64 protein-coding genes and 2 pseudogenes are annotated in these 83,667 nt (G+C 49.5%); 23 read left to right on the top strand and 43 right to left on the bottom strand.

Annotated elements, in window-relative coordinates:
• Positions 1-624 (top strand): annotated as a pseudogene (locus tag NDI52_RS22340) (photosystem II q(b) protein); the annotation flags it as partial.
• A gap of 96 nt (positions 625-720) precedes the next feature.
• On the opposite strand, the gene NDI52_RS22335 reads toward NDI52_RS22340, so the two are convergent.
• Entirely contained in the window at positions 721-903 is a 183-nt protein-coding gene (locus NDI52_RS22335; RefSeq protein WP_190774529.1) for a hypothetical protein, read from the bottom strand.
• 632 nt (positions 904-1,535) lie between these two features.
• Here NDI52_RS22335 and NDI52_RS22330 point away from each other — a divergent pair.
• The 4 genes from NDI52_RS22330 (at position 1,536) to NDI52_RS22315 (ending at position 3,845) form a co-directional block, all read left to right on the top strand.
• Positions 1,536-2,351: a hypothetical protein gene (locus NDI52_RS22330; protein ID WP_190774528.1), complete on the top strand. Its 816-nt coding sequence runs from the start codon at positions 1,536-1,538 to the stop codon at positions 2,349-2,351.
• A gap of 176 nt (positions 2,352-2,527) precedes the next feature.
• Positions 2,528-2,752 carry a hypothetical protein gene (locus tag NDI52_RS22325; RefSeq protein WP_190774527.1) on the top strand — a complete coding sequence of 75 codons (225 nt, stop codon included), beginning with the start codon at positions 2,528-2,530 and terminating at the stop codon, positions 2,750-2,752.
• A gap of 44 nt (positions 2,753-2,796) precedes the next feature.
• On the top strand, positions 2,797-3,636 hold the full coding sequence (locus NDI52_RS22320) for a DUF692 family multinuclear iron-containing protein (protein ID WP_190774526.1): 840 nt from the start codon (positions 2,797-2,799) through the stop codon (positions 3,634-3,636).
• A complete protein-coding gene (locus tag NDI52_RS22315) occupies positions 3,633-3,845 on the top strand; it encodes a hypothetical protein (protein WP_190774525.1) in 213 nt (70 codons plus the stop codon). The genes NDI52_RS22320 and NDI52_RS22315 overlap by 4 nt, the downstream gene beginning before the upstream one ends.
• Before the next feature lie 204 nt (positions 3,846-4,049).
• Here NDI52_RS22315 and arsJ read toward each other — a convergent pair whose 3' ends face one another.
• The 5 genes from arsJ to NDI52_RS22290 all read right to left on the bottom strand — a co-directional run bounded on the left by arsJ (position 4,050) and on the right by NDI52_RS22290 (position 8,436).
• Positions 4,050-5,294 (bottom strand): organoarsenical effux MFS transporter ArsJ, encoded by a 1,245-nt coding sequence (gene arsJ / locus NDI52_RS22310; RefSeq protein WP_190774524.1) that lies wholly within the window; start codon positions 5,292-5,294, stop codon positions 4,050-4,052.
• A 13-nt stretch (positions 5,295-5,307) separates the two neighbouring features.
• Positions 5,308-6,321, bottom strand: coding sequence for an ArsJ-associated glyceraldehyde-3-phosphate dehydrogenase (locus tag NDI52_RS22305; RefSeq protein ID WP_190774523.1), 1,014 nt, complete (start codon positions 6,319-6,321; stop codon positions 5,308-5,310).
• A gap of 366 nt (positions 6,322-6,687) precedes the next feature.
• On the bottom strand, positions 6,688-7,011 hold the full coding sequence (locus NDI52_RS22300; protein ID WP_190774522.1) for a metalloregulator ArsR/SmtB family transcription factor: 324 nt from the start codon (positions 7,009-7,011) through the stop codon (positions 6,688-6,690).
• Positions 7,012-7,180: 169 nt separating this feature from the next.
• Positions 7,181-8,017 (bottom strand): M56 family metallopeptidase, encoded by an 837-nt coding sequence (locus tag NDI52_RS22295; protein ID WP_190774521.1) that lies wholly within the window; start codon positions 8,015-8,017, stop codon positions 7,181-7,183.
• Positions 8,017-8,436 carry a BlaI/MecI/CopY family transcriptional regulator gene (locus tag NDI52_RS22290; RefSeq protein WP_190774520.1) on the bottom strand — a complete coding sequence of 140 codons (420 nt, stop codon included), beginning with the start codon at positions 8,434-8,436 and terminating at the stop codon, positions 8,017-8,019. Before NDI52_RS22290 ends, NDI52_RS22295 begins: the two co-directional genes overlap by 1 nt.
• A 226-nt stretch (positions 8,437-8,662) precedes the next feature.
• On the opposite strand from NDI52_RS22290, the gene NDI52_RS22285 reads away from it, so the two are divergent.
• The 5 genes from NDI52_RS22285 to NDI52_RS22265 all read left to right on the top strand — a co-directional run bounded on the left by NDI52_RS22285 (position 8,663) and on the right by NDI52_RS22265 (position 18,010).
• On the top strand, positions 8,663-10,111 hold the full coding sequence (locus NDI52_RS22285) for a PepSY domain-containing protein (RefSeq protein ID WP_190774519.1): 1,449 nt from the start codon (positions 8,663-8,665) through the stop codon (positions 10,109-10,111).
• A gap of 511 nt (positions 10,112-10,622) precedes the next feature.
• Positions 10,623-10,952 carry a hypothetical protein gene (locus NDI52_RS22280; RefSeq protein ID WP_190774518.1) on the top strand — a complete coding sequence of 110 codons (330 nt, stop codon included), beginning with the start codon at positions 10,623-10,625 and terminating at the stop codon, positions 10,950-10,952.
• 559 nt (positions 10,953-11,511) lie between these two features.
• On the top strand, positions 11,512-11,793 hold the full coding sequence (locus NDI52_RS22275) for a helix-turn-helix transcriptional regulator (protein ID WP_190774517.1): 282 nt from the start codon (positions 11,512-11,514) through the stop codon (positions 11,791-11,793).
• Positions 11,787-17,618, top strand: a complete 5,832-nt coding sequence (locus NDI52_RS22270) for a PAS domain S-box protein (protein ID WP_190774516.1) — start codon at positions 11,787-11,789, stop codon at positions 17,616-17,618. The genes NDI52_RS22275 and NDI52_RS22270 overlap by 7 nt, the downstream gene beginning before the upstream one ends.
• A gap of 116 nt (positions 17,619-17,734) precedes the next feature.
• Positions 17,735-18,010, top strand: a complete 276-nt coding sequence (locus NDI52_RS22265) for a hypothetical protein (RefSeq protein ID WP_190774515.1) — start codon at positions 17,735-17,737, stop codon at positions 18,008-18,010.
• Here NDI52_RS22265 and NDI52_RS22260 read toward each other — a convergent pair.
• Entirely contained in the window at positions 17,971-18,147 is a 177-nt protein-coding gene (locus NDI52_RS22260) for an ATP-binding protein (RefSeq protein ID WP_347280009.1), read from the bottom strand. The genes NDI52_RS22265 and NDI52_RS22260 overlap by 40 nt on opposite strands.
• A gap of 211 nt (positions 18,148-18,358) precedes the next feature.
• Here NDI52_RS22260 and NDI52_RS22255 point away from each other — a divergent pair, with 211 nt between their 5' ends.
• Complete coding sequence (locus NDI52_RS22255) at positions 18,359-18,571, top strand: hypothetical protein (protein WP_206758203.1); 213 nt, start codon at positions 18,359-18,361, stop codon at positions 18,569-18,571.
• On the top strand, positions 18,513-19,028 hold the full coding sequence (locus tag NDI52_RS22250; RefSeq protein ID WP_190774514.1) for a transposase: 516 nt from the start codon (positions 18,513-18,515) through the stop codon (positions 19,026-19,028). Before NDI52_RS22255 ends, NDI52_RS22250 begins: the two co-directional genes overlap by 59 nt.
• A 22-nt stretch (positions 19,029-19,050) precedes the next feature.
• Here NDI52_RS22250 and NDI52_RS22245 read toward each other — a convergent pair whose 3' ends face one another.
• The 6 genes from NDI52_RS22245 to NDI52_RS22220 form a co-directional block, all read right to left on the bottom strand.
• Entirely contained in the window at positions 19,051-20,115 is a 1,065-nt protein-coding gene (locus tag NDI52_RS22245) for a phage tail protein (protein ID WP_190774513.1), read from the bottom strand.
• A 33-nt stretch (positions 20,116-20,148) separates the two neighbouring features.
• Positions 20,149-22,407: a putative baseplate assembly protein gene (locus NDI52_RS22240; RefSeq protein ID WP_190774512.1), complete on the bottom strand. Its 2,259-nt coding sequence runs from the start codon at positions 22,405-22,407 to the stop codon at positions 20,149-20,151.
• Positions 22,408-22,434: 27 nt separating this feature from the next.
• On the bottom strand, positions 22,435-22,860 hold the full coding sequence (locus NDI52_RS22235; RefSeq protein ID WP_190774532.1) for a GPW/gp25 family protein: 426 nt from the start codon (positions 22,858-22,860) through the stop codon (positions 22,435-22,437).
• Positions 22,861-22,889: 29 nt separating this feature from the next.
• Positions 22,890-23,102, bottom strand: a complete 213-nt coding sequence (locus NDI52_RS22230; RefSeq protein WP_190774511.1) for a hypothetical protein — start codon at positions 23,100-23,102, stop codon at positions 22,890-22,892.
• Between the two features lie 627 nt (positions 23,103-23,729).
• Complete coding sequence (locus NDI52_RS22225) at positions 23,730-24,368, bottom strand: YbjN domain-containing protein (protein WP_199307627.1); 639 nt, start codon at positions 24,366-24,368, stop codon at positions 23,730-23,732.
• A gap of 164 nt (positions 24,369-24,532) precedes the next feature.
• Positions 24,533-27,391, bottom strand: coding sequence for a DUF4157 domain-containing protein (locus tag NDI52_RS22220; protein WP_348256521.1), 2,859 nt, complete (start codon positions 27,389-27,391; stop codon positions 24,533-24,535).
• A 253-nt stretch (positions 27,392-27,644) separates the two neighbouring features.
• On the opposite strand from NDI52_RS22220, the gene NDI52_RS22215 reads away from it, so the two are divergent.
• On the top strand, positions 27,645-27,827 hold the full coding sequence (locus NDI52_RS22215) for a hypothetical protein (RefSeq protein WP_190774509.1): 183 nt from the start codon (positions 27,645-27,647) through the stop codon (positions 27,825-27,827).
• A gap of 159 nt (positions 27,828-27,986) precedes the next feature.
• Here NDI52_RS22215 and NDI52_RS22210 read toward each other — a convergent pair whose 3' ends face one another.
• The 9 genes from NDI52_RS22210 to NDI52_RS22170 all read right to left on the bottom strand — a co-directional run bounded on the left by NDI52_RS22210 (position 27,987) and on the right by NDI52_RS22170 (position 38,889).
• On the bottom strand, positions 27,987-29,633 hold the full coding sequence (locus NDI52_RS22210; protein ID WP_190774508.1) for a VgrG-related protein: 1,647 nt from the start codon (positions 29,631-29,633) through the stop codon (positions 27,987-27,989).
• Positions 29,634-29,643: 10 nt separating this feature from the next.
• Positions 29,644-30,171, bottom strand: coding sequence for a hypothetical protein (locus NDI52_RS22205; protein WP_190774507.1), 528 nt, complete (start codon positions 30,169-30,171; stop codon positions 29,644-29,646).
• An 11-nt stretch (positions 30,172-30,182) separates the two neighbouring features.
• Complete coding sequence (locus NDI52_RS22200) at positions 30,183-32,519, bottom strand: hypothetical protein (RefSeq protein WP_190789232.1); 2,337 nt, start codon at positions 32,517-32,519, stop codon at positions 30,183-30,185.
• 23 nt (positions 32,520-32,542) lie between these two features.
• Entirely contained in the window at positions 32,543-33,061 is a 519-nt protein-coding gene (locus NDI52_RS22195; RefSeq protein ID WP_190774505.1) for a phage tail protein, read from the bottom strand.
• 340 nt (positions 33,062-33,401) lie between these two features.
• Positions 33,402-35,759, bottom strand: coding sequence for a hypothetical protein (locus NDI52_RS22190; protein ID WP_190774504.1), 2,358 nt, complete (start codon positions 35,757-35,759; stop codon positions 33,402-33,404).
• 71 nt (positions 35,760-35,830) lie between these two features.
• Positions 35,831-36,211, bottom strand: coding sequence for a hypothetical protein (locus NDI52_RS22185; protein ID WP_190774503.1), 381 nt, complete (start codon positions 36,209-36,211; stop codon positions 35,831-35,833).
• 3 nt (positions 36,212-36,214) lie between these two features.
• The gene (locus NDI52_RS22180; protein WP_190774502.1) at positions 36,215-36,706 is read right to left on the bottom strand and encodes a phage tail protein; all 492 of its coding nucleotides are present in this window, start codon (positions 36,704-36,706) and stop codon (positions 36,215-36,217) included.
• A gap of 3 nt (positions 36,707-36,709) precedes the next feature.
• Positions 36,710-37,177: a phage tail protein gene (locus tag NDI52_RS22175; RefSeq protein WP_190774501.1), complete on the bottom strand. Its 468-nt coding sequence runs from the start codon at positions 37,175-37,177 to the stop codon at positions 36,710-36,712.
• A gap of 59 nt (positions 37,178-37,236) precedes the next feature.
• Positions 37,237-38,889, bottom strand: coding sequence for a phage tail sheath C-terminal domain-containing protein (locus NDI52_RS22170; protein WP_190774500.1), 1,653 nt, complete (start codon positions 38,887-38,889; stop codon positions 37,237-37,239).
• A 315-nt stretch (positions 38,890-39,204) separates the two neighbouring features.
• Here NDI52_RS22170 and NDI52_RS22165 point away from each other — a divergent pair, with 315 nt between their 5' ends.
• On the top strand, positions 39,205-40,473 hold the full coding sequence (locus tag NDI52_RS22165) for a DUF4255 domain-containing protein (protein WP_190774499.1): 1,269 nt from the start codon (positions 39,205-39,207) through the stop codon (positions 40,471-40,473).
• Positions 40,470-42,476, top strand: a complete 2,007-nt coding sequence (locus NDI52_RS22160; protein ID WP_190774498.1) for an ATP-binding protein — start codon at positions 40,470-40,472, stop codon at positions 42,474-42,476. The genes NDI52_RS22165 and NDI52_RS22160 overlap by 4 nt, the downstream gene beginning before the upstream one ends.
• A gap of 256 nt (positions 42,477-42,732) precedes the next feature.
• Here the strand turns inward: NDI52_RS22160 and NDI52_RS22155 are convergent, their stop codons facing one another.
• On the bottom strand, positions 42,733-46,569 hold the full coding sequence (locus NDI52_RS22155) for an AAA-like domain-containing protein (protein ID WP_190774497.1): 3,837 nt from the start codon (positions 46,567-46,569) through the stop codon (positions 42,733-42,735).
• A gap of 343 nt (positions 46,570-46,912) precedes the next feature.
• Between NDI52_RS22155 and NDI52_RS22150 the strand changes: the two genes are divergently transcribed.
• From NDI52_RS22150 to NDI52_RS22140, 3 genes are all read left to right on the top strand, one after another.
• Positions 46,913-48,700 carry an AAA-like domain-containing protein gene (locus tag NDI52_RS22150; protein ID WP_199307626.1) on the top strand — a complete coding sequence of 596 codons (1,788 nt, stop codon included), beginning with the start codon at positions 46,913-46,915 and terminating at the stop codon, positions 48,698-48,700.
• Between the two features lie 138 nt (positions 48,701-48,838).
• On the top strand, positions 48,839-49,108 hold the full coding sequence (locus NDI52_RS22145; RefSeq protein WP_190772596.1) for a hypothetical protein: 270 nt from the start codon (positions 48,839-48,841) through the stop codon (positions 49,106-49,108).
• Positions 49,109-49,300: 192 nt separating this feature from the next.
• Positions 49,301-49,684, top strand: coding sequence for a nuclear transport factor 2 family protein (locus NDI52_RS22140; RefSeq protein ID WP_190772597.1), 384 nt, complete (start codon positions 49,301-49,303; stop codon positions 49,682-49,684).
• Positions 49,685-50,074: 390 nt separating this feature from the next.
• Here the strand turns inward: NDI52_RS22140 and NDI52_RS22135 are convergent, their stop codons facing one another.
• From NDI52_RS22135 to NDI52_RS22090, 10 genes are all read right to left on the bottom strand, one after another.
• Positions 50,075-50,779 (bottom strand): response regulator transcription factor, encoded by a 705-nt coding sequence (locus NDI52_RS22135; protein ID WP_190772598.1) that lies wholly within the window; start codon positions 50,777-50,779, stop codon positions 50,075-50,077.
• A gap of 621 nt (positions 50,780-51,400) precedes the next feature.
• On the bottom strand, positions 51,401-53,794 hold the full coding sequence (locus NDI52_RS22130) for a hypothetical protein (protein ID WP_190775047.1): 2,394 nt from the start codon (positions 53,792-53,794) through the stop codon (positions 51,401-51,403).
• Entirely contained in the window at positions 53,763-56,069 is a 2,307-nt protein-coding gene (locus tag NDI52_RS22125) for a WD40 repeat domain-containing protein (RefSeq protein WP_190775046.1), read from the bottom strand. Before NDI52_RS22125 ends, NDI52_RS22130 begins: the two co-directional genes overlap by 32 nt.
• Positions 56,070-56,152: 83 nt before the next feature.
• Entirely contained in the window at positions 56,153-57,361 is a 1,209-nt protein-coding gene (locus tag NDI52_RS22120; RefSeq protein WP_190775045.1) for a DUF4159 domain-containing protein, read from the bottom strand.
• Positions 57,362-57,961: 600 nt separating this feature from the next.
• On the bottom strand, positions 57,962-58,654 hold the full coding sequence (locus NDI52_RS22115) for a DUF928 domain-containing protein (RefSeq protein WP_190789199.1): 693 nt from the start codon (positions 58,652-58,654) through the stop codon (positions 57,962-57,964).
• A 126-nt stretch (positions 58,655-58,780) separates the two neighbouring features.
• The gene (locus NDI52_RS22110; protein ID WP_242035592.1) at positions 58,781-61,183 is read right to left on the bottom strand and encodes a CHASE2 domain-containing protein; all 2,403 of its coding nucleotides are present in this window, start codon (positions 61,181-61,183) and stop codon (positions 58,781-58,783) included.
• Positions 61,149-62,306, bottom strand: a complete 1,158-nt coding sequence (locus tag NDI52_RS22105; RefSeq protein ID WP_190775043.1) for a DUF1822 family protein — start codon at positions 62,304-62,306, stop codon at positions 61,149-61,151. The genes NDI52_RS22110 and NDI52_RS22105 overlap by 35 nt, the downstream gene beginning before the upstream one ends.
• Before the next feature lie 20 nt (positions 62,307-62,326).
• On the bottom strand, positions 62,327-63,526 hold the full coding sequence (locus tag NDI52_RS22100; RefSeq protein ID WP_190775042.1) for a sigma-70 family RNA polymerase sigma factor: 1,200 nt from the start codon (positions 63,524-63,526) through the stop codon (positions 62,327-62,329).
• A 61-nt stretch (positions 63,527-63,587) separates the two neighbouring features.
• Positions 63,588-65,006: a CHAT domain-containing protein gene (locus NDI52_RS22095; RefSeq protein ID WP_348256520.1), complete on the bottom strand. Its 1,419-nt coding sequence runs from the start codon at positions 65,004-65,006 to the stop codon at positions 63,588-63,590.
• A gap of 590 nt (positions 65,007-65,596) precedes the next feature.
• On the bottom strand, positions 65,597-66,922 hold the full coding sequence (locus tag NDI52_RS22090) for an MFS transporter (protein ID WP_190775040.1): 1,326 nt from the start codon (positions 66,920-66,922) through the stop codon (positions 65,597-65,599).
• Between the two features lie 507 nt (positions 66,923-67,429).
• On the opposite strand from NDI52_RS22090, the gene NDI52_RS22085 reads away from it, so the two are divergent.
• Positions 67,430-68,719, top strand: a complete 1,290-nt coding sequence (locus tag NDI52_RS22085) for a glycosyltransferase (protein WP_190775039.1) — start codon at positions 67,430-67,432, stop codon at positions 68,717-68,719.
• Positions 68,706-68,903, top strand: coding sequence for a hypothetical protein (locus NDI52_RS22080; RefSeq protein ID WP_348250404.1), 198 nt, complete (start codon positions 68,706-68,708; stop codon positions 68,901-68,903). Before NDI52_RS22085 ends, NDI52_RS22080 begins: the two co-directional genes overlap by 14 nt.
• A 101-nt stretch (positions 68,904-69,004) precedes the next feature.
• On the opposite strand, the gene NDI52_RS22075 is transcribed toward NDI52_RS22080, so the two are convergent.
• From NDI52_RS22075 to NDI52_RS22065, 3 genes and pseudogenes are all read right to left on the bottom strand, one after another.
• Positions 69,005-69,751, bottom strand: a complete 747-nt coding sequence (locus NDI52_RS22075; RefSeq protein WP_190775038.1) for an SDR family oxidoreductase — start codon at positions 69,749-69,751, stop codon at positions 69,005-69,007.
• Between the two features lie 601 nt (positions 69,752-70,352).
• Positions 70,353-71,414, bottom strand: a complete 1,062-nt coding sequence (locus NDI52_RS22070; RefSeq protein ID WP_190775037.1) for an NAD(P)-dependent alcohol dehydrogenase — start codon at positions 71,412-71,414, stop codon at positions 70,353-70,355.
• A gap of 13 nt (positions 71,415-71,427) precedes the next feature.
• A pseudogene (locus tag NDI52_RS22065) lies at positions 71,428-71,627 on the bottom strand (hypothetical protein).
• A gap of 314 nt (positions 71,628-71,941) precedes the next feature.
• On the opposite strand from NDI52_RS22065, the gene NDI52_RS22060 reads away from it, so the two are divergent.
• Complete coding sequence (locus tag NDI52_RS22060; protein WP_190775036.1) at positions 71,942-72,883, top strand: AraC family transcriptional regulator; 942 nt, start codon at positions 71,942-71,944, stop codon at positions 72,881-72,883.
• Positions 72,884-72,937: 54 nt separating this feature from the next.
• On the opposite strand, the gene NDI52_RS22055 is transcribed toward NDI52_RS22060, so the two are convergent.
• From NDI52_RS22055 to NDI52_RS22040, 4 genes are all read right to left on the bottom strand, one after another.
• Positions 72,938-73,159 carry a hypothetical protein gene (locus NDI52_RS22055; protein WP_190775035.1) on the bottom strand — a complete coding sequence of 74 codons (222 nt, stop codon included), beginning with the start codon at positions 73,157-73,159 and terminating at the stop codon, positions 72,938-72,940.
• 519 nt (positions 73,160-73,678) lie between these two features.
• Positions 73,679-75,904: a catalase/peroxidase HPI gene (gene katG, locus NDI52_RS22050; RefSeq protein WP_190789198.1), complete on the bottom strand. Its 2,226-nt coding sequence runs from the start codon at positions 75,902-75,904 to the stop codon at positions 73,679-73,681.
• An 895-nt stretch (positions 75,905-76,799) separates the two neighbouring features.
• Complete coding sequence (gene purT / locus NDI52_RS22045; RefSeq protein WP_190775033.1) at positions 76,800-78,017, bottom strand: formate-dependent phosphoribosylglycinamide formyltransferase; 1,218 nt, start codon at positions 78,015-78,017, stop codon at positions 76,800-76,802.
• A 252-nt stretch (positions 78,018-78,269) separates the two neighbouring features.
• On the bottom strand, positions 78,270-79,466 hold the full coding sequence (locus NDI52_RS22040) for a CBS domain-containing protein (protein ID WP_190775032.1): 1,197 nt from the start codon (positions 79,464-79,466) through the stop codon (positions 78,270-78,272).
• A 706-nt stretch (positions 79,467-80,172) separates the two neighbouring features.
• On the opposite strand from NDI52_RS22040, the gene NDI52_RS22035 reads away from it, so the two are divergent.
• Together NDI52_RS22035 and NDI52_RS22030 are read left to right on the top strand one after the other, a co-directional pair.
• On the top strand, positions 80,173-80,403 hold the full coding sequence (locus NDI52_RS22035; RefSeq protein ID WP_190775031.1) for a hypothetical protein: 231 nt from the start codon (positions 80,173-80,175) through the stop codon (positions 80,401-80,403).
• Positions 80,404-80,877: 474 nt separating this feature from the next.
• Positions 80,878-81,486 carry a glutathione S-transferase family protein gene (locus NDI52_RS22030; RefSeq protein WP_190775030.1) on the top strand — a complete coding sequence of 203 codons (609 nt, stop codon included), beginning with the start codon at positions 80,878-80,880 and terminating at the stop codon, positions 81,484-81,486.
• Between the two features lie 380 nt (positions 81,487-81,866).
• On the opposite strand, the gene NDI52_RS22025 is transcribed toward NDI52_RS22030, so the two are convergent.
• From NDI52_RS22025 to NDI52_RS22015, 3 genes are all read right to left on the bottom strand, one after another.
• Entirely contained in the window at positions 81,867-82,112 is a 246-nt protein-coding gene (locus tag NDI52_RS22025) for a hypothetical protein (RefSeq protein WP_190775029.1), read from the bottom strand.
• 286 nt (positions 82,113-82,398) lie between these two features.
• The gene (locus tag NDI52_RS22020) at positions 82,399-82,602 is read right to left on the bottom strand and encodes a DUF4177 domain-containing protein (RefSeq protein ID WP_190775028.1); all 204 of its coding nucleotides are present in this window, start codon (positions 82,600-82,602) and stop codon (positions 82,399-82,401) included.
• Positions 82,603-82,861: 259 nt separating this feature from the next.
• On the bottom strand, positions 82,862-83,122 hold the full coding sequence (locus tag NDI52_RS22015) for a hypothetical protein (protein ID WP_190775027.1): 261 nt from the start codon (positions 83,120-83,122) through the stop codon (positions 82,862-82,864).
• Between the last annotated feature and the right edge of the window lie 545 nt (positions 83,123-83,667).

Here is an 83,667-nt window from a genome sequence, read left to right as displayed (position 1 = left end):
GCAACTGCTGTATTCCTGATCTACCCCATCGGTCAAGGTTCCTTCTCTGACGGGATGCCCTTGGGTATCTCGGGTACCTTCAACTTCATGTTCGTGTTCCAGGCAGAGCACAATATTCTGATGCACCCCTTCCACATGCTGGGCGTAGCGGGTGTGTTCGGTGGTTCTCTTTTCTCTGCGATGCACGGTTCTCTGGTGACCTCTTCTCTGGTGCGTGAGACCACCGAGACCGAGTCTCAGAACTACGGTTACAAGTTTGGACAAGAAGAAGAGACCTACAACATCGTGGCAGCCCACGGTTACTTCGGTCGTCTGATTTTCCAATACGCATCCTTCAACAACTCTCGCGCACTGCACTTCTTCTTGGGTGCATGGCCTGTAGTAGGTATCTGGTTCACCGCGCTGGGTATCAGCACGATGGCGTTCAACCTGAACGGGTTCAACTTCAACCAATCGATTCTGGATTCTCAGGGTCGGGTAGTGAACACCTGGGCGGACATTCTGAACCGCGCGAACCTGGGTATGGAAGTGATGCACGAGCGCAACGCTCACAACTTCCCCCTCGACCTGGCTGCTGGTGAGGCTGCTCCTGTCGCTCTGACCGCTCCTGCTATCAACGGTTAATCCTGAGCTACCTAACAAAAAAGCGCTCCTTCGGGGGCGCTTTTTTGTTGCTGATTGCGGGCTATCGGAACCAAATCGAGATTATTTGTGAGCCTGTCAAGTCTTTTGACTTTGAGCCATCAGATAAACAACAACCTCATCGAGGGATTGGAAGATTCCATCTGGCCAACGCGATCGCTCTTGCCTAAGCACATACTCTTCTTTCGTACTGGCATCATTTTGAAGAAGTTGATAACCAATGCTGGCCGCAATTTTTCTAATCGTCTCGAAAGTAGTCATAGGGAAGCACGAGGAGGTGAATTAGTTCCATCAAATCAGTTGAAATACTGAGTATCACTCTGCTTTCGGATACACCTTCTTCTACTTCTCAAGAGAGAAAAAATAAGGTTTTTAGTCTGGATAGCCTTCTCCTTAACAGTCCTGCAACGCCATTCATTCTGAATCCTATAAGTAGGCTCGTTCTGATAAGGGTAATAGTGTAAATATTTATACTAATCAAGATGCTGTCTCACCTTCTGCTGCCTCATCTCCATTTGCCCGCATTTTGGCGATCGCCTCGCTAACCCACGTTCGAACGCTCGACTTAGGAGATTTCCAGATAAGAACTTCCCCATTATTTGGAAAAAAGGCGCGGCGAAGCCGCGCCTTTTTTCCAAATAATGGGGATATTGTTTCTCAGAAATCTCCTTAGGTACCGTTGGGGTAGAGTTCTAAGCGTGTGGATGGGATGTGGTGAAAAAGGCACGAAGTACCCCTTTCACCACGTTCCATTCACGCGTTCGAAACATGGCCAACTGATACTTGTCCTTCGATATCTCTTTTGTTACCACTGTAGGAGGATAAACAGTTCTTACTGTAGTCCTGAAAGAGGCTGAATTCAAACAATGCCAGACGGGTAAAACTTAAGTGATATGAAAAACGCACTCCCCCCAGACGCGATTCATGCGCGGCTACAGTATACATATACGCTGTTTCACGATATTCGGCAGAAATTTAATAAAAATGCTGTTGAACGAGGAGGTTACGAACGAGCAGATGTTACTTCAATGTATGTTCGTAAGTATGGTGTCAAGGCTTACGCATTCCTGGGCGGTGCTAAAAACTGTGCTGTAGAGTCTTCATTTACTGAGGAACAGGAGCGTTATATCGATGAAACCCTAACATCACTCACGGGCTTTATTGTCGGCAAATATGCAACCTGTTCATTCGCAGATAGAGTTACTCATCATTATGTTCACACCACTGCGCCTTACTTCGTTCTGGCGATGTTGGGAAGTACTGAGGCTCTACTCAACGAGTACCTGAATGCTAAACCGGAAGATGCCGCGATTTTGGATGCTATTTTCCGTGTGGCAGGCGGTGAAGGATTTCGTGACCTAATGCGTATCTATGGTGCTGATCTGCTTGATGGGGTTTTAACCAACAAAAAAGTGTCACAACCTAAAACTTTAGCCTTCGTAGATCTTCATGATTGCTATCGTAAGGATGACTCAGGGAAAACACTTCCCGGCAAGTACGAAGTTTGGTGTCCTGGACGCAGTTTGGCACGGGCATATCTCAATCAGTGTCAGATAGCGGCGCAAACCTTAGCCAACCAACACGGTGTCCGTTTTGCGCCGAGTACAAGCGAAGAATTTCAGGCCTTTCCCCAAGAAATTAGTATCTATATGAAGCAGTTTCTGCAAGCTATGATTTCTCCCATATTAGAAAAATATGGGATTACCTGACTATAGGTTGCCACCCTATAGCCATAGAGTGCTGCTCATATCTTGCACCTTTTATTAGAACCCCACACCAGGAAAAGTGCTATCAAACTTCGGTTTCAACTTTTGAAACCATATCGGATAGCCAGGAAGCAACCTGATAGATTTAATTCAACGTTCACTATTCTTCAGGAAGCAATATGAAACACATTGCGATCGCCCTGCTTGGTATTGGTAGCACTCTGGTGTCGGGTATTGGCGGACAGGTACAGTCTGCCGATTTGATGGTGAACTTTAAGCAGTCAGTTAATAGAGGAGAGGCAACGACTTCTCAAGTGAGTGATGCAACGCCTGATCAGCCTGTAACACCCATATCTTCTCAGCAGAAGGATAATGCTCCCTGTATTGCCTGTGGTATGGGTTGATGTTCAAGCGATCGCGCCCGGCACCGTGGATAGGGCTCTCGCTGATGCCTACACCTGATTTTTTCCAGGCTTCACAACCACTATTTGAAGCGGGAGCCGTGCAGGTTTTGGAGTGGAGCTTTGATATGGGGTGGGAAGCAGATTTACCGGATTGGGTCACCCATCTGCTGGAGTTTTATAGCCAGCGCGATCGCCTGCTGGGACATGGAGTCACCTATTCTTTACTCTCAGCTCAATGGGAAGAAGCCCAAGATCAATGGCTGAAGAACCTGCAGGAGGAGTGCAAACGGTATCGCTATCGTCACATCTCTGAGCATTTTGGTTGGATGGCGGCGGGCAACTTTGTCCAGAGTGCCCCGCTGCCCCTGCCGCTGACAGCCGACACATTGCGTTTAGGGTGCGATCGCCTCAATTGTTTAGCAGCGGCGGCAAAGGTTCCTATTGGCTTAGAAAACCTGGCTTTTGCATTTGGGCAGCGAGATGTTGAAGAGCAAGGAACTTTCCTCGATCAACTGCTGGCCCATGTTCAAGGTTTTCTGGTGCTGGATCTGCACAATTTGTATTGCCAAATTCACAACTTTCAGCAATCACCAGAAGCATTACTCAAGCGCTACCCACTCCATCGGGTTCGGGAACTCCACATTTCTGGCGGTTCCTGGAGCAAAAGTGCATCGAGTGATTCTATGATTCGACGGGATACCCACGACGGGCCTGTTCCAGAAATGGTATTCGAGTTACTGGCGATCGCACTCCAACATTGTTCCCATGTTGAAGCCGTAATTTTCGAGCGTCTGGGGCATACCCTTTCAACTGAGACGGAACAACAGCAGTGGCGACAGGATTTCCAGCGTATTCAGCAAATCGTTCACCAAAGGCGACGATGACAAAAGATTTAGCGCACTTTCAGAGTACTCTACTAGAAATTCTGGCTGCCTCAACGGATGCAGATGGCCTTTTACTCCAATTGCAACAGGAGGAGTTCTCCCAGCAATGGACCGATTACATTGCAACCTTCGAGCTTCCCATGGTGGAAGTTGCGGCTGAATTGGTTCGGAAATGGGGAAAACGCTCAGCAGACGTGCGTAAGCCCTAACTCTTAATAATTTGTGCTGCTTCCTCTTTTTCAACATCTGTCACTCGGAGGGCAACATGGGTTTTGAAGGTAGTCATCGCAAACCTCTTTTGTATGGAAACACAGGGGTGCATCCCACTTTTGCAGATTTGGAAACCCGCTTTTGTAAGTGGGATGCACCCAAACACAAAACGCATTAAGTTGCTAATCGCCATCCCCGGATTTTCAGGCGATCGCCTTCGACGGCTGTGGATCGGGCAACTTCAGGGAAATAATGCCTGCGGCCAACACAAATAGGGTAGACACCCCTAAACATCCCACTAGCCCCGAAAGTTGATAAACCAAGCCCGACAGCACCGTGCCAACCAATCGTCCACCGGAATTTGCCATGTAATAGAACCCGACGTTCAGTGCCACTTTGTCATCGTCCGTAAAGGCTAATACCAGGTAGGAGTGAACGGCTGAGTTGAAGGCAAATACGATGCCAAAGACAGCCAATCCTACAATGATGACCTGAGCGGCTGGAAGCCCAGCTTGAAGGGCAACGGCGATCGCCGCTGGCACGGTCGTTAGGGTAAAGGTCCAGAACTGAATTGTTTTAGACTGGGGCGGTTGCCCACCATTAAACCGATTTAACAACGTGGGGGCTAGAAATTGAACGGCTCCATAACCAATCACCCAACACGCCAGAAATCCACCCGCCTCAAAGAATGACCACCCTAAAATGCTGCGGAGAAATACAGGTAAACCCACCACAAACCAGACATCTCTGGATCCAAATAGGAAGAATCGTGCTGCCGAGAGGACGTTAATCTCAGGGCTTTTAGAAAACAGTTGGGTGAACTTGACCTTCGCTTTAATCTTGCCCATACCTCCGGGCAGGAAAAAGCCTGTCAGCATCACTAAAAAGAGACCCGCTGCCATCATCCACAGCGAATTCACAAAGCCCACAGTCGCCAGTAGCGCTGCCCCCATGAAAAAGCCCACGCCCTTGAGGGCATTCTTCGAGCCTGTAAGGACAGCTACCCACTTGAACAGGGAGGATTGTGCGTCCTGAGGCACCACTAGACGAATGGCACTCTTAGAACTCATCTTGGTGAGGTCTTTGGCAATACCGGAAAAAGCCTGGGCTGTCATAACGTAGGCGATCGCCATCCACTGCACCCAATCCCGGTTCAGGAATGACAGCATGAGTAGTGCAAATACCTGTAGCCCAATTCCTGCATAGAGTGTGAGCTTCAAACCCATCTGGGAACCAATCCAACCTCCCAGAAAGTTAGTAACAATACCAAATGCCTCATAAAAGAGGAACAGAAATGCAATTTGCAGAGGGGTGTAGCCAATCTCGTTAAAATACAGCAGCACCAACATTCGCAGTGCGCCATCGGTGAGCGTAAAGCCCCAATAGGCGAGCGTCACCAGCATGTAATTTTTGAGATTGGCATTAGAGGCGGTTGTCGCTGCACCCATGGATTTGAACTCCTTACGGTTTGAGGCTTAGAGCAACTTTTTTCGCCAGTTCGGCCATGCGGTTTACGTAGCCCCACTCGTTGTCATACCAGGCCAGAATTTTCACCTGGGTGTCATTCACCACCATCGTTGAAAGGGCATCAATGATAGAAGAACGAGGATCATCCTTATAGTCAACCGACACAAGGGGGCGCTCCTCATAGCCCAAAATGCCCTTAAGTGGGCCATCAGCCGCCGCTTTCAGGAGAGTATTCACCTCTTCAACCGTAGTGGGTTGAGTAATTTCAAAGACACAATCTGTTAACGAGGCATTGAGGAGAGGCACTCGCACTGCCAAGCCATTGAGCTTCCCCTTCAATTCGGGATAAATGAGGGCGATCGCTGTTGCAGAACCCGTCGTAGTGGGAATCAGTGACAAGCTGGTAGCCCGCGCCCGTCGCAGGTCTTTGTGGGGTGCATCGACAATCGTTTGAGTATTGGTGTTGTCGTGAATGGTTGTGATGACCCCGTGCCGAATACCCAGACCTTCATGGATAACCTTGACGACAGGAGCCAAACAGTTCGTAGTGCAGGACGCAGCCGTTAATAGGTGATGCTGCTCAGGATGATAGAGATGATCATTAATCCCCATCACAATATTCAACGCTTGCTCCTTAACCGGGGCGGCCACAATTACCTTCTGTACCCCCCGCTTGAAGTACGGGTCAAGGGTTTCAATCGTTCTGAACTTGCCAGAACACTCCAATACTAAGTCAACCCCTAATTCATCCCAGGGTATCTCGCCAGGAGTGTGATACTCGCTAAAGCTCAGGGACTTGTTATCGATCCAGATGCGATCACCCTTCGACTCAACTTCTGGATACCACCGGCCATGGACTGAATCAAACTTCAGTAGGTGAGCGGCAGCCTCGGTTTCCCCTTTGACTTCGTTGATGTGGACAAACTCTAATTCCGGCCAGCCCCAGGCTACCCGGAGTGTCAGCCGTCCCATTCTGCCAAAGCCATTAATGCCAACTCGAATCGCCATAACTTGTTCTGACGTGAAGATATAAAACTGAAAACTCTTCTTGCATTGCCGTAATTTACCCAGAGGCAGGCTCGGAGCCTCTCTTCAACAAGTGCTTCTGCACAGCCTCGTAGGTTTTGTGCGGCAGGAGGAAACCAGCCTCCAGTATGAGCCAGGAGGTATTGTTGAGGAATATTCCAAAAACTCTACCAATCCAGGCTTCTTCTAGAGCGATCGCAATCTACACACCGTTTCTCAACAGGGTGCAACCATAAGTCCACACCTCTCATCCAACTTTAAGGGGTATTTAGCTTTATCATTTCAAAATAAATTGATTTGACAAGTCAAGTAGAACACATGAAGTATTAATAAAATTGATGTTTAACTTCAGTCGCCGCAGGGACGGGCAGGCAAGATAGGGCTGAATCGGCGAAACTCTGATAGATACTGCTCCAGGACAACAAACTGGGAAAGGTTCAAGCTGTAGTAAATCCACCGCCCCTCCTGCCTGGAGCGAACTAATTCTGCTGCTTTCAAGTTTTTTAGGTGGAAGGAGAGCTTTGACTGTGTGACCCCTAGCTTCTCACAGAGATCGCAAACACAGAGTTCCTGATCTCTTAGTAGCTCGATGACTTGAATTCGTAGGGGATCAGAGAGTGCGTGAAACCCTGCAACAATAGAGCTTGATGGTAGTGCAGTAGGCTTTTGCATCAAAATTTATTGAATCGATTTGTCTTGAAATGTAGCTTTTTTTGAAAGGATGGTCAACTAACTACGGTAACCGGCATTGCAATAGACATCGCCCTGATGTGAACTATTGCTAATCGTATAAAGCTTATTCAATGCCTTTTCAACTGTAATCTTGCTATCGGCAATTCAATTATCCATGAAGTGGTACTGTCAATATAGGCAAGGCGATCGGAAGTAACCAAACCCAAAGTTGACACTGGCTTTGATTAATTTCTGATTGGCTGAGAAGAAAGTCAATTCGTTCTTCTAATCGAGTGACAGGAGTTGTGTCATAGAATGCAGCGCAGTGATAATGAGGAGTAGAAGTAGCTCGCACAACAAACAACAAGGTTTCTGCTAATGTCAGAGGATCGACCCGCTGGGCTGCCCAACCATCTGCGCGAAGCTCTCGTAACAGTAGTAGTTCTTGCCAAAGCAATTCCGTTTTAGGGAGCCAAAAGGTGAATTGCCGAATCCAATTTAGCCAGAAGAAGAAGAAAGTATCATGGTAATACCAGTGCGCTTCTTCATGGCTCATAACGGCTTCTATTTGGTTCTCACTCAAAGATTGCAGCAAGCCCCGGCTAACGACTAACTCTGATTTCCAGAGACCGACTTGAGCTGCAAATAGATTGTGAATTTCTAAGACTCGCCCTGTTCTACCTAAGATGATGGTTGATTGTAGCGATCGGACTTGTTGAATCGCTTGCCATTGTTGTCCAAACAGGAAGGCAAGCGATACCCCTGCAATTACAAAAAATCCTAAAGCAATGTGGCATCCCATCCATCCAACAGGATATTGCAGCATTGTGCCATGATGCCCCATGCCGAGGACAATCATACTCGTCGTTAGCAACAGAAGAGGCGGCAAAAGAAACGCTCCTAAAGTTCGTTGCCAACGGTTAGCCCACGTACCTGGAGAGCGGAACCAACAAAGCCGGGTCAGTCCTGCGATCGCCACGGCTATGAGCATGATGCTTAAATGCATTATTGCTTCTCCCTGTTTTGCCGCAGAGCTCGAATCCGATCCGCGATCGCCTCCAGTTGTTCTAAACTACCTGTATCCAGGCTATCTGCAAATGCTGCAACCACGTCAGGATTGCTCACTGCGAGAAACTGATTCAGTTGGGCATGGGATTGTAGAGCCCTAGCTTCTTCTTGAGAGATTTGGGGTTGCCACTGGAAGGCTTTTTCCTGTTTATGGCACATGACCCAACCTTTCTGCGCTAGACGATTTAAGACTGTTGTAACAGAGGCTTGGGCAAGTTCGCGATCGGGGTCAGACAGGATGCGATCGTGAATTTCCTTAACGGTTGCTGACCCAAACTCCCAAAGGATTTCCAGGATCTCGCTTTCGAGTGGACCCAATGAGAGCTGCTTAGGGCGGTGGTCTGGCAGAGGCGACATGGGTAATGGGAATCCAAAATTGAAATCAGTTTACACTGCCGACAGGATCTATTCTTCTCCACGTAGGATGAACCGTCCCTAGAACCGATGCGAATACCTCCTTCAGCCTTTGCTTGAGTTTCTGCAACCTAAAGGTTTGTAAAACTTTGACAGGTTGTCTTTTGACAACGTATTCAGGTGTGGGGCATAGTCATCACGCCTCTGTTTTTGACAAAAGGCAATCAATATGAGTAAGTCAGCAACCGCTTTTAATCAAACATCAACTGTCCAATCTCCTGGTCATCGGTTTTACCGAACCGTATGGCGCTGGCACTTCTATGCTGGTTTATTTGTCATTCCCTTCATGCTCATTTTGGCAATAACAGGCATTATCTACCTGTTTAAGCCTCAGCTTGATACTGCCATGTATCACAACTTGATGTTTGTGCAACCTGGAGCTAACACTCTGTCCTATACAGAACAGGTGCATTCCGTTCAGAAGATATATCCTGGTGCGACTGTCACTCAAGTTACACCTAACATTGCAGTCGATCGCAGCAGTGAAGTATTGGTAACGACGACAGATGAACGCAACTTGATGGTCTTTGTCGATCCTCATACAGGCCAAGTGTTAGGCAGCCGAGATGAAGATAATAACCTTCAGGCGATCACCCGCAAGATTCACGGTGAGTTATTGATCGGCAAGTTGGGGGATTATCTGGTCGAGTTGGCTGCTTGCTGGGGGCTAGTGCTGTTGATTTCAGGACTTTACTTGTGGCTGCCACGGAACAAATTCTCAGTTTTAGGCACTTTAATTCCCCGTCTTTGGAGCCAGAACAAGCGAGTATTCTGGAGAGATTTGCATGCTGTTCCTGGCTTTTATGGCATTCTCTTGATCGGGTTTCTGATCCTCACGGGCTTACCCTGGACGGGCTTTTGGGGAGAAACTTTTGCCAATGTATATGGAAAGTTTCCCGCTCAAATGTGGGATGACGTGCCCCAATCAACCGTATTGACCGGCTCACTGAACCAGCGAGGGCAAGTAGTGCCTTGGGCTGTAGAACAGCTACCCATGCCGCAATCGACAGATGCTGGTCACAGTAACCACGGCAATCACGGAGAGGCCGGTTCTGCTCCTACTCAAGCGGGCGTTATCCCTGGTACGACCGTAGATCTCAACTCTGTTATTGCCTTAGCTCAAGAGAAGGGTGCACCTCCTGGCTTCAGTGTGACGTTACCGGAAGGAGAAACAGGGGTATACACAGTTTCGGCTTTCCCGGGTGACCCAACTCAGGAAGTGACAATGCACATTGATCAATACAGTGGCAAAGTGCTGGCAGACGTCCGATGGAAAGATTATGGTCTACTTCCCAAAGCTGTCGAAATGGGAGCTGCGATTCACATGGGAAAATATTTTGGATGGGCAAACCAATTGCTGATGCTGCTCGCAGCTTTGATTGTGATGTTGCTCTCGATTACGGGAGCCGTGATGTGGTGGCAACGTCGTCCTCAAGAACCTGGGCTTATTGGTGCTCCTGCTATGCCACCCTATGTACAAAATTGGCGGGTTCCATTGGCGATCGTTGCAGTGCTGGGACTAGCATTTCCCCTAGTTGGCCTTTCGCTGGTGGTTGTCCTTCTGCTGGACTACTTTGTGTTGTCGCGTATTCCCGCACTTAAGCGAGTTTTTAACTAAAGTTTGGTATAAGGAGATTTCTGAGAAACAATATCCCCAATATTTGGAAAAAAGGCGCGACTTCGCCGCGCCTTTTTTCCAAATATTGGGGAAGTTCTTATCTGGAAATCTCCTTAGGTTTATTGCTGCTGAATTCGTAGTAGAAGTACTTGCCAAGGAGCATCTGGATGAGGTCTAGGGGGCGATCGCGCTCTGCTGCAACATGGAACTTGAGCACTTTTGTTGATTTAGATCTCAACCGACAGAACCACAGAAGCTGAGCTGCTTATGGGGAACTGGCCCTGGATCCATGGACTGGGTTCTGTCTAATGCAGCTTAAATCGACAGAAAAATACATGTTAAACATGAGAAGCAGAACGTACCCCGGAGCCAAGAAGCCTTTCAACACAAGTTCTTCACATTCATCACTTAGAATTATTGCATTAGAAACAACAGACACTTAACCGTAAGTACCTTTATTCTCTTAAGGCTTATGGCTATGGCACTTTATCCATCGAAATAACAACTAGCTATGGAAGTCATTCAAGAATTACGTAAGCAGGAATGGTGCCTTTCGGAAACGATCGCCATCATTAAGACAGAACTCGCTAATATTGGCGGTCATACCTATCGTGAATGTTGGCTGGATTCCTATCAAGATCTCAGTGCAGCAAAGCGTTATACCCGCTTACGGTGGTTTGTTGATGTCGCAACCCAAAAGAAGGGTGCTCGAATACTCAAAAGAACAGAAGTGGAAAAAGCCGCTCGGGCGATCGCCCTATGGGCAGAGCTAGCCTGGTTAGAAGGTGAACTAAACCGTGCGGGTCTAGAAATACAGACAATAGAGAAGACAATGATATAGCAAGGGCTACAACAGTCTTCAGCCAAAAGCTAAATTATGGACGAGCTGGGTTTGACGTACTTAGGATTTTTACAAGATTAAAACCTGTAACTTTTATGGGAGCGTGCGGCTCCGCCGCACGCTCCCATAAAAGTTATACAAGTTATTTTTGTAAGGATCCTTGAGGTCAAGGACATGTTTGCCGTAAACGCTTGTCTGGGTCTAGGCAAACCCATTACCCTGTGTGGAGTAATGAGAGCGTTGCAATTGCCTCGATCAGAGCATGCTAACTATTTTATAGCTCTCAGCAACACCGATTTTTGTGTGACTCGTTCAGCCGAAATACAGCGCTTTTCAAACGCTTAAAACCTGGTTGTTTTTGTGGGAGCCGCGCGGAGCGCGGCTCCCACAAAAACAACCGTGGCTGATTCAAGCACAGAGTGCTGTAAATCAGTAAAAGGCTTGCCATCCTCATTCTGCTAAATCTCTTGCCAGAAGGTGGTTTCCCACTCTGGGCAGATTGCCAGAAGGGCTAGTTCTGCCCAGAGTGATATATAGCCCTATATGCCTGCTGATTGAGATGCTCCTCAAATCGAAACAGCGTTGGATGCAGCAACCCGAGATCAGCAACCTGGTGCGGGAACTGCGCTGCATCATGCAGTTATCTCAGGAAAAGTTTGCCGACGAATTAGGCATGACCTTTGCCACGATTAATCGTTGGGAGAATGGGCACGCTACGCCTTCGCCCCTGGCACTCAAGCAAATTAATACTCTCCTGAATCAGTTAGGAGAGCAAGGTGAGGTACTACGAGTGAAGTATTCCTCAAAGACGGCAACGGAGAGGAGGTCTGAATCGTGGTAACGCCTGCAGAGATTTTTGCTGGTGGCGGTGAGATGGGGGTGCTCATGCGATCGCTCGACTGGTCGCAGACGCCCCTTGGCTCTATCGAAACCTGGTCGCAGAGCTTACGAACGTCTATCAGCATTTGTTTATCGTCCCGGTTTCCGATTCTGCTTTGGTGGGGAACGGATTTGGTGATGTTTTACAACGATGCTTACCAACCCATTCTGGGAACCAAGCATCCAAAGTCGATGGGGCAGCGGGGACGAGACTGTTGGAGCGAAGTATGGGACGTGATCGGCCCCATGCTGGAAGGAGTTTTACTGACTGGAGAGGCTACGTGGTCGGAGAATCAAGTACTTCTGCTCGATCGCCACGGCTATATCGAGGAGTGCTATTTCACGTTCTCCTACAGCCCCATTGCTGATGAAACGGGCGGCACTGGTGGCGTGTTTACGGCTGTGACAGAAACGACCCGACAAGTTATTGGGGAGCGGCGCTTGCAGACTCTCCGGGATCTTGCTGCTGATACCGCTAAGGCAAAAACGGTTGAGGAAGCTTACAAGGCAGCGATCGCAGCGCTGGCTAGTAATATCAACTGCATCCCATTTGCGTTGCTTTATCGAATTGAATCTGACGATCAGGCTCATCTAGTGGGAGCGACCGGATTGGAAGCTGAAACCCTTGCGAGTCCAGGCGTAGTTGATTTATCTCGAGCTCAGGAGTGGCCATTTCAACCAGCGCGAGCTACGAGGCAACCTCAGCGAATTGAGAATTTGAGAACTCGATTTGGCGAGTTGTTCGACAGAAATGGGACGACGATCGCCCATGATGCAATCCTATTGCCCTTAACTCAGGCGGGTGACAAGCAGCGGGTTGTTGGATTTCTGGTGCTAGGCATCAGCCCGAAACTCGCGTTCGATCCGGAATATCAAAGCTTTTTCGATCTCGTTACCGGAAACGTAGAAACGGCGATCGCCAATGTCGAAGCTTACGAAGCAGAACGCCAACGGGCTGAGGCACTGGCAGAATTGGATCGTGCCAAAACAACCTTCTTCAGCAATGTTAGCCACGAGCTTCGGACCCCGCTGACGCTGATGTTAGAACCGCTGGGCGAGACGCTCAACCGACTGAACGGGCAACTGCCTGCAGTTGAGCAGGAACAGTTGCAGATGGTGCAACGCAATGGACAGCGGTTGTTGAAACTGGTCAACACACTCTTAGACTTTTCTCGCATCGAAGTGGATCGGATGGCAGCCGTATATGAACCGACCGATTTAGCTGCATTCACAACTGAGCTTGCCAGTGTGTTTCGTTCTGCGATCGCCCAAGCCAATCTGAGTCTTATCGTTGATTGTCCACCCCTGGCTGCACCCGCCTGGGTTGATCAGGAGATGTGGGAAAAGATTGTGCTGAACCTGCTTTCCAACGCCTTCAAGTTTACCCTTAAGGGCGAGATCGTCGTTGTAATGCGTGAACGCCACGACCAGATTGAACTGGAGGTTCGAGATACTGGGATTGGGATTTCCCCCGATGAGTTGCCCCACATTTTTGAGCGGTTCTATCGGGTCCGTGAAGCAAAAGGGCGAACCTATGAAGGCACTGGCATTGGACTGTCGCTGGTTCAGGAGCTAGTGTGGCTTCACGGTGGCACAATCGATGTCAAAAGCGTTGTGGGGCAAGGGACATGCTTCACCGTTTCTATTCCGACCGGGTATGCCCACCTACCGCAAAACCGCATTGGAGTATCCCGCACCCTGGATTCCACTGCAACGGGGACTAAAACCTGGGTACAAGAATTCTTACACTGGCTACCCGAAGAAGGGAATGGGAGGCAGGACGGGAATGGCAGTTCCTCCCCGGCTCCCATCTCCTCACTCTCGTCTTCTGCTGCGGCTCGAATTCTGCTCGTTGACGATAACCGGGATATGCGCGATTACGTCAGGCGGTTGTTGTTTGATCAGGGGTATACCGTGGAAACCGCGATCGATGGCAGAGCGGCGTTGGTAGCCATTGAGCAACAGCAGCCGGATCTTATTCTGGCCGATGTGATGATGCCTCAACTGGATGGGTTTGGGCTATTGCGAGAATTACGGGCAAATCCAAGTACGCGAGAAATTCCAATTATTTTGCTGTCGGCTCGGGCGGGTGAAGAAGCTTGTATTGAGGGGCTAGAAGTAGGAGCCGATGACTATTTAACCAAACCCTTTTCTGCCCGTGAATTGCTAGCACGAGTCGAAGCAACGTTGAAGCTGAGCCAACTGCGACAAGTGGCAGGACAACAAGAGCAATTGCTGCGGCAGCAGGCAGAAGCGGCACGACAGCAGGTCGAGACAATTCTATCTAGCATCCAGGATGGATTTTTTGTTCTCAATCGCAACTGGCACTACACCTACGCCAACGATCGCTTCTGCGAATTGGCTGGGAAATCGCGGGAAGAATTGCTGGGTTATAGCTATTGGAAGCTATTTCCAGATGCTATTGATACAGAGGCTTATGTTCAATTCCATCAAGCGATGAGTGAACAGACGCCTCTCCAATTTGAGCATCTTTATCTACCCTGGAATCGTTGGTTTGAGTATCGGGTTTACCCGTCCCCAGAGGGACTGACAATTTTTGCGGCTGAAGTAACCGAGCGCAAACAAGCTCAACAACGCGTGGAGTTTCTAACCGAATTAAGCCAGAAACTGGGTACGGTAACAGATGTAGGAGAAATTAACCGCATCGTCACCCACGCAGTCGGAACGTTTTTCAATGGGCATCGTTGCTACTATCTTGATGTTGCGCCAGATGGCAATCACGTCACGGTTTTACCGGATTGGCGGCTCGATGGACCCGATCTGGCGGGAACGTATAACCTCGCCCTTTTTGGCGCAGAGGACTGGTGGAAAACGGCAGCACAGCAACCGTTCGGCATTGATGATGTAACTGTACATCCCTGGACAAAGGATTTCGTCGACAATTACATGCTGATCAATATGCAATCCTATGCGATCGCACCATTTGTGCGGGAAGGACATTGGGTGGCTTCGATCGGCGTCAGTTTTAACCAGCCGCGTTGTTGGACCGTGGATGAGTTGTTGTTATTGGAAAACGTTGTTGCGCGCGTCGTTCCGATTATCGAACGTGCCCGCGTCGAAGCAGCTTTGCGCCAATCGGAAGAGAAATATCGTAGCCTGTTCAACTCCATGGACGAAGGGTATGTTCTGGCTGAGATGATTGTTGAGGAAAATGATCAGCTGGATGCCCCCGGCACTGTGCCTCGCGCGACTGACATTTTGTATTTGGAAGCAAATCCGGCGACGGTACGAATGCTTGGGCAAGATTTCACCGGACGGCGGCTGAGAGAATTTAACCCAAATGCTGAGGAACACTGGTATGAAATCTTTGGTCGCGTTGCTCAAACGGGTATCGGTGAGCGCTCGGAGCAATACGCCAAGCTGACGGAAACATGGTATGACTGCTACACCTTCAAAGTGGGTGACGAACACAGCCGGAAAATTGCCATTGTCTTCAACGACATCACTGCTCGCAAACAAGCGGAACTCGAAATCCAAAAATTTGTCTCCCTGGCCGACAACAGCACCGAATTTATCGGGATGTGCGATCTGGATCTGGTACCGTTTTATGCCAACCAAGCTGCTCTACAACTGGTTGGCCTTGAGGATCAGCAGTACAAGGAAACTCCGGTTAACGAGTTCTTTTTTCCCGAAGATCAAGATTTTATTGTCAATGAAGTCTTGCCACGGGTATTGCAAGACGGATGGGCAGAAGTGGAAATTCGGTTCCGTCACTTCAAAACAGGCGAAGCCATCTGGATGATTTACAACGTGTTTTACATCCGAGACGCGAACAATCAGCCGATTGGTTTAGCAACCGTCAGCCGCAATATTAGCAGTCGCAAACAAGCTGAAGCAGATCGCCAGAAGGCTGAACTGGCACTGCGAGAAGCCAACGTGCAGTTAGAGTCTGCTTTAGCGGCCGGAGCTGTTTACACTTGGCGGTGGGACATTCCGGCAAATCAAATACTGGTGAATGCGACGCTGGCCCAATTGTTTGGCTTAGACCCAGCCATCTTAACCCCGACAGGAGTAACGATTGAGGTCTTTACCCGTTCAATCCATTCAGAAGACCGTCCTCGCGTTTTAGCTGCCATGCAACAGGCGATCGAGACCGGTGATGTGTTTACGGCTGAGTACCGGGTCTATAATGCGACGGGTGAAGTGCGATGGGTCACAGCGCGGGGGCAGGTGGAATATGATGCGGCGGGTAATGCGATCGCCTTTCTGGGTGCGCTTGCCGATATTACCGAGCGCAAACGGGCAGAAGAAGATCGCGATCGCTTCTTCCAACTGTCCTACGATATGCTGGCGATCGTTCATATGGACGGGTATTTCGTTCACCTGAACCCCGCATGGACGAAGATACTGGGATATTCCATCGAAACGCTGATTGGTCAGAGCTACATTGCGTTTGTTCATCCAGACGATCGAGCAAGGACAATTGCTGAAGCGAAAGTCCTCGCCGAGGGCAGTCCAACCATTGGTTTTGAGAACCGTTATTGCGCTCAAGATGGCTCCTATCACTGGATTTCATGGAATGTGGTTCCCTCGGTCGATCAGAAGTTACTTTACTGTGTAGCGCGGGATGTTACCGAGCGAAAACAAGTTGAAGCTGAGCGTGAACAACTGCTCATCCGTGAACAAACTGCCCGTGAAGAAGCTGAACGTGCCAATCGCATCAAAGATGAATTTTTAGCAGTACTGTCCCACGAACTGCGATCGCCCCTTAACCCTATTCTCGGCTGGTCTAGATTGCTCCAAAGTGGCAAGTTAGATCAAACGAAAACAGCACAAGCGCTGGCAACAATTGAGCGGAATGCAAAGCTGCAATCGGAACTCATTGAAGACCTTCTAGATGTATCCCGAATCCTAAGTGGCAAGCTCAGCCTTAACGTATTTCCAGTTCATCTAACTGCCATCATTGAGGGTGCTCTGGAAACCGTCCAGTTGGCAGCCGAAGTCAAATCTATCTCAATAGAAGTAAGCCTTGCACCTAATGTTGAACCTGTTTTGGGTGACTCTACTCGGTTGCAGCAGGTGGTTTGGAACCTCCTTTCAAATGCAGTGAAGTTCACGCCAGAAGGAGGAAACGTTTGCATTCGATTAGAGCGGATTGATTCATTTGCCCAAATGACTGTCAGTGATACTGGGCAAGGGATTGAATCCCAATTTTTGCCCTATGTGTTTGACCACTTCCGCCAGGCCAACTCAACAACAACCCGTCACTTTGGTGGCTTGGGTTTAGGACTTGCGATCGTCCGCTACCTGGTTGAATTGCACGGAGGCACTGTTGGAGTTGAAAGTGCTGGAGCCGGGCAAGGGGCAACGTTTACGGTTCGGCTGCCGCTCCTACTCACTCCATCAACACGAAGCCAGGATGAGCAACTGCCTGAGCCTTCCCTGAATTTGAGCGGGATCCAAATTTTGGTGGTGGACGATGAGATCGATGCACGGGAATTGCTTGTGTTTCTACTGGAACAGCAAGGGGCACAGGTGGTTGCTGCAACTTCGGCTCATGAAGCATTGTTACTTCTGAGCCAATCCAAGCCAGATATTCTTATCAGTGATATTGGAATGCCCGATATGGATGGCTATATGTTGATCCAGCACGTGAGGATGCTCACGCCTGAGCAAGGCGGGCAAATCCCGGCGATCGCTCTCACCGCTTACGCTGGGGAAATGAATCAGCAGCAGGCATTAACAGCTGGGTTCCAGAAGCACATTTCTAAACCAATAGAATCAGAAATATTGATTCATATCATTTCCAGCTTAATAAAAACTTAGAGTATACTTTAACTCAAGTTTCAATGGGTGGCGATCGCGGCTATGATAGACCATGATGTAATTCAGGGTATTACTGATCTTACTTACAAGTTCCAACCGGCCTACATCTGAATCCCATGAGTAGTTCTACTGCTTCTTCTCAGGCAACTTCCCCCAATCTTAGACCAAGCCGTCCTTATCAGCCTGTCGTGTTGTACTGGGATACCCTACAAGGCATTAATGGCAATGGAGAGGGACCATTAGCAACCCGGAAGCAGCTACAGGATGCGATCGCCTTGTTCGCCCGTAACTTGCAAGAAAGCCCATGTGCAGGGGTGGTTCCCGGTGTCGTGGTGCAACTATCTGACGGTCTTTACTGGCTCAGCCCTGACTGGCAAGTTCTCTGCCTGTAACTTGAGCCTTTCACATCCTCGAGGAGCGGCAATCTGACAATGAAGGTTGCCCCCTGCTCTTCTCCGGCACTTTCAGTATGAATTGTGCCGTTGTGTCGTTCAACGATGTGACGGGCGATCGCCAAGCCGAGTCCCAAGCCTTTCGTTGTATTTGCGTCTTGAGCTTGACGAAAGCGATCGAATACATAAGGCAGGAAATCAGCGCAATACCGATCCTGTAAGCGCCAGTGAAGCCGAAGCCCCCTATATCTATCGTTCTCAAGCCAAAGCTGGAACCACTTCCTTCTTCGCCTACGCCACTGTTTATGTGATTTGTCGCAACAAACGAGTCACTTAGGCATTCATGCGGTGCATCGACAAGAAACCTTGGTCGCAACCGTGACGTACTTGTTGGTGATGCTGTCTCCATTGCGTCTGAGAATGAAGCGGCTTTATCTCGACCGGGGATTCTACAGTGTGCCTGTAGATCCGTTGGCTCAAAGCTCTCAATATCCTCTTCCTGATGCCAGCAGTGATCCGAGGGAAATCGGGGGGCACTCGGCAACTGTTCGTTGGACGTAAACGTTATGCGACCCACTACACCCTCACCAGTCCGACCTATGGTTCAATTCGCTGTTACATGCGGGTTGTCTGCAATTATCACAAGGGTTTCAAGGGGAAGCATGGCATCCACTACACCCTCTATGTCGTTCATCGAGTCACGGTCGCACTCAATCAACTGCATCAGCATTACAAAGACCGTTTCGGAATTGAGACCCGTTACAGAATCAAAAACCAGTGTCGCATCCGAACCACGAACAAAAATCCGATGACCCGGTTGTTGTTTGTTGCGCTGGCTTTTATCTTGGTTAATCTCTGGGTGTATTTGCTCTGGTTCTTTGTCAGCCGCACTCAACGAGGAGGACGGGGCGTTTATCGAGAACTCTTTAGCCTCAAAACAATGCTGGAATTCCTTTCTCAGGCAGTTGAGCGAAATTTTCCAGTCATCACAGCCATTTATTTACCTGCTCCGCTATGAATTTGCGATCTACTGAGGCTGTTTAATTGGGCACTGTACAGATCGTTGGTTGTTCAATGTATAGATCGTAAGTACAAAAAGCTGGTTTTTGAGAGTCAATAATTTTGCGTATGAGATCTTCGTGTATATGGCTGGCACGTTCGTTCAACCGCAGACGCACGATGAAGTGGTAAGGCCGTCCTCCTCCCAACATGGCGTCTTCTCCAATAGCAGCCTGATTTACAACAAAACCATAGCTGAAAACTTCTTCAATACAAATATGCTTCTCTGACTCCTTTTTCACATGTTCATCTAAAGGTAATCCTGTATAGAGATGAAGATAGAAGCGTAGGCCTTGCCGGGTGCCGTGCCAACGATAAAGCGTGACGGCATGACGAATCAGGCGTCGTTGTTGTTGAACCGTCCATTGAGTATCTGTTGTCCAACCGACCCAGTGTGCCAGGAAGGGAAGTAAGGCTTCGGGGGCGGTGAGGGGATCTAAATAAGCCCACATTTGATCCATAGTTTGCACCACGGGATCAAATGCTTGTTCAATAATGGCGAGGAACCGGCCTATGAAATCATTCTCTCGGTATAGAGCGGGTAAAAAGTTAAGGTAGGGGCTGGGGGGCCGAACATGGAGGGTAAAGACCTGATAGCCAACTAACTGGCGAGACGTCGGTGTCCCCTCAGGCTTACCGTCTGCTTCATGTTCGATGTAGACGAACACTTCACTTTGATAATTGAGTTGTAAGTGCGAGCGATCGCCCCCCAACTCCTCCGAACGTTCAAAAAAGTCGTGGGGCACCTGAAACTCGATGGTGCGATCGAGTCGTTGTTGAAACGCAAGAACAGGGACATCAACCTGCCACTGGCACCACTCTGAGGGGAAGTCTCCTTTTGTCTCAAGACTCCAACGGAGGGGGCGATCGCTGTGGTTTTCCACATGGATGGCGATCGCACTGGGTTCTCCAGGATGCAGGAGTAGCTGGTTGGACGCCTGCTCGTCTGGCCCACCTGAGAGGGATATTGTCACGGTGGCGAGCGCTTCGGGGATATGGGTAGAGGTGGCTTGAAGGGTTAAGGATGGGGTATAGCTGAGTGTCATGGCAGATCCTTCGTTGAAGCGATAGCGATAGGGTTAATCAGCAAATTCGATGACATGGTGCGATCGCAGATGGGAATCGCCATCATTCCAGGAGCAAATTAATCCCAATGAGCCAGGATTGATTGCGGGTTCTGGTAACGAAGAACGAAACCATTCTTCGCCATATTTCCGCAGTTCGTATAACTCCACGAATCCCACATGCCGAAGCCCCGGCATCACTTGCCCCTGGCATAATCCGACAATATCGTTTGGATAGACAGGACGGCCCAATTCCCAACCACGTCCATCAATCCCCCCCGTTAATGGATTAAGGAAGCGATAGAGTGCCCGCAAAAGCTGCTCACGAATGGCAGCTTGGGTGACAGGATGGTTGTAGCTCGGATCGAGCAATAGCTTAAGGCGTACACTAACCCCAACGTACTCCGGTTCTTGAAGGTGCACCTGAATTCCCAGAGGTTTGCGATCGCGGATGTAGTCCAAAACCTCAGCCTTTAGCCTTTCATTCAGCGTAAAGGCTTCATCCGGGTGCATCCCCATCTGCCAATCCACTGTTTCCAGGGACACCTGGGGAACCATGAGCAGCCGAACAATCCCTGGAGTGGTTTGGGCCTCGCTCAGGCAATGGGCACGGGCAACGGAACGGGAAGCTTTGCGGGCCACATTCTCAAAATCTTCGGGGATAACGGCTGATTCCCGTGTGCGCAGCAGATGGGGCACCCGTAAAACGGCCTCGTCTAAGGACTCGGCATCGACGCCACCCACCGCGGCCCCATAATTCGTCACATGCTTCACGTAGGGAATGGCAGACTTCAACACCGTCAGTTTTTCTGCCTGAACGTTGCCCTGACTTCCTCCCCCTGTCCGGTAAGCCACCATGTAAATTTCGGCTCCCAGAGGCGGCACTTTGCCATATTGGCGCTCCAGCAACTCACTGAGGGAAGCGATCGCCCCTGTCCCATTCTGGGTCCGTGTTTCCAGGGGATTATGACGAGAGGGCGATCGCTGGGTGGGCCCTTGCCAGGCTTGTTGCAAGGCCCGTTGCTGGGTCTTCTGTCGCAACTGGGCAGGCTCCCGAATCAGGGGGCCGAATTGTACGGTTCCGGTGAGGGAATCGAGGGTGTAGTGGGGGTCTTCGGCTCCTGAATCTGCGAAGTCGGGCACCTCCCGCCAACGCTGTATTTCACCTGTGGGAAGTCGCAGTTCAATGTATTCGTCGCGATCGCTCTGCCGCTCTAAAACAGGCTTCCCCTGCAACTCAAAGCTTTGCCCCGGTTTGCCATTGCTCACCCCCAGTAACTCCCGTTCTACCCGAACGCACTGGCTGGCGTTGACTGTCCCGCCAATGGAACGTACAGACAAGCCGACAATGCTGGGCGAACTGCTGTAGCTGGGCTGGAGGTCGCGGGGAGATGTATAGATACAGCGAATCCAATGCCCTCGATGGTGCGTATTCCCAGCTCCAAACTCCCAGGCAGGAAACCGTTGCGGCAAGTGCAGGATGACATCCGCACCTTCCTGCACCGAATTTTGAGCCGCTTGATTAAATTCGCTAAAACTAAAGCCTCGCGTTTTATCATCCGCTTCGCCCCGCAGAATCGGCTCCCACTCCTGCCCATTCCATGCCTGCCATTGTCGGGGCGGATCATCAGGATTGATGCCCGTGGTACGAGCCGCAACGCCTTTAATGTTGATGGCGACAACATTCCCTTGAATCGAATTGTCGGGTGCGTCCAGTGCCAGATAGAAGCAGTTGCCGGGGGTCGGTTGTTCAAAGAGTTGAGTTTCTTCGAAGCGATGCCATTGGTGATTGGGTGGCGTGCGATCGCGCCATTGTTGGGGATGCTCTTCAGCGACATCTGCCGTGAGCAAATGTTTAATTTGTGGCGTACCAATCACCAGTTCTTGCTCGGTGCTGAAGATAATCGCAGGCTCACTTTCCGTTCGCAGGGTTGCCACCTCCGTACTGTAGGGAATCCTCACTGCATCGGTTTGAGATTGGCTGAGGTAGAAGGTCAGTGCGGTTTGTGCAGGGGCAGGCGCTTGCAGCCGAATTCCCAACATTTCCAGGAAAACAATGTAATTCCGGTAAGGCACCTGATTGAACCGGAACAACATTTGATCTGTCAGCCAGGCGAACAGTTCTAGCAACGTCACGCCGGGATCGCTGGGGTTGTGATTCGTCCATTCAGGGCAATAGCGGGGAATCCGAAGCAGGCATTCTTCAACTAGATCGTTGTATTTGCGATCGTCTAAGTTGGGCTTGGGCAGTTGGGGTAAAAAGTCGAAGCTCATGACTGATTTCTCTGAATCCAACGTAGGTTATTCGTAAGGCTTCTCAGGGGCTGATGCCAGGTAGAAGGGATAGACCAGACTGCGAATGTCATGGCTCCCTTTGGGCTGATAGGAAATCGTAATGTTGACCTTGCCCCGAATGGGATCTGGCTCTGTTTGAACGCCTCGCAGATTAATGCGCGGTTCCCACATTTGTAAGGCTTCTTCCACATACAAACGAATTTGCAATAACGTTTGCAGGTTCAACGGTTCATACATCAATTCTGATAAGCGTGAACCAAAAGCGGGGCGATACACTCGCTCACCCAGATCTGTACGTAAGATGATGTAAATTGATTCCTCAATATTCGACGTTTTGGCACTCAACTGAATGCCACCTTGAACGTTAATTTGCAACGGAGATGCAAAGCCAGAACCAATGTAATCTGGAGAATTGTTTATCGATTGCAACATGGGAATGACTACTATTTGAAGGGGCTGCGTTACCTGGATAAGGGGCGATCGCGCATCACTTGATCGATCGCTTTTTCGTACCACCATTGTTTAGACTGATGCGGGTACGTGATACGAATAGTTTGGATTAAACGATCTGTGGTGTGGCGATCGCCCTGCAACATGGTGAGCAATGTTGTATAAAGCGGATTCAGGAGCAGATTCGCCGTTGTATTTCTCATGGTGGCGATCGAGCGTTTCATGGTTGACTCCGGGGGCAGTGGATGTAGACACCTCTACCTGAACATTACGGATGGCTGTTGGAGTTTATGCAGGCAGAATCTTGCCATTTCCCTGTACAGGCTAAGGGGTATATGTAACTTGCTTGTGCTTGCCATACGGTGGTCTTGCTCCCCGTTTACACCCGCCCGCGAATGAATTGTGGGCTAATGACAGGAAAACCCATTGAAATGGGTTGAAGAACTCCCAATAAGTGCGCAGTCCGTTTTAACGGACTTTTCTGATTAGCCCGCAATTTTATTCGCGGGCGGGCTAATGGCTGAGGTATTGACCTGTGTATACATGACCTGTACAGGGAATTACTAGCAGAAGGGGATTTTGATGGGTGTTGATGGGTGAGGAGGGGCGATCGCCATCTTCCATGACTGGTGGTTGAGTCTCAAAACCTCATCACCGAGTATCCGAGAATCACGATTGAGTAGTTGAAACTCGTGATTCAGTCAAAAAGACTCGTGATTGAGTAGTTGAAACTCGTGATTCAGTCAAAAAGACTCGTGATTGAGTATTCAAGACTCACGCATCAATGCCAGAGGTTCACAGACGAATATCGGAAACGGGATGTTGAACCCAAAAGATTCGCACCCGACTATTTACACCTCAACCGGGACATTCTCGGATTCTTCAATCTCTCTGCTTCCCTCTGCCACCTGCCCAGATGCTTCAATCTGTCGAATCGCCTCCAGCGGCGTAGCCGCTCCCGCAATCACAGCCCGGATACCTGGCAGATAAGCATCCATCATACTGATGTTGGCATAGACAAGCTGCTTAATCAGGGCATAACTGAGGTAATCATCCGTGACATCAATACTGGTCTTATAACGAATCTCACCATCCTCAAAGTCAAGCTCAAAGTTGCCCAAAATCATTCCAGAGTTGACCCGGGTGATGAATTCGGCGATTGAGAGGAGTTTCTCGGAGGGAGTGGCGATCGGGCAGATGGAGTAGAAGGCGAATTGTGCTTGCTCCCCTCGAATATGAGCATAGCAATTCCATTCACCGTTCTTACCTTGGATGGAAGTGTAGAGGATGGGTTCACCATGCAAACGAGTGAATGACCAATCATCGTTGGCGAAGAAAGTGATCAGTTGATCAAACATTTGCTTACTTGGCGATAGTTCTTGCTCAAGCACATTAGAAATACTTTGAGGCAATTCATCCAAATTCATGCCAATGGCTCCTTTTACATTTTGCAGGTTGAGTTGAGCTTGACGAAACCCAACAAAGGTCAAATTGAGAGGTAATGATGGTTTGTGAAATTCAATTCAAGTAATACTGGTAGCAATGCGATTGACGTGGATGTTGAGTTGAGGAATGAAGCCAATCTATGGCTTGCAGGCAATTGCATTAAAAATTCTGGCAATTCAAATTGTGGTAATGGCAATCGCACTTTTTCTTACTTGTTACCTTGTTTCACGTCTATACTTACATCCATATGAAACTCCTTCTTCATCTCGAGAGTATATTTGCTACTATTAACTTCATTGTCGATTTTAGTAACGTTTTTCCCCCATCTTGGACCAATAGAGTAATTAATACGAGAATTGCCCATGCCATTTAGTCCGGTTCGCTTCCTAAGTTCAGAGAAAGATTCTGACTCTATATCTTTGGCTGGGGTTATATCACCAACCGATCTACCTCCACCAGCGATATGGTCGGGACCATGAAGAGCTACACGTTTTTTCATCCATTTTTTAGCAAAAGCTTCGGCATCCTTGCGGGCTTCTTCACAAGATTTTCCGGCTTTGACAGAATTCTCAATTCGTTGTTTAATGATTCTATTTTCGATTATCCTTCGAAACAATTTTTGGTCGGCATCGCTTTCAGAGGTTCTCCCCTTTGTTCGCGTTAGTTTGAGTTTTTTAAATCGGTCCCTTCTCGCAGACCACTCACTCATTTTAAGCGCATTAATACCGCGTTCATGTTGTCTTAATTGACCTTTGAATTGATGGTATTGCTCTTTGAACTTCAAAGGAACTTCAAACTCGACTTTGACTTCTTGCATTTTAGTCACTAATGGTACAACTGCTGTGTTATCTATGGGATTAATTTCCGCCTGAATATAGAAGTTATTATTGTTGCCACCTCTATCATTATTAATCAATTCAATTCTCTTCAAGTTAAAACTACTTTTTATCTTCGGAAGCGCTTTCTTAATCTTTCGAGTAGTTGCATTAGGATCTTTTAATTGCTTTTCTGCCTCCTTTAATGCTTTTTGCAAATCTTCCTTCTTTTGTAAATCAGTACGATCGTCACTCTTACCATTTTTCTGTTTCTTGCCAAAAAGCTTCCTTGCAAACTTCATTACCAAGTCAACAATTCGATTCATTGCCCGGTCGAGCGGCTTTTGTATCCGCTTGATAATGTTGCGGATTCTATTGGAGATACCGCCTAAGCCAAGTAGCCGTGCCATGAAGCTGATAATGACGGGGAGGGATTTTGCCATGGATTGCTCAACGAATTTGATCGCGGCTCCAATTTTGCCTGCGACGATGCTGCTAATGGAATTGAATACGGCATTGGCAAGATCTAAAATTTGCTGCCACCGTTCAATGAAGAACATGACGGCGTTGTAAACGGCGATGATCGCCTGCACAATGGCACCGGCTGGGTTGAACATCGATACGAGTTTGATGACAGCCTGCTTGATGATAGTCGTGATCACCCAGTTGCGTACTTCGCTAATTACCATCTCTTTCACATCGCCAACGCTTTGGGAGATTTGCTGCCAGGCAGCGATCAGTCCACCCGTTGCAATACTTCGGAGTAACGCGAATGATTTTTCTACCTGGGAAACCCTTTTCTCGCCCATGCGCTTCACCAGTTGCTTTCTCAGGTTCTGATAAGTTGCGCCAGCGACCTGCAATGCAATCGATAGCATTCCTTTCGAGTTAAGTGCAGGGGGCATTTGCAATCCAGATCCTGAGAGGGCACCGAATAGCCAACCCATCAGACCTGCTTTGAGGTGCCTGGTAATATTGGCGGAAAACTGCTCAAAGCCACCTTTGACAGATTTCACGAGATTCCCGACGAAACCCACCGGGTCTTTGATAATGGTCATGAACAGGCCACCGACCTTCTTCAGAATGCCCATAACCTGCTCGGCTCCGCCTTTCCCAGCCAGCGCCATAGCCCCTTCAAAGATGAATTCCATCACCTTTTGACCAACGTTAAGGGCAAAACGTACGATTCGCTGAATGGGTTCTCTGAAAATATTGGCGAGTTCTTCTATCAGTCCCCCTGGATTGAGAATGTCATCAGGGGAAAGCGCATCAATGGCCCGGCGGAATAGGCTTTTAATGACATCCCATGTCAGATTCAGCTTTTGGATTTCTTGTCCAAACCAATCAAACGCTTTCTGCAATGCACCCGATTCCTGGAGATTTTGGAATAGGCGATCGCCCCCCGGTGCCAGCTCCAGCACCCCTTTGACTAAATTGGTTGCATTGCGCTCGACAGGCGTATCTTTAATGGGATCTTTGCCCAGCACCACCGATAGAAGGGAATATCCTGGCATCCGAGAAGCAAAGCCTGCCACGGAATCTAAAAATTCCCGCTTGGCTCCTTCAAAATTGCCTGTCAGAAGATTGCCAACTGCCCCAAGGACATCGCGTTGAATGCGAGGAGAAACGAGACTGATATCGCGACGTTGGATTGAAGCTTCTGCTGGAGTGAGTTTATTGTCCTCGGCTTTTGTGGAATGGGATTCGATCGCTTTTGGCTGAAGGGATTCCGTTTCATCGGGCGATCGCCGCACCTTTTCTTTGTTCAGTTCTTTTGCGCCAGTTTGTTGGATGACGTGGGTTAATTCGTGAGCCGTTAACTCATCCTTGGCTGGCGCTTTTCCAGCCGCATAGAAAATGTGATTGCGATAAGTGAATGCCTGGGCACTCACGGCTTTATTCATCTGAGCAGCGTTGGCTCCTGTATGAGCCTTTACATGCTTTAAGCTAACGCCCAAGCGCGGTTCCATGAACGATCGCACATCTTCCGGCAACGGGTTACCCCCAGCCATACTGCTGGATAACCGAGCCTCGAAATGGTTGTCCGGTTGCGATCGCTCCTGAGTTGCTTTGGTCTGCACCTCCTCCTCGGACGCTTGTCTCTGCACCAGGGGAGTAATGGCTAAAGGTTTAGGCTGGATATCAGATTCCGGTTGCTCTGGTTGTCGCTGGATACGATTGTGAGCGGGGTCGGGCATGGTCATGACTTTGGCGGCGACCTGATCGGCTTCCTGTTCGTAGCGATCGCCCACCTTCCCCACACTGAGTTTCGTCTGTACCAACTTGTTAGACGATGGTTTATCCTTCTCTAGTTCATTCTGCGCTGTTGATTCAGTCTTTTGTTGAATTGTATCTTTCGTGTCTCTATCGGGTTCAGAAGTTGCTCCTTCCTTTCGCTGAATAGGTTTTGTTTGATGGTCATCTGATTCAACGGTAGAATCTGCTTTCTTCTGAACGGGTTTATCCTTCTCATCCTTCAGTGGGTTAGCAGGATAGAGCGAAATCATGCCGGGGTTAAATCGGGCACGCGCTATTTTCCCTTGCTGGGCTTGCCAGTCGGCTGAGATGGGAGTGGGAGGAGCGATCGCCTTACCAGCTTGCGACTCCACTTCATGGGGAAAAGCACGCCGTTGCAGTTGCGACTCCGATTGTACGGGTGGGGATACATCCGTTGATGGCTTGACCTGATGATGGAGCGTTTGACTCATGGGATGTATCCTCGGCAGGACAAACTAGAGAAACCTGAAGACGTTGACGAGCGATTGGATTAACAGTAACGGGCTGATAACACACCTGTCTGTCATCGAAAGTCTTGGTATGGTTGAGACTAAGGTTGAGTTGTCATCATCAACCTGGAACAACTTGGATGGGTGTCGTTGTTGTCACCAGTGCCCCACGCAAACTGATTTTGGGAGCGGCGATCGCGACACTCGCTGTAGCCGAAATTTGAATACTGCCATCGCTATCATTCAGTGTGATGGTCTGGCCACCTGCTGTTTGAATCTGAATCTTGCCACCCTCATCATCGACAAACTGAAGCTGATGTCCGGCGCGCGTTTTGAACGTTCGTACCCGGACTCTGCCATTCTGGACGCTTTGCCGTACGGGTACGGGTGGCGCATCGGTACCATTCCACACGCCACCCAGGATGTAAGGACGATGAATGTCGCCATGCTCAAAGGCCACTAGCACTTCATCATTAATTTCGGGGAGACAATCAAAACCACAGGCATTACCTGCCCCAATCGCGACGACCCGCGCCCAATTGCTAGCGTGCTCCTCCGTCAAGGTTGGGAACTTGACCTTAACGCGTCCCCAGCCTTCAGGATCTTCGTTGTCTGTCACGATGCCCACGAGCAGCGTTTGTCCCGGTTGCAGGGAGGGTTGAGGGGTGAGCCTGGGTATATAGCCTCCTCGCAATCCCCGCACGCTAAATTCGGTTCGGTACACTCGTTCCTGATAGATGTGGCGGGTCTCCGTCACATAATACTGACCGCTATGTGGCCCCATGTCGTCCAGTTGCACGACTCGCCCAGGGCGAATCGTGGCATTTCCCTCGCCCCTCGCATCGGCGCAGACAAATTGTCCCCCCAGTTCATCACATGCTGCCTGAGCCATGACATCCGCTTCTTTGGAGCTGAAGACGGGCTGATCGACCAGGATCGTGGTCGGGTTGTTGGGTCTGCCATTAAATTGTGGGCTGGTGTCACTGCCGTGTCCGTTTTGGGTGGTCGTTAAAACCTGCTCTCGCTGGCGGGTGGAGACGATCGCCCGTTTTTCCCCATAATCCCAGGCTCGTACTTCCACCGCTTTGACCTGTTCTGCGCTCGTCACGCGAACGCGGAAGCTGTGCAGATCCGTCAGCCACTTCAGGCGCAATTCCCCATCGACTTTAGGCTTGCGGAAGTTGAGTTTGCCATCCTGAACAAACAGTTCAAAGCCAAGCCGCATGGCTCGTTCCCGCAGGAATGCCATATTACTCTGGTTCTCCTGAAACACATAGTCATGGGGGATGCCGCTATCCTCGATCGCCCCTTCTTTAATACCCACTTCCGCCACAATCTTTTTGACGATGTCGCTGTCGGTCATGTTCTGAAACGAGCGGTTATGGTGGCCGCGATGCAGACGATGGGAAACATCGTAGCCACGCACAATAATTGGAGCTTGTGACTTCTCACTAAATTGGGTTTCGATGGCTGTAATCTCGCCTTCCAGTAAATAGTTCTGGTTGGACTGGTTGAAGGCAGGGGCTTCGGTGGTGCTGGTGCTGAAACCAACCTTGATGGGTTTGCCAATCTGAAGCAGGTTTTGATGCCGCCAGGGTCGGGTGTGCGATCGCCCCGGATAGTAATCATTCTGCAACACCAGGGTAAATAAACCGGGGCGATGCAGGCTTTCCTCAACCGACAGTTGCAGGATGTCTTCCATTAACTCGGTGGGGGCCGGTTGGTCATCGATCAGCAGGGTAGGGCGATCGCGGTGGGTTGCGGGCATGGGACGTCTCCTATCTTGCGGCGTTCTGGCGGGCGGGAATGCTGTCATTCTGGCGATCGGCAGCGGTGGGAGCCGTGGCTGCCAGAGAGCCGTTGGGTTTCGGCTCGTCAGCTTCCTTTAAGGTGAGATTGTCAATCACGGCACGAACGGGGGTACCATCGGGGAGAAAAAGGGTGAGTTTATAGCTCAGCTTTTCGACAAAACAACGGCGCAGATATATCTGTTTTCCCCACATCAGGGTATAGATGGGTGGGCGTTGTTTGCCTGAAACAAATTGCACTGCTTTGCGAAAGGGTTCAATGTAGCGCTGTACTACATCGGTTCGTTCTTCGTATGTGTCAAACATCACCTGGCTGATGGTGACGGTATAGGCTTTCACATTGGCAAAACTCACTTTAGGCTGACCCGTTTCTTCAGTGCGTGAACCTGGGCTTTCAGCGGTATCCACGACTCCTTCAAAGGCCAGTTCTGCCGGATTAAACATAAACTCTAGAGGGGGAACTCCATCATCGGATTTCAACGTTGCTTTGACCAACATGACGATTTCTCCTAAAACGAACGATCCATTGTGTAAAGGCCATTCCGTTCTCGTTCAACCTCCCATTTTTCCTGCACCAATCCCTTCACCCGATCCGATAGACATTGGAGTTTGGTGTAGAGGGGAGAGCCGGGTATAGGCGGTTCCAGAACGGTTGTGGCGTGATGGGAATTTGAGGAGGGAAGTTCCGATAGAAAACCGTTCCATAGGCGATCGCTAGACCAGAAAGGAATGCCTGTTCGCAGATTGAATTGACGCTCGGCTTCAAGATGCCAATGTTGCTCCAGCAGGTAAGATACGGGATAAATGAGCTGTTCTAACTCTTGTTCTAAAGATTGCCGTGACAGAGGGCGGTTCTCCTTTGAAGAGGATTTGCGATCGCTCCTTCTTTGTTCCTGATCTTTCCCGTAATCTGTTGGATTAGAGCCAGTCGATTCGTCCGGTTTCGTAGGGGTTTCCTTGCCGATTGTCTCGGATGTTTTCTCTAAGGATTTATCAAAATCATCAGATGCCATTAGATGATGAACCGGATCAGCTGCATCATAAATAGATGAATTATGATGAAGCAGTTCGGAAATATCTGACCAGGTTTTTGGAATTGATTGAGAAGGTAATTGAGCTTGTGAATTGGATGAAGTAATGCGTCTCTGAATGGAAAAAATAGCTGAATGATGGATAATTGCAGAGGAATTTTGTTCGGATGTTTGTGAAGATTGATGAGACAAATCGATAGAGGATTGAGATTCTAAATTTACACTTGTAGTTGAAGTTGAGCGGTCGAAGTATTCTGGATGTGAATGGTTAGATTTTCTTTGAATTGAAGTAGTTGGGGAATATTCTGATGATGCTGAATCAAAGGAAGAATGTAATGAATCTGGTGCCCTTGTAGAATCTAGTGCAGCCACCTCATTAGTTTTTGCAAGTGAATGAGTGAACCCCAATGGTTTTAGCAGAATGGAATGGGGATGCTCACGTTGAGGTGATATCAGAGGTAGGGTAGAGGATTGTGTGATCTCCCCTGTTGCTTCAGCTTGAGTGGTTTGGTTGGGTGTAATTGAAGATGCAGTTGAGCGATCGCCTTTTACAGGGATGGAGGGATCGATCGACTGCCTGTTCTCTTTTTCCTCAGGAGCCACTACACGTCGTTGAATAGTTGGTAATGGCAGCGTGGACTTGGTATTGTTACCAGCCACGTCGAAAGATGGGGACGGTGTATCCGGATGAGTGGAGGGAGACGCAGCTCTAGGAGGTTGATGGGCTGTGTCAGAGCGGGGTAGTTCTGGAAAGCTAGGCTTTGTCTGAATAGTTGGCGTTGGAGTTTGGGGCGATCGCTGCCCTACGTCAACCGTTACTGGGTCACTCAACTGGCTTGTTACCTGGGCCTTTTCCTTGCTTTGGGTGTTAGTCGAGCTTTTTTGGAGAAGATTTTTCTCCGCATTCTCTTCTATGCGGGGCTGAATTTCGGGAATCGCTTGATTTGTTTTTGCTACATGTGTGCCAGGTTCGCCCTGATTGCGAGGGGATAATTTGGTATTAGAAGACGAAAAGGATTGCTCTGCCTCTACGTTTTGCGTTTCAGGCTGGCGTTGAAGCGTTGCAAGTAGCTCTGCACTTAAAGCGGATTCTGTAGAGGAACGGGTGTTCTTCTGGGGTGCTTCGCTAACGTCAGCAGGTGCTTCAGCATGATCCAGTTGTGGCTGAATCTGAGGGCGCTGAACCTCTGAACTGTGAGATGTATTTTGTGGTGAAAGTCCCGTTAGAGAAGCTTCAGGTGTTGTGCGCTCCAGCGCGGGAGAAGCGGTCGGCTCTGCCTGGGTCTGGATAGCCGAAGGTTTCGTTGGAGGAGCTTCAGGTGTTGTGCGCTCCAGTCCGAGTGAAGTGGTCGGCTCTGCTTGGGTCTGGACAGCCTGAGGTTCAGAGGAATCTAGAGGCTCAGTTTCGTGTTCTGATCCGAGGTAGGTAGGTGAAGTGGAAGGCTCGGATGAAGCTGTAGATAGATGGGCTGTGCTGGTTTCAGAAGGGGGCGTTGTTTCGGGTGGACGAGCAGTATGGGAGGAGTTCGTTTTTTCAGGCGCTTGAAACCTAGTTTGCGATCGCCACCCGTTCCCATCAGGCACCCCTTTTTCAGCCCAAGGCCGAAAATTAGGCTGCGAGAAGTACGTTGGCAAAGCTTCAGATTGCCCTCCCAATGGCATCTGAAAGGGTAGGGAGACGGGCGGCGTGGATTGGCTGGCCCAACCGAGGGGGCGATGATTGCCTAAGGGCGATCGCTGTTGGGCGAGCGATCGCTGACCCGCAAAGTAAAAGCGCTGAGCCAGGGATGGAAATGGGAATCGTTTGGGAGCCATAACGAGAGGAGAAACGGTGAGGGTTAATTGCTCGGGAAATAGCCGGTAGAATCCCGACCCGTGGTGTGAATCGTAGCTCCACCACCATTGGAACGAATAATTTTTAAGCCTTCATAGGCCAGGGTCAATTCTTCGATGGCGGTGCTGTCTGCATTGGCTTGTAGAGCTGGAGCTTTCCATCCAATCGGAACGGCTCCAATCAGCGTCCAACATTGCATGGTTTCACCTGCCTGGTTAAACAGCAAAATATTGACATTACGCCGTTCTTTTTTCGTACTGCTGAGGGTTTGATCCATCCAGCTCCAAAAAGTCAGGCTGTCCGTTATGCCCCGTTTTAAGGTGACATCGGTGAATTCTGCCTGCCCTAAGAGAATTCGTTGCTGATCATTAACGCCTCCCTCCCGCTGAACATCACGCTTCACGGTTACACCTAGCCCGGAGCATTCACTGAATGAAGCGGTTATTTGGCTTTCCATTTCTACGTAGAAACGATTTGACGTGACGTAGTTAAATTCGTGTGTAACAACACCGTTTTTAGCCATTTTCTATCTCCTAAAATTCGGATAAGATCTGTCACGATCCCAATCCATTGAATTTTCCTGTTGTATTCGTTCGTAGATGCGATCGCTCAGCTTCAGCAACAACACTGGATCTTGTAAAACCTGATCGATCAGCTTTAATAAGCTTGTTTCGTTCGCATTCATATACATCTTCCAATCTATTCAATTGGCCTGTGGAGAATTAGACACCTAGTAGGCTCCGGCCTAAGTTCGTTGCCTATTTTTTGTGGTGGGGTGCGAAGCACCCCACCACAAAAAATAGGTTGTACACTTCTGCCCCAGCCTACTAGTGTTTTTAAAAACACCGGGTGTCTGGGTGTTGTTAGCGATCGCTCAAAGCCCGAATCGGAACCAGACCTGCTGCATTGAGGAGAGCTTGCCCCTCATCCGTTCTGAGGGTTTCTGCAAAGCTGCGGCCTGCCTGGGAGCCCTTTGGATAAACAACCACCAGACGATAGCGCAGAGGATATTGATTTTGCAGAAACCCTCGGCTGGAGCTAAACACGTTGGCATTAGAGGTATAGCTACCTTTGTCACCACATAAGTCTGTCGCTGGATTAATGGGTACTCCTTGCTGTTGCATCAGGGGTTGAACTTCCTTGCCGTTTTCCCCCAGCGCTAGCGGATACACTGAGCATTGGTTAATGACCTGACTGAGGCGTGCAAATCCAATTCCCACAGTATGCCGCTGCTCAAAATCCTTCAGGATTTCACTGAACATCTGGTTAACGGGTAGAGGGGCGATCGCCCGTTCCCGAAATTGCTGAATGGTGGTGCGATCGCCTTGCAAAACCGTCTGTTCGAACTGCTGAATCGTCGCTTGATCCGCAGGACGGTAGAGCTTAAGTGACCATCCTTCTAAGCGGTCGGCTAAATCCTGTGGGGTAACATGGCCTGTATAAAGCTGACGTAACTGCTCAACCGTGATACGGCCCTCCAATTGCTCTGGAATGCCCTTCAGTAACGTTGCATTGCCATTAGAAGGATTACCATCGCTAAATGCGACCACGGCTACCAGGCCATCGTAGGCCACCTCCTGTTGCTCAAACCCTTCCGGCAAATCGGTTCGCCATTCCGTGAGTGCAAACGCAGCGGATTTAGAACGTAAAACCGATATCACATCTTCCTGAGTTGTTTGTAAGGTGTATTGCTTCAGGCGAGCATCTCGTTCCTGTAAGGTCTGTTCCAGAGTACGACTCAAGGCAATGGAGTGTTGCGATCGCAACACCCTGTCCCAAATTCCCCCCGCTTCGATCACATAGGAAGTAGGCTGATCAGGCAGGCTTGTAATCGCAGCCAGGCAACAGGGGCGGGTGGGATCTGTGGCGTTGGGCGATCGCCCAACAAACCAACGTCCTCCTATCCAGAGCAATCCGCCGAGGCATCCACCCAGCAACCCTAAAAGCAACAGTTGCCGTAGAAACCGATGTCTCGTTTCACTGGATGTAGCCTGTTCCGTTGCTAGAGGCTCTCCCTGTTCCGATGCTTCTTGCCACGGAAGACCCAGTAAAACTTGACGAGCTTCTTCCGCATTGGCTTTAAATTTACCGCTAACTAGTTGGCGAATAAATTGCTTAAGGGGTTGATCTGCCACTGATGCCCAGGGCTGCTCTAGCAGAAGATTTGGACGAGTTGCATTTGCCATTCCGGTGAGCAGATCAAAGCCAAGGTAGCCTAAATCAACCAGATCCCCTGCTAGAGTAGGGGTTGCAACTTTGGCAGACGCAGGTAGAAAGAGATGTTCCCAAAGGGCCAAATCTGTCACGTAAATGAAAAATTGCAGTTCATTTTCTGGGGTTAGCTGTTCTGTTGAGGATTGGGGAGCAATGAGCAAGCTATTTAAGCTGAGATTGCCGTGGGGCAGGCCGTACTGAACTTCCCCTGTAGGCAACCGCACCTTCTGCTGATGCAGGAACCAGAGCGTTTGCAACACCTGGGCTAGAACATGACGGACCTGACGAGGCGTGACCGTTGGAGTAGCTGCAAGATACTGACGGAGTGTTTGACTTTTGGGAATCGGTTCGCTGATCAAATAACAGCGGTTTTCGGTGGAGTTAGGGGAGGCGATCGCCTCATACAGATTCACTAACCGAAAGTCTTGTCCACCCCCGTTGCGTAAATTTAGGTTGGCGAGAGTGGTGAACTTTTCTTTGCGATCGCGAATCTCTCTAGCGTTGAAATCTCCTTCTAACAGCAAATACTCTTTGATTAAAACGGGTTTGTTATTCAGGGCCAGAATCCCGTTATAGCACCGCACCCGTTCCCCAGTTTGGAGAACATCACCTACCCGGCGATAGCGCCCCCACCGTCCCCGGATCTGATCCTGTTCAGACAAAAATGGAATCTCTGTAGAACGAGTGGATCGGGTAGGTAGAGGGGTTGGGAGGGGGCGCGATCGCGCACTCACTGGTGTCGGTGCGGCAGTGGCAGTACGTGCTTGGAAACGGCGCACATCGCGTTCAGGGGGATTTTGCCAATGTTCCTCCCTTTCAGCCCTATCTACCTGACGCGATGGTGCCGAGCGTGGCGTTTCCCTTCCCATGGGGATTTCAATCTCCTCCAGCCGATGCTGAGCCTCACGCCTGCCCCGTTGTGCCAGGATTTCAACGGGATGACGAATGAAGTTTTCAGCCCCACGATAATAGTGGCCTAGCCTGAAGATAATGTCGGTTAACTTCATAGCAATCCCTCACGACGAAACGGGTCGGATTCGATGATGCATAAGCAAGGCTTTTAGGAAAGGGAAATACCCTAACCAACCTCAAGCTGTGCTGTTTCCGTGGGAATGGCCGAATTGAAGGATTCAATCATCGGCTCATCGACCGTTGAGGAAGACAGCTCTGTTTCCAGCTCATTGATTTGGCGATAAAACTGGTAAAGATAATTGAGATCGCAGGCAAACAGCCCTTCAATCACAACGGGTGTTACGTCTTCTAAAACCCCTAGCTGCGTAATTACCCGAGACAGGATAATCACCGTTGCATAGGCGGGATTAGCTTTCACTCTTGGATCCCGCAATGGCATGACTTCATCTGCCGCTGTAGCTAAGCGCATCAATCCATGGCGGTGTAGGTTGCCCTCCCCATCCAGATAGCCTTTTGGCAATACAAACTCAAATTCTGTTGGAAACATGTTTTACCTCTGCCGTGTAAACGTTTCAACGGCTAATTCCATTTCTTCGATCGCCAGATCTCCTGTACCTACATTCAGATCAGAAACCAGATAGCTAACGGGCCATGCTCCCTGAAATTGAAAGAGCGCTTGAGAATTCCCCGCCTGGTCATAGATCGTCAATGCCCCATCCCGTAATTGTCTGGCCCAGTTGCCTTGCTGCACCGTTTCAAACCAATTCCAGAGTGTTGCAGATTGCGTCATTCCCCGCCGTAGGGTGAGGTTGCTGGTTTTCGCATTGCCTGGAAGCTTGGTATGAGAGATTTGCCCCGATTTAGCCTTTCCCCACTGCCGGGGAGACACCTCACTCACCTCGATCGCCGTCTGGCTCTGCTTGAACCCCTTACATTCCATAAAAAAAGCATCAACGGGATCCAGACTGCCATCCAGTTTCAATTCAATATAGAAGCGACAGGTGGTGAGAATTTCTGGAAAGTGATTAATCAGGTTTGCCATGGATTACATCACCCGTTTAATTCCCTCATGCACCAGGGTCAGGGTTTCATTCGCCACATCATTGGCTCCTGCTTCCAGCTTGGGTCCCTCATACTTGGTGGGATAAGCATTCAGCAATTCCCATCGAGCTTTCATATCTCCTGCCTGATCGTACACACTCACCGAAGCTGCTTTCCGACTGCTGCTCCAATCAGAACGCCCGCCCTCATTTCGATTACAATCCTCGTACCAGCGGTACAGATCTTTGTTGGTTGTCGCCACCAGCTTGATGACCACCGGGGTAAACTTAGTCCGTGTCGGTGTTGCCTGCCGCAAATTGATCGCATTCTTCCCTGAACCCAGCACCTTATCTCCCCCTGCCGCAGGGGTTTCCGAACTTAAACCCGACACCTCCAAAATCTGCTTATCCGTAACCCCGTCGGCCTCAAAGTAAAACCGACAACTGACTAATACTTCTTCTTGCTGCATCATGATGAGATTCCTTCTAGTTCACACTTACATTCACAAAGCATGCTTAATCGTAGGATTTTTTATTCATCTTGCTGGCTAACCCACTGGCTAATTCGAAACACAACAAATTCTGCTGGTCGTACCGGGCAAATACCGACTTCCACATACAAACGACCCAGTAACATCGTTTCGGGGGTATTAATTTCCTCATCACATTTGACATAAAAGGCTTGTTCCGGTGTTGCGCCGAATAATGCGCCTTCTCGCCAGAGTCGTTCCAAGAAGTTGTTGACGGTACGACGAACGCGTGCCCACAAGTCTTGATCGTTGGGTTCAAAAACAACCCATTGCGTCCCCAACTCAATTGATTTTTCGATATAGCTGACCAGACGACGGACGTTGATATACCGCCAATCCGTCTTTTCGGGTTCAACCAGCGTCCGTGCCCCCCAAACCTTAATGCCGCGATTGGGGAAGGTGCGAATACAGTTAATGCCCCTGGGGTTTAGCATTTCTTGTTCGCGGAAGTTGCAGTCGTAGGCTAAGCCCACAACGCCACGAGGAGTTTCGTTCGCGGGTGCTTTGTAGACACCACGAGTTTCATCGGTACGCGACCAGATACCCATCATGTGGCCGCAGGGAGGGATGGCAATGGAGCGTCCACCCTTACGGGGATTGGGAACTTTAATCCAGGGGTAGTACAGGGCCGCGAACATCGATCGACGGCTAAAGTCCTGATCTAACCAGTGAACGACCTGTTGGGGCTTGATGCATTCGGGTGGCGTGTCTAACACCACCATGCGATTGGGTGGATTAGGAGCCGAATTTTCGCAAAGGCTGACCATTAGTTGCATCAAGTTATGCACCTGATCAGCGTTCATTAAATCTGCTTCGTAAGCCCGCATCAAGTCGGGGCAGGCAATTATGGTAATTTCATCAATTTCAAATAACCCCTGGATGCCTCGGCGGTCATCTCGAATCCCCTGCACATAGCGAGCCAGGTTCTCAGGGGTCGGCAGGAGAGGCGGCATGCTGATTTCGTATTGCCCATCCACGGGACGGCGAGCTAGGGCTAAACCGGATTGGGTGACATCAGCAACTTGAAGGTACTGAGATTCCTGTAACTTCGTGACGACATAATCCCCCACTTCGGGCTGTACCTGTGTATCCATCGTCAAGTGACGGAAGATCTCTAATTCTTCTCCATCTCGCTTGACCACCAGTGTGAAAAACTCCGCAGGAATCGGGGCTGGTGTATTGGGGTCTTCTGGAAGGGCCTTGGGTTCTCCGGGAAGCACTGCCATGCGGACAGAACCGCATGTCGCGTCTGATTTGAGACGTACCTGGAGCGCCTCGTGACGGCTTGCAGTTTTGATGGTCACAGCCGTTGTATTGAAATCTGGTTGCTGGTTTTCTGGATCAGTTTTGGGAAGATCGGTACCGATGCTCACGATCCAACACCGGGCACCTCCGTTGAGAAACCAACCGTTCACGGCAAACGGCAAATAGGCGTCAAAGTCTGTAAATCCATCAGAGTTTTCGCGGGCAAAGTATTCCAGATATTGATTCCAACTGGCGACGAGAACGGGTTTACCCAACTCAGCACCACCCCGAATGGCTTCTGTAAAACCCACAAAGCCAGCAATATTGGTTTGTACACCTTCAATTGGACGACTGCCGCGATCGACCTCTTCAACATAAACACCGGGGGCAAAGTAATCCAGTCTTGCCATGTTACGTATCTCCGTATGGGATGGGGCTATTCAGTATTTGAAATGTTTGTGTGTTGGCTCATATCATAGGCAGCGGCTCTGGTCTTGGGTATCTGAAGAATGTCCCAATATCAATTCAGAAGAAAGTCGAGTAGCCTTAAGACCTTCGTTGATACGAATTCATCATCTCTGTACGCCATGTATTCATTCATACTGGACTACGCATCACTAAAGTCTTGATCTTGTGATGAAGACTGGTATCTCTTACTCACAATCGGTATGAATGGAGCTATCAAAGTTTAGGGAATGTTTTATTGCTTTGCAGGAAAGGATGTAATGAGTAATTATTTGGCGATCGCAACCGTTACCGCAACCATGCAGCGTCTATTGCAAGCATCACTACAAAGCGATGTGCCGGGTGTTCGTGTAACCACAACACGGCCCGATGCTTCCGGCAGTGGCACTCCCGATATTGGGGTTAATCTCTATCTGTACCAGGCTTCTCCTAATCCAGCCTGGCGCAACAATGACCTGCATACCCGTCGTCCTAAGGGCGATCTGATTAAGCATTCGCAGGCCGGTCTAAATTTATTTTATTTAATGACGTTTTACGGAAATGAGATTGAGTTAGAACCTCAACGGTTACTGGGAAGTGCAGTACGCACGTTAATTGATCAGCCGATTCTAACCCAGGACATGATTGAGGAGACTGTTCAACATCCTGCATTTAGCTACCTGGCAGATTCAACACTAGCCAGTCAGGTTGAACGGGTTACGCTGGTTCCCAGTTCCATGACCACAGAAGAACTCTCGAAAATCTGGTCCGTCTTTTTTCAAACTCCCTACACGTTATCCTTTGGCTACCAGGGCAGCACTGTTCTGATTGAAGGGGATAAACCCGCCCGTCGCTTGCTTCCTCTGCGCGGTTGCCAGTTCTATATCACGCCCAATCAGCCTGTGGTTGACCAGGTTATTCCCGATGGGGGTAGCCATCAGCCGATTACCCTGGGCAGTTCTCTAACAATTCGGGGCAAGCAATTGCGAATGGATCAAATCCAGATTCGGGTTGGAGATGCCAGGGTGACCCCCCAGGAAGTCGGGGAAACCCAAATCAGACTCAACCTGTCTGGCTTGTCAGGGGCAGAAGTGGCAGGGCTACGGGCTGGTGTTCAAAGCTTGCAGGTACTCCATCCCGTTGCTAAGCGAACGGCCTTTGATATTGATCGGGCGATTGGTTCTAATGTGATGGCGATCGTCCTATGTCCCACTATTCGCGAAATCGTCCTGGTTCACAGGCATCTCACAGAGGATGACGAATATAACGGTGAAATTCAAGTTCAGTCGGATCTGTTGATTGGTAAAGAACAACGAGTTTTTCTATTACTCAACCAACTAACATCCCAGAATCCTGCGGCCTACATCTTTAAGGCCAAAACCCGTGAAATGGATACTCACATGGTGGAGTTCCCCATTCAAGACGTGCAGGAGGGGGTATACCTGGTGCGAATTCAGGTTGATCGCTCCGAAAGCCCCCTCACCGTAGATACCACTCCCAATAGCCCCACGTTTGAACAGTACATTGGCCCTACCATCGAAATTTCATGAGCCCATCCACCCTTGCTTCAGCCCAGGATTCGTGGCGATCGCTCTGGTCTGAACTCTCTCAAATTCGCCACTACCTCGAACAACACATTGCCCGTGTGCACTCTTCCGATGCGAGGGCTACGAATCCGCAGGAGAATAGGTCATCGAGTGAACCTGAATCGGCGATCGCCCCTTCCAACCTGGAACACCTGTGCAATACCTTTGGGCTATCGCCGTTTGAACGGGCTATCCTCCTGCTATGTGTCGGCATGGAATTGGATCGCACCATTGCCGCCCTCTGTGCTGAAGCGCAAGGAGATACACAAAAGCCTTATCCCACATTTGATCTAGCGTTGGCTATCTTACCCAGCGCCCATTGGAGCGCCCTCACGCCGACAGCCCCTCTACGACGCTGGCGATTGATTGAAATGGGAATCAGTCAAACGCTGATGCTCAGTCCATTACGGGTCGATGAGTGGATTTTGCATTATCTAACGGGAACACAATGCGGTGACGATCGCACCCTGCATCTGATTCAACCCGTCTCATTACAGCCCAGCCTGGTGTCTTCCCATCAACAGCTTGCCAATCAATTAGCCGCACTCTGGCAACAGGGAGACACCACACATTATCCGATCGCCCAACTCTGTGGCTCAGAATCGGGCAGTAAGCAGGCGATCGCCGCTGCCGCATGCCATCAACTCGGTTGGCAACTTCACACCCTCTCAGCCCTTGTTCTCCCGGCTCAAATGCAGGATCTCCAAACCCTGCTAACCCTGTGGGAACGGACGGCGGCGCTTCAACCTTCGGTATTGTTAGTTGATTGTGATGCGATCGCCCATGAATTCAACTCTCGTGAGGATGCCCTGACCCGGCTGATGGAACAGATTCGGAGTCCGTTGATGATTGCCAGTCGCGATCGCTGGCCTCAACAACAGCGTGCTTTCGTTAGCCTGACGGTTGAATCACCAACGCGCGATGAGCAACAGAGACTCTGGCAGCAAGCTCTGGGGCCAGTAGCCGCGTCTCTCAACGGTCAGGTGGAGCAATTAGCCAGCCAGTTTCGGCTAAATGCTTCAACGATTCAGACCATTTGTACGGAAGTGATAGGCGATGTTCATCCGCCTTCTACGGTTCATGCCGCGCAAAGCGAGTCATTAGGTCAGGCACTCTGGCAGGTCTGTCGTATCCATACGCGTCCACAATTGGATGATCTGGCGCAGCGGATTGAGGCGATCGCCACCTGGAACGACCTGATTCTCCCCGACAAGGAATGTGCCGTTTTGCAAACCATTGCTGCCCATGTGAACCAGCGCATTCGTGTGTATGAACAATGGGGATTCCGTTCCAAGAGTAGTCGCGGGTTAGGCATTAGCGCGCTGTTTGCAGGAGTCAGCGGCACCGGAAAAACCATGTCTGCGGAGGTTCTAGCCCATACGTTGCAATTAGACCTGTACCGTATTGATTTGAGTTCTGTTGTTAGTAAATACATTGGTGAAACGGAGAAGAATTTACGCCGAATTTTTGATGCAGCGGAAGCCAGCACAGTCATTCTTTTATTTGATGAGGCGGATGCGTTGTTTGGCAAGCGCTCAGATGTAAAGGACTCCCACGATCGCTACGCCAATATGGAAGTGAGCTATCTACTCCAACGCATGGAATCCTATCAGGGCTTGGCTATCCTCACCAGTAACCTGAAAGATTCGCTAGATACAGCCTTCCTGCGCCGGATTCGCTTCGTTGTTAAATTCCCCTTCCCTGACATCGCCCAACGGATACGCATCTGGCAGAAAATATTTCCGCCACAAACACCCACCCATGACCTGGATTTTCAAAAGCTGGCAAAACTCAATGTTTCAGGGGGCAACATTCGCAATATCGCCTTGAATGCTACATTTCTGGCAGCCAGCAACAATGAACCTGTGCAGATGCATCACCTGCGGGATGCGGCTTATAGCGAATATATGAAGCTAGAACGAACCCTCACTGATACTGAGGTAAAAGGCTGGGTGTCGATCATTTAGGTGAGTGGTGGGGCTGCGATCGCTACCAGCATCTCGTATCTAAAATAATCTGAAAGATTTCTTGCGATCGCACCAACGCGGAATAATCTGAAGAAAATTTCTTGCGATCCACAGAATTTGGGGTGATAGACAGAAACGGCACAACTGAGAGGATCGGTAGTCAGCTGGTTGAATTGCTCACCCAACCTTAGCTGTGCATCGTGCGTAATGGGCACCATCACACACCACGCACAGCAATGAACCAGGCTCCTCCAGTTCAGGTGGAACATCTGAGCTTAGCGCGTAAGTCTGGATGGTGATTGAAATAGCCGTCTAACCAATCGCAGCCACGGTCTAGGAGATTTGGCAAACTGGCAACCTGCCAATGGTGCACTGTAGTGCTAGTACCAATGGTGAAAATTGTTTTTCCATCGTTGCTGAAGCTGATATTGTGAATGCCTTCTGGGACAGTGATGTTGCTCAGCAAGTTTCCTTCTAATGTCCACAGCTTTAGCGTGTTGTTAGCAACGGTGGCAAGACTGCGGCTATCGGGGCTAAATTCCATTCGGAAGGTTGTGTCTGTATTGCCTGTAAAATCGGTGATGAGTTGCCCCTGGCGATTCCACAGCTTAATGCTGCCGTTCGCTCCAGAGGTAGCAAAGTAGTTGCCATCCGGGCTGAATTTAATCAGGTAAACATCTGGTTGAAACTGAGATAGTGTTTTGACCAGCTTTCCTTGAGGCGTCCAAATTTTCACCGTTCCTTCTAGACCTGTGGTGATTAGGTGTTGCTCATCGGGGCTAAACTGCATTGCGATAATATCTTGCTCATGGGCTTTGAGCGTTGCCAAAACTTCTCCTTTGGCCGACCACAGCGTCATCTGGCCATCCATCTGACCCACCGCCAGATAATTTCCCCTTGGACTGAGGCTCAGAGCATTGATGGAAGCCTGAGATGGTGTGCGCGTTTGCAGTAGCAATTCTCCCTCACGAGTCCAGAGGTTAATCTGATTATTGGCGGTAGCAGCGGCAATGTGGCTACCATTGTGGCTAAGGGCAAGAGAGGCAGGGGAGGGGAGGCTGTCTGTTAGTTCTTGGATCAGTTGACCTTGTGGATTCCACAGGCGAATTAAGCCTTCTCTGCCCGCGATCGCCATCACCTGACCATCCTGGCTGAACTGAGTATGGGGAGAAGACTGACCCGATACATTCAGCGTTGCCTGTTGTCGTCCTGCCAGATCCCACAAAAGGGCACTGCCGTCCTGATTATTGACGCTTAGGATGCGCTGCGATTGTCCATTCAGGTCTGAGAAGAGGGTTGTGCCGGGTGCAATCCCTGCTAACTGGTGTTGATTCTGCGCTTGCAGGTTCCAGTCCTGAACGGTGCCTGTGCTGGAAAAGGTGAGCAGGCGATCGCCCTCTGGGCTAAACCAGGCATTCAAAATTCTGCCTTGTCCCTTCAGCGTTGAGGCAATCGGTTGCATGGACTCGATCTGTTGCAACAAGTAGATGGTGCCGGGGAAATTACTAAAAATCAAGCGATCGCCCTGAGGACTCAGTTGCAAATTTGCCTCCACCGGAACAAGGGTTAAAGGCTGAGGAGGAATTCTAGGAATCCTGGGCGGTAGTTGCTTCCCTTGGGGCGTCCAGTAGCTCAATTCTCCATTGACGGTGACAACAACGATTTCATTGCTGGATGTAAATTGAGCATCCGCAATGGACTTATAGGAGCCATTGCCGCCACCTGGAACCTTAATCTCGCTGAGGCGATCGCCCTTCACTGTCCAGACTTCCGTGTTTCCTTCCCGGCCAACGGTTAATAAATACTCACTATTGGAACTCCACTGCATGTTCAGGGGAACAGATGCCTTGAAGGTAGTGAGGTTTTGCCCATTGAGCGAGCTAATTTTCACATTGCCCTGCTCATCAATTGCCGCTAGATGTTGCCCATCCGGGCTGAATTGCACAGTATGGATGTTACCCTCAAAGCCCTCTAGTTTGAACTGATAGTTCCCTTGAGACGACCAAACATCAACGGTTTGAGAACTCGCCGCGGCAAGGGATTCACCATTAGGACTAAACGCCAGAGTAAACACCTGACGGTTTCCGGGCTGTTGCAACTCCCGAAGGCGATCGCCCTGTCGATTCCAGAGTCGAATTTTGCCATCAAACCCAGATGTAGCTAGCAATTGACCATCAGGACTAAACCCCATTGCTACCTCTGTTCCCCCGTGATCTCCCAGGTTGGCAATCAAGGTTCCTTGCGTCGTCCACAATTGAGCTGTTGATTGCACATCTATGGAGGAAGAGGCAGAAGCCGTGATGACCAGCTCTCCATCGGGGCTAAATTCGGCTGCACCCAGGTTGACCGGAAAGCCTGTAAACCGATTTTGTTCATGAATTTGACTTAAAACATTTTGTAGCGCCAGAATTGGGCTGGTTGCTGGATATTCAGACCAGGGGCGATCGCTTTTCACCAGTTGGTTTAGCTCCTGCCCAGCCTCCATGGCTGAGACTAAAGCATCCAGTTCAGAGGTTTCAAACTGACGCAAAACCTTCATCCCTTGTCGCTCCAAGCGAGTTCCTGCCAGGGCAGTCTGCTGCTTTTGCAGGGCAACACTGGCAAAGGTGCCCGCGATTGCCGCTCCCACCACAGAAACAGCCAGAATCAGTGAACCAACTTGTATTCGGCGTTTGGCTTGATGGTTAGCAACCGTCAAAATTTGATTCGCTTTGGCAATCGTTTCCTTTTCCTGTTTTTCAATATCCCAACCGATCTGAACCTCCAGCTTTTCTAATTGAATGGTGCGATTTTCAGCTTCCTGACTCGCTGCCAAAAATTGGTAATCTTCATCGCTTAAACTCTTTCCTGCTGCCCAATCCAGCGCTTCTCGCAAAGTCTGTCCCCGCAATAGTCGAGAGCCATCCTCTCGCTCGGAAGATATCCAGGCGGCGATCGCATCATTGTAAATTCGCAGATTACCCAACTGCTCACTGACCCAGGCGACATCAAACACTGTTTCATAAATCCGGTTAGCAACCCACACTTTGCCCTGACGCTGCACCACTAGCCCAGACAGCTTCAGCGCCATCTGCTCGGCCGAATCATCGGCTGGAATCGACCGATCTGGAGCCAGTAATATCTGTTGATAAAGCCCCAATAATCGACCGGCCCGTTGCTCATTCCGCAGTAGGCGATCGCGAATGGTTTTGAAATGCTCAGGATAATCCTGTGCTTCCCAATTGTCGATTATGTAGGTTTGAATGAGGCGCTCGATCGAGTCATGAAGCAATGAAGTAGTGAAATGATCTGTTGCTTCACTCCTCCACTCCTGCACCACCAATTGACACACCTTTTGCGTTAGAAACGGTTGTCCACCCGTCCAGCGCAAAATTTCATGCAATGCTGTTTGAGGCGCGTCAACGATTTCTGTCAATCCCTCTGATAAAACTTGCGCTTCGTGCTCAGCAAATCCCTGCAAATCAATGGCTCGACCAATATTGAAGGGGGTGCGGTGGGTGTCGCTGATCAGATCGCTAGGGGTGGCAACACCCAACAATGCAAACGTTAAATGCCGATAAGCGGGGTGATGCGCTCGTTTGTTGTAGCAAGCACGAATCAGCACAAAGAAATCATCCAGTGAGTCACGAAAGCTCAGAATACTGTCAATTTCATCAATGAAAACGACAATGGGCTGTGATTGCTTCAGCAGAATTTCTTCAATCAACTGACTCAACCGCTGCACAGGTGAAAGCGAGGCGCGATCGCTCCACCAGCCCATGAATTCTTTAGAAGTGAATACATTCAGACTGCTCGCCAGCTTATAGGCAACGCCGCCATACCACTGCTCTAGCGACACCTGATTGCCAATATCTGAAATATCGATCGTGACGCAGGCAATTCCTTCCGCCTGCAAGCGATTCATCACCTGCACCTGAAGACTCGATTTGCCCATTTGCCGAGAATTCAGAACATAGCAGAACTCTCCCGCTTTTAACCCCTGATACAAATCAAGGTCAGCTTGCCGCTTAACATAAGTAGCAGCATGTTCAGGTAGAGTGCCGCCGGCCTGGTAGTAGGTAGCGATCGCAGCGTGATCTTTTTGTGCAGCCATAGCGATTTAGACGAGAAATGAGAGGAATAGATTCCGAGGGAATCCGTTGTCATTTCCTATGAAACTCGATCAATTGATGAGTTCAGGAGGGAGAACTTCGAATTGTGATTGACTTGCCATCGACTTTATTGAGATGTCAGCAATAGCATATCCAGCTTGAATTGTAGTTTTTATATGTGGCCAGAAAACCAGGTTCTGCTTTAAAGCACGGCCTACTATGATTTGTACGTGAGCAGGCGATCGCCCCTGCCATATTGCGATACAAGCTAGAATTTCATCAAAATGCTATCCGATCTTGAACCCTGCATTCATGCGCTAATGGGATACGCTGACCAGGCCTACTGTGATTTCTGCCATGCCGCGATCGCTCAGACTTCGTCAATCTTGCATCTCTCGTATCAAGCTGTCCCTGTTGCGCAATGGCTTTCCCAGCCAGCGCATTCTGGCCGAGCACTTGAAGATTGCCCAATCGACCGTTAGCCATTTCCTCAACGGCAAATCCGTAGACTTCGTAAATTTTGTAGAACTTTCTCAAGCCTTAGGACAAGACTGGCGCGATCTTGTGGATCTGGACGCTGAGCCGCTAGGGGAGCAGGTAGAGGAACCGGCAGCCCAGGAATATGCTGCGACAGTTTTAATTAGTGGTGATGTGGGTTGTGTCGAGTTATCGGCTCAGATCCAGCAGTATTTTGCTCAGACTTCATATCAGGTGGCGATCGCTCCAACGCCCCTCCTACTAGCGGAAACCTTACAATCCTTTGACTATTGGCTGCTGTTATTAACCGAGCCATCAGCTGTTAGCGAAGCAACCCTGGCCAATGTTCAGCTAGCCAGAGAGTTATGGGATAAGACACAGCGACCCACTATCTTACCCATCGCGATTAATCTGCCCTGGATACAGCGATTGCCATTCGATCTGCTGAATTATTTGCAGGAAAGCCAGCCGTGGCAATGGCAACTCTCTGAGCCGCCCACGCGTTTAGCGTCAGCACTGTTGGACGTATTCAATCAGCGGCGCATGGCGCTACCGGCTCATGAGCTAGCTATCCCTTGGGCACAGCTTACGGCTCCAGCGACTCGTGCCCCTACTCCGCCCCTGCCGACCGCTTCTCCTGAAATTCCAGGGGGACAGATGGATCTTGAGTCGAGACTTTACATCCAGCGTCCTCCTATTGAGACACTGTGTTATGAGGCGATCGCCCAACCTGGTGCCCTGATTCGGATTAAAGCGCCCCGGCAGATGGGAAAAACCTCATTGATGGCGCGGATATTACATCAAGCAGAACAGCAGGGATCTCGGATTGTGCCGTTGAGCTTCCAACTTGCTAATCAGCGCATCTTCAACAATTCAGATACATTTCTCCAGTGGTTTTGTGCCAGTGTCAGTCTGGAATTGGGGCTTCTTGATCCAGAGCAATTGGCAAAGCATTGGCAGCTTGCCGATTTGATTGGCAGTAACCAGTGCTGTAAAGCCTATTTTGAACAGTATTTACTGCCGCAGCTGGCTACTCCCTTAACATTGGGATTAGATGAGGTCGATCGCGTCTTTGCCAGTCTTGAAATTGCTGATGATTTCTTCGGATTGCTACGTGCTTTGCATGAAGAGGCGAAACGGCGAGAGATCTGGAAAAATATTCGTCTGATCGTGGTTCATTCCACCGAGGTTTATATCCCGCTCGATGTAAACAAGTCTCCGTTTAATGTAGGACTACCCATTGAGCTACCCGAATTTACAACCAGTCAGGTCGGGGAACTGGTGCAGCGATACGGTCTTCCCCAGCAACCAGAGATGATTCAAGCGTTAATGGGGTTAGTCGGAGGACATCCCTTCTTGATTCGACTGGCACTCTATGCGATCGCCCACCTAAATTTGAGCCTAGAGCAACTCTTGCAGACCGCGCCAACAGAAGGTGGCATCTATGCCGATCATCTCCGTCGTCATCTCAGCAATCTCGAACAGAATCCACCCTTGATGCAGGCATTTCGAGAGGTCGTATTCCACAACACCCCAGTGCGATTGCCCTCCGAGCAAGCCTTCAAACTCAGCAGTATGGGGCTCATAAAACTTGTTGGTAATGATGGAGTCCCCAGATGTCAGCTCTATCGCCAATACTTCTGCCGTTGCCTATAGAAAACACTGTGTTTAGGTTTTTAGGAGATTTCTGGGAAACAATATCCCCATTATTTGGAAAAAAGGCGCGGCGAAGCCGCGCCTTTTTTCCAAATAATGGGGAAGTTCTTATCTGGAAATCTCCTTAGAAGTGTAAGCATGAATGAACTCATGGCCCAGATGCAGGCGGTTATGGAAACACCCTACTACGAAGGTAAATTTCCCTGTCCTTGGTCGGTTCCAGAGTGTAAATCCTTTTCAAGGATCCGTTTGTCTGGAGAAATGACACATCTAGAAATTGGATTAGTTTTGGCTCAACTGGCTCAATACAATCCAATAGAACTTATACCGGTTTTATATGAAGCTGCACAGAATGAGAGTGGCGGCGGGTACCCGCTGCCACTCTCATTCTGTGCAGCTTCACATTGATTTGGTATTGCAAGTGATGAACAAGTTATTTTAGAGCAACTTCTTGAAGCAGAGAGTTTAGTTTTGCCGGGTGGCATAGAGATCACGTTGGGAGAGAAGTCTATTCCTTCAAGTTGGGTAGATGCAGAGCGATCGCCAATCGCTGGCCGAACCGTTCGACGGCTTGCAAGCGGTGTTGTATATTGAATTACTATGTCAAATCAACCTGCACCAGAAATCGAGCTGCTACGCGCAGCGTATGCGGCCTTCAACGCGCGTGACATTGATGCCGCCCTCGCCCTTATGACTCCCGATGTGGCCTGGCCGAAGGCGTTCAAAGGCGGTTTTGTTCACGGGCCTGAGGAAGTCCGCGCTTACTGGACAGAGCAGTGGAGTGAGATCAATCCATCCGTCGAGCCAATTGCCTTTTACCCAGAGGACGCTGGGCAGGTCCTGGTCGAGGTGCATCAGGTCGTGCGCGATTTGGTCGGGGCCGTGCTTGCCGATGAGCACGTTGGCCACCGTTTTACCATTGAGCATGGCTTGATTCAAGCCATGGAAGTCTGTCCACTTCCATCGTCTGGTCTCGGTGCTTAATCATGCGCTGTAGTCGCAATTATCACAGCCACTGGTGCTTCTGCTTCTGCTTTTGTTTCAACTGATGTGCCTTTAGGAGGTTTCTGCATAAGAATTTACCCAGAATGTTGGTGCTTTGCCCGCGAAGCGGGCAAAGCACCAACATTCTGGGGGTAATTTCATTACTGGAAATCTTCTTAGAAACCATCTTCTGTTTAAGCAAGCATCACCACCCTACCATTAGACAACTCACCTAATGATAACGGTGCAGTAGATTGAAGGAAATCACTAATGCTGGGTTCAAGGTTACGAACAACCGCTGACTGCAATCATCAGGTGTATCGCTCCTTCTGTTTCACTTGATTTACCCATCCTTAACGATAGGGAATAGTTTTTCTCTTGAAATTCCGATCAACAGGCGTTGGATGTGGGTGTTCGATCGCCCCCACCACTTTCAGCCTTCCAGGTGTCGTGCCATTCTACAGAATTGGCGTAGATCGCCAATTCTGAGCGGTTTCTAAAATTGAGGCGTGTAAATAAACGGGTCACATAGGTTTTTACCGTTCCTTCTGAAATAAATAACTGTTGAGCGATCTCGCTATTGGTTGCGCCTTTGCCGATTAATCGCAAGACATCTCTTTCTCGGGCAGATAATTCGGCGATCGCGGGTAATTCTGACTCTCCACGGGATAGCCCTGAACGAAGGGCCTGATCCAGAATTTTTTCCATTAGACCGGGAGCCAGTTGTGTATAACCCCGATGAACCAGGCGAATAGAGTCGGCCAGTTCCTCCGCAATCATCGTTTTTAGGAGGTAACCTTTCGCTCCAGCATACAACGCTTCAATGACAGATGGTGTGTCGTTACAGGTACTTAAGATGAGAACTTTGACAGTGGGGAAACGTTGGGCGATCGCCTGCGTCGTCTCTTTCCCACCCATAACTGGCATACTCAGATCCGTGAGGACGATATCTGGCTGTGTTACTTCAATTTGTTCTAATGCCTCTCTCCCATTTTCGGCTGTGCCGACTACAGCCAAGTCGGGTTCATGATTCAGCAATGCTTTGATTCCGTCACGGACGAGACCTTGATTGTCTACCAGTAGGACACGAATCATATCAGCACCTCAGATAGCATCTACAGACCTATCGCGTTTTCACCTACCCAACTACACGTCCGCTTTCCGGAGTTTATGCAAGGTCAGTTAGAATCCCAGTCATTTAATTTGTATTATTTATGGAGAATAGTTATGTAAGCTGAAACCCTTTAGATAGAGACATTGCATATAACGCCCTTACCTGTTGGGTTTCAGCTCTTGCGATCGCTTAATCTATACTTAAATTTGGCTAACGTAATCCTGTAATTTTTGAGGCTGCCACTTTAAACAAAACTTTAAATAACATTAGGAGGTTTCTGCATAAGAATTTACCCAGAATGTTGGTGCTTTGCCCGCGAAGCGGGCAAAGCACCAACATTCTGGGGGTAATTTCATTACTGGAAATCTCCTTAGTTCGGACAGTTTTTGTGAAACCCTTGATTTTGCGTGCGCTTCACGCACGCAAAATCAAGGGTTTCACAAAAACTGTCCAGAATATTGAATAAAAGAAGTCGTAGTTTTTCAAGAACTACGACTTATCAGAGTTGACAAGTTTATATCAATAAGCTTTTGAACAGAAGGCATCCTATTTTTGTAAATGCAAGAAGTTTCGCCTACCGCATTCACAAAACAGAGTTTTCCCTAATTTTGAACGGGAATGGGCAGAATGAGTTGTTTAGGAGATGGAGATGGAACCGGACTGACAGGATTCGTCGGCTCAGTAGGCGGAGGCGCCGGTTCAGGTGGGGGAGCAACGGTTTCTATGAGAATTGTTCGTGTCATTTGTTCTCCTGATGGGTTGGTTATTCGTAGTGTTAAAGGTTGCTGTCCCGGTTGATCATTCAGCGTATATTCCAGAGAGCCTGTTGCTGGAACTGACCCCGGTGCCGGGAGAAGTTCAACCTGGGTATCGGGGTCTGATTCAATCTGCCATGAAAACGTGATGGTTGTGGGTTTATCGGCAGACAGCTCAATGCGATGGGTAGGGTTTTGTCCTACATCCTCTCCGTTGATCTGCAACGATTGCACTTTAGGGGGAGTTGCCTGAATACGAATGGGGGGTGTTTGTTTTATGGTCTGCTCTGACTGCTTGGCAATTAAGGTGAGTTGAAAGGTGTAGGTTCCAGGCCGAGTCGCTGAAGTTGGTACATTGCGGCAGACCAGACGTGTGGTCATGGAGCAGAAGCCTTGCAGCTCAGGCGGAACTCCATCAGCCAGGGAGTAGCGTTGCATCGCATCGGTGATCGTGCCATGTTCTGTAATGCCCATCACCTGCACCTCTTGAATTTGCTCAGGAGAACTAATCTCCCAATTGAGGCGGATAGGCGGTGCGATCGCTCCCTCCCCGACTTCTGACCCGGATTGATACGTCGCAGCAGTCGGAGAAAACTGCACGATCGCAGGGTGAGATAGCGCGGCGATTGTCAGGGAATCTGTTGTTCGTTCGTCTACAGGTTGAGTGCGATCGCTCCTGGAAAATACTTGCAGTCGAAATGTGTGGGTTCCGGGGGTGGCTTGAGCAATGGGCATGGCCCGGCAGCTTAACTGAGTGGTGTCCTCCTGCACGGCGGCGCACAAATCTTGCTGTCCAGCACGACGCTGGAGTTCTTTCGGGATGCTGCCTGCAAAAGTGTAATTCTTGCGGCTGACTTCAGTTCCTTGCTCTAGATGAATAATAGTAATGCGATCAATATCATTCAAGCGGTTAATTGTCCAATCCAGGCGCATTGTCTCGTCTTTGCCTGCTCGATAGGTTAGCGGTTCCCCCGTTGTTGAATTAACCGTCGGGTTAATGGCCACAATTTGAGGTTGAGGAACAGGGGCGGGAGCGGGGCGTTTGAAGAGAGTGAGCCATACCATGAGGGCGATCGCCCCTACAGCCCCTAATCCTGCCAGTACCAGCAGCACCAGCATCCACCAGGGGCGTGCTTGCCAAAGAATAACCCCCTGAGCGGTTGACGGTATCTTTGGCGCGTCCATCGCACCCGAAACCTCTTTCAGGTGAAGGTCAAATGGAATCTCTCGCCCCTTGCCCCACCAGGGACGAGCCCACCACTTTCGGGGCATGGTATGGATGACGAGTGGCTCACTATGACCCGGCTCCAGATGCAGTACAAAAGGCTCAATCCGGTAGCGAAACTGGTGTTCAGGGTCAATGGCATCCACAATGAGTTTACGAACGACATTCCCCTGATTGCTGATTTGCACATCAAACAGACCAGATTCGCTGGGAATGCGGCGTAGGGAGGGTTGAAGCTGTACATCCAGGCGATCGCTCGTCAGAATTTGTAGATACACCACATCCAGTCGTTGCAGGGTATCGTCATTGCTAGAGGTGAGCCGGAGGGTTGGAAAGTAGTGTCCGGCAGTGGTAAATTGCGGCGGGTGCAACCTCAAAACAATGGAACCGCTGCTGTCAGGATTCAACTCCAGTCCATCGGTTTCGCTGACCAAACCGGGATTGTCTAAACTGCTTTCGGGATAGCGGACGGTGAACCAGGACTGCGGCAGTTCGGGACAGGTGAGGTAGAACCGATCGACCCGTTTGGAGCAGTTTTTTATGTGAACTGTCACATCTAAGGCTTCCCCTGCCTGAAGGCGATAGGGATTAGCTGCCTGGGTAACGGGCTGCACCGAGAACAGGGGGTCAGTTCCCCATTCCGCATCGTGGGTCGAGGGTAGAACGCGAAACTGTTGAGGGCGGCGGATGGGTGGCTTGTCTGGATACTGCGCCTGGGCATCCACCAGCACTTCGTAATGGTACAAATCAGGTGTAGCCTGTTGGGGAATGTCGAAGGTGAGCATCACTTCCCGGCTTTCCCTTGCCTCTAGACGAAACGGGTTGCGTTCGCTGAAGCTGCACCACCGCAGGATGGGTTCTGCCTTTTGTTCGGTGGCAACAATCCACAAATCAACTTCAGCGGGGCGATCGCCCAGGTTCTTGACCACAATGCTCCGTTTCAGCGCAGAACCCCGTTTGGCTTCGTGATTCGCCGCTCGATCTTCAATAAATAGTGGGTGTGTGGCAAGTGGCATGGTTCTCATCCTTTGCATCGTTGCGGGTATGAATGCGGTACAGCATGACGCGATCGCGATCACCGTCACTGGTAATCACCAATGTGTTGTCTTTTTGAGTAATATCGACGCTATTCAGGCGAATTGGGAAATCTGCCAGGCGTACACCATTGCGTTCATGTTCCGAACGTTTTCCATTCTCCAGGGGCCACAACATGACACGTCCATCGTCCCCGGTACTGGCCATATAGCATCCGTCAGAAGTGAGGGCAACGGAACGCACAGGTTGCTTGCTATGACCGTCGCGCCATTGATCAAGGATGGGCAGATTACAGATACCCTCCGCATCGCCCTGTAGCTGGCATGGGCGCTTTGTCATATCCCACAGGGTGATGTAACCCTGGTTATCAGCGGTGGCCAGAAGATTTTGAGCGGTTGCGACGCTGGCGATCGCCTGCTCCTTACCCATAATGGGTTGCGAGAAGGCATAGGGGGGCGTTTCCCAGTGATAGGGGACGTTGTAAAGGCGATTAGCATTCCAATCCCACAACACCAGCTGATTAAATTGCCCTGCTACAACTAACCATGGGGGAGCTTGATCGAATTCGCTGAGCGCAAGGGACGATACGGCAAAGGGGAAATAAGTTCGCTGCGGTTCTTTGGCGGTAGCGGGGAACATTTCACCCAGGGATGTACGAATTTGACGACCGGCAGTTTGGGATGGAACCACAGACCAGCGACGCACCATGCCACTCCCATGTCCACTGAACAGCAGGTTTGAATCCTGAGTAAACACCAGATCAAAGACACGATCGGTTCCCTGGTAAAGGGTTTGCTGTGGTTTGGTGAACGCAGTATCCCACAACTGAATGGTGCCATCCTCTAAACCTACGGCCACTAAATTATTTTTGCGTCCGTGGCGGATTACCCGGACCGCTTTGCCAATGTTCTCACCGATGTTATCGGGCTGAATCAATCGCTGAGCCTGCCATTGCCAATGCAGTAGGCGATCGGGTTGCCACATGGTTCGATTCACAAACCAGCGTCGTACCGTTTCGTCGCTAGAACCGCTCAATACCGTTGTGCCATCGCCGCTGAACCGGACAAAATTAACGGTGCTGTGATGTCCATCAGACCGGAGTAACCACAGCATCCAGAGCAACAGCAGGAACAGGAGCGCACTTCCTAGTTGGGCAAGCGGTGGAATGAGGGGCGGAATGCGTAACTCCAGGGTTTTGCTATTGGGCTGTAGTTGCACGGCTGTCATGGAGCTGTCGCTGTGCATCGGGGTTAACTCCGGAGTCACAGGGAACAACACCCGTCGGGGCCAACCTAACCAGGGTCGCCGCCGTTGAACAACCAGTGGGGCTTGCTGAACTTCTCCTGGATGAAGGCGCAGGGGTGGGGGTGGAATGAATGGGTGGGGGCCTTCTGAAGGGGCGATCGCGATCTCTTGCGGCTGGTTACTCCGATTCTCAAATCGCAACTCATAGATAGCTGTCCCTACAGCCTTACGGAGGCCCTTGGCGGCGATCGTTTGAACCTCAGGTTGGCATTCAAAGGTGACAGCCCCTTGCGGTAATACCTCTAAAACACCCTGCTCACGAGCGCTGTAATAGTTTGCTGGCGATTTGACCTCTACCGTGAAGGGGTAAGGTTGGCTAAGGGCGGTATAGTGCGGAGGGCGGCAATAGAAGCTAGTTTTGAGGGAATCTCCGGCTTCAATGGTCAATTCCTGTTCAATGGAGGCTATATCCCGTGAGCCCGTCATCCAACCGGGCTCAAGCCCCGTCAGGCTAACAATAACAGCATTCGATTTGGAATCGAGGTTGTAGAGGATAACAGGAATCTCGATTTCATCCCCTGGAAAAACCTTCAAATCCTTATTAGGCAGAAAAATGCGTAATGATCGACGCGGCTTCTCGACCAATAAACTAATGGGTTGACTGGTGAAGAGAGTGGCATACTCTACCGAAAAAATTCGCAGAGTTAAATCCAGGGTGGTATCGTAGGCCGGAATTGGCGGTTTCTTAATAACAACGTGAAATTGGGTTTGGGCACCGGGTGGTTTCTTGGCACAGATCTCTGGCTCGATGCTGTACCAATCTCCTCCCGCTTGTGAGTCAAGGCCAGGAGCCAGTAACTCCAGTTGAAAGCTGGTAAAGTAGCGACTCGCATTGATTACGACCACATCAAACTCGTGCTCATTGCCCGACTTCAGATCGGGATCGGCGGCCAAGTCTGGAATTAATCTGAGCTTCCGTTTAGAAACCGTGGCTTGAATTCGGTTTTCCATCCTTCCATTCCTCTAGCGGATCGGGTGAGCATTGTGCTCCCATCCTTGTCAGTTAAGGGATTTACAAATTGTGGGCATTGTCCCTACGACAACGCAGGCTGAAGCAACTGGGTCAGGTGTCGTCGCCGCCAGGCAAAGTGCAACAGGTTGATGCCAAATTCCTGAGCTGTGCGAATGTCATTGCGCGATCGCATTCCTTGAACATCCGGTGCCCAGGCCGATGACAGCCCTCCAGCCACAAAGATAATTCCGCCACCACACCAGACTTGGATGGATGTCTGATCTACCTCTGGAAGCGCGGCAAAAAGGAATGGATGCGATCGCACCGGATGGTCATTTGATAACTCATGCCAGGATTCCAAAGCAGTCTGGAAGCTGTGTTCGATCCAGTTTTGAAAGTTGGCGATCGCAAACTCGTTTGTATCCAGCAATTCAATCAGCACCATACCCCCCTGAGTCAGGTACTCACTCAAGACATCCTGTTCGGTGCCGCTGAGCTCCGATACATGATCTGCATCAAGAAGCAGGAGATCGTAGGGGGCGATCGCTTCAGCCTGTAGCGACAAAACATTAGGAGCGGCTATGCCCTGTAAGCTGGGATAAAGGGCCGAGGTCGATCGTGCTAGAAATGTAACCGCTTGCCCTTTTGATACCCCGGCTTCTGTGCTCTGGGGTTTGATCTGAGCCAGATGGGCCGTGGCGATCGGCTTCGTTTGAGCCTGTAAGCGATGGCTCATATCTAACTGATTCTGCACCGGGAAAAGAACGTCATCTGGACGCTCAATCTGAATGAAATTGTTGCTTAGCTGAATACGACACAGTTCAATTTCGTGGTCCTTGGGTGGTGTCGTTTTTTGATCGAAGCGAAACTGTTCTCGCAGGACTTCAGAATGGGGTTGATAACTTGGAGCTTCTGGTTCTACATAACTAACTACAACATAAACGGTAATACTCCCTGCTATAGGAGGTTTAGCTGCAATGCGATAGGTGCGATCAACGGCTTCATCTACGATGATGACATTACCTTCTACATCAATGGCAATGCCAGGCTGAATTTCAATCCACCGTTGATCGCGAAACCGCGATTCTGTAGAATCTGGTGGGTCTATAATCGTGATGCCCAACCCACAAACAATGCCAGGTTGGTTGAGGGATTGATAGTGCACATTTTGCCGCTGTCGATGGTATGCATGGGCCAGTGACCATCGTTGGGCGTTGATCATCAAGCTATCGTATACGTTTAAGCGTTCGAGAGGTTTAATATCGGGGGCAGGAAAGTTGACGAAATTCATGGCTTTGGGGGTAAGGGTGCGATCGTTTTGATCATAGGAAACTGCACCCTTCAAAACCTCTAACAGATGTCTTGATAGCCGTCTTAAAAAAGTCGAATTTAATATCGGACTTTCGTCATCTCCTGTAACTAATAGTCACGACTTTAGGAGATTTCTGAGAAAAAATATCCCCATTATTTGGAAAAAAGGCACGGCTTCGCCGCGCCTTTTTTCCAAATAATGGGGAAGTTCTTATCTGGAAATCTCCTTAGTATGCTCATATTCGACAGATACTGACATAAGCTGGGATTGATCGCTCAGGTCTGGCTTGGGGGCGCGTCGCCCCCAACCCCCCCTGACTGGGGGGACGGCTGCCCATCCCCCCGGCCCCCTCTCGGCAAGGAGACCTTGCAGGGGAGGCGTTAGGTCGCTTCGCTTTACTGGGGTTTTGAAGCAGACCCCGGCCTTTCTGGGGTACAGGTTTGGGCTTATTTCAGTGCGATTTGCTTATACTCAGATTTTGCGCCAAATTCCAAGAGCCTGATTTTGTGCGCGAAGCGCACAAAATCAGGCTCTTGGAATTTGGTTTTAGAAAGGTGCGAGGTGTGAGCGATCGCTATATCAAGGGGACGTCTGACAACAGGCTCCGATGGGTCTGTTAGGTAACTGATGGAGATTGACTTGCTGTAATAAGTCTGTCCAGGCTGCGGCGATCGCCTCATCTCCACTCTCCCCGTACTGTTCCCCCAACAAAGACAGAGCATCATACCAGACGCCACCTCTGGCATAGGCCGCTGATGTCTGAAGAACATCGGAGGTTTCCTGGGGAATGGATAATTCCGTCCGTTGAATGTAGGCATCAACTCTTACAGGTACATCCGGCGTTTCTGGGTTGCAGAAAATAGAGACTGTCCAGTGATACACCGTCCCCGTAGATAGCGCAGGGGTATCTTCAGGAAATGTCACCCGAAAAGCTCCTGGCGCTGTTGCTGTACTGGTGAGCAGGGTTCGGTAAATAGGCTGGGGATCTTCGCTCCATAGGGTAAACTCGATGGGAACCGCATCGGCTAAGCCTGCGGGTGCGGATAGCCAAACTGTTGGGTGGGATCGGGTGGTGAGCCCCCATTGAAATGTGCGATCGCCCACCTGCACTGTCGGCACCAGAGCCGTAACGTCTGCATAGCGTTCGCATTCTGGACTGCGAGAGCCGCCTCCCTGGCCTCTACCTCCCGGTTCTCCCACAACGGGTGGTGGTGGTGGTGTAAAAGTCCCTCCGGTTGCACTAGATTGAGCTGCGACACGAACAGGTATCAAACTAAATGATAGTGGAAAGATGCACAACGAACATTGAACAAGAATATGAAAGATATAGGTTGAAAAACGAGAATAATATTTCATGGTATAGCGCTCCTCTTATGAACGTGAATGATGAACCTGCACCTACAAATTTGAAGATGAATGGAAACGAGAAAGGTTTAAGCGATAGAGTAGAAAACTAAGTAGAAGAGTCGCAATCGCTGGAATACAAGGAATCCAAAGACCCTGTAACAACAATAGATAACAGATCGTAAGGTTTATGACTATAGCACAGGCGATCGCTCTCCTTTGCCATCTAGACATACCCCATGCTAAAACTCCACCCAGTCCAGCCCATGCACTAATCCAGATCAGCTCAACGAGAGGATGCCATACCTGCAATAGAGGACGTCCATTCAGCACAGCACTCAGAAGCTGACTTGTCATTTGGGCCTGTAATACAACACCGGGAGGACGGGCTCCAAAGGCTCGACCGTAAGGGGTCATCCAGCGATCGCCCGTGCTGGATGTTGCAACACCAATCAGTACAATGCGATCTTTTATTGTGTCAACTGGCACTTCTCCTTTGAGAATCTGCCCCACTGTAACCTGCTGAGCGACTTCAGATAATGTGGGTGCAGCTCGATAATTGAGTAGGATTTGGCTACCTCGTGCATCGAGAGATTGGTAACCTCCAGATCGGGATCGCAAGGCATGAAAGGTCACATCACCCAGTTGCAGTGCAGAGTCGGGGGTAAACTGAGGCGAAATTCCCTGGGCATGAAGATAGCGAAATGCTAATTGCACACTTAATGCATAGGGAGTAACGCAAACCGAAGCAGAATTGGGGCTGGTAAATAATAAGTGGCGACGAATCACTCCATCGTCATCCTGTACAACGTCACTAAACCCCAATTGAGCCGGTTCAACCTCTGGTGGTGGCAGGACACCTGAGGGGTCATCCTGGGTATCAGGCCGTTTGCAAATGGCGACGAGCCGTTGGGATTTAAGCTGTGAAGCTAACTCAGGACCGGCTGCAAAATCATGATAAATATCCAACCCAATAACCTGGGGTTGAGCTTGCTCAATCCTTTGCAATAGGCGGCTGAGGGTGCGATCGGAAAGGGAACCCTGACGGATAGCTTGGCCTTCTGCTCGAATGTCATCTTCGGTTACGTTGACGATTAACAACCGTGAATCTGGTAATTCAGCAGGGCGTCGTTGCAGGAATTGGTCGAAGGCGGCTAACTCCAGGGGTTGCAGAAGGCCGAGCCAGCGAATGGCGGCGATCGCCCCCACGGCCAACAGACTACTGAATCCAATTGCAGCCCGTTCACGGGGTTGAGGCAAGCGTGGAGAAAATTGGCGATCGCGATACCAATCCTGCCAAAAGGGAGACTCCTCTGCCGGATTTTGACAAATTACAGGTAACCAGGTCGCGCAGGGAAATTCATCTGCCCAGGACTGTAAACGCTCACGAGCTTGACGTACTGAAGCATGCAGCGATCGTCCCCCCGAAAAAGCTGCCAGAAACGATTTGAGAAATTCCTGGGCAATGCGATCGGGCACCGATTCACGCATGACAATAATATGGGGCAGGTGTAATTCCGCCAGGTCATGAGCCAGGCTTAATCCATCGCAAGAGTTAAAAATGGCGAGTTTCAAGCCATGACGGATCGCGGTTTGTAGGCCATATTTAATTTGCTCAATAGACAAACGCGCATTTGGGTTAATTCGGATGTAACCCTGATCCTGGCTAGAACTATGCCCTGCAAAAAATAGGATGTCCCAATGGCCCTTCCAGAGTTGTTCACTGACCGTTGCCTGATCAGGTTCCACTAAAAATGTAATCTCGCTGTGGGGCAGTTGTTGAAGGAATTGCTGGTCGGCATCCGTATCAATGCCCTGGCGATCGCCCAAAATGGCAAGAATTCGTACTTTGGCGGGTAGGGATGCGGTGGAAGTGGAGGGCGATCGCCCATAATTAGCCGGACTCAAAGCCAATTCAGCCAAAGGATAATCATCTAAAAACTCCCACAGGTGCCAGGGTAATCCTAAGGCTTCATCCGTCTCAGCCGTTACAATGAGGCGAATATGGTCGTCTGGATGGAGTTGGGTGCGCAGTAATTGATCGACTAATCGGAAGAGATCGTTATGTAGCCATTGGTTAAACTGTTCCTTCAATTTTTCACAGAGCGTTAAAAACTCTGAGCGAGATATGACGGTGATATCCTCCTCAATAATCTCAAAATCATCACTCCAATCATTTCTGATGGGTGTTCTAACCTCATGCTTGAGTAAGGATTTTCGCCACCCCATTCCTGTATAAAGTGTGAGATAAAATTGCCGCCAGCGATGATGGCTTGCCTCAAGATCAGGTGCTGGGGGTAATGCGCCAATTCGTTGGATTGGCGTTAACTGTTTGGGTTGCCAGATCTGCACGGTAACGCTGCTAAAGCCCTGTGCAAGACTTCCTTTACCTAAGTTCAGCGTCACCCAATACATCATGGCCTTATCCCACAAATGACTCCAAAAAGAGCGGTTCATCCAGTGCGACCTGAATCCAAAAAGGTTTACCTGCCGGACACACAAACCGTTTGAGTTGAATGAAGTCTGCATCTTCGCGGGCCTGCACCCATTGCACCACTTCGCCTACATCGGTGAGTAATGCCAGGGAAAGATTGGCGGGTAGGGGGCGATCGCCCGGATAAAGGCGTACTCGGATTTGGGACGATCGCTCTACCTCTGCCAAGATCACCATCAAGATCACATGGTGACCGTCTCCTAATGCAATCGAACGCGCCCGTCGCACAGCCCCATCGCTGTCGGTGCGATCGCGCAGGCTATAGGCTAACTGAGGTTGAGTCTGGATTAAGTTTTCTAGGGCTTCCCATCCTTCCTCAAAGCGATGTTGCAGCCAGTTCACGAGTTTAACGCTTGAAGGAAGGAGCGATCGCGCCTCCGATGTCCGCCATTGCTGGTACAACTGCTGTCGCGTTTCACCGTGGCAAAGCAGTTCACTCCATTGAGTATAGGGAAGCGTCAGCCGGGGTGGAAGAAGATCAGAGAGCTGGAGAAGGGATTGAATTTGCGGTGGAGCATGGGCCGGGGCAGGCAATAGTGATGCCTGAGTGGATTCAGTGGGATTCAGTTGGTGGATAACCCAGAGTGCTGTGACATCTCGAACCAATTGAGTCGCATCCAGAACGTAGGAGCGATCGCCCGCCTGGTATTCACCTTTTGTTTTAAGCTGAGCATGCGTTGTATATCCCCAGAGGCGCAACCACTCGCCTTCGGGATCGATTTGTACAGCCACAAAGTAATCGCCAGCCCATTCAGCCAGGTCAACCCACTCCTGCGGCACAATTAATTCCTCGGTATCAATTTGCTTGCTCGGAATGAAGACAAATCGCTTATGGTTCAGGGCGATCGCCGTACCATTCACAGCCCCCCATAACTCCGGCAACTCATTCGCCAACCAAACCCGCGCCGAGAGGGAATAGTCCGTCTGGAGCCAGAACAACACAGTTCGGATACACATACTGTTGAGGTAGGCATTCCACCGCCCATCGGGATGGCGTAATTGCCGGCTCTGGCGATCAGCCTGTGCCCGGATAGCTGCCTCTATCTGTAAAACAATTTCGGTCGGTGAGGCATACAAAAAGACCATGAATCGACTCCTGAACTCGGTCAGCGATGAGTTGGAACGGTTGGAGAATCAGCCGTAGGAAGATGGTGATACAGCCAGTCCTCCAGTAGAGCGCTGATACTGTTCATTACGGTCGAACTGGGCTCGATATGCAGGGTCGATTGACTCCAGCGCACTACCGCGATCAGCAGTTTTTCCCTTGCCTTTGATAGGCGGCGCGATACGGTGTATTGGGGCAAATCTAATTGTTGAGCAATCTGCTGTTGCGTTAACTGCTGCTGATAATACGTTTGAAGAAGATGTTGGGATTGTGAATCAAGCTGTCCTAGTGCTGCGGAGAGGATTTCGTTAAGCTGCGATCGCTGCTCCTGTCGAACACGCGTGTCTTCCTGTTCCATCAGCATCGTTAGAGGTGGCTCTTGCTGGGCAGGTAGCTCACTCTGCCAGTCACTTTCATCTTCAGATCGAGGAGCATTCAACGACAGAAATGTAGGGTACAAATAAGTTCGAACTTGTTTTGCACAATAAAGCAACCAGGTTTCCATCGTAGCCGCATCGATGGTAGGGTCTTGTGGCGATCGGCGCTGGTTGTAGCACTGAACCAGGGTTTCCCAGTCTTCCGCATCAGGTCGTTGAATGCGCTGACGGTTCGCCGAGCGTAGCAGTTGATAGCCCGCCTCGTAGCTCTGGCAGGCCAGGACGTAGCGGGCGATCGTCTCCGCAGACAATCCCACCTGCTGCAACGCTTCCTGTATCCGCTTGCGGCTTACCCGCAACAACAAGGCCCAATCATTACACAGATTAACGGTCTGCTGTTGTCGCAACGAATCTCGAATAATATTCTCAAAGGCAATTCGGCTATAGGGTTTCAAACTAACGTGATGATTTGGGTCACAGGCTCGTAAAACCTTTGGAAGTTTTTCCAGGGCTATCTGGAAGCCATCAAATAGGGGGTTGCCAGTCTGGGCAACCCGTTGAGCGGCCCAGTACCCAACCTCTTGGAGATAAGCACTCAAGTGAGCCAGGGAAAGCTGTTGTGAGGATGTCGTTTCTGTTGCCAACCATTGGTGATGCCAGTAAACAGCCCAAAACGCTTCAGAACTGGTTTGATGGTCTAACTCAGCCATTCGCATCTGCATACTACGGCGCAAGCGTCCGTCTACAGCCCATCCTTCGGCGCGATCGCCCGCGAACTGTAGGAACGTTGTGAATTGATCCATAACGTCTTGCCGAGCCTGCATAGCGTGGAATTCCAGTGCCTCTCTAACGACAAGCGATAGCGAAAGACCGGATGCCAGCGGTCTACCATGGGTTTCCGATCATTGTAAACCCTGACCAGTAGTAAGGATGGGACAAGCGAGTGGTTGCCATATCTACCACTTCAGACGGATGTGGAACATTTCGTAGGACTTGCTGAATTACAGGATTATCTAAATTGAGACGGCCCTGAAGCAAGGCGAGTTGAGTTTGGCGTAAGGCTTCTCCTTTCGTTGGAGCCGTTTTTAGGTTCTGATAAAATCCTGTCATGAGCGCCACTGTTCCGCTGTCGGAGACTTTCCATAGACTTGCCAGTGCGGCTTTGGCTCCCGATTGTACGGCTAATCCAGCAAACCCTAGCTCGGCATTCGTATCTCCCAAAGCGGTACGACAGGCACTCAGTACCAGCAATTCTACAGGAGGAGCCTGTAAGTTCATGTCCCGAAGCTGGTCTAGCCAGAGGCGGCGATCCCAAAACTGAATGTAGGAATTTTGAACCGAGCCAGGTGCAAAATCGGCATGGGTTGCTAAGTGAATCAGACTAAAGGGTTGGCGCGATCGCTGCTGTCTCAAATTCTCCACCGTAAACTGCTGATTCAAGCGAACTTCACCCGGCCACAACTGACGGATAGCTGCCAGCTCTACAGGGACAGCAGGAAGGGGTTCCTGGTTTTGAAACTCTGATGCACCCATTGCTAAAACTTGCGCCTCAGAGAGCTGTGAGGGGCGGCGATCGAGTAAGTTAAACGCTGGAATAATGCCAATACTGTATTGCTCGATGAGGAACTGCTGACCATCATGCAACGCGGCCATGGGCACACTGCGTAGCTTCCCGCCCAAACAGAAGATCAAATTCGTAATCCCCTGTTCCTCTAACACAGGCTTTAGGGGCTCGATAATCCATCGATACAACTGCTGTGCTGGGGGTAAATACTCACTCGTAGACGTATTGATATTGACCAGTCCCATCCGTAAATTGCGAGTCGTGGTGGTCAAAACTTCAGCAGATGCTTCTGTAACCCGATGGTGACGAAGTTGCCCGCTAGGCAGGAGCAGAATTATTTCGAGTTGCTCAGGAATCGATACCGCATAAATGAGCGCTGATCGCTGCCCTGTCGTACTAGCGGTTTGTCTCAAACCTTGAGCAATTTGCTCAGGAGGAAAAAGCTCAGTTCTGAAGTATCGGCCATAATATTCATTTAGCTGTTGCCGCCATCCCTGCTCTAATTGTTGAACTGCTTCAGCAACATTTCCTGCATCTAAGGATGCTTTTAACTGCTGTGGGTTCAGTCGGAGCGCAGATAATGGGGGTGCATTTGGTATTACTGGACTCTGAGTTTGTGCGCTGAGAGGCAATCGGAGCAATAGCGCAACGCAAAGAGCTAAAAGAAAGCAAAAAGCCGCTCGATAATCATGTTTCATTATCAGTGACGCTAATCGATGGGGATTTCGCAGCGATCGCATAGAGACAACACTTTGCGATTCTGCTTACAATTCTCTCAACCCTTGGAACGATTCAGCATCAGAGTGAACGTAAGCTTAAACGGATTGAATTTTACCTGGATTTGCTGATAGAGCACTTAGAACTTGATCCATATGGGAGGCGTAGTCCATACGCACCACGCCTCCTATCCTATGTATCTTCACATCAAAGCAGTATTACAGCTCTCTATCTAATCTTTGGGCAATGTCGCGAATATCGCGTAGATACACTTTAATTTTTCCAAGAGTCTCAATAAACCAGAAAAAGAGCAGAATTTGTAGTACAAATACGACGAGTGCTAATTCCATGGCTTTACTGCTCATCTTATATAGAGAATAATTTTTTGGAATGTTGCCCCTTTCAATTCAAGTAAGCCTAACATCCCAACAGGTTTTGAACCAACAGAGAGGGTACCATTTCAGCAATTCTCAGTATAGGCATCAAAGCCAAGAGTTCACGCCCTACGGGCGTGAACTCTTGGCTTTGATGCCCGAAAACCGCCCGCCAAAGGCGCGCGGTTTTCGGGCCTGATTTCAAAATGAGAATTGCTGGTACCGTTTGGATTACGTCGCTATTTCTCACTCAGGCACAACGATCTTTTGTAAAGCTTCTGGTAATTAATGGATAGCTTTCGGTATGAGCGCGATCGCATCGCCATTAAAGTAACCACGAGCCCAATACATCCCGTTACGGTAAATAGGAGTGCTATTCCGCGATCGGTTCCGGTTCCAAACCAACCACCGATCAGATCAGCACCTGCACCGGTTGTCATAAAGGGGATGAAAATGAACTGGGCGATCGGCCCAATCATAAACGCTGTAAGGGGTGATGCGGCTTGCTCAATACTCTGGGCAACGCCGAAAACGCGTCCCTGACGTTCTAGAGGTATAACAGTTTGTAGAATCGTTTGCTCTGCTGCCTCAACGACAGGGATCAAACAGAGGTACATAAACATCCCTACTGCCAACAACCCCACAGATGCCTGGATCGTGAAGCCAGCGGCAATAATCCACATCGCAATATTAGCCACAAACAATGTCTTCAAGGGGCTTTTCCCTAAGCCGTTTCGGGCAACAAGCAACCCACCGACAATGAAGCCTAGGCTTAGGATTCCCCACAACAACCCCCAGATTTGGACTGAAACCAGTGACAATCCATAGGCATCCATTAGGGACATGAAGACCCCGCCTAAGAAGTTGTTAAAGCAATTAAAGAAAATAAGCCCAAATAGCCCAGGGACAAGACGGATTGCACGGACAGTTCCCCGTAGGTCAATATTTTTCGTTTGATGCTCAGTATGTGCCGTCCTCTGCTCTGGAATGTGGAGGGTTGTGAGATGAAGGATGACGGCAATGGATAAGGCGATCGCTCCAACCAGCACCCAATACACCCCCAGAAACCCAATTGCCAATCCACTAAAGATGGATGCTATCAAAAAAGAAACACCGTTCGCTGTACCTACCAAACCATTCGCCTGATCACGCTCTGCTTCAGGTATCAGGAGCGTAACGAGAGTAGGAAGGGCGATCGTACGAATGTTTCCGGCGATCGCTCCCATTAATGTCAGAACAATAAAAATCCAGAGTGCAATGCTAGATACATTTGAAAAGATAGCCGAGGGTGTGGAAACAAAAAGGATATAGGCGAAGGTATATAAAATGAGTGAAACATAGCTTGATAACAGCATCGCTGTTTTCTTACGATACTGATCAACTAATGAGCCAAGGAAGAAGCCAGAAATAGCGACTGTTCCAACATATATCCCTGCCATCATCGAAGTTGCTAGTACTGATCGGGTTTGCAGGTATACCCAGAAGGTAACGGCAAACCAGACGAAGTTATTGGTGAGTGCTGCGATGAGAGAGTTTACCAGGGTGGTATAAAAAACTTTTGCCATAGCAAATCGTAATAGGGCTCAGTTCTATCCGTGCTCTAAATTCCTAAAGACCAAATGCGCTATTAACTGAGCAATTCCTACTCTAGTTATAGAATTGAAAGGGAATTGAGAAATGAAATCTTCGTTTTGGAGGTCAATTTGGGATGTAGATGTAGAGCATCACAGTTCCTCCACTTGTTATAGCCTTTTTAGAGTAGCGATCGCCTCCTATTATGGCCTCACCCAATGGCATGAGGTTTGTCTAGTAGGCTGCGGCCTAAGTTCGCAACCTATGTTTTTGTGTAGGGTGCTTCGCACCCTACACAAAAACATAGGTGATGGATTTCCGCCTCAGCGTACTAGTCTTTCGGAAATGAGAGTGTTGTCTGAGAGCCGAAAGTATATCCTTCGGCGATCGTGCTTCATCTGTGTTGTCTTTGCTTATTTGCGCTCTACTCAAACCAGGATTATCCTGACAAGAGTATCCGGGCTATTATCTAAAGCTTATTAAACTTAATTGAGATTTATATGATTCAGTCTCGTAGGATTACCGTCTTAGCAATTGGTTCAACTGGAGATCTCTACCCATACTGCGCGCTGGCTTTAGGATTGCAGGAAGCTGGACATCAAGTTAGGGTAGCCACAAATTCTAATTTTGAAACTTTTGTGCGCGGCCTGGGTTTAGATTTTGCGGCGATCGCTGGAGACTATCAAGTTTTACTCCGTTCAGAACTGGGGCAGAAGCTTCTTCAAGGCGAAATGGTCAAACTGATTGAGGATGACCTGTTGCAACAGCAAATGAACGATGCCCTGGCAGCGGCTCAAGGCACCGAGGTTTTCATTTTTAATCATCTAGCAATTTGGGGTTACCATGTTGCTGAACGTCTGGCGGTACCCAGCTTTTTGGCTCCAACGGTTCCCCTCAGCCCTACCCGGCAGTTTCCCTTTCTCAATTTTAGTGAGGATACAGTTAACCTGCTCAAAGGCGGGCTCAACTATGCTAGCTACCTCTTAGTGGAACTGTCAGGTGCATGGCAAAGCCACACCCTCATCAACACCGTTAGAAAGGCATGGGGCTTATCACCACTGCCAGCGCTTGGCCCTCGCTTTAGAAGTGATAAACCCCCTTATCTCTCTCCCTTACCCATACTCTACGGAGTTAGCCCATCGATTATGCCTAAACCCAGGGATTGGCGAAGTTCAATTTATATGACAGGTGCGTGGTTCCTTGATCGCTTGGAGCAGTATGAGCCTCCAACCGCATTAGTCAAGTTTCTAGAGGCTGGAGAAACACCCATCTGTATTGGCTTTGGAAGTATGGCCGATGCAAATTCAGAAGTATTAACTGACATTGTGATTGATGCAGTTGCGGCATCAAAGCAACGAGCAATTCTGCTGTCCGGTTGGGGTGCTCTTGGAAGGATAGAAACTGCTGGTCTCTTTCGAGATCAAGTTTTTGTGGTGGAATCAGTTCCCCATAGTTGGTTATTTTCCAGGGTCAAAACCGTCGTACATCATGGGGGGGCAGGCACGACAGCTGCTGTTTGTCGCGCTGGGCTTCCTTCAGTCGTGGTTCCCTTTTTTGCAGATCAAATTGGATGGGCCAAACGGCTGCACCAATTGGGGGTCAGCCCAGAACCTATATCAAGAAAGCAATTGACCGTTGAATCCCTCGCTGCGGCAATTGAAACCGCGACAGGCGATCCGGTGATGCAGCAAAAAGCAGCTCAGCTTGGGATGAAAGTTAACAACGAGAACGGCGTGCAGCAAGCTGTTTCGGTCATTCATCAACACTTGGAATCGATTGCCATCGGATGAGGTGTTGAGTGGGTATGAGATAGCACTCGTCCTACCCTACTACCGCTTCTCAAACTCTGGCACCCGTTGTGTAATCCTCGCTGTCCCTGCGATCGCTCATCCCTCCACTATCCATATCCAGCTGTGGTTACGGCTTCCTATTTTATCCACCCCTGATTCTCAATACTCTGGACAGTTTTTCTGAAACCCTTGATTTTGCGTGCGCGAAGCGCACGCAAAATCAAGGGTTTCAGAAAAACTGTCCGAACTAATGATTCTGGTTGACTGTCCAGGTTTTTTTATCTGCTACTTGCCACCTGCTACTTCAATAAAGCTTCCTGTTGTGTAAGATGCTTCATCTGATAGGAGCCATAGGATTGCATGGGCAACCTCCAGAGCCTGCCCTCCCCGCTTCATGGGAACCGAGATTTTAACACGTTCTACCCGATTCGGCTCGCCGCCGCTTGCATGAATATCGGTGTAAATGAAGCCTGGGCGAACGGCATTGACGCGAATTCCTTCGTCAGCCACTTCTTTGGCCAGCCCAATTGTGAGTGTATCAATCGCCCCTTTTGAGGCGGCATAGTCTACATATTCGCCTGGAGACCCCAATCGCGCAGCCACGGAGGAGACATTGACGATAGCTCCTCCGCCTCCTCCCTGGTTAGTAGACATCCGTTTGATGGCTTCCCTTGCACATAGAAAGCTACCAATAACATTGGTGGCAAAAACGTGGTGAAGCCGAGCTGCATCCATTGCTTCTACTTTTTGTTGCTGTTCCAAAATACCGGCATTATTGACCAGTGCTGTGACCGTTCCTAATTGTTTATCAACAGCTTGAAAGAGGGCCACGACTTCCGATTCAGAAGCTACATCTGCGGCGATGGCGATCGCTTGTCCCCCACTTTTTTCAATCGTCTCAACAACACGTTGGGCGGCTTCTTGACTGTGACGATAGTTGACGCAGACAGCATAGCCTTGCTGAGCTGCGAGACAGGCGGTAGCTGCACCAATGCCTCGGCCTGCCCCCGTAACGATGAGAACTTTTTTCATGATGCTGTAACTGAACAGCCCCTATCTTATATTATGTCAGCAGTTCTTATTATGAGCTTCAAAGCCAAGATTGCGCGCCCGTCGGGCGCGCAATCTTGGCTTTGAAGCCTGAAAACCGCTTGCCGAAGGCAAGCGGTTTTCAGGCCTAATTTCATACTGAGAATTGCTGATATTATGTCGAGTTAAATGTTGATGATAAAAAGTGGCGTAGCGCTTTGCGCTACGCCACTTTTTATCATCAACATTTAACCTTACTTACTATTAGAAGGATTTACCTTTCCAGTCTGTAAACATTTTTAGTTTGACAATTATTTCTCTTTACTCGACGTCAGATTCCTGTAAGCCTATTTCCCGAACTTTGAATTCTTCCACGTCGGTCAGCAAGAGATATTTCCTGATCAACTCTTCGTTAAACTCGGCATGGCGATTCATTTTGTTCAATAAATTTCGTCGTTGCTCCAGTACTTCCAGGTAGATGGATTGATAGCCTTTTAATGAGTTCTGCCAGTCAAAATTTGGTTCTTCGAGTTGGCGATCGAAAAACCTCAGATCGACTTCGAGTTTAAAGCGGACTTGCCAATTAGCTGAGCTTCCATCGCAGTTATTCAGATTTCAGGGAGGCCATATCAATCACGAAGCGGTACTTCACATCAGATTTGAGCAGGCGATCGTAAGCTTCGTTGACCTTCTGGATGGGGATAACTTCGACATCCGCAGTAATGTTGTGCTTGCCGCAAAAATCGAGCATCTCCTGGGTTTCCGGGATGCCGCCAATGGTAGAGCCAGAGAGGCTACGACGACGCATGATCAGGCTAAATGCTGCAACATCCAGGGGTTTCTCCGGTGCGCCGACCAGGGTGATGTTGCCGTCGAGGCGGAGCAGATTGAGATAGGCGTTGATGTCGTGCTTGGCAGAGACAGTATCGAGAATGAAATCGAAGCTGCCCGCGTGTTTTTGCATTTCCTCAGCATTGCGGGAAACCACTACTTCATCAGCACCCAGGCGAAGTGCGTCTTCCGTTTTGCCAGGCGAGGTGGTGAAGACAACGACATGAGCACCGAAGGCATGAGCAAACTTCACGCCCATATGCCCCAGCCCGCCAAGACCGACCACGCCGACCTTTTTGCCCTCAGTGACACCCCAGTGCCGCAGGGGGGAATAGGTTGTAATTCCGGCGCAAAGGAGCGGTGCAACCCCAGCCAGATCGAGGTTGTCTGGGACTCGCACAGCAAAGCGTTCATCCACGACAATGCTATCGGAGTAGCCGCCATAAGTAACCGGAGCAGCCCTGTGCTTGTCTGGGGAGTTGTAGGTGAAGATTGTATTTTGGCAAAACTGCTCAAAGCCAGCTTTGCAATGAGGGCAGGTTCCATCCGAATCAACCATGCAGCCAATTGCAGCCAGATCGCCGGACTTGTACTTTGTCACTGCTGAGCCAACGTTAGTGACACGCCCAACAATCTCGTGTCCAGGAACAATTGGATAGGTTGTGGACATAAAGTCGCTCCACTCATCACGGACTGAATGGACGTCAGAGTGACAGACGCCGCAGAAAAGGATTTCGATCTGAACGTCGTGTTCAGTTAGATCGCGGCGCTTAATTTGGGTAAAGGCCAGGGGTGATGTTGCACTGGCTGCGGCATAAGCTTTCGTGTTGTACATGATATTGATGCTCCTATTGGTTTACATTTCGTGTCTGGTATTGCTCGTCACTGACCTGTTCCAGCCATTCCACAGGCTTGCCGTTGAGGGCCTCCTGAATGGCAATGTGCGTCCTGGCTCGTGTGCTTCGAACAAGGGGTCAATACGAACCGTGCCGGTATACTCGTCTGGGCCTTTGCCGGAAGCTTGAGAGCCACTTCGTTTGATGTCCATTCTTCAAATTCCTTCGTTAGATGCCATGCAGACCGCTAGCCCAATCGTAGAGATTGAGTACTGATCATCTGCTCTATCCATGGAGATGGAAATTCTTAAGAAGCAAGATTCGCTTTGATGCCAGTTCGGTGGCCATCGGCAGATTGCTTGCTCAATCAAATCTGAGTTGTTCTCTTAAATAAAAGTCCAGACGCTTGCAAGAAGCCGGAATCGTTTTTCATTGCCTTAGCTTTATTCTAGGAACTCTCAAGGGCCAGCAATAGGACAATCGTCTAAGATCGTTGTACAATCCTGCAAACTTATAGCAATTTTAATTGAACAGCCCACAGACAAAACGCGAGGCAAACCGAGCGCAAGCTAACAGAGAGGAGCTGACGGAGCGAATTGCACAGGTAATTCGTCAAGATGGAACAATTGAGCCACTAAAAGGATTGCATCTCAACCGTTTTTCTTCCCCTTTGGAATGTGTGCATAGTGTCTCTATTCCTGCCTTTTGTGTGATTGCTCAGGGCAGTAAGGAAGTGCTGCTGGGTAGCGATCGCTATCAGTACGATCCAATGCACTATCTGCTGGGGACGGTCGAACTGCCGATTGCCAGCCGAATTCTAGAAGCAACCCAGGAGAAACCGTATCTGGGGCTTCGTCTCGATCTCGACTCCACCCTCGTTGGCTCAGCTATGGTTGAGGCAGGTTATCCCTCATCACAACGAGGTGCCAGTGTCAAAGCGATCGCTGTTAGTTCATTAAATGCAAACCTGTTGGACGCGGTTGTACGGCTCGTCAGGTTAATTGATTCCCCAGCTGAAGCGCATGTTCTCGCACCCCTGATTAAGCGCGAAATCATTTACCGGCTCCTGACGGGAGAGCAGGGTGCTCGGCTGTGCCAGATTGCTGTTCTGGGTGGCTACACCCATCACATCGCCAGAGCCGTCGATCGCCTGCGGAAGGACTTTAACCAACCGCTTCAGATTGAAAGTATGGCACGAGAGCTGGGCATGAGTGTTTCGGGTTTTCATCATCACTTCAAGTCGGTCACAGCCATGAGTCCTTTGCAGTTCCAGAAGCAACTACGGCTCCAGGAGGCTCGCCGTTTGATGCTGGGGCAAAACCTTGATGCGACCAGTGCTGCTTACCGTGTGGGGTATGAAGATGCTTCGTATTTCAATCGGGAATACAAGCGGCACTTTGGTGCACCACCCATGCGAGATATGGAACGGTTGCGCGAAGCTGCCCGGGAGACTGCTAACTCGATATGACCTCCCTCACATCGTCGGCCCAGGAGGACAGAGTTTTGTTGGGGTGAGGATCCGCTAACCTAAACCTGGCCGGTCGATCGCTATCAGACGTAATCCGAGAGCAGGTAGATGACGGATGCCGAACCCAAGCGAACCGCTCATTCCAGCCCCGGTGCAACATAAAACCGGAGTACCGTTAACAGATCCCCCCTCAGACCATGCCAATTTACGACTGTCCTGTAGCCGAATAAACGTTTGTCTTTCAGGCGGCGTTCCAAACTCATTGAAAGAATTCACAGGTATATTCCTCGCATTCAGGACAATGCCCTGCATCTCAAGGGTATTGCAATTACTGAATTAACATACAGCGTTTTTCAACCGCTTAAAACCTGGTTGTTTTTGTGAGAGCCGCGCGGAGCGCGGCTCTCACAAAAACAACCGTGTCTGACTCAAGCGCAAGGCGCTGTATTTTTCCAGCTATGAAATGGGATGTGAAACTAAATCACATTCCATTTCATCGTTTTATTTACAATACTCTGGACAGTTTTTCTGAAACCCTTGATTTTGCGTGCGCTTCGTGCACGCAAAATCAAGGGTTTCAGAAAAACTGTCCGAACTAATGATTTAGTAATGGGCATTTTCTTATTTCTGTATCCGTGGAACAGGATGATCAGTAAGGGCCTAAAGCGAGAGCGGCGTTTCAACTTGTCTTGAAACGCCGCTCTCATTTTTGTCGCTGACTTCTACCTACGTTCAGGATTGCCGCAGGTTAGCATAGCTTCAATCGCTGATTACCGACATTAGTTGAAGTTACGCTTAGAAACCTCTTGCAGAGCTTGCTGCTAAGACTGCACGAAGGTCATAGCGATCCAGGTTCATTACCTTGTCCCATGCTGCCACAAAGTCTTTCACAAATTTCTGCTGCGAGTCTACGCTTCCGTAAACTTCTGCGAGGGCTCGGAGCTGAGAGTTTGAGCCGAAGATGAGGTCGACACGGGTAGCGGTCCACTTATGTTCGCCGGTTTTGCGATCGGTCCCCTCAAACTCATACTCCTCTTCAGATGCCGCCTTCCATGTCGTGCCCAGGTCGAGCAGGTTCACGAAGAAGTCATTGGTCAACGTCTCTGGGCGATGGGTAAAGACACCATGCTTGGACCCTCCAAAGTTTGCACCCAGGACACGCAGTCCGCCCAGGAGAGCTGTCATTTGAGGAGCAGACAGAGACAGCAACTGCGACCGATCAACCAGCAGCTCTTCGAGCGATTCGCTGTGTCTGCCGCTGGTGTAGTTGCGGAAGCCGTCTGCAGTCGGTTCAAGCACCGCGAAGGACTCAACATCCGTTTTCTCCTGCAACGCGTCCATACGTCCTGGCTTGAAGGGGACTGTCACGTCGTGACCGGCATTCTTCGCCGCTTGCTCGATGCCTGCACAGCCGCCCAGAACGATCAGGTCAGCGATCGAAACCCGCTTCCCACCAGATTGGGAGTTGTTGAATTCCTGTTGGATTCCCTCCAGGGTTTGTAGCACGGTTGCCAACTGCTCTGGTTGGTTGACTTCCCAATCCTTCTGTGGCGCAAGACGAATGCGCCCCCCGTTCGCTCCACCGCGCATGTCAGAGCAGCGGAACGTTGATGCCGACGCCCAAGCGGTCGAAACCAGTTGGGAGACAGATAGTCCCGAAGCAAGAATCCGTTCCTTGAGGGCGGCGATGTCCTGCTCATCAATCAACTCATGGTCGACTGCGGGAATGGGATCTTGCCACAGGAACTCTTCTTGAGGAACCTCTGGGCCGAGATAGCGTGAGCGGGGGCCCATGTCGCGGTGCGTCAGCTTGAACCACGCCTTGGCGAACTGCTCTGCAAACTCATCCGGATTATCGCGGTACCGCTGCGCAATCTGGTTGTAGATAGGATCCATCTTCATAGACATGTCCGCCGTTGTCATCATAGGGGCGTGTCGTTTCGATGGATCGTGGGCATCGGGCACCGTACCCGCACCCGCGTCACCCGTCGGCTTCCATTGCCACGCGCCAGCAGGGCTCTTGGTCAGTTCCCAGTCATATTTGAACAGAGTTTCGAGATAGCTGTTGTCCCACTGGGTCGGTGTGGGAGTCCATGCGCCTTCGATACCGCTGGTGATTGCATCGACGCCAACCCCCGTGTTGAAGGTGCTTTTCCAGCCAAGTCCCTGATCGATTACGGTGGCACCCCCAGGATCAGGTCCTACGTGCGTCGCCTCGCCCGCACCATGGCACTTGCCGAACGTATGCCCACCGGCGGTGAGCGCGACGGTTTCCTCGTCGTTCATTGCCATTCGACTAAAGGTCTCGCGAATATCACGGCCTGAGCCGATCGGATCAGGCTCGCCGTCTGGCCCTTCTGGGTTCACGTAGATCAGCCCCATCTGAACGGCAGCGAGAGGATTCAGGAGCACGCGATCGCCCTCATACCGTTCATTGCCAAGCCAGGCTTTCTCAGAACCCCAGTAGATGTCTTCCTCGGGCTGCCACACGTCCACACGCCCACCGGCAAAGCCGAGTGTCTTGAAGCCCATCGACTCAAGGGCGCAATTGCCTGCGAAGATCATGAGGTCGGCCCACGAGATTTTCTTGCCGTATTTCTGCTTGATGGGCCAGAGCAACATACGCGCTTTGTCGAGGTTGGCATTGTCGGGCCAACTGTTGAGTGGCTCAAACCGCTGGCTACCCGATCCCGCACCGCCGCGACCGTCGCCAATCCGATAAGTGCCAGCACTGTGCCAAGCCATCCGGATGAAGAGTGGTCCGTAATGACCGTAGTCGGCTGGCCACCAGTCCTGAGAGGTAGTCATCAGCTCATAGATGTCTGCCCTCAGGGCAGCTAAGTCGAGAGTCTTGAACTCCTCAGCGTAGTTGAATTCCTCACCCATAGGATTGGCTTGTGGGGTGTGCTGGTGGAGGATGCTCAGATTCAAATAATGCGGCCACCACTCTCGGTTCGATGGCATATGGCGAGGCTTATTCTGACCATGGCCCGTAAATGGGCATCCACTTCCGCTGCTCATAGTATTTTCCTAACGAGGTGTTGGTGTAGATTTTCTTGACATACTGGAGGTATTACAAACACTGCCAACAAGTAGCACATAATAATTATTGGGATAATCGATGGGAAATATAATTGACGGGAGAAATAATAAACGTTGTGTTTCGAAACAATGGGTTTGCGATTTGAAACAATCGGTTATGCCGGTAGCTCAAGATGAGTCTGTAAAAACATACATGTCCATAAACTGCTAATGTTGGGCTGTAAGTAAGTATTTAGAATCACGAACAAAATAATCTGTAATTCTTGTTGTGAGAGGGGCGGCTTTGCCGCCTCTCTCACAACAAGAATTACAGGTTAATAAATCGCGATCCTTAGCTTGAAGGAGCTAGATAAACATTAAAAAGTTGCTTGTTTTTCAGAATTTTTCAGTTACTAAAGGTTGGTAAAGATTGCTATAAAAGATTTCAAAGTTATTTGATTCTTTATTAACGAAGCCTTGACAAGTAGTTTTACGTTTGAGGGTGCAAATTAAATATCTTTGTATTTGCATGAGCGAGTTACGTCCTATAAAGAGCAACTTAAAACTCGCATTGTTGTGTTCGTTGTTGGCTTTCTCACCTTACCGTGAGCCTATTTTCACAATATGAGTTGAGTCGATCGAAAACGAGCATTTTGGGCCGTGCAACGCACACCCAAAATGCTCTGAAACCCGAAGGAAGAGGGTGCTTAGCGCCTCTTTTCTCCGGGTTTTGGAACAGACTTGAGATCTACTGAAGTTGTTTCTTACATCATTAGTTCAGACAGTTTTTCTGAAACCCTTGATTTTGCGTGCGCGAAGCGCACGCAAAATCAAGGGTTTCAGAAAAACTGCCCAGAGTATTGTTACATAGGAGCTGCGCTTATCTCAAACGCATTCACTCTGCATCATCCACTAAAAGCGTGACAGCATCAGCGCTTGCTTTCGCTCGCTCTCTGGCCTGCTCTACAGTATCACCCAGGGCCAAAGCAACCCCCATGCGACGATTCCGATAGGCGCGAGGCTTGCCAAACAGCCGCAATTTGCTGGTCGGTACCTGCAACGCCTCGCGGATTCCGGTAAATCGGGGATTGTCACCTGCCCTATCAGCTAGAATCACAGCCGATGCCCCCGGTTGGATCAAGCTAATCTCGCCAATGGGAAGCCCGGTGATGGCCCGCACATGCAACTCGAATTCAGACATATTCTGACTGATTAGAGTCACCATCCCTGTATCGTGGGGACGGGGACTGACTTCACTGAAGTAAACGGTTTGTGTTGTATCGCCTGCTCCCTGAATAAAGAGTTCTACGCCAAAGATGCCCCATCCTCCAAGGGCCGTCGTAATCTTCTCAGCAATCTCCTGACATTGCTCCAGAGTCTGAGGATGTAGGGCGCACGGCTGCCAGGATTCTCGGTAGTCGCCACTGACCTGAATATGCCCAATGGGGGGGCAGAAGTGGGTTCCGGAGGCTGAACGAACTGTCAGTAAAGTAATTTCAGTGTCAAAGGGTACAAATCCTTCTACAATCACCCGCCCCCCTTTGGTGCGTCCCCCCGCTTGAGCATAATCCCAGGCGGGTTGAACTTCTGCCTCGGTGCGGATCGTACTCTGGCCTTTGCCGGAGGAACTCATGACGGGTTTGACTACACAGGGTAAACCCAGGTCTGCGATCGCCTGCCGGTATTCAGCTTCTGTCTCAGCAAAGCGATAAGGCGAGGTTTTCAGTCCTAACTCCTCGGCAGCCAAGCGCCGGATCCCTTCCCGATTCATTGTGAGTTGGGTCGCCTTAGCGGTGGGAATAACTCGCCAGCCTTCCTGTTCCAGCTCGACAAGAGTGGCCGTTGCGATCGCCTCGACCTCAGGCACAATCAGCCCTGGTTTTTCCCGCTCAACAATCTGCCGCACCTGTGCTCCGTCTAGCATATTGATCACATGTGCTCGATGGGCTACCTGCATGGCCGGTGCGTTCGCATAGGCATCGACTGCAATAACTTCTAACCCCAGGCGCATGGCTTCAATTGCAACTTCTTTGCCCAGTTCGCCGGAACCAAGCAGGAGAAGTCGTTGAGCAGTTGTGGTCAGGGATGTACCCCAAGTTGACAGGTCGGACATGATGGAAGACTGAAGATAAGAAGGTTTGCTTTCTCTTCATTATCAATGAATGGGGAGGTAAGTTAACCTTCAGCTCAGTAAGCTATCCGGGTGGAGGTGGCCGTAGCACTCACTCTTGTGTGATTTAAGCGACACAACCCATTTAAGTTGAGGTGGCTATAGCTCATGCATGTTGCAAATATGTGGATGCTGGTTCACCCCATCCACATGTCTAGAACACTATCCAGAGGCTATAGGAGGCTTTGTATGACTTCAACCAGTGATTTTAGTTTGACCGGTTTTGTAACAACCCAGGATTTGTGAGAGGCTGGAGTTAACGCTGGTTAAGTGTCCTTTCAGATCAGAGATGGCAATTCCAACGGGGCTTTGCTCAAAGACTTGTCGGAACTGTTCTTCACTTTGTCGTAGCTCAATCGTGCGTTGTGCAATTCTATCTTCTAGCTCGTCATTCAGTTGCTTCAGAGCATTATCTGTGTTGTGGTTTTGCAGAAGTTCAAGCTTTTCGGTTTCTAACCGAGAAACCTTTTTCTCCAAAACCTCCACTAACTTATAGATTTCGACAGGGTTCAGTGCTTGCAGCAAGGTACTTTGGGTTACGATTCCCAGTAGCTCTCCGCGATCGCCTTTTACCACAAGGTGACCCACGTGTTTTTGTTGCATCCATTCCTGGGCAGCCCAAAGCGAATCAGTGGGGCGTACAGCGAACACAGGAGACATAACTTGCTGGGCCTGAATCTGTTTGAAGTTCAAATTCAATACCTGCAATTGAACAACATCGCTTTCCGTCACAATGCCAACAGGCATTAGTAATGGAGAAGACAATCCACTTACTGTTGCTGCCCCTGCGGCTTGGCTCTCAATGATCACGACGGAACTCACGCGATGTTGTGTCATCCGTTGTGCAAGCTGCAAGACTGAATCTTCTACCGAAGCATGAATGACCTTGGAAGTCATAACTTCTGAAACGGTTCGTAAATGAAACAAACCTACGGAGCGCAACAATTGCCGTAGAGTTTCATGGGTTAGCAACCCAACAACCTGATCCTGATCATCCAGAACCGGAAGATGACGGATATGATTCCGTTGCAAAAGATGCAATGCTGCAAAAATATCCGTAAATTCAGCCTGACGCAGCGTAATCACATGCCGAGTCATTACCTCCACAAGGGGCGGGTTGGTTGCTAAGTGACCGTCAGTAATCAGGCGTACCACATCTCGTTCGGTTAACAAAACAACCAGCCGATTTTCCTCCATAACCAGCAAACAACTGGCACGGGCATTAGTTTGCGAAAGGTTTTGTATCCCAAGACCCTCATGCCAAGAGCAGGCCGAACGGGTTGCACTCATGCAAGCGATCGCGTCCGTAAGTGAAATATCCGGTGAAACGGTTAAAGGATTGACAACGATTGCCTGCTTCAGTGCGATATCGGCTACTAGGTCTAAGGACATAAAGTATTTGACAATTGATTATTGGCAAGGCTTGCTTTTCTTAATATGCCCTTTAGAAGGGAAAGGGTATGACAGGAGTACGAGCTATTATTAAAGTTAACAAGAAATAATTTGTGTACCTACAACCCTTTCCACGGGGTTAAAATGCTACACATTAAATTAGTTTCTTTCTATTTTTTTACTAAATCTTTTTAGAGGAATCTGGAAGTTTATAGAATCAATACCTAAAAAAGTTCTGTAATTTTTCGGATGGAATAAAGTAATTTTGGAGCGAATAAGTAAGAGCTAAAACCTGAACTGGCTACTAGGCTATAGAGTGCTACATACAACCGTAAGTACGTGGCTACAGAGACGGGTGAAGGCAGTTGTCGAAGGGTATCGAGAACTCCCGGTCCCGCCCATCGGGCAACCTCAGCACCATGCTCTGCCCACTCAAGACCATATTTTTGTGAGAGCTGCGCGGAGAGCGGCTCTCACAAAAATAACCAGATTTTAAGCGCTTGAAAAGCGCTGTAAGAATAGTCAGGTTGAATCTCAGGTTATGAAAATCCTGGGTTAAGAAAACTAATTTCACGAGTGGCAATATCTACGCCTATAGAATGGCGATGCAAATGAATTAGAGTTGTTGTAAATAACCTCAAATAGGGACGCGGTATATCAAACAGATCGTCTTTAAGCAAGCTGCGATCGCCTGGACGATAGTGAATTGTTTATCAGAATTAATGAGCAGGTGTTTCAGATTTCGGGACAAAACAGTACGTTTCTAATCAGTGATGAGTTAGCCCAGGCGTTGCAGGCTGCACCAGAGGGCATTGTTAGCATTCGACTGGTAACGGAAAGTGGAGAAATGATCGACAGCGAGATCGGCCAGGGAACCGTCGAAGCCTGGAGAACGGTGTATACACCTGAAATTGGAGCTCTATCAAATAACGATTAATCCGACCGTCTATTCCTACTTCAGATAGGTACAAGGGTTGTTTGAGTAACTCATCCCTATGGGTCGCTCGGTTAGTGGTGTTCTAAACATGTGGATGGGGAAGTGGTGAGAGATGTACGAAATGCTCCTTTCACCACTCTCCCATCCACACGTTTGAAATATGACCAAGAGGAGTTCAGAATGTAACAAGTGCCCGACGAGCCTGACTATAGAACACTCTAATTTGTTAAGTTTTTCGGGCGACAAGAGAGTATTGCCCAACTGGTAGAATTGCATCGTCTGGTGCCCACTTCTGCCTTATAAATAGACGTTCCCGCTTGGTCAGACGGTTTTAAACTGTCCCAGGTAGTGAAACTTGGCAGGCTTGGCAGAAAGCTGTTATGGCTCTTTGCTTGGTGTGGGCGGCCGGTCGGGGATAGAGCCGCGAAAGGGCTTTATATCTTCTTAATCTGTAAGCTGCACATTTTTAATACGATGTCTCGAAAGCTCTATTACACATCACGATCGCCCTATGCCCGCAAGGTGCGGATTGTACTGGCGGAAAAACAACTCCCCTGCGAGATGATTGAGACCGACATCAAGCAGAAATCACCTGAATTCTTACAGCTCAACCCTATTGGGAAAATTCCCGTCTTGGTAGATGACAACGGCCTGATCTTCTGGGACTCAACTCTGATTGTGGAATATCTGGACGACAGCTATCCAACCCCCTCTTTCTACCCCTCAGGGCGGTCGGAGCGGCTGCGCTGCCGTCAAGGAGAAGAACTGGCAGATACGCTGATTGATGAAGTGGTTGCTCTCTGGTATGAAACTCGCAAGGGAGGTGACGCTAATCCTCAAGTACAAGCCCTGCACCAAGGCAACATTGATCGGCTGATCGCCGTTTTTGAGCAACAGTTAGGTACGACGAGCCACCTGCTCAGCGACCAGATTACTGCCGTAGATATTGCTGCTATTTCTGGTTTGGGCTACTATAGCCTGCGATTTGGCAAAGATTGGCAGTCTTCCTACCCTCGTTTGGCTCAGTGGTTTGATCAGCTTCATCAGCGCCCATCCTTGCAAGACACAATACCTAAAGCGTAGAGAGCAAGGTAGAAGACGACAGAATCATGTAGCAACGTGCAAGTGCGTTAAGTATAACAACAGTGGTGTGGAGCACCTCATGCCCCACACCACTGTACTTAATCAACGCGCACAGCGCCATATCGAATAGAATTTGAACAGTTACTTTGAAGGCTTTGCAATGCAAGGCCTTCAAAGTAACTGTCTACTTGGGTTTGAACAAAAATTGAAAGTTTACACCCCTTTTGGGTGCTAACTTTTCAAGTCTGCATCCATCTTTGGCACAACAATATTGTGGGCCATAGGTTAGTTAGGACACCAGAAGCTGTGGGAGCCAACGTCTTCCATAACTGGCAATAGGAGATGGTGCGGCGTAAAGCACCTCCTATTACGAGGCTTCTTCAACTGGATGCTGTATGAACAAGAGTGGGCTCAAGTTCGCAGGCTTGCACTGTTTTACGTGAAACGATGCGAAGACTATGGGGATAGCGAGGTCGTGAATCTCCCTTTAACCAAATAGGGGGCACCATCATCGCCTCGTAGCATTCGATTTCATAAAACACACCAGGCCGCTCGACTAGCTCCACTAGGGTGCCTGGCAAGTATTCAAACATCTCATCCCAATCAAGGGGGGAAGAACTATCCATAGCGATTCACTTCGACAAGGATTCAAGGGTTTAAGGCACAGTTCCAGTTGCAGAACTATAGCAGTGTGTCCTATCGTGCCAACACATCCCTCTCTAGGAGTAGAAAAGGATAAGAAATTATTTCTGTATTCATTGTTACAGATTATCTGCCAAATTGGGGCAGTTTGGCAGATAAGTTCACAAACCCTGACAAAAGACCATCGGTATTCATGAGAACTACTTCACCACTGACTGTGGTGAGGAGTGGAATTACACCACTAACCTGACGAAGCGATCGCCGCGGTACCTACGAAAGAACCTCTCGCTTGAGAACTGCCACAAAATCCATTAATTCTCCGTCTCTACGAGTTCCAGAAACAATCGTTACCAGTTCCCAGCCCCTTGCTCCAAATTCATTCAATACATTCTCCAGTTCCACGTCATCGATCCTTCCGGGATCCATCGGCCCCTGAGCAAAGAACTTAATCGTTCTGTATTCCCATGTGTGCATAGTCTTCACCCTGCATCTGGTGCATAAAGTATGTGCTCTCAAGAAACTTACAGTTTCTTTTATATATGAGGGAGAGGAGGGCGATCGCTCTCCTCTCCCTCATTCGCTCCTAAAAAGAAACGCCTGTTTCTCAAGAGCGCCTGACCTACTACTGCGCACACACATGAATGGAAGAAGCTGTTGATAATTAGGAAACAATTCCTCCCTTTTACATAGATTAGGTCAAGTTTCTTGAGAGTATACATCAGTAAAGATGCGATCAGCGATCGCCCGACTTCGTGCCAAGTCTGATGAGTGTTGCGATTGCTTCTTCATCTAATCCTTTGACCCCTGCAATATTCATTCCTTCATAAGGTCTTTCTGCTTTGAAAGTTTGGTGCAGTCCAGTTTGGATGTTCCATATCTTGATGGTTTCGTCAGCGCTGCCACTTTTAAGAGAGCAATTATCTGGGTTAAACTTCGTTCCTTCAGGGTGTAGCGATCGCAAAGTTATCAGCAAGTTCAGTCTGCCGTCGTGCATGCAGTCTTCGCAGTTCTTCTGCGGTTAAAACAACACCACGTTTACGAGAACTGTGCTTACGTTCTATATCCGCTCAACCTAGCTAACGCAAAGGCTCCTCTGGTAGAGAGCTATTAATATGGCGAATAGTAATGTGTGTTTTCCATGACCCTTAAACCAATAACTTACTTTGATAAATCTTGCGGCAGGAATTTTTTTAAACCATCTATTTTGTTTCTGAAAACGATGCAAAAACTGTTGTCCCCCTAAACTTCTACCCACTAAATACCAAGGCATTGTGCTTAGGAGAAAGCCTACTACTCCTATAGAAACGACACCAATAAAGTTGAGCTTGCTTCGAGCTACCATGATCCCTGCTAAAGGCATGAAAACTTCAGGAGGTATAGGAGAAGCAATCATTAGCACCAAAATACCCAAATAACTTATTTGCATCAGCCCTTTCAAGGTGCTTTTTTATCTTTTTTAGATTTCGATTCACTCAGCAATCGAGCAGTGGAGACATGAGGTTTGTCTTTTTGCCGTTCGGGTTTTGGAACTTTCTTTTT

This window comes from Leptolyngbya sp. PL-A3, from assembly GCF_039962325.1.
Classification (GTDB): Bacteria; Cyanobacteriota; Cyanobacteriia; order Elainellales; family Elainellaceae; genus Vacuolonema.
This window is presented reverse-complemented; position numbering and strand designations above follow the sequence as displayed.

Coding starts and splice junctions, on each gene's coding strand:
- NDI52_RS22335 (WP_190774529.1), bottom strand. CDS start 903: ATGACTACTTTCGAGACGATTAGAAAAATTGCGGCCAGCATTGGTTAT.
- NDI52_RS22330 (WP_190774528.1), top strand. CDS start 1,536: ATGAAAAACGCACTCCCCCCAGACGCGATTCATGCGCGGCTACAGTAT.
- NDI52_RS22325 (WP_190774527.1), top strand. CDS start 2,528: ATGAAACACATTGCGATCGCCCTGCTTGGTATTGGTAGCACTCTGGTG.
- NDI52_RS22320 (WP_190774526.1), top strand. CDS start 2,797: ATGCCTACACCTGATTTTTTCCAGGCTTCACAACCACTATTTGAAGCG.
- NDI52_RS22315 (WP_190774525.1), top strand. CDS start 3,633: ATGACAAAAGATTTAGCGCACTTTCAGAGTACTCTACTAGAAATTCTG.
- arsJ (WP_190774524.1), bottom strand. CDS start 5,294: ATGGGTGCAGCGACAACCGCCTCTAATGCCAATCTCAAAAATTACATG.
- NDI52_RS22305 (WP_190774523.1), bottom strand. CDS start 6,321: ATGGCGATTCGAGTTGGCATTAATGGCTTTGGCAGAATGGGACGGCTG.
- NDI52_RS22300 (WP_190774522.1), bottom strand. CDS start 7,011: ATGCAAAAGCCTACTGCACTACCATCAAGCTCTATTGTTGCAGGGTTT.
- NDI52_RS22295 (WP_190774521.1), bottom strand. CDS start 8,017: ATGCATTTAAGCATCATGCTCATAGCCGTGGCGATCGCAGGACTGACC.
- NDI52_RS22290 (WP_190774520.1), bottom strand. CDS start 8,436: ATGTCGCCTCTGCCAGACCACCGCCCTAAGCAGCTCTCATTGGGTCCA.
- NDI52_RS22285 (WP_190774519.1), top strand. CDS start 8,663: ATGAGTAAGTCAGCAACCGCTTTTAATCAAACATCAACTGTCCAATCT.
- NDI52_RS22280 (WP_190774518.1), top strand. CDS start 10,623: ATGGAAGTCATTCAAGAATTACGTAAGCAGGAATGGTGCCTTTCGGAA.
- NDI52_RS22275 (WP_190774517.1), top strand. CDS start 11,512: ATGCTCCTCAAATCGAAACAGCGTTGGATGCAGCAACCCGAGATCAGC.
- NDI52_RS22265 (WP_190774515.1), top strand. CDS start 17,735: ATGAGTAGTTCTACTGCTTCTTCTCAGGCAACTTCCCCCAATCTTAGA.
- NDI52_RS22250 (WP_190774514.1), top strand. CDS start 18,513: ATGCCAGCAGTGATCCGAGGGAAATCGGGGGGCACTCGGCAACTGTTC.
- NDI52_RS22245 (WP_190774513.1), bottom strand. CDS start 20,115: ATGACACTCAGCTATACCCCATCCTTAACCCTTCAAGCCACCTCTACC.
- NDI52_RS22240 (WP_190774512.1), bottom strand. CDS start 22,407: ATGAGCTTCGACTTTTTACCCCAACTGCCCAAGCCCAACTTAGACGAT.
- NDI52_RS22235 (WP_190774532.1), bottom strand. CDS start 22,860: ATGTTGCAATCGATAAACAATTCTCCAGATTACATTGGTTCTGGCTTT.
- NDI52_RS22230 (WP_190774511.1), bottom strand. CDS start 23,102: ATGAAACGCTCGATCGCCACCATGAGAAATACAACGGCGAATCTGCTC.
- NDI52_RS22215 (WP_190774509.1), top strand. CDS start 27,645: ATGCCGGGGTTAAATCGGGCACGCGCTATTTTCCCTTGCTGGGCTTGC.
- NDI52_RS22210 (WP_190774508.1), bottom strand. CDS start 29,633: ATGCCCGCAACCCACCGCGATCGCCCTACCCTGCTGATCGATGACCAA.
- NDI52_RS22205 (WP_190774507.1), bottom strand. CDS start 30,171: ATGTTGGTCAAAGCAACGTTGAAATCCGATGATGGAGTTCCCCCTCTA.
- NDI52_RS22200 (WP_190789232.1), bottom strand. CDS start 32,519: ATGGCTCCCAAACGATTCCCATTTCCATCCCTGGCTCAGCGCTTTTAC.
- NDI52_RS22195 (WP_190774505.1), bottom strand. CDS start 33,061: ATGGCTAAAAACGGTGTTGTTACACACGAATTTAACTACGTCACGTCA.
- NDI52_RS22190 (WP_190774504.1), bottom strand. CDS start 35,759: ATGAAGTTAACCGACATTATCTTCAGGCTAGGCCACTATTATCGTGGG.
- NDI52_RS22185 (WP_190774503.1), bottom strand. CDS start 36,211: ATGTTTCCAACAGAATTTGAGTTTGTATTGCCAAAAGGCTATCTGGAT.
- NDI52_RS22180 (WP_190774502.1), bottom strand. CDS start 36,706: ATGGCAAACCTGATTAATCACTTTCCAGAAATTCTCACCACCTGTCGC.
- NDI52_RS22175 (WP_190774501.1), bottom strand. CDS start 37,177: ATGATGCAGCAAGAAGAAGTATTAGTCAGTTGTCGGTTTTACTTTGAG.
- NDI52_RS22170 (WP_190774500.1), bottom strand. CDS start 38,889: ATGGCAAGACTGGATTACTTTGCCCCCGGTGTTTATGTTGAAGAGGTC.
- NDI52_RS22165 (WP_190774499.1), top strand. CDS start 39,205: ATGAGTAATTATTTGGCGATCGCAACCGTTACCGCAACCATGCAGCGT.
- NDI52_RS22160 (WP_190774498.1), top strand. CDS start 40,470: ATGAGCCCATCCACCCTTGCTTCAGCCCAGGATTCGTGGCGATCGCTC.
- NDI52_RS22155 (WP_190774497.1), bottom strand. CDS start 46,569: ATGGCTGCACAAAAAGATCACGCTGCGATCGCTACCTACTACCAGGCC.
- NDI52_RS22145 (WP_190772596.1), top strand. CDS start 48,839: ATGAATGAACTCATGGCCCAGATGCAGGCGGTTATGGAAACACCCTAC.
- NDI52_RS22140 (WP_190772597.1), top strand. CDS start 49,301: ATGTCAAATCAACCTGCACCAGAAATCGAGCTGCTACGCGCAGCGTAT.
- NDI52_RS22135 (WP_190772598.1), bottom strand. CDS start 50,779: ATGATTCGTGTCCTACTGGTAGACAATCAAGGTCTCGTCCGTGACGGA.
- NDI52_RS22130 (WP_190775047.1), bottom strand. CDS start 53,794: ATGCCACTTGCCACACACCCACTATTTATTGAAGATCGAGCGGCGAAT.
- NDI52_RS22125 (WP_190775046.1), bottom strand. CDS start 56,069: ATGGAAAACCGAATTCAAGCCACGGTTTCTAAACGGAAGCTCAGATTA.
- NDI52_RS22120 (WP_190775045.1), bottom strand. CDS start 57,361: ATGAATTTCGTCAACTTTCCTGCCCCCGATATTAAACCTCTCGAACGC.
- NDI52_RS22110 (WP_242035592.1), bottom strand. CDS start 61,183: ATGAACCGCTCTTTTTGGAGTCATTTGTGGGATAAGGCCATGATGTAT.
- NDI52_RS22105 (WP_190775043.1), bottom strand. CDS start 62,306: ATGGTCTTTTTGTATGCCTCACCGACCGAAATTGTTTTACAGATAGAG.
- NDI52_RS22100 (WP_190775042.1), bottom strand. CDS start 63,526: ATGCAGGCTCGGCAAGACGTTATGGATCAATTCACAACGTTCCTACAG.
- NDI52_RS22095 (WP_348256520.1), bottom strand. CDS start 65,006: ATGCGATCGCTGCGAAATCCCCATCGATTAGCGTCACTGATAATGAAA.
- NDI52_RS22090 (WP_190775040.1), bottom strand. CDS start 66,922: ATGGCAAAAGTTTTTTATACCACCCTGGTAAACTCTCTCATCGCAGCA.
- NDI52_RS22085 (WP_190775039.1), top strand. CDS start 67,430: ATGATTCAGTCTCGTAGGATTACCGTCTTAGCAATTGGTTCAACTGGA.
- NDI52_RS22075 (WP_190775038.1), bottom strand. CDS start 69,751: ATGAAAAAAGTTCTCATCGTTACGGGGGCAGGCCGAGGCATTGGTGCA.
- NDI52_RS22070 (WP_190775037.1), bottom strand. CDS start 71,414: ATGTACAACACGAAAGCTTATGCCGCAGCCAGTGCAACATCACCCCTG.
- katG (WP_190789198.1), bottom strand. CDS start 75,904: ATGAGCAGCGGAAGTGGATGCCCATTTACGGGCCATGGTCAGAATAAG.
- purT (WP_190775033.1), bottom strand. CDS start 78,017: ATGTCCGACCTGTCAACTTGGGGTACATCCCTGACCACAACTGCTCAA.
- NDI52_RS22040 (WP_190775032.1), bottom strand. CDS start 79,466: ATGTCCTTAGACCTAGTAGCCGATATCGCACTGAAGCAGGCAATCGTT.
- NDI52_RS22030 (WP_190775030.1), top strand. CDS start 80,878: ATGTCTCGAAAGCTCTATTACACATCACGATCGCCCTATGCCCGCAAG.
- NDI52_RS22025 (WP_190775029.1), bottom strand. CDS start 82,112: ATGGATAGTTCTTCCCCCCTTGATTGGGATGAGATGTTTGAATACTTG.
- NDI52_RS22020 (WP_190775028.1), bottom strand. CDS start 82,602: ATGCACACATGGGAATACAGAACGATTAAGTTCTTTGCTCAGGGGCCG.
- NDI52_RS22015 (WP_190775027.1), bottom strand. CDS start 83,122: ATGCACGACGGCAGACTGAACTTGCTGATAACTTTGCGATCGCTACAC.